Source organism: Streptomyces sp. NPDC058796, assembly GCF_042745235.1.
Lineage (GTDB): Bacteria > Actinomycetota > Actinomycetes > Streptomycetales > Streptomycetaceae > Streptomyces.
Genome location: NZ_JBHYOP010000002.1, coordinates 500,310 through 613,694 on the forward strand (window position 1 = coordinate 500,310; position 113,385 = coordinate 613,694).

104 protein-coding genes and 1 pseudogene (2 of these 105 running past the window's edge) are annotated in these 113,385 nt (G+C 71.0%); 66 read left to right on the forward strand and 39 right to left on the reverse strand.

Translation table 11 applies throughout. The annotated features are described in order from the left end of the window. From ACFW47_RS07600 to hutH, 4 genes are all read left to right on the forward strand, one after another. A protein-coding gene (locus ACFW47_RS07600; protein WP_386287114.1) for an adenylate/guanylate cyclase domain-containing protein crosses the window boundary here: on the forward strand, positions 1-626 show its 3' portion. The gene continues 517 nt to the left of window position 1, outside the view; the window shows 626 of its 1,143 coding nt (coding positions 518-1,143); its start codon lies off the left edge, out of view; its stop codon occupies positions 624-626. 930 nt (positions 627-1,556) lie between these two features. Further along, the gene (locus ACFW47_RS07605; RefSeq protein ID WP_386305118.1) at positions 1,557-2,357 is read left to right on the forward strand and encodes an enoyl-CoA hydratase/isomerase family protein; all 801 of its coding nucleotides are present in this window, start codon (positions 1,557-1,559) and stop codon (positions 2,355-2,357) included. A 78-nt stretch (positions 2,358-2,435) separates the two neighbouring features. Beyond that, positions 2,436-3,584, forward strand: a complete 1,149-nt coding sequence (locus tag ACFW47_RS07610) for a diguanylate cyclase domain-containing protein (RefSeq protein ID WP_073724750.1) — start codon at positions 2,436-2,438, stop codon at positions 3,582-3,584. Between the two features lie 93 nt (positions 3,585-3,677). Next, positions 3,678-5,216, forward strand: coding sequence for a histidine ammonia-lyase (gene hutH, locus ACFW47_RS07615; protein WP_386305241.1), 1,539 nt, complete (start codon positions 3,678-3,680; stop codon positions 5,214-5,216). 93 nt (positions 5,217-5,309) lie between these two features. Here the strand turns inward: hutH and ACFW47_RS07620 are convergent, their stop codons facing one another. Continuing rightward, entirely contained in the window at positions 5,310-5,627 is a 318-nt protein-coding gene (locus tag ACFW47_RS07620; RefSeq protein WP_386287110.1) for a hypothetical protein, read from the reverse strand. A gap of 109 nt (positions 5,628-5,736) precedes the next feature. On the opposite strand from ACFW47_RS07620, the gene ACFW47_RS07625 reads away from it, so the two are divergent. Further along, a complete protein-coding gene (locus ACFW47_RS07625; RefSeq protein WP_386287109.1) occupies positions 5,737-6,090 on the forward strand; it encodes a hypothetical protein in 354 nt (117 codons plus the stop codon). A 231-nt stretch (positions 6,091-6,321) separates the two neighbouring features. Beyond that, positions 6,322-7,569: an Ig-like domain-containing protein gene (locus ACFW47_RS07630; protein ID WP_386287107.1), complete on the forward strand. Its 1,248-nt coding sequence runs from the start codon at positions 6,322-6,324 to the stop codon at positions 7,567-7,569. A 171-nt stretch (positions 7,570-7,740) separates the two neighbouring features. On the opposite strand, the gene ACFW47_RS07635 is transcribed toward ACFW47_RS07630, so the two are convergent. Next, positions 7,741-8,679 (reverse strand): ketopantoate reductase family protein, encoded by a 939-nt coding sequence (locus ACFW47_RS07635; RefSeq protein ID WP_386287105.1) that lies wholly within the window; start codon positions 8,677-8,679, stop codon positions 7,741-7,743. A 219-nt stretch (positions 8,680-8,898) separates the two neighbouring features. Here ACFW47_RS07635 and ACFW47_RS07640 point away from each other — a divergent pair, with 219 nt between their 5' ends. After that, a complete protein-coding gene (locus ACFW47_RS07640; RefSeq protein WP_386287103.1) occupies positions 8,899-9,828 on the forward strand; it encodes a LysR family transcriptional regulator in 930 nt (309 codons plus the stop codon). A 12-nt stretch (positions 9,829-9,840) separates the two neighbouring features. Here the strand turns inward: ACFW47_RS07640 and ACFW47_RS07645 are convergent, their stop codons facing one another. Then, positions 9,841-10,725 carry a helix-turn-helix domain-containing protein gene (locus ACFW47_RS07645; protein WP_386287101.1) on the reverse strand — a complete coding sequence of 295 codons (885 nt, stop codon included), beginning with the start codon at positions 10,723-10,725 and terminating at the stop codon, positions 9,841-9,843. 167 nt (positions 10,726-10,892) lie between these two features. On the opposite strand from ACFW47_RS07645, the gene ACFW47_RS07650 reads away from it, so the two are divergent. Then, positions 10,893-11,933 carry an NAD(P)-dependent alcohol dehydrogenase gene (locus ACFW47_RS07650; protein ID WP_386305120.1) on the forward strand — a complete coding sequence of 347 codons (1,041 nt, stop codon included), beginning with the start codon at positions 10,893-10,895 and terminating at the stop codon, positions 11,931-11,933. A gap of 155 nt (positions 11,934-12,088) precedes the next feature. Next, positions 12,089-12,916 (forward strand): SDR family oxidoreductase, encoded by an 828-nt coding sequence (locus ACFW47_RS07655; RefSeq protein ID WP_386305121.1) that lies wholly within the window; start codon positions 12,089-12,091, stop codon positions 12,914-12,916. On the opposite strand, the gene ACFW47_RS07660 is transcribed toward ACFW47_RS07655, so the two are convergent. Further along, positions 12,900-13,952: an aldo/keto reductase gene (locus ACFW47_RS07660; protein WP_386305123.1), complete on the reverse strand. Its 1,053-nt coding sequence runs from the start codon at positions 13,950-13,952 to the stop codon at positions 12,900-12,902. The genes ACFW47_RS07655 and ACFW47_RS07660 overlap by 17 nt on opposite strands. A 185-nt stretch (positions 13,953-14,137) precedes the next feature. Here ACFW47_RS07660 and ACFW47_RS07665 point away from each other — a divergent pair, with 185 nt between their 5' ends. Then, entirely contained in the window at positions 14,138-14,728 is a 591-nt protein-coding gene (locus ACFW47_RS07665) for a TetR/AcrR family transcriptional regulator (protein ID WP_386305242.1), read from the forward strand. Positions 14,729-14,746: 18 nt separating this feature from the next. Here ACFW47_RS07665 and ACFW47_RS07670 read toward each other — a convergent pair whose 3' ends face one another. After that, entirely contained in the window at positions 14,747-15,382 is a 636-nt protein-coding gene (locus ACFW47_RS07670) for a hypothetical protein (protein WP_386287094.1), read from the reverse strand. A 168-nt stretch (positions 15,383-15,550) separates the two neighbouring features. Between ACFW47_RS07670 and msrA the strand changes: the two genes are divergently transcribed. Further along, the gene (msrA, locus tag ACFW47_RS07675) at positions 15,551-16,063 is read left to right on the forward strand and encodes a peptide-methionine (S)-S-oxide reductase MsrA (protein ID WP_386287092.1); all 513 of its coding nucleotides are present in this window, start codon (positions 15,551-15,553) and stop codon (positions 16,061-16,063) included. A gap of 79 nt (positions 16,064-16,142) precedes the next feature. Here the strand turns inward: msrA and ACFW47_RS07680 are convergent, their stop codons facing one another. After that, positions 16,143-17,261 carry a hypothetical protein gene (locus ACFW47_RS07680; RefSeq protein ID WP_386305125.1) on the reverse strand — a complete coding sequence of 373 codons (1,119 nt, stop codon included), beginning with the start codon at positions 17,259-17,261 and terminating at the stop codon, positions 16,143-16,145. Between the two features lie 97 nt (positions 17,262-17,358). On the opposite strand from ACFW47_RS07680, the gene ACFW47_RS07685 reads away from it, so the two are divergent. Then, complete coding sequence (locus ACFW47_RS07685; RefSeq protein ID WP_386287088.1) at positions 17,359-18,513, forward strand: cystathionine gamma-synthase; 1,155 nt, start codon at positions 17,359-17,361, stop codon at positions 18,511-18,513. A 13-nt stretch (positions 18,514-18,526) separates the two neighbouring features. Here the strand turns inward: ACFW47_RS07685 and ACFW47_RS07690 are convergent, their stop codons facing one another. From ACFW47_RS07690 to ACFW47_RS07700, 3 genes and pseudogenes are all read right to left on the reverse strand, one after another. Next, a complete protein-coding gene (locus ACFW47_RS07690; protein WP_386287087.1) occupies positions 18,527-18,784 on the reverse strand; it encodes a hypothetical protein in 258 nt (85 codons plus the stop codon). Between the two features lie 67 nt (positions 18,785-18,851). Further along, positions 18,852-19,358 (reverse strand): annotated as a pseudogene (locus ACFW47_RS07695) (sigma factor-like helix-turn-helix DNA-binding protein). Between the two features lie 171 nt (positions 19,359-19,529). Next, on the reverse strand, positions 19,530-20,039 hold the full coding sequence (locus ACFW47_RS07700) for a MarR family winged helix-turn-helix transcriptional regulator (RefSeq protein WP_386287203.1): 510 nt from the start codon (positions 20,037-20,039) through the stop codon (positions 19,530-19,532). A 162-nt stretch (positions 20,040-20,201) separates the two neighbouring features. Between ACFW47_RS07700 and ilvA the strand changes: the two genes are divergently transcribed. From ilvA to ACFW47_RS07715, 3 genes are all read left to right on the forward strand, one after another. Next, positions 20,202-21,431, forward strand: coding sequence for a threonine ammonia-lyase (gene ilvA, locus ACFW47_RS07705; RefSeq protein WP_386287083.1), 1,230 nt, complete (start codon positions 20,202-20,204; stop codon positions 21,429-21,431). A gap of 159 nt (positions 21,432-21,590) precedes the next feature. After that, positions 21,591-22,598, forward strand: a complete 1,008-nt coding sequence (locus ACFW47_RS07710; protein ID WP_386287081.1) for an ATP-binding cassette domain-containing protein — start codon at positions 21,591-21,593, stop codon at positions 22,596-22,598. Continuing rightward, on the forward strand, positions 22,595-23,461 hold the full coding sequence (locus ACFW47_RS07715) for an ABC transporter permease (protein WP_386305127.1): 867 nt from the start codon (positions 22,595-22,597) through the stop codon (positions 23,459-23,461). The genes ACFW47_RS07710 and ACFW47_RS07715 overlap by 4 nt, the downstream gene beginning before the upstream one ends. Before the next feature lie 94 nt (positions 23,462-23,555). On the opposite strand, the gene ACFW47_RS07720 is transcribed toward ACFW47_RS07715, so the two are convergent. From ACFW47_RS07720 to ACFW47_RS07730, 3 genes are all read right to left on the reverse strand, one after another. After that, a complete protein-coding gene (locus ACFW47_RS07720; protein ID WP_386305129.1) occupies positions 23,556-23,942 on the reverse strand; it encodes a hypothetical protein in 387 nt (128 codons plus the stop codon). Between the two features lie 313 nt (positions 23,943-24,255). Continuing rightward, a complete protein-coding gene (gene greA, locus ACFW47_RS07725) occupies positions 24,256-24,753 on the reverse strand; it encodes a transcription elongation factor GreA (RefSeq protein WP_073724709.1) in 498 nt (165 codons plus the stop codon). A gap of 142 nt (positions 24,754-24,895) precedes the next feature. Further along, positions 24,896-25,294, reverse strand: coding sequence for a DUF4307 domain-containing protein (locus ACFW47_RS07730; RefSeq protein ID WP_386287075.1), 399 nt, complete (start codon positions 25,292-25,294; stop codon positions 24,896-24,898). A gap of 181 nt (positions 25,295-25,475) precedes the next feature. On the opposite strand from ACFW47_RS07730, the gene mca reads away from it, so the two are divergent. Further along, a complete protein-coding gene (gene mca / locus ACFW47_RS07735) occupies positions 25,476-26,357 on the forward strand; it encodes a mycothiol conjugate amidase Mca (protein ID WP_386287073.1) in 882 nt (293 codons plus the stop codon). After that, positions 26,350-26,592 carry a hypothetical protein gene (locus ACFW47_RS07740; protein WP_386287071.1) on the forward strand — a complete coding sequence of 81 codons (243 nt, stop codon included), beginning with the start codon at positions 26,350-26,352 and terminating at the stop codon, positions 26,590-26,592. Before mca ends, ACFW47_RS07740 begins: the two co-directional genes overlap by 8 nt. A 19-nt stretch (positions 26,593-26,611) precedes the next feature. On the opposite strand, the gene ACFW47_RS07745 is transcribed toward ACFW47_RS07740, so the two are convergent. Further along, positions 26,612-29,821 (reverse strand): tetratricopeptide repeat protein, encoded by a 3,210-nt coding sequence (locus tag ACFW47_RS07745; protein ID WP_386305131.1) that lies wholly within the window; start codon positions 29,819-29,821, stop codon positions 26,612-26,614. 527 nt (positions 29,822-30,348) lie between these two features. Between ACFW47_RS07745 and ACFW47_RS07750 the strand changes: the two genes are divergently transcribed. From ACFW47_RS07750 to ACFW47_RS07765, 4 genes are all read left to right on the forward strand, one after another. Then, on the forward strand, positions 30,349-31,815 hold the full coding sequence (locus tag ACFW47_RS07750; RefSeq protein ID WP_386287067.1) for a xanthine dehydrogenase small subunit: 1,467 nt from the start codon (positions 30,349-30,351) through the stop codon (positions 31,813-31,815). Beyond that, positions 31,812-34,214, forward strand: coding sequence for a xanthine dehydrogenase molybdopterin binding subunit (xdhB, locus tag ACFW47_RS07755; RefSeq protein ID WP_386305133.1), 2,403 nt, complete (start codon positions 31,812-31,814; stop codon positions 34,212-34,214). Before ACFW47_RS07750 ends, xdhB begins: the two co-directional genes overlap by 4 nt. A 1-nt stretch (position 34,215) precedes the next feature. Further along, a complete protein-coding gene (gene xdhC, locus ACFW47_RS07760) occupies positions 34,216-35,025 on the forward strand; it encodes a xanthine dehydrogenase accessory protein XdhC (RefSeq protein WP_386305135.1) in 810 nt (269 codons plus the stop codon). Between the two features lie 243 nt (positions 35,026-35,268). Beyond that, positions 35,269-35,772, forward strand: coding sequence for a nucleoside deaminase (locus tag ACFW47_RS07765; RefSeq protein WP_386287063.1), 504 nt, complete (start codon positions 35,269-35,271; stop codon positions 35,770-35,772). Positions 35,773-35,861: 89 nt separating this feature from the next. Here the strand turns inward: ACFW47_RS07765 and ACFW47_RS07770 are convergent, their stop codons facing one another. After that, positions 35,862-36,410, reverse strand: coding sequence for a DUF1062 domain-containing protein (locus tag ACFW47_RS07770; protein ID WP_386287062.1), 549 nt, complete (start codon positions 36,408-36,410; stop codon positions 35,862-35,864). Positions 36,411-36,615: 205 nt separating this feature from the next. On the opposite strand from ACFW47_RS07770, the gene ACFW47_RS07775 reads away from it, so the two are divergent. The 5 genes from ACFW47_RS07775 (at position 36,616) to ACFW47_RS07795 (ending at position 45,381) form a co-directional block, all read left to right on the forward strand. Further along, positions 36,616-38,646: a thioredoxin domain-containing protein gene (locus ACFW47_RS07775; protein ID WP_386305137.1), complete on the forward strand. Its 2,031-nt coding sequence runs from the start codon at positions 36,616-36,618 to the stop codon at positions 38,644-38,646. A 207-nt stretch (positions 38,647-38,853) separates the two neighbouring features. Continuing rightward, a complete protein-coding gene (locus ACFW47_RS07780) occupies positions 38,854-40,116 on the forward strand; it encodes a glycosyltransferase (RefSeq protein WP_386287058.1) in 1,263 nt (420 codons plus the stop codon). After that, positions 40,113-41,762, forward strand: a complete 1,650-nt coding sequence (locus tag ACFW47_RS07785) for an ArnT family glycosyltransferase (RefSeq protein ID WP_386287056.1) — start codon at positions 40,113-40,115, stop codon at positions 41,760-41,762. Before ACFW47_RS07780 ends, ACFW47_RS07785 begins: the two co-directional genes overlap by 4 nt. After that, the gene (locus ACFW47_RS07790; protein ID WP_386287054.1) at positions 41,759-42,949 is read left to right on the forward strand and encodes a glycosyltransferase; all 1,191 of its coding nucleotides are present in this window, start codon (positions 41,759-41,761) and stop codon (positions 42,947-42,949) included. The genes ACFW47_RS07785 and ACFW47_RS07790 overlap by 4 nt, the downstream gene beginning before the upstream one ends. Continuing rightward, positions 42,946-45,381, forward strand: a complete 2,436-nt coding sequence (locus ACFW47_RS07795) for a galactose oxidase-like domain-containing protein (RefSeq protein ID WP_386287052.1) — start codon at positions 42,946-42,948, stop codon at positions 45,379-45,381. Before ACFW47_RS07790 ends, ACFW47_RS07795 begins: the two co-directional genes overlap by 4 nt. Before the next feature lie 86 nt (positions 45,382-45,467). On the opposite strand, the gene ACFW47_RS07800 is transcribed toward ACFW47_RS07795, so the two are convergent. Together ACFW47_RS07800 and ACFW47_RS07805 are read right to left on the reverse strand one after the other, a co-directional pair. After that, positions 45,468-46,199, reverse strand: a complete 732-nt coding sequence (locus ACFW47_RS07800; RefSeq protein ID WP_386287050.1) for a Mut7-C RNAse domain-containing protein — start codon at positions 46,197-46,199, stop codon at positions 45,468-45,470. Between the two features lie 69 nt (positions 46,200-46,268). After that, complete coding sequence (locus ACFW47_RS07805; RefSeq protein WP_386305139.1) at positions 46,269-46,973, reverse strand: hemolysin III family protein; 705 nt, start codon at positions 46,971-46,973, stop codon at positions 46,269-46,271. 297 nt (positions 46,974-47,270) lie between these two features. Between ACFW47_RS07805 and ACFW47_RS07810 the strand changes: the two genes are divergently transcribed. After that, complete coding sequence (locus ACFW47_RS07810) at positions 47,271-49,100, forward strand: phosphoenolpyruvate carboxykinase (GTP) (protein WP_386305141.1); 1,830 nt, start codon at positions 47,271-47,273, stop codon at positions 49,098-49,100. 380 nt (positions 49,101-49,480) lie between these two features. On the opposite strand, the gene ACFW47_RS07815 is transcribed toward ACFW47_RS07810, so the two are convergent. The 4 genes from ACFW47_RS07815 to ACFW47_RS07830 form a co-directional block, all read right to left on the reverse strand. Beyond that, on the reverse strand, positions 49,481-49,903 hold the full coding sequence (locus ACFW47_RS07815; RefSeq protein WP_386287044.1) for a hypothetical protein: 423 nt from the start codon (positions 49,901-49,903) through the stop codon (positions 49,481-49,483). Positions 49,904-49,980: 77 nt separating this feature from the next. Further along, a complete protein-coding gene (locus ACFW47_RS07820) occupies positions 49,981-51,192 on the reverse strand; it encodes a pyridoxal phosphate-dependent aminotransferase (protein ID WP_073724679.1) in 1,212 nt (403 codons plus the stop codon). A gap of 98 nt (positions 51,193-51,290) precedes the next feature. Beyond that, positions 51,291-52,901, reverse strand: coding sequence for an amidohydrolase family protein (locus tag ACFW47_RS07825; RefSeq protein WP_386287042.1), 1,611 nt, complete (start codon positions 52,899-52,901; stop codon positions 51,291-51,293). An 11-nt stretch (positions 52,902-52,912) separates the two neighbouring features. Then, positions 52,913-54,214, reverse strand: coding sequence for an amino acid deaminase (locus ACFW47_RS07830; RefSeq protein ID WP_386287040.1), 1,302 nt, complete (start codon positions 54,212-54,214; stop codon positions 52,913-52,915). Positions 54,215-54,361: 147 nt separating this feature from the next. On the opposite strand from ACFW47_RS07830, the gene ACFW47_RS07835 reads away from it, so the two are divergent. From ACFW47_RS07835 to ACFW47_RS07860, 6 genes are all read left to right on the forward strand, one after another. Beyond that, complete coding sequence (locus tag ACFW47_RS07835; protein WP_386287039.1) at positions 54,362-55,429, forward strand: sugar kinase; 1,068 nt, start codon at positions 54,362-54,364, stop codon at positions 55,427-55,429. Beyond that, entirely contained in the window at positions 55,426-56,190 is a 765-nt protein-coding gene (locus ACFW47_RS07840) for an IclR family transcriptional regulator (RefSeq protein ID WP_386287037.1), read from the forward strand. The genes ACFW47_RS07835 and ACFW47_RS07840 overlap by 4 nt, the downstream gene beginning before the upstream one ends. Then, entirely contained in the window at positions 56,187-56,597 is a 411-nt protein-coding gene (locus ACFW47_RS07845; protein WP_073724669.1) for a RidA family protein, read from the forward strand. The genes ACFW47_RS07840 and ACFW47_RS07845 overlap by 4 nt, the downstream gene beginning before the upstream one ends. Positions 56,598-56,730: 133 nt before the next feature. Continuing rightward, positions 56,731-58,218 (forward strand): GntP family permease, encoded by a 1,488-nt coding sequence (locus ACFW47_RS07850; RefSeq protein ID WP_386287035.1) that lies wholly within the window; start codon positions 56,731-56,733, stop codon positions 58,216-58,218. A 76-nt stretch (positions 58,219-58,294) separates the two neighbouring features. Beyond that, positions 58,295-58,873, forward strand: coding sequence for a hypothetical protein (locus tag ACFW47_RS07855; protein ID WP_386287033.1), 579 nt, complete (start codon positions 58,295-58,297; stop codon positions 58,871-58,873). 80 nt (positions 58,874-58,953) lie between these two features. Beyond that, positions 58,954-60,282 carry an Nramp family divalent metal transporter gene (locus ACFW47_RS07860; RefSeq protein ID WP_386305143.1) on the forward strand — a complete coding sequence of 443 codons (1,329 nt, stop codon included), beginning with the start codon at positions 58,954-58,956 and terminating at the stop codon, positions 60,280-60,282. 24 nt (positions 60,283-60,306) lie between these two features. On the opposite strand, the gene ACFW47_RS07865 is transcribed toward ACFW47_RS07860, so the two are convergent. The 4 genes from ACFW47_RS07865 to ACFW47_RS07880 form a co-directional block, all read right to left on the reverse strand. Then, positions 60,307-61,593, reverse strand: coding sequence for a hypothetical protein (locus tag ACFW47_RS07865; RefSeq protein WP_386305145.1), 1,287 nt, complete (start codon positions 61,591-61,593; stop codon positions 60,307-60,309). A gap of 81 nt (positions 61,594-61,674) precedes the next feature. Then, the gene (locus ACFW47_RS07870) at positions 61,675-62,184 is read right to left on the reverse strand and encodes a SigE family RNA polymerase sigma factor (RefSeq protein ID WP_386305147.1); all 510 of its coding nucleotides are present in this window, start codon (positions 62,182-62,184) and stop codon (positions 61,675-61,677) included. An 86-nt stretch (positions 62,185-62,270) separates the two neighbouring features. Next, positions 62,271-62,462, reverse strand: a complete 192-nt coding sequence (locus tag ACFW47_RS07875; protein ID WP_217246956.1) for a hypothetical protein — start codon at positions 62,460-62,462, stop codon at positions 62,271-62,273. An 11-nt stretch (positions 62,463-62,473) separates the two neighbouring features. Continuing rightward, complete coding sequence (locus ACFW47_RS07880) at positions 62,474-63,325, reverse strand: helix-turn-helix domain-containing protein (protein ID WP_386287028.1); 852 nt, start codon at positions 63,323-63,325, stop codon at positions 62,474-62,476. 210 nt (positions 63,326-63,535) lie between these two features. Between ACFW47_RS07880 and ACFW47_RS07885 the strand changes: the two genes are divergently transcribed. Both ACFW47_RS07885 and ACFW47_RS07890 read left to right on the forward strand, forming a co-directional pair. Continuing rightward, a complete protein-coding gene (locus ACFW47_RS07885; RefSeq protein WP_386305149.1) occupies positions 63,536-64,033 on the forward strand; it encodes an ATP-binding protein in 498 nt (165 codons plus the stop codon). 38 nt (positions 64,034-64,071) lie between these two features. Then, positions 64,072-64,548, forward strand: a complete 477-nt coding sequence (locus ACFW47_RS07890; RefSeq protein WP_386287024.1) for a hypothetical protein — start codon at positions 64,072-64,074, stop codon at positions 64,546-64,548. A 61-nt stretch (positions 64,549-64,609) separates the two neighbouring features. Here the strand turns inward: ACFW47_RS07890 and ACFW47_RS07895 are convergent, their stop codons facing one another. After that, positions 64,610-66,349 (reverse strand): chitinase, encoded by a 1,740-nt coding sequence (locus tag ACFW47_RS07895; RefSeq protein ID WP_386305151.1) that lies wholly within the window; start codon positions 66,347-66,349, stop codon positions 64,610-64,612. Between the two features lie 372 nt (positions 66,350-66,721). On the opposite strand from ACFW47_RS07895, the gene ACFW47_RS07900 reads away from it, so the two are divergent. From ACFW47_RS07900 to ACFW47_RS07990, 19 genes are all read left to right on the forward strand, one after another. After that, positions 66,722-67,609, forward strand: coding sequence for a hypothetical protein (locus ACFW47_RS07900; RefSeq protein WP_386287202.1), 888 nt, complete (start codon positions 66,722-66,724; stop codon positions 67,607-67,609). Between the two features lie 75 nt (positions 67,610-67,684). Further along, positions 67,685-68,392, forward strand: a complete 708-nt coding sequence (gene cpaB, locus ACFW47_RS07905; RefSeq protein ID WP_386287021.1) for a Flp pilus assembly protein CpaB — start codon at positions 67,685-67,687, stop codon at positions 68,390-68,392. A gap of 7 nt (positions 68,393-68,399) precedes the next feature. Then, positions 68,400-69,659, forward strand: coding sequence for a CpaE family protein (locus ACFW47_RS07910; RefSeq protein WP_386287019.1), 1,260 nt, complete (start codon positions 68,400-68,402; stop codon positions 69,657-69,659). Continuing rightward, complete coding sequence (locus ACFW47_RS07915; protein WP_386287017.1) at positions 69,656-70,051, forward strand: pilus assembly protein; 396 nt, start codon at positions 69,656-69,658, stop codon at positions 70,049-70,051. The genes ACFW47_RS07910 and ACFW47_RS07915 overlap by 4 nt, the downstream gene beginning before the upstream one ends. Before the next feature lies 1 nt (position 70,052). Next, on the forward strand, positions 70,053-70,460 hold the full coding sequence (locus ACFW47_RS07920) for a TadE/TadG family type IV pilus assembly protein (protein WP_386287015.1): 408 nt from the start codon (positions 70,053-70,055) through the stop codon (positions 70,458-70,460). An 18-nt stretch (positions 70,461-70,478) separates the two neighbouring features. Beyond that, entirely contained in the window at positions 70,479-71,816 is a 1,338-nt protein-coding gene (locus tag ACFW47_RS07925) for a CpaF family protein (protein ID WP_073724645.1), read from the forward strand. A gap of 8 nt (positions 71,817-71,824) precedes the next feature. Further along, positions 71,825-72,769, forward strand: a complete 945-nt coding sequence (locus ACFW47_RS07930) for a type II secretion system F family protein (RefSeq protein WP_386287013.1) — start codon at positions 71,825-71,827, stop codon at positions 72,767-72,769. Between the two features lie 13 nt (positions 72,770-72,782). Next, a complete protein-coding gene (locus ACFW47_RS07935; RefSeq protein ID WP_386305153.1) occupies positions 72,783-73,676 on the forward strand; it encodes a DUF5936 domain-containing protein in 894 nt (297 codons plus the stop codon). A 100-nt stretch (positions 73,677-73,776) separates the two neighbouring features. Next, the gene (locus tag ACFW47_RS07940) at positions 73,777-75,171 is read left to right on the forward strand and encodes a sensor histidine kinase (protein ID WP_386305155.1); all 1,395 of its coding nucleotides are present in this window, start codon (positions 73,777-73,779) and stop codon (positions 75,169-75,171) included. A 38-nt stretch (positions 75,172-75,209) separates the two neighbouring features. Further along, the gene (locus ACFW47_RS07945; RefSeq protein WP_386305157.1) at positions 75,210-76,013 is read left to right on the forward strand and encodes a response regulator; all 804 of its coding nucleotides are present in this window, start codon (positions 75,210-75,212) and stop codon (positions 76,011-76,013) included. Positions 76,014-76,145: 132 nt separating this feature from the next. After that, entirely contained in the window at positions 76,146-76,340 is a 195-nt protein-coding gene (locus tag ACFW47_RS07950; RefSeq protein ID WP_386287006.1) for a Flp family type IVb pilin, read from the forward strand. Continuing rightward, a complete protein-coding gene (locus ACFW47_RS07955) occupies positions 76,337-76,936 on the forward strand; it encodes a pilus assembly protein TadG-related protein (protein WP_386287200.1) in 600 nt (199 codons plus the stop codon). The genes ACFW47_RS07950 and ACFW47_RS07955 overlap by 4 nt, the downstream gene beginning before the upstream one ends. 34 nt (positions 76,937-76,970) lie before the next feature. Then, the gene (locus ACFW47_RS07960; protein ID WP_386287004.1) at positions 76,971-77,549 is read left to right on the forward strand and encodes a hypothetical protein; all 579 of its coding nucleotides are present in this window, start codon (positions 76,971-76,973) and stop codon (positions 77,547-77,549) included. Between the two features lie 8 nt (positions 77,550-77,557). Next, a complete protein-coding gene (locus tag ACFW47_RS07965) occupies positions 77,558-78,181 on the forward strand; it encodes an OmpA family protein (protein WP_386287002.1) in 624 nt (207 codons plus the stop codon). 1,114 nt (positions 78,182-79,295) lie between these two features. Beyond that, positions 79,296-79,601, forward strand: coding sequence for a hypothetical protein (locus tag ACFW47_RS07970; RefSeq protein ID WP_384478632.1), 306 nt, complete (start codon positions 79,296-79,298; stop codon positions 79,599-79,601). Positions 79,602-79,603: 2 nt separating this feature from the next. Further along, positions 79,604-80,908 carry a putative T7SS-secreted protein gene (locus ACFW47_RS07975; RefSeq protein WP_386305159.1) on the forward strand — a complete coding sequence of 435 codons (1,305 nt, stop codon included), beginning with the start codon at positions 79,604-79,606 and terminating at the stop codon, positions 80,906-80,908. Next, a complete protein-coding gene (locus ACFW47_RS07980) occupies positions 80,908-81,639 on the forward strand; it encodes a hypothetical protein (protein ID WP_386286997.1) in 732 nt (243 codons plus the stop codon). The genes ACFW47_RS07975 and ACFW47_RS07980 overlap by 1 nt, the downstream gene beginning before the upstream one ends. An 80-nt stretch (positions 81,640-81,719) precedes the next feature. Beyond that, positions 81,720-82,541, forward strand: a complete 822-nt coding sequence (locus tag ACFW47_RS07985) for a hypothetical protein (RefSeq protein ID WP_386286995.1) — start codon at positions 81,720-81,722, stop codon at positions 82,539-82,541. 238 nt (positions 82,542-82,779) lie between these two features. Further along, a complete protein-coding gene (locus ACFW47_RS07990) occupies positions 82,780-83,535 on the forward strand; it encodes a hypothetical protein (RefSeq protein ID WP_386305243.1) in 756 nt (251 codons plus the stop codon). Between the two features lie 41 nt (positions 83,536-83,576). On the opposite strand, the gene ACFW47_RS07995 is transcribed toward ACFW47_RS07990, so the two are convergent. Beyond that, positions 83,577-83,987 carry a DUF192 domain-containing protein gene (locus tag ACFW47_RS07995; RefSeq protein WP_386286993.1) on the reverse strand — a complete coding sequence of 137 codons (411 nt, stop codon included), beginning with the start codon at positions 83,985-83,987 and terminating at the stop codon, positions 83,577-83,579. Positions 83,988-84,226: 239 nt separating this feature from the next. Between ACFW47_RS07995 and ACFW47_RS08000 the strand changes: the two genes are divergently transcribed. The 4 genes from ACFW47_RS08000 (at position 84,227) to ACFW47_RS08015 (ending at position 87,762) form a co-directional block, all read left to right on the forward strand. After that, positions 84,227-84,889: a hypothetical protein gene (locus ACFW47_RS08000; RefSeq protein WP_386305161.1), complete on the forward strand. Its 663-nt coding sequence runs from the start codon at positions 84,227-84,229 to the stop codon at positions 84,887-84,889. Further along, a complete protein-coding gene (locus ACFW47_RS08005; RefSeq protein ID WP_386287197.1) occupies positions 84,877-85,908 on the forward strand; it encodes a hypothetical protein in 1,032 nt (343 codons plus the stop codon). The genes ACFW47_RS08000 and ACFW47_RS08005 overlap by 13 nt, the downstream gene beginning before the upstream one ends. 95 nt (positions 85,909-86,003) lie before the next feature. Then, a complete protein-coding gene (locus ACFW47_RS08010; RefSeq protein ID WP_386286989.1) occupies positions 86,004-86,885 on the forward strand; it encodes an LLM class flavin-dependent oxidoreductase in 882 nt (293 codons plus the stop codon). An 85-nt stretch (positions 86,886-86,970) separates the two neighbouring features. Then, on the forward strand, positions 86,971-87,762 hold the full coding sequence (locus tag ACFW47_RS08015; RefSeq protein WP_386305163.1) for a methyltransferase domain-containing protein: 792 nt from the start codon (positions 86,971-86,973) through the stop codon (positions 87,760-87,762). A 21-nt stretch (positions 87,763-87,783) separates the two neighbouring features. Here the strand turns inward: ACFW47_RS08015 and ACFW47_RS08020 are convergent, their stop codons facing one another. Then, a complete protein-coding gene (locus ACFW47_RS08020; protein WP_386286986.1) occupies positions 87,784-88,980 on the reverse strand; it encodes a winged helix DNA-binding domain-containing protein in 1,197 nt (398 codons plus the stop codon). A 1,009-nt stretch (positions 88,981-89,989) separates the two neighbouring features. Between ACFW47_RS08020 and ACFW47_RS08025 the strand changes: the two genes are divergently transcribed. From ACFW47_RS08025 to ACFW47_RS08035, 3 genes are all read left to right on the forward strand, one after another. Continuing rightward, complete coding sequence (locus tag ACFW47_RS08025; protein ID WP_386286984.1) at positions 89,990-91,315, forward strand: PhoH family protein; 1,326 nt, start codon at positions 89,990-89,992, stop codon at positions 91,313-91,315. A gap of 402 nt (positions 91,316-91,717) precedes the next feature. Further along, on the forward strand, positions 91,718-92,413 hold the full coding sequence (locus ACFW47_RS08030; RefSeq protein WP_386286983.1) for a transglycosylase SLT domain-containing protein: 696 nt from the start codon (positions 91,718-91,720) through the stop codon (positions 92,411-92,413). A 174-nt stretch (positions 92,414-92,587) separates the two neighbouring features. Beyond that, complete coding sequence (locus tag ACFW47_RS08035) at positions 92,588-94,054, forward strand: AI-2E family transporter (RefSeq protein ID WP_386286981.1); 1,467 nt, start codon at positions 92,588-92,590, stop codon at positions 94,052-94,054. Between the two features lie 108 nt (positions 94,055-94,162). On the opposite strand, the gene ACFW47_RS08040 is transcribed toward ACFW47_RS08035, so the two are convergent. Then, on the reverse strand, positions 94,163-94,699 hold the full coding sequence (locus ACFW47_RS08040) for an alkyl hydroperoxide reductase (protein WP_217246645.1): 537 nt from the start codon (positions 94,697-94,699) through the stop codon (positions 94,163-94,165). Positions 94,700-94,705: 6 nt separating this feature from the next. Then, a complete protein-coding gene (locus ACFW47_RS08045; RefSeq protein ID WP_100049627.1) occupies positions 94,706-95,260 on the reverse strand; it encodes a peroxiredoxin in 555 nt (184 codons plus the stop codon). A 138-nt stretch (positions 95,261-95,398) separates the two neighbouring features. Here ACFW47_RS08045 and ACFW47_RS08050 point away from each other — a divergent pair, with 138 nt between their 5' ends. Further along, positions 95,399-96,337: a LysR substrate-binding domain-containing protein gene (locus ACFW47_RS08050; protein ID WP_386286980.1), complete on the forward strand. Its 939-nt coding sequence runs from the start codon at positions 95,399-95,401 to the stop codon at positions 96,335-96,337. 142 nt (positions 96,338-96,479) lie between these two features. Here ACFW47_RS08050 and ACFW47_RS08055 read toward each other — a convergent pair whose 3' ends face one another. The 5 genes from ACFW47_RS08055 to ACFW47_RS08075 all read right to left on the reverse strand — a co-directional run bounded on the left by ACFW47_RS08055 (position 96,480) and on the right by ACFW47_RS08075 (position 101,507). Continuing rightward, entirely contained in the window at positions 96,480-98,789 is a 2,310-nt protein-coding gene (locus ACFW47_RS08055) for an ABC transporter permease (protein ID WP_386305244.1), read from the reverse strand. Between the two features lie 92 nt (positions 98,790-98,881). Further along, positions 98,882-99,571: an ABC transporter ATP-binding protein gene (locus tag ACFW47_RS08060; RefSeq protein ID WP_386286978.1), complete on the reverse strand. Its 690-nt coding sequence runs from the start codon at positions 99,569-99,571 to the stop codon at positions 98,882-98,884. Next, positions 99,568-100,092 carry a PadR family transcriptional regulator gene (locus tag ACFW47_RS08065; protein WP_386286977.1) on the reverse strand — a complete coding sequence of 175 codons (525 nt, stop codon included), beginning with the start codon at positions 100,090-100,092 and terminating at the stop codon, positions 99,568-99,570. Before ACFW47_RS08065 ends, ACFW47_RS08060 begins: the two co-directional genes overlap by 4 nt. A gap of 159 nt (positions 100,093-100,251) precedes the next feature. Further along, complete coding sequence (locus ACFW47_RS08070) at positions 100,252-100,572, reverse strand: hypothetical protein (protein WP_386286976.1); 321 nt, start codon at positions 100,570-100,572, stop codon at positions 100,252-100,254. Further along, entirely contained in the window at positions 100,569-101,507 is a 939-nt protein-coding gene (locus ACFW47_RS08075; RefSeq protein WP_386305165.1) for an SPFH domain-containing protein, read from the reverse strand. Before ACFW47_RS08075 ends, ACFW47_RS08070 begins: the two co-directional genes overlap by 4 nt. A 282-nt stretch (positions 101,508-101,789) precedes the next feature. Between ACFW47_RS08075 and ACFW47_RS08080 the strand changes: the two genes are divergently transcribed. Continuing rightward, complete coding sequence (locus ACFW47_RS08080) at positions 101,790-104,099, forward strand: transglycosylase domain-containing protein (RefSeq protein ID WP_386286973.1); 2,310 nt, start codon at positions 101,790-101,792, stop codon at positions 104,097-104,099. Positions 104,100-104,163: 64 nt separating this feature from the next. Here the strand turns inward: ACFW47_RS08080 and ACFW47_RS08085 are convergent, their stop codons facing one another. The 4 genes from ACFW47_RS08085 to ACFW47_RS08100 form a co-directional block, all read right to left on the reverse strand. Next, positions 104,164-106,254, reverse strand: a complete 2,091-nt coding sequence (locus ACFW47_RS08085; protein ID WP_386305167.1) for a SpoIIE family protein phosphatase — start codon at positions 106,252-106,254, stop codon at positions 104,164-104,166. A 279-nt stretch (positions 106,255-106,533) separates the two neighbouring features. Next, a complete protein-coding gene (locus ACFW47_RS08090; RefSeq protein ID WP_386286970.1) occupies positions 106,534-107,235 on the reverse strand; it encodes a DUF402 domain-containing protein in 702 nt (233 codons plus the stop codon). 103 nt (positions 107,236-107,338) lie between these two features. Beyond that, entirely contained in the window at positions 107,339-108,742 is a 1,404-nt protein-coding gene (locus ACFW47_RS08095; RefSeq protein WP_386305169.1) for a class II fumarate hydratase, read from the reverse strand. Between the two features lie 77 nt (positions 108,743-108,819). Beyond that, positions 108,820-110,487 carry a fumarate hydratase gene (locus ACFW47_RS08100; RefSeq protein ID WP_386286967.1) on the reverse strand — a complete coding sequence of 556 codons (1,668 nt, stop codon included), beginning with the start codon at positions 110,485-110,487 and terminating at the stop codon, positions 108,820-108,822. A gap of 243 nt (positions 110,488-110,730) precedes the next feature. On the opposite strand from ACFW47_RS08100, the gene ACFW47_RS08105 reads away from it, so the two are divergent. Together ACFW47_RS08105 and ACFW47_RS08110 are read left to right on the forward strand one after the other, a co-directional pair. After that, complete coding sequence (locus tag ACFW47_RS08105; protein ID WP_386286965.1) at positions 110,731-111,435, forward strand: DUF1707 domain-containing protein; 705 nt, start codon at positions 110,731-110,733, stop codon at positions 111,433-111,435. 103 nt (positions 111,436-111,538) lie between these two features. Further along, positions 111,539-111,916: a WhiB family transcriptional regulator gene (locus ACFW47_RS08110; RefSeq protein ID WP_073724571.1), complete on the forward strand. Its 378-nt coding sequence runs from the start codon at positions 111,539-111,541 to the stop codon at positions 111,914-111,916. A 216-nt stretch (positions 111,917-112,132) separates the two neighbouring features. On the opposite strand, the gene glpX is transcribed toward ACFW47_RS08110, so the two are convergent. Further along, the gene (gene glpX, locus ACFW47_RS08115) at positions 112,133-113,164 is read right to left on the reverse strand and encodes a class II fructose-bisphosphatase (RefSeq protein WP_386286963.1); all 1,032 of its coding nucleotides are present in this window, start codon (positions 113,162-113,164) and stop codon (positions 112,133-112,135) included. A gap of 125 nt (positions 113,165-113,289) precedes the next feature. On the opposite strand from glpX, the gene ACFW47_RS08120 reads away from it, so the two are divergent. Continuing rightward, positions 113,290-113,385, forward strand: partial view of a DUF4245 domain-containing protein gene (locus ACFW47_RS08120; RefSeq protein WP_386305171.1) — the beginning only. Its footprint extends 441 nt past the window's final position; the window shows 96 of its 537 coding nt (coding positions 1-96); the start codon lies at positions 113,290-113,292; its stop codon lies beyond the right edge, outside the window.

Consider the following 113,385-nt stretch of genomic DNA (forward strand, 5'->3'; position numbering starts at 1 on the left):
CCGGCCGGGTCGTCCAGGCCGGGGACGACGAGGAGATGGTGGACCGGCGGCTCGCGGTCGGCTTCGCCGACCTGGTCGGCTTCACGCGGCTGACCCGCCGGATGGAGGAGGAGGAGCTCGGCGAACTGGTCGAGGCCTTCGAGACCACCGCCGCCGACCTGGTCGCCGCGCGCGGCGGACGCCTGATCAAGACCCTCGGCGACGAGGTGCTGTACGCCGCCGACGACGCCGGTACGGCCGCCGAGATCGCGCTGCTCCTCGTCGAGACCATGGCGAACGACGAGACCATGCCGGAACTGCGCGTCGGCATCGCCTTCGGCACGGTCACGACCCGGATGGGCGACGTCTTCGGTTCGACCGTGAATCTGGCGTCCCGGCTGACCTCGATAGCTCCGCGCGACGCCGTCCTCGTCGACGCCGCGCTCGCCGAGGAGCTGATCCGGACCCGCGACGCCCCGGCCTCGGAGGCCGCGGCGACCGAGGAGGCCGCCGCGGCCGAGAAGGAGGGCGAGGAGCCGCCGACGTACCGCTTCGCGCTCCAGCCGATGTGGCAGCGGCCGGTGCGCGGACTCGGCGTGGTCGAGCCGTGGCTGCTCTCGCGCCGGGGGGACGCCGGGGAGTCGTAGGGCGGTTCTGTCCCACGGGGGACGGGCCGCGTCAGCGGTCGCCGTCGAGCAGGTCCACGCAGAGGCCGATGACCGGCACGCACAGGCCCGGGTCATCGGGTTCCGGGGAGGGTGCGGGAGACCCTGGCGGCGCGGTGCGGCCCGGTGGCGGCGTCGGGGTGGGGCGCGGTTCGGGAGCACCGGTGGCCGACGGCGGCTCGGGGGAACGCGGCGGTCGCGGTGACCGCGGGGCGTGCGGGGCCGGAGCCCGGGGGTCCGCGTCCCGGCCGTGAGGGCCCGGGGCGTCCGGGACGGCCGTCGAGCGCCGGGGCGCGTCGGAGGGGCTGCCGGCGGACGGTCCGGATCCGGGTGCCAGGCCCGGTCCCGGAGATCCGCCCAGACCTCCCAGGGCCGAGGTCGCCGACGGGCTCGCCTCCGGGGGGCCGGCCGTGCTCGTGGCGGCAGGTGCCGAGGACCGGTCCGGCGGGGTGTCCTGCCCCGCGTCCGCCCCGGCGCGTGGCCCGGCCCCGGTGCGGAGCCCGTCCGTGCCGGTGGCTCCGGTGTCGGTCAGCAGGTGTATGAGACTCAGGGCGCCGGCCGCCAGCGCCAGGCCGCCGCCGGTGGCCAGCAGCGCCGTGCGGGGGCGCGGCCGGCGGTGCCGTCCGCGGCGGTCCCACGGGCGTCGCGGCCTCGTCGCTGTACCGGCCGTCGGTGTGCCGGTCGTACCGGTCGTGTCCATGGTCCCTCCCCGGTGCGCACGCGCCCCCCTGCGCCGTGGCGGAGTGACGCTACGCGCCGCTGGCGGCCGGGACACGGCGGTCGGCCGGATATCACTCGAACGGGTGGGCGGGGAGGGTGTTGGGGCGCGGGCGTGCCCGGCCTTTCCCCGAGCGGGTCCGCCTGCGATGATCGGGCCGTCCAGTTGTTAACCCGCGTTAACCGGAGGGTGTCATGAGCGAGGAGCGGTTCGGAGAGTTCGTCCTGGTGCGGCGGCACGGGGACGGGCATGTCGCGGAGCTCGCGCTCGACCGGCCGAAGGCCATGAACGCCGTGTCGACCGCCATGGCCCGGTCCATCGGCGCCGCCTGCGCGGCGCTGGGCGAGGACCGCGGCGTCCGGGTCGTGGTGCTGACCTCCACCCACGAGCGGGCCTTCTGCGTGGGCGCCGACCTCAAGGAGCGCAACTCCTTCTCCGACGCCGACCTGCTGCGGCAGCGGCCGGTGACGCGGGGCGCGTACACCGCGGTGCTGGAGCTGCCGGTGCCGACGGTGGCGGCCGTGCACGGGTTCGCGCTGGGCGGCGGGTTCGAGCTGGCGCTGTCCTGCGACGTGATCGTGGCCGACCCGACGGCGGTGGTGGGGCTGCCCGAGGTGTCCGTGGGCGTGATCCCCGGTGGCGGTGGTACGCAGCTGCTGCCGCGGCGGGTGGGGGCCGCGCGCGCCGCCGAGCTGGTGTTCACGGCGCGGCGGGTGGAGGCCGCCGAGGCCCGGGAGCTGGGGCTGGTGGACCAGCTCGTGGACGAGGGCCGGGACCGGGAGGAGGCGCTGGAGCTGGCCTCCCGGATGGCCGCGAACTCGCCCGTGGGGCTGCGGGCGGCCAAGCGGGCGCTGCGGCTCGGGCACGGCCTCGACCTGCGGGCCGGGCTGGAGGTCGAGGACGCGGCGTGGCGGTCGGTGGCGTTCTCCGGTGACCGCGCGGAGGGCGTCGCGGCGTTCAACGAGAAGCGCGCGCCGCGCTGGCCGGGGGAGTGAGGCCGCTCCCTCGGGACAGGCGCCCCATTTCGACCCGCTTGAGTCCCATTTCTCCTTAAAACTCCCTAGCCTGGAGCGATGGGTGAGGACAGGCGGCTCACGGCCGTGGTGGCGTTGGCGCAGGGTATGGCCGCCGCGCAGAGCACGCGCGAGGCGTGGCGGGCGGCGGCCCTGGGCGGGTGCCTGGCGCTGGGCGGCAGCTTCGCGGCGCTGTCGGTGTGGGAGCGCGAGCTGGGCCGGCTGCGGGTCCTGGTGAACGTGGGCGAGCGGGCCGAGGGGGAGGAGGAGTTCCCGGAGGACGAGTCCTACCCGGTGCACCAGTTCGCGGAGATCACCGAGTTCCTGCACGAGCGGTGGGCCGGCGGGGGCGAGCCCGACGCCTGGGTCGAGACGGCCGAGGGACCCGCCGCGGGGCGCCCCGGGTACGTCCACCAGCGCGTCGCCGCCCTGCGCCGCCGGGGGCGCGGCTGCTGCGTGGTGGCGCCGATCGTGCTGCACGGCCGCGCCTGGGGCGAGCTGTACGTGGCCCGTCCGGTGGGGGAGCGGGTCTTCGAGCGGGCGGACGCCGACTTCGCCACCGTGCTGGCCTCGGTGGTCGCCGCCGGGATCGCGCAGACCGAGCGGCTGGAGGAGGTACGGCGCCTCGCCTACACGGACGCGCTCACCGGGCTGGCCAACCGCCGCGCGGTGGACGCCGCACTCGACGAGGCCGTCGAGCGGCACCGCGCGGAGCACGTCGTCGTCAGTCTCGTCGTCTGCGATCTGAACGGCCTGAAGCGGGTCAACGACACGCACGGGCACGCGGTCGGCGACCGGCTGCTGGAACGTTTCGGTTCGGTGCTGTCGCTGTGCGGGGCGATGCTCCCGGGGGCACTCGCGGCGCGGCTCGGTGGGGACGAGTTCTGCCTGCTCGCGGTCGGCCCGCCCGCCGACGCGGTGGTCAAGGCGGCCGAGGAGCTGTGCCGCCGGGCGGCCGAGCTGGAGCTCGGCGACGGCGTGGCCTGCGGGGTCGCGTCCACCGAGGACCCCGTCGGACCGGTCCCCTCCGCCCGCCGCCTGTTCCGGCTCGCGGACGCCGCCCAGTACCGGGCCAAGGCCGAACGGGCTGCCGGGCCGGTCGTCGCGGGGCGCGAGGGACCCGACGATCCCGTCGTACGGCTGGCGGACGAGCCGTCGCGGGAGGAGGGCGGGGAGCGCAGGCGGTTCCGGGGGCGGCACGCTCCGTAGGGCCGGCGCGGTAAGGGGTGCAACCGGCGCGCATCCGTGACGCATCCCCTCGTGACATCATCGAATTCACTGCGTACGCTCCTGAATATGGATATGCACACTGTGGTGGTGGGGACGACCGGCGTGACGGCGTCCGACGTCCTCGCCGTGGCGCGCGACGGCGCGAGGATCGAGCTCTCCGACGAGGCGCTGGCCGCCCTGGCCGCCGCCCGCGGGATCGTGGACGCGCTGGCCGCCAAGCCGGACCCCGTGTACGGCGTGAGCACCGGCTTCGGTGCCCTGGCGACCCGGCACATCAGCCCCGACCTGCGGGCGCAGCTCCAGCGCAACATCGTCCGCTCGCATGCCGCCGGGATGGGCCCGCGCGTGGAGCGCGAGGTGGTCCGGGCGCTGATGTTCCTGCGGCTGAAGACCGTCTGCTCCGGGCACACCGGCGTCCGCCCCGAGGTCGCCCGGACCATGGCCGACGTGCTGAACGCCGGTATCACCCCGGTCGTGCACGAGTACGGCTCCCTCGGCTGCTCCGGCGACCTGGCCCCGCTCTCGCACTGCGCCCTCACCCTCATGGGCGAGGGCGACGCCGAGGGCCCCGACGGCACCGTACGGCCCGCCGGCGAGCTGCTCGCCGAGCACGGGATCACCCCGGTCGAGCTGCGCGAGAAGGAGGGCCTCGCCCTCCTCAACGGCACCGACGGCATGCTCGGCATGCTGGTCATGGCCCTCGCCGACCTCGACACCCTCTACAAGAGCGCCGACATCACCGCCGCGCTGACCATGGAGGCCCTGCTCGGCACCGACAAGGTGCTCGCCCCCGAGCTGCACGCCATCCGCCCGCACCCCGGGCAGGCCGCCAGCGCCGCCAACATGGCCGCCGTCCTCAAGGGCTCGGGCCTCACGGGTCACCACCAGGACGACGCCCCCCGCGTCCAGGACGCCTACTCGGTGCGCTGCGCCCCGCAGGTCGCGGGCGCCGGACGCGACACCATGGCCCACGCGGGTCTCGTCGCCGAGCGGGAGCTGGCGTCGGCCGTGGACAACCCGGTCGTGCTGCCCGACGGACGCGTGGAGTCCAACGGCAACTTCCACGGCGCCCCGGTCGCCTACGTCCTCGACTTCCTCGCAGTCGCCGTCGCCGACCTCGGCTCCATCGCCGAGCGGCGCACCGACCGGTTGCTGGACAAGAACCGCAGCCACGGCCTGCCGCCGTTCCTCGCCGACGACGCCGGCGTCGACTCCGGGCTGATGATCGCCCAGTACACGCAGGCGGCCCTGGTCAGCGAGTTGAAGCGGCTCGCCGTACCGGCCTCGGCGGACTCGATCCCGTCCTCCGCGATGCAGGAGGACCACGTGTCCATGGGCTGGTCGGCGGCGCGCAAGCTGCGCACGGCCGTCGACAACCTCACCCGGGTGATCGCCGTCGAGCTGTACGCCGCCACGCGCGCGATCCAGCTCCGCGAGGGCCTGACTCCGGCCCCGGCGTCCCAGGCCGTCATCGACGCCGTACGGGCGGCAGGAGTGGAAGGCCCCGGCCCGGACCGCTACCTGGCACCCGACCTCGCCGCGGCCGACGCGTTCGTGCGCGACGGACGCCTGGTCGCGGCAGCGGAGACGGTCACCGGACCGCTGCGCTGAGGACTCTTGCCGAACAGGGAGGGTTCCCGTCGCAGTGACGGGGACCCTCCCTGTTCTCACCTGGTCAAGGATTCCAAAAGAACGTCAAGTCTTCTAAAACTCAAGGCGCTCCCGGCGCACCGAGTACCCGACGAAGCCGATGCCCAGTCCGAGGCAGAGGGCCCCGCCGACGACGTAGGGCGTGCTGTCGAAGCTTCCGGTGTCGGCCAGGCGGGCCGTCTCCTCACCGGTGGCCGCCGTACCTGTGGACGCGGCTCTGGCCTGTGCGGTGACCTGCGGAGACGGGGTCGCGGCGGCGGACTTGAACACCGGTGTTTCCGGGGTCGCGTTCGCGGACGGGACGAACCACAGGGCGCACAGCAGACCGCCCGCGGCGGCGGCGGTCAGCAACGGACGGCGAGCGGATGACACGGAATATCGATCCCCTTGTGGCGCTGGCGAATTGGCCGTGTGGGCAGATGTTAGTGAAAGGCGCGGGTCACAGGAAAGTCACGGGAGCGGCCGGCCTTACGCTCCGGGCATGAGTACTCCTCAGACATCACGTTTTGTACGGATTCGCGTCGACCTCGTCCTCGAGGTCGACGACGAACAGGCCGTCACCGGCGCCGCGCTGCAGGCCGTCGCCGGCGACGGCGACCTCTCCGACGCCGAACGGGCGCACGCCGAGAGCGCTGTGACGGACGACACCGCCGAGGCCCTGGCCTACCTCGTCGACCCGTTCGACCTGGTCGGCGAGGTGCCCGGGGTGGAGCTCCAGCAGGCCTCCTGGAGCAGTGAGCAGATCGACTACGACCCCGGTTCGCCGGAGTGGGACCTGGACGAGGATGATGGCGACGAGAACGACCCGGAAGACGATGAAATGACGGTCGGCTGACGCGGTGTGGGGAAATTCGTGACCCCGGGCGGCAACCACCGTCCGGGGTTTCGTCGTCTCACGGTGCGCACGGACCGCCCCCGTACCGCCGCACGCCAACGCCCCCGAGCGGAAACGTGGTATGCCCCACACCGGAGACCGATGTGGAACGGGACGAACCGGTCGTAGCGTTGAAAGTCTTGACGGGGAATCTCGGGGTCACGGGAATCGGCGACGATGGAGAAGCGTGTGATGACGGACGGTAAGCGGCGCAAGGGCCTGGTGGCCGCGTCCGCACTGCTCGGCGGTGTGCTGGTGCTTTCGGCATGTTCCAGTGGCGACGCCGACACCTCCGCGGGTGGGGACGGCAAGACCTCGCAGGCCGAGGCCGACAAGGCGGCGGCCAAGAAGTCGTCCGAGGCCCAGATCAAGATCACCCCTGGCGACGGCACCGACAACGCCTCCATCAACAACTCCGCCGCCGTCACCGTGAGCAAGGGCACGCTCACCGAGGTCAAGATGACCGCCAAGGACGGCACCGCGGTCGAGGGGCAGATATCCGCCGACAAGAAGAGCTGGAAGCCCACCGGTCAGCTGGAGCGTGCCACCACGTACGAGGTGACGGCGACCGCCACCGACTCCGAGGGCCGCGCCGCCCACGAGAACGCGTCGTTCACCACGGTCTCCCCGAAGAACAGCTTCATCGGCACCTTCACCCCGGACGACGGCACCACCGTCGGCGTGGGCATGCCCGTGTCGATCAACTTCGACAAGGAGATCACCAACAAGGCCGCCGTCCAGAAGGGCATCACGGTCAACACCACCAGCGGCCAGGAAGTCGCCTGCCACTGGTTCAGCACCCAGCGCATGGACTGCCGCCCCCAGGACTACTGGCAGGAGGGCTCCACCGTCACCCTCAAGCTGGCCCTCGACGGGGTGGAGGGCGCCGAGGGCGTCTACGGCGTCCAGCAGAAGACGGTCACCTTCAAGATCGGCCGTAACCAGGTCTCGTACGTCGACGCCAAGACCAAGCAGATGAAGGTCACGCAGGACGGCAAGACGATCAAGACCATCCCGATCTCCGCCGGCTCCCCCGAGAACAAGACCTACGAAGGTCAGATGGTGATCTCCGAGAAGTTCAAGGAGACCCGGATGAACGGCGCGACCGTCGGCTTCACCGACGACGACGGCGAGGGCGAGTACGACATCAAGGACGTGCCCCACGCCATGCGTCTGAGCACCTCCGGCACCTTCATCCACGGCAACTACTGGGGCAAGGGCATCTTCGGCAAGGCCAACACCAGCCACGGCTGCGTGGGCCTGGCCGACGCCCAGGGCGCCGACGACCCGAACACGCCGGGCGCCTGGTTCTACGACAACTCCATCGTCGGTGACGTGGTCGTCGTCCAGAACACCGGCGACAAGACCATCGCCCCGGACAACGGCCTCAACGGCTGGAACATGGACTGGGCCCAGTGGAAGGCGGGTTCGGCGGTCTGACGCCGAACACACCGCGGCCCGCCGCGACTTGACCGGGCGCCCGTCGCTCCCTCACCCGGGGGCGGCGGGCGTCCGCCGTTCTCCCGGCTGCTCATCGTCCTCGGTCTTGCTCGACGGTGCCGCACCACGTACCCGGCCGACGAGTCGTCGCAGCGCTGAGCCGGGGCACGCTCACGGCGTGACGGTACGGTGGCGGCGTTCCAGGTCCGCCACGAGCCGTGCCGTGACCGGGACGGACACGCCGTGTCGTCGGGCGGCGCGCAGGAGCGCGCCCCCGACGGCGTCCAGCTCCAGTGGGCGCCCCGCCTCGGCGTCCCGCTGCATCGACGACCTGGCGTCGGGCGGGAACGCCTCGTACAGGGCCATGGACCGGACGGCATCGACGGACGCGCCGCAGGCTCTGCCGACCGAGACTGCCTCCCCGAGGACGGCGACCAGCTCCGCGCGGCGCTGCGTGCGAACCTCGCCGATCGTCATCCCGTACCACGTCGTGAGCAGCGCGAACGGTGCGAGGAAGGCCAGCTTGGCCCAGAGCAGCGCGATCTCGTCACCGGCCACCTGGACCGTCGCGCCCGCGGCCCGGAGGACGTCACGCAACTCCCCGAGCCGTTCGGCGGGCCCCGCCACATCGATCTCGGTGAACGGGCTGCCGTGGTCGACGGCTCCCGGTGCGACGCGAGTCGACTCCACCCGGATGACCCCCGCCACCACCCGACGCTCCCCGAAGTGCCGCCGCAGCCCCGCGAGATGCTCGACGCCGTTCAGGAGCGGCAGTACGAGCCCTCCGTCGAGCATCTGACGCGGGACCTTCTCCAGGGCCGCCTCCAGGTGGGTGCTCTTGACCGTCACCAGACACAGGTCGACCGGCTCCCGCAGCTCGGCGGCCGCCTCCACCGGCACGGAGAAGTCGTCGAACTGCGCGCTGCGCACGCGCAGCCCGTCCTCGCGCAGGGCGGCCGCCGTGGCCGGGCCCGCCAGACAGATCACCCGGTGCCCCGCCCGGGCGAGCAACGCGGCCAGCAGCCCGCCGACCCCACCGGGGCCGAGTACGGCCACGGTCCACGGCGGTGTGGAGGCGGGTGGGTCCGGATGGGCGGGAGAGGCGGTCATGTGCGAGGTCCTTCCGGCAGCTCGGGCCTCCGGCTGCACGGCAGACGGGGCGGCACAGCGGTCGCCAGGTCGGCACCCGTACGGCGTCGTCCCACGGTCCGGATCCGCGCGAGGGCACCGGACGGGTTGCCGCCTGGACCGCAGTACGAGCCTGACGGCCCGCAACACCCCAGTCAATCCTGGGGATTACTCACTGCCCCCAAGCTGTACCTTGGGTCCATGACCCTGGACGACCTGCGCGTGTTCGTTGCCGTGTGCCGGGCCGGGAGCCTCAGTGCCGTGGCCCGGGACCTCGGTCGTACACAGTCGGCGGTGAGCCAGCACGTGAAGCGGCTGGAGCGCGAGAGCGGCGCGAGCCTGCTGGAACGCCAGCCGCGCGGGGTCGTGCCCACGGCCGCGGGGCGGATCCTGTGCGAAGCCGCCGCCGACGGGATCGCCGGTCTCGATCTCGCGCTGCGCCGCCTCGGTGACCTCGTCGACGGAGACGGCGGCTCGGTACGGGTCACCACCGGCGGCACGACCGTGCGGCACTTCATGGCCGAGGCGATCGTCTCCTTCCGTCGCCGGTACCCGAGGGTGAGCCTGGAGTTCCGGACCGAGACCTCCAGCCGGGACTGTTTCGACGCGCTGCTCTCCAGCGACCTGGACCTGGCCTGGATCACCATCGCCGGTTCGGTACGCGGGATAGAGCAGCGGCCCGTCTTCGACCTGCCCTGGGTGCTCGCGGCCCGGGCGGACGACCCGCTCGCGGCCCGGGCGCACATCGAGGTGTCCGACCTCGTCGACAGCCACCTCGTCCGCCTCCCGCCGAAATCGACCTCGGGTGGCCTGCTGGAGGAAGCCTTCAGGGAACTGGGAGTCGGGGCCGGCTCGAACACGAGCGTCGCCGACTGGGACACCGCCCTGCTGCTCGCCGAACTAGGCCTGGGACACGCCGTCGTGCCCGCCGTGCCGGGTCTGCCCGCCGCCACGGAGGACGGGCCGTTGCGCCTGGTCCCGATCCCGGCGTTGCCGCCGCTGCCGGTCGGCTGGGCGGTACGCCGCTGGGACGCGCTTTCGCCGCCGGCCCGTGCCTTCGCCGACATGGTTGCCCGCGGCGCGGGGACGGGGTCCGTCCTCGCAAAGGACGCTCCTCCGTCGCGGCGCTGAATCAGGGCACGATCACGGCGTGACCGTGGTGGTGGCCGCCGCGTCCGTCCCCCAACTGGCCAGCAGCCGCAGCCCCTCCGCCGACGGTGAGCCCGGTTCGGCGTGGTACGTCACGAAGCACTGCTCCTCGTCGTCGACGAGGCGGAACGTCTCGAAGGACAGGGTCAGGTCACCGACCAGCGGGTGCCGCATCCGCTTGACGCCGTAGCTCTTCTCCTTGACGTCGTGTGTGGCCCACAGCCGCCGGAACTCCTCGCTCTTCACGGACAGTTCGCCGACCAGCGCGGACAGCCGCGGATCGTCCGGATGCCGGCCCGCGTCCATGCGCAGGAAGCTGACCATGTCGTACGCCTTCTGGTCCCAGTCCACGAACAGCTCGCGGTAGTCCGGGTTCAGGAAGACCAGCCGCGCCCAGTTCCGCTCCGCGGCCGGCAGCTTGCCCCAGTCGCCGAAGAGGGCGGCCGCCATCCGGTTCCAGGCGAGGATCTCCGAGCGGCGGCCCGTCACGTACGCGGGCACCGTGTCGATCGACTCCAGCAGCTGGAGCAGTGCCACCCGCACGGGCCGCTGCTGGGCCCTGCCCGCCGACGTCCGCCGACGCTGCTGCCCCGGCCGCGCCAGATGCGTCAGGTGGGCCTGCTCCGCGTCGGTCAGCCTGAGGGCCCGCGCGATGGCGTCCAGGACCTCCGCCGACACGTTCTGCCCGTTGCCCTGCTCCAGACGCGTGTAGTAGGCCACCGACACCCCGGCCAGCCGGGCCAGCTCCTCGCGCCGCAGCCCGGGTACCCTGCGGTGCCGCCCGAAGGACTCCAGGCCCACGTCCTGTGGCTTCAGCCGGGCCCGCCGGGTGCGCAGGAACTCGCTCAGTTCGGCCCGCCGGTCAAGCTGTCCATCCATGCTTCCAGTATTGCCGGACCTGTTCCCGGTCGTACGCACAGGAGCCTGTCCCCGCCAGTGGTACGCACGCTGGACGTACGCAAAGCCGTGGGCTGGGTGGATCCGCAGGTCGCAGGCAGGGTGGAGGCATCACCCAGTCAAGCCAAGAGAATCCCGGAGAACCCGGCATGACCACTGTCGCCGCGTACGCAGCACCCGCCGCCAAGGCTCCGCTGGAGCGCACCACCATCGAGCGGCGCGAGGTGGGCGAGCACGACGTCCTGATCGACATCAAGTTCGCCGGCATCTGCCACTCCGACATCCACCAGGCCCGCGAGGGCTGGGGCGAGGCCATCTTCCCGATGGTCCCCGGTCACGAGATCGCCGGTGTCGTCGAGGCCGTCGGCCCCGCCGTCACCAAGTTCAAGGCCGGCGACCGCGTCGGCGTCGGCTGCCTCGTCGACTCCTGCCGGGAGTGCGAGAACTGCGAGGCCGGCATGGAGCAGCACTGCCTCAAGGGCAGCGTCGGCACGTACAACGCCGTCGGCTACGACGGTGAGCCCACCTACGGCGGCTACGCGCAGAAGGTCGTCGTCGCCGAGGCCTTCACCGTCCGCATCCCCGACGGGCTGCCGCTGGACGTGGCCGCGCCGCTGCTGTGCGCGGGCATCACCACGTACTCCCCGCTCAAGCACTGGGGTGCCGGCCCCGGCAAGAAGGTCGCCGTGATCGGCCTGGGCGGCCTGGGCCACATGGGCGTCAAGATCGCGCACGCGATGGGCGCCGAGGTCACCGTCCTCTCCCAGTCGCTGCGCAAGAAGGACGACGGCCTGAGGCTGGGCGCCGACCACTACTACGCGACCAGCGACGAGCAGACCTTCAAGGACCTCGCGGGCACCTTCGACGTGATCCTCTCCACGGTCTCCGCGCCGCTCGACTTCGGGTCCTACCTCGGTCTGCTCAAGACCGGCGGTGCCCTGGTGAACGTCGGCGCCCCCGAAGAGCCGATCGCCCTGAACCTGTTCTCGCTCATCGGCGGCAACAAGACCCTCGCCGGCTCCATGATCGGCGGCATCGCCGAGACCCAGGAGATGCTGGACTTCTGCGCCGAGCACGGCATCGGCGCCGAGATCGAGCTGATCGCCGCATCCGAGATCAACGAGGCGTACGAGCGGGTCGTGGCGAGCGACGTGCGGTACCGCTTCGTGATCGACACGGCGACGATCTGACGCCGGGGGAGGGGCCTCGCGAAGAAATATCTCCCCTCCCTGTCACACTCCCGCCCCGCCCCGGGTCATACCGCCACGGACACACAAGGCGGACGTCCGGGCGGGGCGGACCCACATCCGCGCCCCCGGACGCCAGGACCCCGGGAGCAGCAGCCATGACGTACCCCCAGACCCCCTCCGGCCCCACCACCCCCCTCCTGGTCACCGGCGGCACCGGCACCCTGGGCCGCCACGTCGTCCCGCTGCTGCGGGCGGCCGGCCACGAGGTACGGATCCTCACCCGGAGCCCCCGCCCCGACGCGGACGGCATCACGTACGTGACCGGCGACCTCCTCACCGGGGAGGGCGTCGAGGCCGCCGTCGCCGGGGTGCACACCGTGCTGCACCTGGCGGGCGGCCCCAAGGGCGACGACGAGGCGACCCGCACCCTGGTGCGCGCGGCCACCGGGGCGGACGTACGGCACCTCCTCTACATTTCGGTCGTCGGCGCGGACGGCGTTCCGCTGGCGTGGCTGCGGACGAAGCTGGAGTCGGAGCGGGCCGTCGCCGAGTCGGGCATCGGGTGGACGGTGCTGCGGGCGGCCCAGTTCCACGAGCTGACCCTGACGATGATCGAGAAGATGGCCAAGCTGCCGGTCCTGCCCGTCCCCGGCGGTCTGCGCCTGCAGCCCGTCGACTCCCGCGAGGTCGCCGCCCGCCTGGCCGAACTGGCCCTCGCGGCCCCCTCCGGCCGCGTCCCCGACCTGACCGGCCCCGAGGTCCACGACCTGCCCGCCCTGGTCCGCCCCTACCTGGCCCTGCAGGGCCGGCGCCGCCGCCCGCGGCTGCCGGTCCGCATCCCCGGCAAGGCGGGCCGCGCCTACCGCGCGGGCGCCAACCTGACGCTGGAGGGCGCGCAGACGGGCCGGCGGACGTGGGAGGAGTTCCTGAGGGAGCGGGCCGGGCAGGCGCGCGAGGGCGCGTCGGCTACCGCGCGCTCGTGAGCCCGGCCGGGACCGGGATCCGCCGCCGCAGCGACGGGTCGAGGAGTGCGGGCGGCGTGTCGAACTTCTCGTGCGCCGCCAGGTCGGTGCCGGGCGCGACGATCTCGTCGATCGCGTCCAGCACGTCGCCGGGGAGCACGGTGTCGGCGGCGGCGAGCTGCGCGTGCAGGTGGTCCAGGGTGCGGGGGCCGATGAGGGCACTGGTCACGGCGGGGTGCGCGGTCACGAAGCCGAGCGCGAGCTGGATCATGGTCAATCCGGCCTCGTCGGCGACCCGGGCCAGCCGCTCGACGGCGTCCAGCCGGGCCCGGTTGGCGGGCAGCGAGGTGTCGAAGCGCTCCGGCATGAACGCCGACCGGTGGGTGGTGATCTCCCGGCCCGCCCGCACCGCGCCCGACAGCCATCCCGACGCCAGCGGGCTCCACGCCAGCACGCCGAGCCCGTACTCCTCGGTCACGGGCAGCACATGGCTCTCGATCCCGCGCTGGAGGACGGAGTAGCTGGGCTGCTCGGTGACGTAGCGGCTCAGGCGGTGCTCGCGGGCGGCCCACTGCGCCTGCACGATGCGGTACGCGGGGAAGGTCGAGGACCCGAAGTAGCGGATCTTCCCCGCGCGTTGCAGGTCGGTCAGTGCCGACAGGGTCTCCTCGTCGCCGGTTTCCGGGTCCCACCGGTGGACCTGGTACAGGTCGACGTGGTCGACACCGAGGCGGCGCAGGCTGTCGTCCAGCGCGGTGACCAGCCAGCGGCGGGAGGCCCCCCGGTGGTTGCGCTCCTCGCTCATCGGCATGACCGCCTTGGTGGCCAGCACGATGTCCTGGCGGCGGCCGGCGACGGCCTTGCCGACCATCTCCTCCGACTCGCCCCGGCCGTACATGTCGGCGGTGTCGATGACGTTGACCCCGGCCTCCAGGGCGGCGTCGACGATGGCGGTGGCCTCGTCCTGGGTGGTGCGCCCGGTGGCGCCGAAGTTCATGGCGCCGAGCGCGAGGGAGCTGACCTGGACACCGGTGCGGCCCAGGGTGCGGTACTGCATGAGCGTGTTCCTCCGTCGGGAGAAGGGAGAGGAGCGGCGGTGCGCGCGGGCGCACGGCACGGCATGGCGGGGCATGGCACGACGGCTCCCGGCTCTGGCATCATGAACAAGCGGAACGCCGTCCCGTTTGACGATACGGAACAGTGTCCCGTTTAGCAATGCCGGTATCTGGAGGGAACGACGCGATGGTGGACGCCGACGAGGCCGCAGGGCGCACCGACCGCCCCAAAAGGGCGGACGCCCGGCGCAACCAGGAGACCCTCCTGGACGCGGCCGCCGCGGTCTTCGTGAGGTCCGGGGTGGAGGCACCGGTCCGCGACATCGCGGCCGAGGCGGGCGTCGGTACGGCCACGATCTACCGCCACTTCCCGACGCGGGCCGACCTCATCATCGGCGTCTACCGGCACCAGGTGGAGGCCTGCGCCGAGGCCGGCCCCGCGCTGCTGGCGAGCAGCCCGACCCCGTACACCGCCCTCGCGCGGTGGATCGACCTCTTCGTCGACTTCCTGGTCACCAAGCACGGCCTCGCGGGCGTGCTCCAGTCCGGCGACGCCGGCTTCGAGACGCTGCACGCGTACTTCCTCGACCGCCTCGTGCCGGTCTGCACCGGCCTCCTCGACGCCGCGGCCGCCGCCGGCGAGATCCGCTCGGACCTGTCCGCCTACGAACTCATGCGCGGCGTCGGCAACCTCTGCATCGGCGCGGAACACGACCCGCGCTACGACGCCCGGCGCGTGGTGGCGATGCTGGTGACGGGGTTGCGGCGGACAAAGTGACCGGAAGGGCGCAGGACATCACCCGGCCCCGTCGGGGCGCCCCCTGTCCGACCCGCGCGTCCACAGTGAGAGGTCGCTGCTCGTGGCCACGGCGAGCGTGCGACCGGAAGGTGAGAATCCGGCGGCACGGAACGTGGAGCAGTGCGAGTGGAAGATGTGCCACCACCGCTCTCCGTGCGGGCCAGCGTGGAACCCGTCGCCCCTGGACAGCAGGACGCGCTCGTGCGGCCAGGCCGGGGTGACCACATCCAGGCACCAGCCGTCTTCGGTCGTGGTGTGCAGTCCGCCGCCGAAGAGCCCGGCGATGCGTACGCGGCTCCCGGCGACGGGCCCCAGTCCGGGGCACGACAGGTCGGCGACGGCGTCGGGGGTGCTGTCCTCGGGATCGGGGTCGCGGTTCCTGGCGATCTTCTCGCCGGTGACGGCGTCGAAGAGACCGTGCCCGTCGCTGGAGACGACCATCACCAGATCGTGACCGGTGCCCGGATGCGTCGCGAAGCCGATCCCGAGCAGACCGCCGACGGGCACGCCGTACCGGTACTCGAAGACGGGCAGCCATGGCTCGGGTGCGGCGACCACGGGCGCCGCGAGCAGCCGGTCCCGCAGCGACCGCTGGTAGGCGGTGAGTTCCGGCTCCTTCGTCCACTCCGTCACGGATCCATGATCCCTGACTGGGCGGGGGAGCCGTGCCGACGGCCGCGTGCCGCCGATGCGGCACGGAATCGCTCGAAGCGTTCGTGCGTTGAGCAAGGTGGACGTGGGATGTCGGTGTGCGAGCCGAGTAGCCCGAGTGATCAGAGTGACGGAAATTGGAGGGCCGCGATGGCCGCGCAGACGCAGAGGGCCGTGCTTGCGGGCGGATGCTTCTGGGGGATGGAGGAGCTGATCCGGCGGCTCCCGGGCGTGACGGCGACCCGGGTCGGGTACACCGGGGGCGACGTGCCGAACGCGACGTACCGCAATCACGGTACGCACGCGGAGGCCATCGAGATCCTCTTCGACCCCGAGCGGACCGACTACCGCACGATCCTGGAGTTCTTCTTCCAGATCCACGACCCGAGCACCAGGAACCGCCAGGGCAACGACATCGGCATGAGCTACCGCTCGGCGATCTACTACGTGGACGACGAGCAGAAGCGGATCGCCGAGGACACGATCGCGGACGTGGACGCCTCCGGGTTGTGGCCGGGGAAGGTCGTCACCGAGGTGGAGCCGGTCGGCCCCTTCTGGGAGGCCGAACCCGAGCACCAGGACTACCTCCAGCGGTACCCGGACGGCTACACCTGCCACTTCCCGCGCCCGGGATGGCGACTGCCCGCCCGCTCCGAGGGCTGAGGGGACCGGACGGCAGCGGGACGGCCCGGCGGGATCACCGCCGGGCCGTCCCGCGTCGGGGCACCGAGCATCGAACGCGTCAGTGGGGGAGTGTCGCCGGGCTCCCGCCGTTCGCCTCGTAGCCCGCCACCGCCAGGGCGCGGTAGACGGCGAATTCCCCGGCCGGGTCGGGGGACAGGGTCCAGGGCAGCGCGCCCACGTGGCCGTCGATCACTATCAGCTGGTTCATGGCCTCGGACCAGCGCTCGCCGCGGACCAGGAAGAACACCAGCAGATGGCGGACGTGCGCCTGCATCGGGTCGTCGGGGCGGGCCGCGTGCACCGCGTGCAGGGCGCCGTGGACCGCCTTGGTGACGACCTCGCTCTGGTGGAAGCTGCGGACCATGGTGATCTCGGGCAGGTGCTCGAAGACGGCGAAGAGGGGCATCGCCGCGAGGAGGGAGCCGTGCGGCGCGCGGGCGGCCGCGGCCTCCGCGAAGGAGTACGCCAGCTCGCGGGAGCCGTGCCACTTCTCGCACCAGTAGTGCAGGGCGGCCAGGTGCGCCCCCATGTGGTTCGGGGCGCGGTCGAGGATCTTCAGCCAGAGCTGTTCGAACTCCTCGCGCGGATAGCCGAGCCCGCGGGCCACCGACAGCTCGACGATGTAGGGGACCGGGTCGCCGGGGGCGAGCAGCGCCGCCTCCCCGCAGGCCGCCTTCGCCTCCTCCATGATGATCCGGAACTCGTCCGTGCCCGGCGTCGCCGTCCGCCACGCCTGCTGCACCAGGAACTCGGCCTGCACGGCCGCCCCGCCCGCGTCCTTGGGGGCCTCGGCCCGCCACACCCGCAGCCACTGGCCGCCCGGCGTCTCACCGACGCCGCCGGGCCGCTGCGCCAGCTCCAGCGACGCGGCACCCGCGAAGGCCTGCACCCGCTGCCAGCGCCGCTCGCCCTCGGCCTCCGTGCCGGCCAGGAGCTGCTGGGCCCCCCGGTAGTCCTGGGTGCGCTGCACCAGGTCCAGGACCTCCAGCAGGTCCTGGTCGGGACCGGGCATGCGGATGTCGAGCTCCTCCTCGCGGGCGAAGCCGTAGTTCGCGGGATCCGCCGCGTCGGGATGGCCGGGCGGGACCAGGCCGACCGCGCCCCGCCGGCGCCGCAGAAGGGGGACCAGCACCACGGCCAGCATGGCCAGTGCCATCAGGACCCAGAGAATCTCCATGTCTCAAGCGAACCAGACCGCGCCGACAATTGGCCAACCTGCCCCGTGAGCCTGTGGAAAACGCACGGAGCCGTCCGCGCCGCTACGCTCGGGCCCCATGAGCGACAGGCACATCAGTCAGCACTTCGAGACGCTCGCGATCCACGCGGGCAACACCGCCGATCCGCAGACCGGCGCGGTGGTCCCGCCGATCTACCAGGTGTCTACGTACAAGCAGGACGGCGTGGGCGGGCTGCGCGGCGGCTACGAGTACAGCCGCAGTGCGAACCCGACGCGCACGGCCCTGGAGGAGAACCTGGCCGCCCTGGAGGGCGGCCGCCGCGGCCTCGCGTTCGCGTCCGGACTGGCGGCCGAGGACTGCCTGTTGCGGGCGCTGCTGCGCCCCGGCGACCACGTCGTCATCCCCAACGACGCGTACGGCGGCACCTTCCGGCTGTTCGCCAAGGTCGCCACGCGGTGGGGCGTGGAGTGGTCCGTGGCCGACACGAGCGACCCCGCGGCCGTGCGTGCCGCGCTCACCCCGAAGACCAAGGCCGTGTGGGTGGAGACGCCGTCCAACCCGCTGCTCGGCATCACCGACGTCGCGGCCGTCGCCCAGGTCGCCCGGGACGCCGGCGCGCGGCTCGTCGTCGACAACACCTTCGCCACGCCGTACCTCCAGCAGCCGCTGGCGCTCGGCGCGGACGTCGTCGTGCACTCCCTGACCAAGTACATGGGCGGTCACTCGGACGTCGTCGGCGGCGCACTGATCGTGAACGACCAGGAGCTGGGGGAGGAGCTGGCCTTCCACCAGAACGCGATGGGCGCGGTCGCCGGTCCCTTCGACTCGTGGCTGGTGCTGCGCGGCACGAAGACCCTCGCGGTGCGCATGGACCGGCACAGCGAGAACGCGACCAAGGTCGCCGAGATGCTCACCCGGCACGCGCGGGTGACGAGCGTCCTGTACCCGGGGCTGCCGGAGCACCCGGGACACGAGGTCGCCGCCAAGCAGATGAAGGCGTTCGGCGGCATGGTGTCCTTCCGCGTCGAGGGCGGCGAGGAGGCGGCGGTCGAGGTCTGCAACCGCGCGCAGGTGTTCACGCTCGGTGAGTCCCTGGGCGGCGTCGAGTCGCTGATCGAGCACCCCGGCCGCATGACGCACGCCTCCGCGGCCGGCTCGGCCCTGGAGGTGCCCGCCGACCTGGTGCGGCTGTCGGTCGGCATCGAGAACATCGACGACCTGCTCGCCGACCTCCAGCAGGCGCTGGGCTAGCCGGGAGAACGGCTCACCAGCCCTCCCAGCCCGTCACGGGTGGGGTCGTCTCCGACGGCGGCTCCACCCATGGCCGGACGGTCAGCGCCCACACGGTGAACGCCACGGTCGCGGCGCACAGCAGCAGCCACATCACGCGGCGGACGGCCGTCCTGCGGCGCAGCATGCGGCTCCCGCGGCGCACGGCGTCCGCGTACAGCTCGGGCGGCACCCGCGGCGGCGACTGCTCCATGATCCGCCGGGCCGCCGCCTCTCGTTGCAGCCGGTTCACCGGCGCCTCCCCGTCCGCCGCGCGGGCGTGCCGGCCGCACTCGCCGTTCCCCGCGCGGGTACGCCCGTCATGACGTCGCCGCCTTCGGCTCCGGTACCGGGCGGGACCGTTCCGCGGGCGGGTGCAGCAGGGCGGCCGTGGCGCGCTCGCAGATCGTCCGTACGCGTTCCACGGGCAGGCCCAGCAGGGCCGCCGCCTGCTCCTCCGCGACGCCCTCGTAGAGCCTGAGCACCAGGATCAGGCGTTCCTGCGGGGCGAGGCCGCCCAGAGGGCCGACGGGGCGCCTGCGGGCGCGGGCGAGGACGGCGCCGTGCCGGTGCCAGGCTCCGCGGGCGAAGCGGGCGGCCAGGTGCTGGCGGGCGCGGTCCTACGGGTCCTCGCCGTGCAGCCGGTCCCAGGACGCGTACGTGTGGGCGAGCGAGAGGGCGAGCAGGCGCCGCGCGCGCGGGTTGCCGTCCGGCGGTTCGGCCGTGAGCAGAGTGGCGGCATGCAGCAGTCGCCCTGCCGCGCCCGCGACGAACGCCTCGAACTCGCGGGCCCGGCGGGCGCTGTGGGACGCCTGCCTGTCTCGCACCGCGCCTCCCGCCCGGAGAGCGACGGCCTCCGGGACTCGACGACGACTCCGAGGTCTCATGGACGACCGCTGAAGTCTCCTGGACGACCCCTGAGGTCTCATATCAGGACAGGCGTGGCCCGCCGGTCAAGAGTCCGGTGCGATCCGCTCGCGAAAGCGCCGGCGGCGGCCTCAGGCGGACGACGGGGCCTCCTGGCCCGCCGCCACGCCCGACGGGGCCATACGGGCGGACAGGGCGCCGTTGAAGCGCGCGAGGAGCGTGCAGAACGCCTCGCGCTCCTCCGGCGCCCAGTCGTGGGTCAGCTCGGCCATGAGCTGACGCCGGGAGGAGCGGACCTCCTCCAGCCGCGACACACCGCGCGGGGACAGCTGGAGGACCACCGCGCGGCCGTCCTCGGGGTGCGAGGTCCGCTTGACGAGGCCGGTGTCGACGAGCGGGGCCACCTGCCGGGTGACCGTGGAGGAGTCGATCCCCATGCTCGCGGCGAGCGCCTTCACGCCCATCGGGCCCTCTTTGTCGAGGCGGTTGAGCAGCAGGTAGGCGGCGCGGTCCATGGAGTTGCGCACCTGCCCGACGCCGCCGAGCCGGGTCTGTTCGGCACGACGGGCGAAGAGCGCCACCTCGTGCTGGAGCGTCTCGAGAAGACCGGTGTCACCGGCGGTCGTCATGTCCATCGACATTTCAGGTGTTGTGGGCATGGCCGGGGGCTCACTTCGTGGAGGGCTGCTAATTGGGGGACAGGGTACGCGGCCGGGCGGTGAGCCGTACCTGCGCCGGGCAAAGCGGGTCTCGGAGGTTGGTCACAACGGCCCCCGGCGCCCGTGAACTGCAATGCTGGAGGCATGAGCTACCGCACGGCCGCCCCTGCCGCTCCCGTCACCCTCGACGACGTGCGCGGGGCTCAGAAGATGCTCTCGGGCGTGGCGCGGGTGACCGCGATGGAGGGCAGCAGGCACCTGTCGCAGCTGGTCGGCGCGCCGGTGCACCTGAAGTGCGAGAACCTCCAGCGGACCGGATCGTTCAAGCTGCGCGGCGCCTACGTCCGGATCGCCGGGCTGCTGCCCGAGCAGCGGGCAGCCGGCGTGGTCGCGGCGAGCGCGGGGAACCACGCCCAGGGGGTCGCGCTGGCGTCGTCGCTGCTCGGCGTGGACTCGACGGTGTTCATGCCGAAGGGCGCGCCGCTGCCGAAGATCAGCGCGACCCGGGACTACGGCGCGGAAGTGCGGCTGCACGGCCAGGTGGTCGACGAGACGCTGGCCGCGGCGCAGGAGTACGCGGAGCGGACGGGCGCGGTGTTCATCCACCCCTTCGACCACCCCGACATCATCGCGGGGCAGGGCACGGTCGGGCTGGAGATCCTGGAGCAGTGCCCCGAGGTGCGGACCGTGGTGGTCGGCATCGGCGGGGGAGGGCTGGCCGCCGGGATCGCGGTCGCGGTGAAGGCGTTGCGGCCGGACGTGCGGATCGTGGGCGTGCAGGCCGAGGGCGCGGCGGCGTACCCGCCCTCGCTGGCCGCCGGCCGCCCGGTGGCCGTCGAGAACCCGGCGACGATGGCCGACGGCATCAAGGTGGGGCGTCCCGGTGACGTGCCGTTCGGAATCGTCGGCGACCTGGTGGACGAGGTCCGCACGGTGTCCGAGGACGGGCTGTCCACGGCCCTGCTGCTGTGCCTGGAGCGGGCCAAGCTGGTCGTGGAGCCGGCCGGGGCCAGCCCCGTGGCGGCGCTGCTGAGTGATCCCGGAGCCTTCGCGGGGCCGGTGGTGGCGGTGCTGTCCGGCGGGAACGTGGACCCGGTGCTGATGCAGGGCGTGCTGCGGCACGGCATGGCCGCGCAGGGCCGCTACCTGGCGGTTCGGCTGCGGCTGACGGACCGGCCCGGCGCCCTCGCCACGCTTCTCGGGGTGTTGTCAGTGGTGGACGCTAACGTCCTCGATGTGAGCCACGTCCGGACCGATCCACGGCTCGGGCTCACGGAGGCGGAGGTCGAGCTGCACCTGGAGACGAAGGGTCCGGAGCACTGTGCCGAGGTCGGCCGGGCGCTGCACGAGGCGGGGTACCCCGTCATCGGCTGAGACGGCCACCGCTTCGTCACTCGTTCGAGTAACAGTGCGGGCAATCGCATGGTGAAACGCGATACATCGCGTTATAGTGTCTCGTAAATCGCTCGCTGAGCCGAGCGAAATGCACAAACCTAGGCTTCTCGAAGAATCCCCGACGACGTGGAGACTCATATGCCAGGCGCCATCTATGCCGAAGGCCTGGTGAAGACCTTCGGCGACGTAAGGGCTCTGGACGGCGTCGACCTCGACGTTCCCGAGGGCACCGTCCTCGGCCTGCTCGGGCCGAACGGCGCGGGCAAGACCACCGCCGTCCGCTGTCTGACGACCCTGCTGCGCCCCGACAGCGGCAAGGCGGTCGTCGCGGGCATCGACGTGCTGAAACACCCCAACGAGGTCCGGCGCTCCATCGGCCTCTCCGGCCAGTTCGCCGCGGTCGACGAGTACCTGACCGGCCGCGAGAACCTCCAGATGGTCGGCCAGCTCTACCAGATGCGGGCCAAGGCCGCGAAGGCCCGCGCCGTCGAGCTGCTCGACCAGTTCCACCTCTCGGACGCCGCCGAACGTCCCGCCAAGACCTACTCCGGAGGCATGCGCCGACGGCTCGACCTGGCCGCCGCCCTGGTCGTCTCCCCGCCCGTGATGTTCATGGACGAGCCGACGACCGGCCTCGACCCGCGCAACCGCCAGCAGCTCTGGGAGGTCATCAAGCAGCTGGTCTCCGGCGGCACGACCCTGCTGCTGACCACGCAGTACCTGGAGGAGGCCGATCACCTCGCGCACGACATCGCGGTCGTCGACCGCGGACACGTCATCGCCCGCGGCACCTCCGACCAGCTCAAGGCCCGCACCGGCGGAGAGCGCGTCGAGGTCGTCGTCCACGAGCGCGAGCACATGGCGACGGCCGCCGAAGTGCTCGCCGGCTTCGGGAAGGGCTCCACCACCGCCGAGGAGCACACCCGCAAACTCACCGTTCCCGTCACCGGCGGCGCCAAGCTGCTCGCCGAGGTCATCCGCGAGCTCGACATACGCGGCATCGAGATCGACGACATCGGTCTGCGCCGCCCCACCCTCGACGACGTCTTCCTCTCCCTCACCGGCCACGCGGCCGAGACCCGGGGCGAAGAGGGCGACGCCGGGGCAGGCACCGGTCATCAGCCCGAGAAGGAGGCCGCCAAGTGAGCGCCGCCACCGATGCCGCTCGGACCGCGGCGCCCGCCGGCTCCGGCAGCTCCGCCGGCCAGTCCGTACGGGACTCGCTGGTCATCGCCCGCAGAAACCTGATCCGCATGCGCAGGATTCCCGAGATGTTGCTGTTCGGGGTCATCCAGCCGGTCATGTTCGTAGTGCTGTTCACGTACGTCTTCGGTGGCTCCATCAGCATCGGCGGCTCCACCGACCCGCAGCTGTACAAAGAGTTCCTGATGGCCGGGATCTTCGCTCAGACCGTCACCTTCGCCACCGCCGGTGCCGGAGCGGGCATCGCGGACGACATGCACAAGGGGCTGATCGACCGCTTCAGGTCGCTTCCGATGGCGCGGGGCGCCGTCCTCACCGGACGAACGCTCGCCGACCTCGTGCAGACCACCCTCACGATCGTCGTGCTCGCGGGAGTCGCCCTGATCGTCGGCTGGCGCACCCACGAGAACATCGGCAAGGTGCTCTGCGGCTTCCTTCTGCTTCTCCTGCTCGGCTACGCCTTCTCCTGGATCGGAGCCCTGATCGGCCTTTCCGTACGGACCCCGGAGGCGGCGACCTCGGGCGGGCTGATCTGGCTGTTCCCGCTGACGTTCATCTCGAACGCCTTCGTGCCGGTCACCGGCATGCCGACATTCCTCCAGCACGTCGCCGAGTGGAATCCCTTCAGCGCGACGGTGGCGGGCGCCCGTGAACTCTTCGGAAACACGATGCCGGGCGTCCCGAAGACGGTCACCGGCGCGTGGCCGATGGAGCACCCCATCTGGGCCTCGCTGATCTGGTCCGTGCTGATCATCGCGGTTTTCCGGACCCTGGCGGTACGCAAGTACCGCAAGGCGGCGGACTGAGCGCAGATCCAGGCGGCGCCCCGCATGAATCAGAAGAACGACAGAGGCGCCGGAGCACGCCAGGCAGGCTCCGGGCCTCCTTCTGTCTGTGACGTCAGCAGAACAGCTTGTACGGCGTGCTGCCCGTCCACTTGGTCTTCCCGTTGTAGACCACAGCGGCATACGTCGTCATGTTGCCGCACGCCGGCTTCGGCGCGGACACCTTGTGGGTGCCGGCGGTGAACGACTTGCAGCCGGACGCGACCGTGATGTCCGGGTAGTACGGGTGCTGGGTGTTGAGGTAGACGCAGAGCTTCGTGCCGATCGGGTTGGGCCCCCACAGGGTCGCCGAGGCGTAGACCCTGCCATTGGACAGGTAGGGGAGCTTGGCCTCCGCGATCGCCTGCGGGCCGGCCTGGGCCGAGAAGGCCGTACCCATCACCAGGGTCGCCGCCGCCGCACCCGTTCCCAGCACCTTCGCCATTACCTTGATCAGGATCAACTCCTTGCGCGTCGATGACCTCTTCGCGCCTCTCGGCGCTCATTCGGGCTCTGACGCTACAGAGAGTTCCCGTACGGGCACAGAAGCTTTCAAGCCCCGGACCGCGACGGCGCCGCCGATCGCAGGTCAGGCGCCAGTCGCGTCGGCACTCGGCGGTGTTCCGTTCGTGAGGCGTCTGCCCTCGGGTGCCGCCGACCGTGATCGTGCTGTTTTGCGGGCCGGGCATCCGTCGCATGACGAAGCCCCCGGCGTCACCAGGACGCCGGGGGCTCGCACGGAAACGGGTGGCCGGACGCACCGGCCGTCGACCGGGTCAGCCGTTGTACGGCTCGGCCTTGAGGATCTTCACGGAGGCCAGCTTGCCGTTCGGCAGCTCGTACTCCGCGTCCTCGCCGACCTTGTGGCCGATGACGCCCGAGCCCAGCGGGGACTGCGGCGAGTAGGTCTCGATGTCCGAGCTCGCGTACTCGCGCGAGGCGAGCAGGAAGGTCAGCGTGTCGTCCTCGTCACCGTCGAAGGCGATCGTGACCACCATGCCGGGGGCCACCTCGCCGCCGGCGGCCGGGGCCTCACCCACCTTGGCGCTCTCGAGCAGCTGGGTCAGCTGGCGCACGCGGAGCTCCTGCTTGCCCTGCTCCTCCTTCGCCGCGTGGTACCCGCCGTTCTCGCGCAGGTCCCCCTCCTCACGCGCCGCGGCGATCTTGGCAGAGATCTCGGTGCGCGCAGGACCAGTAAGGTATTCAAGCTCCTCCTTGAGCTTGTTGTACGCCTCCTGGGTCAGCCAGGTGACGTTCTCGCTGGTCTGGGTCACGGGTGCTCCTCGTTGGTACTGGGAATACAAATCAACGCCCTACCCAGAAGGATGTTCCTTCACGGAAGGGCGAAACCACGAGCCTAACAATTGAGTGGCCAAAGGGGGAGGACATAAGCCACCAGATTCATGACCTCGCAGGTCAGTCCGCGTGGCAGCCGAGGAGCTCGGCCGTGGTGCCCGCGGCCTTGGTGCGCAGGGTGACCACCTTGTCGACGCGGGTGTCGTCTCCGTCGAAGCGGAAGTCGGCCCGGCCGACCTCGCCGCCGTCCTCGGCCTGGGAGCGGACCGTGCAGTAGCCGGTGACCCCGGCGTCCTTGCGGACCTCCAGGTGCACCTGCACCGAGTCCTCGGCCAGCTCGAAGCCGATCAGCTCACCGCTGATCTTGTTCTGGCCGACGTAGTGGTAGCCGAACCAGCCGATCACCGCGAGCAGCACGGCGCCGAGCACGGCGCCGACGATCTTGAGTGTGCGGTCGGCCCGTTCGTCCGAGGAGCGGCCGTACCGGCTCTCGGGCGCTCGTGTGCTCGCCGTACTCATGATCGTCCTCTCGGCAGGAGCCGGTCTTCCCGGGCTGCGGAATTATTCGCCCCCCGATTCGGTCACTATAGAAGCCTCCCGCCCGCCTCCCGACCGCCGCCCCGCACGGACGCCCCTCCGGGGCGGCACCCATTGGATTGCGCCTGCGCACACAGGGCGCCGACTGACCGAGGATTGAGTCTTGACTGACCAGCTGCGACTGATGGCCGTCCACGCCCACCCCGACGACGAGTCGAGCAAGGGCGCGGCCACCATGGCGAAGTACGTGTCCGAAGGGGTGGACGTGCTGGTGGTGACCTGCACGGGCGGGGAACGCGGCTCCATCCTCAACCCCAAGCTCCAGGGCGACGCGTACATCGAGGAACACATCCACGAGGTGCGCAAGAAGGAGATGGACGAGGCCCGGGAGATCCTGGGCGTCAAGCAGGAGTGGCTCGGCTTCGTCGACTCCGGCCTGCCCGAGGGCGACCCGCTGCCGCCGCTGCCGGAGGGCTGCTTCGCCCTGGAGGACGTCGACAAGGCGGCCGGCGAACTGGTGCGGAAGATCCGCTCCTTCCGCCCCCAGGTGATCACCACCTACGACGAGAACGGTGGTTACCCGCACCCCGACCACATCATGACCCACAAGATCACGATGGTGGCCTTCGAGGGCGCGGCCGACACCGAGAAGTACCCGGAGGCGGAGTACGGGGCGGCCTACCAGCCGCTGAAGGTGTACTACAACCAGGGCTTCAACCGCCCCCGCACCGAGGCGCTGCACAACGCGCTGCTGGAGCGCGGCCTGGAGTCGCCCTACGGGGACTGGCTCAAGCGCTGGTCGGAGTCCGAGCGCAAGGAGCGCACGCTCACCACGCACGTGCCCTGTGCCGACTTCTTCGAGATCCGCGACAAGGCGCTGATCGCCCACGCCACGCAGATCGATCCCGACGGGGGCTGGTTCCGGGTGCCGATGGAGATCCAGAAGGAGGTCTGGCCCACCGAGGAGTACGAGCTCGCGAAGTCCCTCGTGGAAACCTCCCTCCCCGAGGACGACCTCTTCGCGGGCGTCCGGGACAATGCCTGACATGAGTGCAAGCGCAAGCATGGCAATGACGCACCTCGTCACGCTCGCCGAGCTGGACGAGGACAAGGTCACGCCCGGTGTCCTCGGGTTCATCGTCTTCGCGGTGATGGCCCTGGCGGTGTGGGGGCTGATGCGGTCCATGAGCCGGCACATGGGGAAGGTCGACTTCAAGGAGGCGCCGGAGCCGGGGGCCGAGACGGAGGCCTCCGGCCGGGCGGAGCCGCAGAAGGGGTGACCCGGGGGCCGGCCCGCGGTCACGGCTCGGCCGTCACCGCCACCCCCATCACCTCCCGGGCCTGGCGGTCCGGGACCATGCCCAGGTGCCAGGCCTGCCAGCCGGACTCCAGTTGGACGCCGCGTTCCAGGAGCAGCTGGTAGGCCTCGATGTAGTCGTCCAGCTTGGAGTCCCGGGCCGGATGGTGGGCGCGGGACAGCTGGGCCAGCTCCTCCTGCGCCACCGCCGTGCCGACCTCCACGCCCCCCGGAGCGGCGTACGGCAGCAGCGTGCAGCGCAGGAAGCGGGCCCAGTCGTCGCCCCGCCGGTCGCCGTACGCCGCGAAGAGCGCCGCCGCCTCGTCGCACAGGGCGAGTGCCTGCGGCGTACGGGCGTTGCCCGCGTCCACGACCGCCAGCTCCAGGCAGGTCCACGCCTCGCCGTGACCGACGCCGATGCGCTGGAAGTCGGCACGCGCGTCGACCAGGAGCTGCCGGGCGAAACCGGAGTTGCGCAGCGAACCCGTCTGGGCGGCGCGCTGGTCACGGGTGACGCGGGCCGAGTGGTGCCGGGCACAGGCCAGGCCGTACGCGTCCCGCATCCGCGAGAACATCGTGCGGGAGCGTTCCAGCGCACGCACCGACTGGTCCAGGGCCCCCGTCTCCTCCAGCGCCTGGCCCAGGTAGTAGAAGCTCCACGCCTTGCCGCGCGCGTCCTCGTTCTCGCGGTGCCGGGCCGCCGCCCGCCGCAGCTCCTCCACCGCCGCGGACACGTCACCGTCCACCAGCCGGGCCCGCGCCAGCTGGGTCAGTGCCCAGGCCTCGCCGCGGGCGTCCTGGGTGCGGCCGTACAGCTCCAGGGCCGTGCGCAGCTCCGTCTCGGCCCGCGGTACGTCCCCCAGGCGCAGGTGCAGCTGGCCCAGCTGGAAGTGGGCCCACGCCTGGCCGTGCACCGACTCGCCCGCGCGGTGCAGCACCAGCGACTCGGTGAGCAGGTCCAGGGCCTCGGCGAGCCGGGCCCGGTCGCGTTGCACCGCCGCCAGCGCGTGCAGCGTCCACGCCCGGTCGGTGTCCAGCTCGGGCGATGCCTGGAGGTCCAGCGCCTCCCTCAGTTTCGCCGCCGCCTCGGTCAGGTTGCCCTGGTGGTGCAGGGTGATGCCCAGCGAGCACAGGGCACGGGCCGCCCCCGCGTCGTGGTGGGCCTCCAGGTACAGGTCGACCACGGAACTGAGCGTCGTCCGCGCCTTGTCCAGCTCGCCCAGCTGCCGCGCCGCGATGCCGGTACGCCACTGCACCGACCGCACCAGCAGCCCCTGGTCCACGGACTGCGCCAGCTCGCTGATCTCACCGAGCCGGTACAGGTCGCCGCGCAGCAGGCAGTAGTCGCACAGCGCGCCCAGCAGGTTCAGCACCGCGCCCTGGTCGACGCCCTCCGCGTGCCTGAGCGCCGCCGTGATGAAGCTCGACTCGTCGTCCAGCCAGCGCAGCGCCTCGTCCAGGGACGTGAAGCCGTACTGCCCGAACCGGTCCGAGCGGGTCGACATGTTGCCGTCGACCAGGCGCAGCACCGAGTCGGCCAGCTCGGCGTAGTTCGCGATCAGCCGCTCCTGCGCCGCGGCCCGCTCGCCGGGCTCCTCCTCGTCGGCGAGCCGGGCCAGGGCGAAGGCCCGCACGACGTCGTGCAGCCGGTAACGGCTGCCCCGGACGTGGTCCAGCAGACCCGCCCGCGACAGTTCGGCGAGCTGCCGGGCCGCCTCCGTCTCGTCCGTGGCCAGCAGCGCGGCGGCGGCCGGGGCACCCAGCGAGGTCCGCCCGGCCAGCGCCAGCCGGCGCAGCAGCCGCCGGGCGGGCTCCGGCTGGTCGGTGTAGCGCAGCCACAGCGCCCGTTCGACCGGCTCCACCGGCCCGTACGCGCCCAGGTCGGTCGCCAGGGCGCGCGGCGAGCGGGGGCCCAGCGACGACCCCGCGATGCGCAGCGCGAGCGGCAGCCCGCCGCACAGCTCCCGGACGCGGTCGCCGGCCTCGGCGTCGTAGGGGCCCGAGCTGTCCTGCGCGCAGGCGGCCAGCAGCTCCTCCGCGCCGGCCGCGTCCAGCGCCTCGACGGGCAGGTCGTACACCCGCGCCGACAGGTCGGGCGGCAGGCGGAGCGGCTCCCGCGCGGTGACCAGCACCAGGCTGTCCGACCGCTCCGGCACCAGCGTGCGCACCTGCTCGGGGTCCGAGGCGTCGTTCAGCACGATGGTGACCGGTACGTCCGTCAGGTGCTGGTGGTACAGCTCGCTGAGCCGCTTGACCTGCTGGGCCGCCGAGGAACGCTCCCGGAACAGCAGCTGCTCGCGGGGCGCCCCGAGCCGGTTCAGCAGATGCAGCAGGGCGTCCCGGGTGCTCAGCGGGGACTCGCCGCCCGAGACGGGACCGTCCCCGCGCAGGTCGACCACGCAGGCCCCGCGGAAGTAGTCCCGCAGCTCGTGGGCGGCGCGTACGGCGAGCGTCGTGCGGCCGCTGCCCGGTGTCCCGTGCAGCACCACCACCGTCGGCTGCGTCTGCGCGCTCGCGCGGGCCGCCTGCACCCACTGCCGCAGCCGTGCCATCTCCTGCCGCCGGCCCGCGAAGGCGGCCTCCGGCTCCGGCAGCTGCGCGAACGACTGCTCCAGCGCGCTGCGTCCACGGGCCGCCGCGCTCTTGTCGGCGCCCCGCAGCTTCGGGCCCGCCTTCTTGGGGCCGGTGGACGCGGCGAGCATCCGCTGCTGGTCCAGGAACGGCCGGATGCCCCGTACCTCCAGCGCCGTCAGCCACTGCAACCGCAACTGCTCGGGTCCGCCGGGCTGGCTGACGGCGCCGGCGCGGTGGTGGGCGGCCGGCACGTGCGACCCGACCACCTTCACCACGGTCGCCGCGGCGCCGACGACCCCCACGGTCACGCCCGCGCCCACCGCGGTGCCCGCGCCGGTGCCGAGGGCCATGTCGGCCACCACCGCGGCGACCGCCGCCACCGCGGCCACCAGCAGGGGAGTGCCGGCGCCCTCCCGGGCGTACCGCTGCCGGAAGGTCAGCTGGCCGGCCGCCGCCTCGTCCAGTGCGCGGGTGTAGGCCTCGTACTCCTCGGCGGCCGTGCCCGCCATCGCGTCCAGGGAGGCGCGGGCCCGGGACAGCAGCACGTTGCCGTCCGTGCGCCCGCCCGAGCGCCGTACCTCCTCCTCCACGGCCCGCCTCAGTAGCCGCTCGGCCTCCGACCGATGACTGTCCCGCATGTCGCGCCCCCTCCGGCGGCATCGGTGTCACCCGGGTGTCCCCAGACCACTCCGGAGCTCTCCCCGCCCATCCCCGGGTCCTTCCCCGGTTGTGCGTCGGTCAAGTGTCCTGCGCGGGGGAGGCCGCGGGGAGACCCCGCGTCGCCCCGTTGTTCCCGTGCCCCGTTGTCCCGTGTTGTCCCCGACCCCTTGACCCGGGTGACCGCAGCCACTAATTTGCCGAGGAAGCAGACCCATAATCATCGAAAGGAGGCGACCGGCGGATGTACACCAACTCTGATCTGAGTCGCCTCGCCCGCCGTACGGTCTGGGTTTCCGGTCGGGTCGCGCACGGCTGCTGAGTAGCCGTTCCGCTGTGCCCCCGCGTGGCACATTTCGGGTTTTCCCCTTCTTCACTTCACGGCATGCCCCTGTCGCGTGCCGGTGCGCGCTCGCGCCCTGACGCGGCGCGTTCCGAACATAGAAAGCTGCCTGGAATTGGCGAACATGATGAATCGACCTGCCCGAAACCGAAATGAAGGCCTGGCATGGTAGCGGCACGCATCACCGTCAACGGGAAAGAAGAACCGATCGCCCCTGTCGCGCCTCACACCACGGTGCTGGACTTCCTGCGGGAGCGCGGCCTCACCGGCACCAAGGAGGGCTGCGCCGAGGGTGAGTGCGGCGCCTGTTCCGTCCTGGTGGCCCGCCCCGGCGTGGACAAGCCCACCGACTGGGTGGCGGTCAACGCCTGCCTGGTCCCGGTCGCGGCGCTCGACGGGCAAGAGGTCGTCACCTCCGAGGGCCTGGCCACCGCAGGCGAACCGGGTACGCCGGCCGCCCTGCACCCGGTGCAGGAGGAGATGGCGGTCCGGGGCGGCTCGCAGTGCGGCTACTGCACACCGGGGTTCGTGTGCAGCATGGCCGCCGAGTACTACCGGCCCGGCCGCTGCGAGCACGCGGGCCTGGCCGAGGAGGCGGCCGACGCCGAGCACGGCCCCAACGGTTTCGACCTGCACGCGCTGAGCGGCAACCTGTGCCGCTGCACCGGCTACCGCCCGATCCGCGACGCCGCCTTCGCCGTCGGCGCGCCCGCCGACGAGGACCCGCTGGCGCAGCGCCGCGAGCAGTCCCCGCCCGCGCCGGTCGCCACCGAGTACACGCGGGACGACAGCGCGTTCCTGCGCCGGGACACCCTCGCCGAGACCCTGCGGCTGCTGCGCGAGCGGCCCGACGCGGTGGTCGTCGCCGGCAGCACCGACTGGGGCGTCGAGGTCAACATCCGCTCCCGCCGGGCGGGCTGCGTGGTCGCCGTCGACCGGCTGCCCGAACTGCGGGAACTGCGCGTGGAGGACGACCGCGTCGAGATCGGCGCGGCCCTCACGCTCACCGAGATCGAACGCCGCCTCGACGGCACCGTACCGCTGCTGGCGGAGCTGTTCCCGCAGTTCGCCTCCCGGCTGATCCGCAACGGCGCCACCCTGGGCGGCAACCTCGGTACCGGCTCGCCCATCGGTGACAGTCCGCCGGTGCTGCTCGCGCTGGAGGCGTCGCTGGTCCTCGCCGACGCCGACGGTGAGCGCGAGGTCCCGCTGGCCGAGTACTTCACCGGTTACCGGCAGAGCGTGCGCCGTCCCGGTGAGCTGATCCGCGCGGTGCGCGTCCCGCTGCCGCTGTCGCCGGTCACCGCCTTCCACAAGATCGCCAAGCGGCGCTTCGACGACATCTCCAGCGTCGCCGTCGCCTTCGCACTCGACGTCGAGGAGGGTGTCGTCCGCAAGGCCAGGATCGGCCTGGGCGGCGTGGCCGCCACCCCGGTCCGCGCGCTCGCCACCGAGGCGGCCCTGGAGGGCAGGCCGTGGACGGCGGAGACCGCCGAGGCCGCGGCCCGGGTGCTGCGGGGCGAGGGCACACCGATGGACGACCATCGCGCCAGCTCCCTCTACCGTTCCGCGATGCTCGGCCAGAGCCTGCTGAAGCTGTACGCCCAGACCACCGAGGCGGTGCCGTCATGAGCCACCTGTCCGAGCGTCCCGAGAAGCCGGCCGTCGGCGTCTCGCTGCCCCACGAGAGCGCCTACCAGCACGTCACGGGCACCGCGCTCTACACCGACGACCTGGTCCAGCGCACCAAGGACGTGCTGCACGCCCACCCGGTCCAGGTGATGAGGGCCCGCGGCCGGATCACCGCGCTGCGCACCGCCCCCGCGCTCGCCGTGCCCGGCGTGGTCCGCGTCCTGACCGGCGCCGACGTGCCCGGTGTCAACGACGCCGGGATGAAGCACGACGAGCCGCTCTTCCCCGACGAGGTCATGTTCCACGGCCACGCCGTCGCCTGGGTGCTAGGCGAGACCCTGGAGGCGGCCCGGCTCGGGGCGGCGGCCGTCGAGGTGGAGCTCGAGGAACTGCCCGCCCTGATCACCTTGCAGGACGCGATCGCGGCGGACAGCTACCACGGTGCCCGCCCCGTCATGACGCACGGCGACACGGACGCCGGCTTCGCCGACTCCGCGCACGTGTTCACCGGCGAGTTCCAGTTCTCCGGCCAGGAGCACTTCTACCTGGAGACGCACGCGGCGCTGGCCCAGGTCGACGAGAACGGGCAGCTGTTCATCCAGTCCAGCACCCAGCACCCGTCGGAGACCCAGGAGATCGTCGCGCACGTGCTCGGCGTGCCCTCCCACGAGGTGACCGTGCAGTGCCTGCGGATGGGCGGCGGCTTCGGCGGCAAGGAGATGCAGCCGCACGGCTTCGCGGCCGTCGCCGCGCTCGGCGCCAAGCTCACCGGCCGCCCGGTCCGGTTCCGGCTCAACCGGACCCAGGACCTGACCATGTCCGGCAAGCGGCACGGGTTCCACGCCGGCTGGAAGATCGGCTTCGACGCGGAGGGCCGCATCCAGGCCCTGGACGCCACGCTGACCGCGGACGGCGGCTGGAGCCTGGACCTGTCCGAGCCGGTGCTGGCACGGGCGCTGTGCCACATCGACAACACGTACTGGATCCCCAACGCGCGCGTCGCCGGCCGCATCGCCAAGACCAACACGGTCTCCAACACCGCCTTCCGAGGCTTCGGCGGACCGCAGGGCATGCTGGTGATCGAGGACATCCTCGGCCGCTGCGCGCCGCGGCTCGGCCTGGACCCCATGGAGCTGCGCGAGCGCAACTTCTACCGGCCGGGCCAGGGCCAGACCACGCCGTACGGGCAGCCGGTCACCCAGCCCGAGCGGATCTCCACCGTCTGGGAGCAGGTGCGGGTCAACGGCGGCATCGCCGACCGCAAGCGCGAGATCGCCGCCTTCAACGCCGCGCACCCGCACACGAAGCGGGCCCTGGCGGTCACCGGCGTCAAGTTCGGCATCTCGTTCAACCTCACCGCCTTCAACCAGGGCGGCGCGCTGGTCCTGATCTACAAGGACGGCTCCGTCCTGATCAACCACGGCGGCACCGAGATGGGCCAGGGCCTGCACACCAAGATGCTCCAGGTGGCCGCGACCACCCTGGGCATCCCCCTGCACAAGGTGCGCCTCGCGCCGACCCGGACCGACAAGGTGCCCAACACCTCCGCCACCGCCGCCAGTTCCGGCGCGGACCTCAACGGCGGGGCGATCAAGAACGCCTGTGAGCAGTTGCGCGAACGGCTGCTCCAGGTGGCCGCCTCGCAGCTCGGCGTCAACGCCTCGGACGTGCGCATCGTCGAGGGCGTCGCCCGCGCCCTGGGCAGCGACAAGGAGCTCGCCTGGGACGACCTGGTGCACACCGCGTACTTCCAGCGGGTCCAGCTGTCGGCGGCCGGCTACTACCGGACCGAGGGGCTGCACTGGGACGCGAAGTCCTTCCGGGGCTCGCCGTTCAAGTACTTCGCGATCGGCGCCGCGGCGACCGAGGTGGAGGTGGACGGCTTCACCGGCGCGTACCGCATCCGGCGGGTCGACATCGTCCACGACGTCGGCGACAGCCTCTCCCCGATGATCGACATCGGTCAGGTCGAGGGCGGCTTCGTGCAGGGCGCCGGCTGGCTGACGCTGGAGGACCTGCGCTGGGACACCGGTGACGGCCCGAACCGCGGCCGGCTGCTCACCCAGGCCGCCAGCACCTACAAGCTGCCGAGCTTCTCGGAGATGCCCGAGGAGTTCAACGTCCACCTGCTGGAGAACGCCACCGAGGAGGGCGCGGTCTACGGCTCCAAGGCGGTGGGCGAGCCCCCGCTGATGCTGGCCTTCTCGGTGCGGGAGGCGCTGCGGCAGGCCGCCGCCGCGTTCGGGCCCGGCGGCGTGAGCGTGGAGCTGGCCTCGCCCGCGACGCCGGAGGCGGTGTACTGGGCGATCGAGGCGGCCCGGCAGGCCGACCCGGCCCGGAGCGCGGCCGCCGGTGCCGGCGAGGTCCGCACCGGCGCGGAAGCGCTGAGCGGTGCCTGACATGGCGTGGATCGCCGCGGTCGCGCGGTTGCGGGCACGCCGGGAACCCGGCGTGCTGGTGACCGTCGCGACCGTGCGCGGCCACGCCCCGCGCGACGCCGGTGCGAAACTCGTCGTGGGGCGGACCGGGGCGTGGGGCTCGATCGGCGGCGGCAACGTCGAGGCGGTCGCGATCGACCGGGCCCGGGAGATGATCACCGCGTCCCACCCGAAGCCCGAGCTGATGGATTTCGCGCTGAACGACAAGGTGACCAACCAGCACGGCGTGCAGTGCTGCGGCGGCACGGTCTCGGTGCTGCTGGAGCCGCTGCCGGTGGTCCGGGCGGTGGCCGTCTTCGGGGTCGGGCACGTCGGGCTGGAACTGGCCCGCATCCTGGCCCGTCAGGATCTCGACCTCCACCTGGTCGACAGCCGCGCCGACCTGCTGGCCGAGGAGCGGCTCGGCGTGCTGGCGGACGCGGTGGCGCAGGTGCACGTGCACCACACGCCGCTGCTGCCGGAGGAGGTGCTGGCCGAGCTGCCGCCCGGCACCCACGTCCTGATCATGACCCACGACCACGCCGAGGACGCCGCCCTGTGCGACGCCGCACTGCGCACCGACCACCTCGGTTCCATCGGGCTGATCGGGTCGGCGGCGAAGTGGACGCGGTTCCGCAGGCGCCTGTCCACCGAGGGCGGTCACGACGACGCCGTCATCGACCGGATCAAGACCCCGATCGGGCTGTCCGACATCAGCGGCAAGGAGCCCGCGACCATCGCCGTGAGCGTCGCGGCCGACCTGCTGCGCACCTTCGAGGCGACCGGGGACTGACCCGCCGGGCCGCTCTCCAGGGGTGTCCCGCCCGCGTGACCCATGCGGGCGGGGCACCCCTTCGGCGTCCTCGCGGACCGGTGTCGCATGTATGAATAGCCTTCGTGCGAATCTACGAAGCGCCGGTAACAGCCTGCTCGTTGTTCGTGCCTTCGGTCCCTGGCCGGTACCGGCCCGCAGCCTGTGTACTCCCCATACAGGTTGCAGCCGCAGGTCCACCCACACACCAGCCGAGGAGCCGCCATGACCACCCACACCGCCGAGACCGGCATCCGCGAGGACGAGCGCGCCTGGATGAACCAGGCGATCGAGCTGGCCACCACCAGCGTCGCGAACGGCGGCGGCCCCTTCGGCGCGCTCATCGCCAAGGACGGCGACATCGTGGCGCTCGCCAACAACAAGGTGACCTCCAGCCTCGACCCCACCGCGCACGCCGAGGTCAGCGCCATCCGCGCCGCCTGCCAGAAGCTCGGCACCTTCAGCCTGGAGGGCTGCACCCTCGTCACGTCCTGCGAGCCCTGCCCGATGTGCCTGTCGTCCTCCCTGTGGGCGCGCGTCGACCGGCTGATCTACTCCGCCGACCGCCACGACGCCGCCGTGGCCGGCTTCGACGACCGCAAGTTCTACGACCTGTTCGAGAAGCGGCCCCAGGAGATGTGGCCGATGTCCGTCGAGCACCTCGACCTGTCCCACCGCACCCAGCCGTTCGACGCCTGGATCGCCAAGACGGACCGCATCGACTACTGACCGGCCGTCCCCCTCGCACGGAGTGATGGCCGCACGTCCTGCCACGTGCGGCCACCGGTCGCCGAGCCGGGACTCAGCGCCTCAGCGCCTCAGCGCTTCAGCGTGAACGTGAAGTCCCCGGAGATCCGGCCGCCCAGCCGGACCGCCGACACGAGCCGTTCCTCCCCGATCAGACGCTCCACCCCGGCCCGGGACAGACCGCACCCCTCGGCGATCAGCCGCACCGGCCGTACGGGTATCCGCGCCCCGAAGCGGACCGACACGTCGATCACCTCGCGGTCGAGGTGATCCGATCCGCCGGTGTCGAGGCGCCAGGCGCCGTCCCAGTCGAGGGCGACGCGATTGCGGCGCAGCAGGACCGGGTCCCGGAGCAGCCCGGCCGCCAGGGCGGAGTCGTTGTCGTGCATCCGGTCCAGCAGTTCGGGCCGTACGGAACGCACGTTCGCCCGTTCCAGGACCGTGAGCTTCGCGGTGTCCCCGCAAGCGGTGCACAGGACGAGGAGCCAGGCGTCGATGAGCTTGTGGTTGGCGTTGACGCGGAATCTGCCGTTCGCCCGGAAGCGGCCGGACGCGCACGTGTGGCAACGGCGGCGGACGAGGGGCAGACGGGTGGGCACGACGGCCCATTCGTTGAGCACAGGAGTACACCGGTTTCAGTGAGAAATCCGCAGCAAAAAGGAGCGCGGCGCGCAGGCGCGACGCGCGACAGATCAGCGCTCGGGAGGTCTCACACGGTGTACAACGGCACGTCCTGACTCAGGCGACTCGGTCAGCCAGCACGGTAAGGGGGCGCGGCGGCGTCCTTCCACCGGTTTTCGCGGGCACGTGCGCGAGGATGGAGGCATGGCCAACCGACTTGCGCAGGCGACGTCCCCCTACCTCCTCCAGCACGCGGAGAACCCCGTCGACTGGTGGCCGTGGGAGAGCGGCGCGTTCGAGGAGGCCCGGCGGCGCGACGTCCCCGTCCTCCTGAGCGTCGGCTACAGCGCGTGCCACTGGTGCCACGTCATGGCGCACGAGTCCTTCGAGGACGACGACACCGCCACATTCATGAACGGGCACTTCGTGTCCGTCAAGGTCGACCGCGAGGAGCGGCCCGACGTGGACGCCGTCTACATGGAGGCCGTACAGGCGGCGACCGGGCAGGGCGGCTGGCCCATGACCGTCTTCCTCACCCCGGACGCCGAGCCCTTCTACTTCGGCACCTACTACCCGCCCGAGCCCCGCCACGGCATGCCCTCCTTCCGCCAGGTGCTCCAGGGCGTCCACCAGGCCTGGGCGGAGCGGCGCGGCGAGGTCACCGAGGTCGCGGGGAAGATCGTGCGGGACCTGGCCGGGCGGGAGATCTCCTACGGCGACGCCGAGGCGCCCGGCGAGGCGGAGCTGGGGCAGGCGCTGCTGGGGCTCACCCGGGAGTACGACCCGCAGCGCGGCGGATTCGGCGGGGCGCCGAAGTTCCCGCCGTCCATGGTGGTCGAGTTCCTGCTGCGCCACCACGCCCGCACCGGTGCCGAGGGCGCGCTCCAGATGGCGGCCGACACGTGCGAGCGGATGGCGCGCGGCGGCATCTACGACCAGCTCGGCGGCGGCTTCGCGCGCTACTCCGTCGACCGCGAGTGGGTCGTGCCGCACTTCGAGAAGATGCTCTACGACAACGCCCTGCTGTGCCGCGTCTACGCCCACCTCTGGCGCTCCACCGGCTCCGACCTCGCCCGCCGGGTCGCGCTGGAGACCGCCGACTTCATGGTCCGCGAACTGCGCACCGCCGAGGGCGGCTTCGCCTCCGCTCTGGACGCCGACAGCGACGACGGCAGCGGCAGGCACGTGGAGGGCGCCTACTACGTGTGGACGCCCGCGCAGCTCACCGAGGTGCTGGGGGCCGAGGACGCCGAGCTCGCCGCGCAGTACTTCGGCGTGACCGTGGAGGGCACCTTCGAGCACGGTTCGTCCGTGCTGCAACTGCCGCAGCAGGAGGGCGTCTTCGACGCCGCCCGGATCGCGGCGGTCAGGGAGCGGCTGCTGGCCGCCCGGGACGGCCGTCCCGCCCCGGGCCGGGACGACAAGGTGGTCGCCGCCTGGAACGGGCTCGCGATCGCCGCGCTCGCCGAGACCGGCGCCTACTTCGAGCGCCCCGATCTGGTCGACGCCGCCGTCGGCGCCGCCGACCTGCTCGTGCGGCTGCACCTCGACGACCGCGCCCGGCTCTTCCGCACCAGCAAGGACGGCCGCGCGGGCGCGCACGCCGGGGTGCTGGAGGACTACGCCGACGTGGCCGAGGGCTTCCTCGCGCTGGCGTCGGTCACCGGGGAGGGCGTCTGGCTGGACTTCGCCGGGCTGCTGCTCGACCACGTCCTCACCCGCTTCCGGGACGACTCCGGCTCCCTCTACGACACCGCCTCCGACGCCGAGCGGCTGATCCGGCGCCCCCAGGACCCCACCGACAACGCCACCCCGTCCGGCTGGACCGCCGCCGCCGGCGCCCTGCTCTCGTACGCCGCCCAGACCGGCTCCGCGCCCCACCGCAGCGCGGCCGAGCACGCGCTCGGCGTGGTGAAGGCGCTCGGACCGCGGGTCCCGCGCTTCATCGGCTGGGGGCTGGCCGCCGCCGAGGCGCTGCTCGACGGCCCTCGCGAAGTGGCCGTCGTGGCGCCGGAACCGGGCGACGCCGCCGCCCGGGGCCTGCACCGCACGGCGCTCCTCGGCACGGCGCCCGGTGCGGTCGTCGCCTTCGGCACCGAGGGGAGCGACGAGTTCCCCCTGCTCGCCGACCGGCCACTGGTGGGCGGAGCGCCGGCGGCGTACGTCTGCCGGAACTTCACCTGTGACGCGCCTACCACCGGTCCGGAACAGCTGCGTGCCCGCCTGAACAGCTGAAACGACATAAAGAGAAAGAACCGGAACGAGACCGGTGGGTGAAATGTTCAGACCCGGTCCCCGTTGTGAGGAAACACGCTCTTCACCCAACCACCTTATGTGTTTCACAAATTACCCCTAGCCTCTTCACCGTGACGCGGCGGAGTGGTCGCCCGGGTTCGGGCGCGCCGCCGCGGCAGGGGGAGTTCAAGGATCTGGGGGGATCTTTTGCTGACGTCCGTCTTCATCGCTGCCGTTTCACTGGCGCTCTTCTGGATGGCGGCGTTCACGCTGTGGTGGCAGATGCACGCCTGGCGTACGCCGGAGGTTCTCGCCTCCACCCGGTTCAGCCCGCCGGACGGGGACGAGCACGTGTCGTTCTCGCTGCTCGTGCCCGCGCGGCACGAGCAGGCGGTGCTGGACCACACCATCCAGCGGCTGCTGACCTCGTCCCACACCGACTTCGAGATCATCGTGATCGTCGGGCACGACGATCCGGAGACCACCGCCGTCGCAGAGCGGGCCGCCGACCGTGACCCGCGCGTGCGGGTCGTCGTCGACACACACGAGAAGAAGAACAAGCCCAAGGCCATGAACACGGCGCTGCCGCACTGCCGCGGCGACGTCGTCGGGGTCTTCGACGCCGAGGACCAGGTCCACCCCGAGCTGCTCGCCCACGTCGACCACGCCTTCCGCACCACCGGCGCCGACGTCGTGCAGGGCGGCGTCCAGCTGATCAACTTCCACTCCAGCTGGTACAGCCTGCGCAACTGCCTGGAGTACTTCTTCTGGTTCCGCTCGCGGCTGCACCTGCACGCGCAGAAGGGGTTCATCCCGCTCGGCGGCAACACCGTCTTCGTCCGCACGGACGTGCTGCGGGCGGCCGACGGCTGGGACCCCGAGTGCCTGGCCGAGGACTGCGACCTCGGTGTCCGGCTCTCCAGCACCGGCAAGAAGGTCGTCGTCGCCTACGACTCCGACATGGTCACCCGCGAGGAGACCCCGGGCTCGCTGGTCTCCCTGCTGAAGCAGCGCACCCGCTGGAACCAGGGATTCCTCCAGGTGTACCGGAAGAAGGACTGGAAGCAGCTCCCCACCTTCACCCAGCGGCTGCTGGCCCGCTACACCCTGATGACGCCGTTCTTCCAGGCCTTCACCGGCGTGATCATCCCGCTCAACGCGGCCATCGCGCTCCTGCTGGACGTACCCGTCGGCATCGCCTTCGTGACCTTCCTGCCGGCCGTGACCGCCCTGGTCACCTTCGTCTTCGAAGTCGTCGGCCTGCACGACTTCGGCAAGCAGTACGGCCTGCGCGTCCGCTTCACGCACTACGTGAAGCTGATCGTCGGCGGCCCCTTCTACCAGGTCCTCCTCGCCGGGGCCGCCGTCCGCGCCGTGTGGCGCGAGCAACGCGGCCGCACCGACTGGGAGCTGACCAGCCATGTCGGCGCCCATCTCGCGCCGGTGGACCGAGAGGACGTTCCCGCGTGACCTCCACCCTCCCCGCGGCGACCGGCACCCAGGTCCCCGCGCAGCGCCGGCCTGCCCACGACACCGACCCGCCCGCCCGCAGCGCGGCACCACCGGGCCGGCTGCGCCCCTCGCGCCCCGACCTCCTGCTCTGCGGCACCCTCCTCGTGGCGATCATGCTCGTGCAGGGCTGGAACATCTCCGCCTACCCGACCCTCAGCGACGACGAGGGCACCTACCTCGCCCAGGCCTGGGCGGTCCAGCAGGGTGAGGGCCTGGCCCACTACACCTACTGGTACGACCACCCGCCGCTCGGCTGGATACAGATAGCCGTGCTGACCTGGATACCCGCTCTGCTCAGCCCGGAGTCGATGACCGTCGGCACCATGCGCGGCGTGATGCTGCTGATCAGCGCCGTCTCCGCCGTCCTGGTCTACGTCATCGCCCGCCGCATGTCCCTGCCCCGCTGGGCGGCCGGCCTGGCCATGGCCCTCTTCGGCCTCTCCCCGCTGTCCGTGGTCCTCCAGCGGGAGATCTTCCTCGACAACCTCGCGGTGATGTGGACGCTGCTGGCCTTCGCGCTGGCCGCCTCACCGAGCAAGCACCTGTGGCACCACTTCGGAGCGGGCATCGCCGCCGCCACGGCGGTCCTCACGAAGGAGACGATGCTCGTCGTCCTGCCCGCCCTGTTCGTCACCGCCTGGCGGCACAGCCACAAGGACACCCGCAAGTTCGCGCTGACCGGCGCCGTCACGGCCTGCGCGCTCATCGGGTTCTCGTACCCGCTCTTCGCCCTGCTCAAGGGCGAGCTGCTGCCGGGCGACGGGCACGTCTCCCTCTGGGAGGGCATCGAGTACCAGCTCACCCGCCCCGGCTCCGGCTTCATCCTCGACGAGGGCTCCGGCTCGTGGGGCGTCCTGCAGTCCTGGCTCTACTACGACCGGGTCCTGCCCCTCGGCGGCCTCGCCGGGGCGCTGCTCCTGCTGGTCACCTGGCGCTGGTCGGTCACCGCCCGCGCCCTGGCCGGACCGGCCCTCACCGTGGCGATCCTCGCCGCCCTCGCCCTGCGCCCCAGCGGCTACCTGCCCGCGATGTACGTCATCCAGGCGCTGCCCTTCCTCGCCCTGGTGCTGGCCGGCGGCGCGGCGAGCGTCGCCCACGCCGTTCTTCGCAGATGGCGCACCGAGGCCGAGAAACGGGGCGTCACCGTCGGCCGGTACGCCCTCGCCGCGGTCCTGGTGCTCGCCGCCGGCGCCTACGTCGTACCCCGCTGGTACGACGGCGACCGCACCGCCGTCACCGCCGACGCCAACGCCCCCTACGAGGCCGCCGCCGACTGGATGGCGACCGAGGTGGAGAACCCCGAGGACACCCGCGTCCTCGTCGACGACGCGCTCTGGCTGGACCTCGTGCACGCCGGGTACGAACCCGGGCTCGGCGTCATCTGGTTCTACAAGGCCGACCTCGACCCGGCCGTCACCGAGACGATGCCGGGCGGCTGGCGGGACATCGACTACGTGGTCGCCTCGCCGACGGTGCGGCGCGACGCGGTCGACCTGCCCAACGTGAAGGCCGCCATGAACCACTCGGCCCCGGTCGCCGTCTTCGGCACCGGTGCGGACCGTATCGAGATCCGCCGCGTCCAGCCCTCCGGAGCCGCCCGATGAGCCACGAGTCCACCGTCCCCGGCGAGCTGGGGAATCCGGCCGTTGGCGCCTCGGAGGTGCCCGAGCCGGGGGCCGTCACCATCGTCGTACCGACCTTCAACGAGTCCGGCAACGTACGGCGGCTGCTGGGCCTGATCTCAGAGTCGGTGCCCGCGCGGCTGCCCTGCGAGGTCGTCTTCGTGGACGACTCCACCGACGACACCCCGGACGTGATCCGCGCGGCGGCCCCCGACTGCCCCTTCCCGGTCACCGTCCTGCACCGCGACGAACCCTCCGGCGGGCTCGGCGGCGCCGTCGTCGAGGGCATGCGGGCGGCCGGGTCGGACTGGATCGTCGTCATGGACGGCGACTGCCAGCACCCGCCGTCCCTGGTGCCGGAGCTGGTCGCCACCGGCGAGCGGGCGAACGCCGGGCTCGTCGTCGCCTCCCGCTACGTCAAGGGCGGCAGCCGCGCCGGACTCGCGGGCAGCTACCGGATCGCCGTCTCGCGCGCGGCGACCTGGCTGACCAAGGCGCTCTTCCCGCGCCGCCTGCACGGCATCAGCGACCCGATGAGCGGTTTCTTCGCCATCCGCCGCAGCGAGGTCACCGCCGACGTGCTCAAGCCGCTCGGCTACAAGATCCTCCTGGAGCTGGCCGTCCGCAGCCGCCCCCAGACGGTCACCGAGGTGCCGTTCGTCTTCGAGGAGCGGTTCGCGGGCGAGTCCAAGTCCACGGCGCAGGAGGGCGTGCGCTTCCTGCGCCACCTGGCCGGACTGCGCACCGCCTCGCCGCTGGCCCGCATGGTCGCCTTCGGGCTGATCGGGCTGAGCGGCTTCATACCGAACCTGGCCGCCCTGTGGGCGTTCACCGAGGCGGGCGTGCACTACCTGCCGGCCGAGATCGCCGCCAACCAGTTCGGCGTGGCCTGGAACTTCCTGCTCCTGGAGCGGCTGCTCTTCCGCGACCGGCGGCGGCACCGGCACTGGGCCGACCGGACCGCGCGTTTCGCGCTGATCGCCAACGCCGACCTGGTGCTGCGCATCCCGCTCATCGCCCTGCTCGTCGGCCAGTTCGGGCTGGCCGTGCTGCCGGCCACCGCGCTGGCCCTCGTCATCACCTTCGTCCTGCGCTTCGCCGGGACCGAAGCGCTCGTGTACCTCCCGCGCCGACGCCGTACGGCCCGCACAGCAAGGAGTGACGCATGAGAAGCAGACCGCGAAGAAGCCTTCGCGCGATTTCCCGACGGAGAACGTCCGCGCTCCTGGCGGTGTCCGCCCTCACCGGCGGTCTCCTCCTGACCGCGCCGCAGTCCGCCTCCGCCGCCAACCTGATCATCAACCCCGGCTTCGAGACCGCCGGCACCGGCGACATGCCGTACTGCTGGTCGAAGTCCGGCTGGGGCGACAATGACTTCACCTTCGAGACGGTCGCCGACGCCCACTCCGGCAGCAAGGCCATGAAGGTCGAGCTGACCCGCCGGACGGACGGCGACCGCAAGGCCCTGATCACCGAGTCCACCGAGTGCGCGCCGGTGGTGACGGAGGGCAAGCAGTACGACCTGTCCCTCTGGTACAAGTCGACGACCCCGGACGCCTCCCTCACGCTCTTCCGGCACGACGCCACCGGGGGCTGGCAGTACTGGACCGACCTGAAGACCCTCGACCTGGCGGCCGACTGGACGCAGGCGAGCGTCCGTACCCCCGAGGTCCCGGCCGGCACCGACCGCATCAGCTGGGGCGTCTCCGTCTACGGCACCGGCTCGGCGACCACCGACGACTACACGATGGAGCAGGTGGCCGACCCGGTCCCGGACCCGGACTGCACGGCCACCGCCGAGGAGTGCGCCAACGGCCGCTGGGACGTGCTGCCGACCAAGAACCCGGTCCGCTCCATGCACTCGGTCGTCCTGCACAACGGCAAGGTGCTGCTGATCGCGGGCTCCGGCAACGACCCGGAGATGTTCGAGGCGGGCACCTTCACCTCCGCCGTCTACGACCCGCAGACCGGCGACTACAAGACGATCCCGACGCCCAAGGACATGTTCTGCGCCGGGCACGTGCAGCTCAAGGACGGCCGCGTGCTCGTCATGAGCGGCAACTTGGGCTACCCCTCGGCGGACGGCACCATCGGCTACCAGGGCTACAAGGACTCGTACGTCTTCGACCCGGAGACCGAGACCTACACCAAGACCAACGACATGAACGACGGCCACTGGTACCCGTCGGCGACCATCCTCGGCAACGGCGACGTCATCTCCTTCGGCGGCCTGCGCGAGGACTCCACCGGCTCGGTGACGGCGGAGCTGTGGTCGGACGAGCAGCAGAAGTGGCTGCCGACCTGGCAGGTCAACCAGACCTGGTCCTACTGGGGCCTGTACCCGTCGATGATCCTCATGCAGGACGGCCGCCTCTTCTACTCCGGCAGCCACGTCTTCGGCAACAACATCCCGGGCACCGGCTCGGCGATCTACGACTACGAGGCCAACACCGTCACCGAGGTCCCCGGCCTCCAGCGCAAGGACGAACGGGACCAGTCGATGAGCGTGCTGCTGCCCCCGGCGCAGGACCAGAAGGTGCTGACCATCGGGGGCGGCAACATCGACTCCAACCCGGACGCCAACCGCCTCACCGACATCATCGACCTCAAGCAGCCCGACCCCGCGTACGTCGCCGGCCCGCCGCTTCCGCAGGGCACCGTCGACCTGGGCAACGGTCCCGTCCCGCAGACCGGTGACCAGGGCAAGATGTACGTCTCCGCGGTGCTGCTGCCCGACGGCAAGGTGCTGGAGACCGGCGGTGCGCTGCACAACCGGGCCAACCCGGTCTTCGAGACCTCGATCTTCGACCCGGCCACGGAGACCTTCGACCCGGTGGCCGTCGATCCCGAGGCCCGCGGCTACCACTCCTCGGCGTTCCTGCTCCCCGACGGCCGCGTGATGACCACCGGCGACAACCCGGGCAACGGCTCCTGGAACCACGACGTGTCGATCTACACCCCGCCCTACCTGCTCAAGGGCGAGCGTCCGACGATCACCTCGGTCATCGACACCGAGTGGAACTACGGCGACACCCAGCGGATCACCGTCGACCGGCCGATCGCCAAGGCCGAGCTGATCCGCCCCGCCGCCGTCACCCACTCCTCCGACCCGAACCAGCGCTTCGTGGACCTGCCGCTGTCCGTCGATGGCGACAACGTCGACCTCAACGTCACCAGCAACCCCAACCTGGCCCCGCCCGGCTGGTACATGCTCTTCGCGGTGGACGCCAACGGCGTGCCCTCGGTGGCCGAGTGGGTGCACCTCGACGGCCCGCAGGCGCTCAGCACCAAGGACGCCTCCGCCCACGTCCACTCCTTCGCCGACGCCCCGCGGGGCAAGGTGACCGAGGCGGGCGAGAAGCGGACCTCGCAGCCGGTCAGCCCCACCGTCTCCGGCTGCGACCGGCACTACGGCTCCGCCAACGTCTGCGTGCCGACCGCCTTCCCCGAGGAGGTCGAGGCGACGACGGCCGACCGCTGCACCTGGCTGAAGGAGCACGACTACGGCCCCCTCAAGGTCAACGGCAAGGACGACCCGCTGAAGCTGGACCGCGACCGCGACGGTGTGGCCTGCGGGAAGGGGGACGTCAGGCGCCGCTGAGGACCAGGCGCCCACGCCCACAGCGCCTCACCCGGGACGGCCGAGCACTGTTCGCCGTACGTGAGGCGGTTACTCAACCGCCGTACTCAACCGCCCTGAGTACTCCGGCGCACCGCCGCCTCCACGATGGCCTCCAGCTGCTCGTGGTGCGCGCCCTTCCAGTACGCCCGCCCGCACTCCCGGCACTGCGCGAACACGTCGTACGACCGCCGGGTGCCGCCCTTGAGCTGGTCGGCCACCTCGTCCTTGGACGCCTTCCGCAGCAGCCCGTTGCAGGCGGTGCACCGCGTCCACGGGCGCAGTTCGGGCCGGAACCGGTCCAGCACCTCGCGGAGCTGGTCCTCGGGGCGGGTGCTGTAGACGTAGGCGCCGGCCCACAGCTCGCGGCGGCGCAGCAGACCTCGGTCGCGGCTGAGCATGACCCGTTTCCCGGCCGCCGACAGCGCGGCGAGCGCCGGGTCGCCGAGGTCCGTGGACTCGTACGCCGTGTCCACGCCGAGCAGCCGCAGCCGGCGGGCGAGGGTGCCCAGGTGCACGTCGAGCAGGAAGCGCAGGGGAGCGCCCGGTACCCGCTGCGGGCGCTCGACGGCACGGACGCTCACCGACTCGCCGCCGGCCGGTACGTGTCCGGGGGCCACCTCCCGGCCGTCGACGAGGAGCGTGCCGACCTCGGTCAGCGGGACGCCGAGGGACTCGACGACGTGGCCGAGGGTGGAGACGCCGTCGGTGGCGGCGCGGGTGGCGCCGGTGGGGCGGGCCCGCGGGACGAACAGGTGCAGTTCGGGAGCGAATTCCACGTGGATCTCGGGTCCGTTCACCCGGTCAGGATGCCACGGGGCGTGGGGCGCGGGCCCGGGGGTTTCCGTACCCCCGGTGCGCCACCGGATCTAGTACGCGACCAGCGAGATCCCCACGTAGTGCGCGATGAAGGCGGCCAGCGTGAAGGAGTGGAAGACCTCGTGGAAGCCGAACCAGCGGGGTGAGGGGTTGGGGCGCTTGATGCCGTAGATGACGCCGCCCGCGCTGTAGAGCACGCCGCCCACGACCACGAGGACCAGGACGGCGATGCCGCCCGCCCGCATGAACTCGGGGAGGTAGAAGACGGCCGCCCAGCCCATGGCGAGGTAGCAGGGGGTGTAGAGCCAGCGCGGGGCGCCGACCCAGAAGACGCGGAAGACGATGCCCGCCGCCGCGGCGGCCCAGATCCCCCACAGCAGCCACTGGCCCTTGGCCTCGGGCAGCAGCAGCATCGTGAGGGGCGTGTAGGTGCCCGCGATGATCAGGAAGATGTTGGCGTGGTCGAGACGGCGCAGGACGCCGTCCATGCGCGGGCTCCAGTTGCCCCGGTGGTAGAGGGCGCTGACGCCGAACAGCAGGCAGGCCGTCAGGACGTAGATCCCGCAGGCGATGCGGCCCTCGGGGGACTCGGCGAGGGCGGTGAGCACCAGGCCGGCGACCAGCACGGCCGGGAACATGCCGAGGTGCAGCCAGCCGCGCAGCTTGGGCTTGACCGGATGCGGCAGGGGGAGCGCCACGGGACCGCGGCCGGCGGCCGGCGTGTCCTCGGGCGCGTCGGGGACGGACGCAGTCATGGGCGCATCGTACCTACGGGACCGTAAGTTACGTATCAGTACGGAGGCTCGGCGTTCTTGAGTGGTCATCGTCTCACGGGGTACCCGGCCGCGCATCCCCCCAAAATCCCCGATGCGGACACGTGGCGATCCTCACGCCGCTCAGGTGTGACGCCCTCTGGACAGATGGGCGCTCACGTCGGATGATCAAATGAGTGCGGTCGACACCGGATGAGCGCCCAAGAGGACAACGTCACGCATCCGGGTCGCAGCCCCCACGGGGCCTCCAAACAAAAAACCCCTCATTTAGGAGCAATCGTGGCGCGCGACATCGCTGCTCCCCCCGTCCCCACCAACCACCAGGAGCTGATCTCGTGGGTGAACGAGATCGCCGAACTGACCCAGCCGGACGAAGTGGTCTGGTGTGACGGATCCGAGGCCGAGTACGAGCGCCTGTGCGGGGAGCTCGTGGAGAAGGGCACCTTCCGCAAGCTCGACCCGATCAAGCGCCCCAACTCGTACTACGCGGCCTCCGACCCCTCCGACGTCGCGCGCGTCGAGGACCGGACCTTCATCTGCTCCGCGAAGGAGGAGGACGCCGGCCCCACCAACCACTGGAAGGACCCCGCCGAGATGCGGGAGATCTTCACGGGTGAGAAGGGCGAGGGGGGCCTGTTCCGCGGCTCCATGCGCGGCCGGACCATGTACGTCGTGCCCTTCTGCATGGGCCCCCTCGGCTCCCCGCTCTCCGCGCTGGGCGTCGAGATCACCGACTCCGCGTACGTCGCCGTCTCCATGCGCACCATGACCCGCATGGGACAGCCGGTCCTGGACGAGCTGGGCGACGAGGGCTTCTTCGTCAAGGCCGTGCACACGCTGGGCGCCCCGCTGGAGGAGGGCCAGGAGGACGTCCCGTGGCCCTGCAACAGCACCAAGTACATCTCGCACTTCCCCGAGGACCGCGAGATCTGGTCCTACGGCTCCGGCTACGGCGGCAACGCCCTGCTCGGCAAGAAGTGCTACGCCCTGCGCATCGCCTCCGTCATGGCCCGCGACGAGGGCTGGCTCGCCGAGCACATGCTGGTGCTGAAGCTGACCCCGCCCACCGGTGAGCCCAAGTACGTAGCCGCCGCCTTCCCGTCGGCCTGCGGCAAGACCAACCTCGCCATGCTGGAGCCCACGATCTCCGGCTGGACCGTGGAGACCATCGGCGACGACATCGCCTGGATGCGCTTCGGCGAAGACGGCCGCCTGTACGCGATCAACCCCGAGGCCGGCTTCTTCGGTGTCGCGCCCGGCACCGGCGAGCACACCAACGCCAACGCGATGAAGACCCTGTGGGGCAACTCCGTCTTCACCAACGTCGCCCTCACCGACGACGGCGACGTGTGGTGGGAGGGCATGACCGAGGAGACCCCGGCCCACCTCACGGACTGGAAGGGCAACGACTGGACGCCCGAGTCCGGCACCCCGGCCGCCCACCCCAACGCCCGCTTCACCACCCCCGCCGCGCAGTGCCCGATCATCGCGCCGGAGTGGGAGGACCCCAAGGGCGTGCCGATCTCGGCGATCCTCTTCGGCGGCCGCCGCGCCACCGCCGTACCGCTGGTCACCGAGTCCTTCGACTGGAACCACGGCGTCTTCCTCGGCGCCAACGTGGCCTCCGAGAAGACCGCCGCCGCCGAGGGCAAGGTCGGCGAGCTGCGCCGCGACCCCTTCGCCATGCTGCCGTTCTGCGGCTACAACATGGGCGACTACATGGGGCACTGGATCGACGTGGCCAAGGACAAGGACCAGTCCAAGCTGCCGAAGATCTACTACGTCAACTGGTTCCGCAAGGACGACGAGGGCAAGTTCGTCTGGCCCGGATTCGGTGAGAACGGCCGCGTCCTGAAGTGGATCGTGGAGCGCCTGGAGGGCAGGGCGGACGGCGTCGAGACCCCGATCGGCGTGCTGCCGACCAAGGAGTCCCTGGACACCGAAGGCCTCGACCTCGCCGACGCCGACCTGGAGTTCCTGCTCAGCGTCGACAAGGAGGTGTGGCGCGAGGAGGCGGCGCTCGTCCCCGAGCACCTGAACACCTTCGGCGACCACACGCCCGCCGAGCTGTGGGACCAGTACCGGGCGCTGGTGCGGCGCCTGGGCTGACGTCCCCCAAGGTCTCCGCGGCCGGTCCGACTAGCCCTGACCCGCGAAGTCGTCACGAAGGCCGGCCGCGAGGGGACCTCCCCGCGCTCCAGTAGCTCAGCAGTGCCCGGAGCACAGGGAGTTCCCACCCGGGCCGGGCCCCCGCACAACGGCGTGCGGAGGACCCGGCCCTTCAGCATTGCGAAACGCCGGTGAGGTCCGCGCCCCGAAAGGGGCGCGGGGAACTGCGCGACCAGCCACGACGGACGGAAAGCCGCCAACCGTCAGCCAGCTCCACGGCGCCGTTGCGACCCAGCCAAGGCCAACGCAGTGAATGGCACCCGGCCCGCGCGTCGCTGCGGGTGCGCGCGGGCCGGGGCCGCAGGGGGAGCCCGGAGGGCTCAGTGGGACGCGAGTTCGCGCGGCTCGAGGGCCGCGGCGTGCGCGTCCATGCGCTCGGCGGTCAGGATCGCGACCGCCGTGTCGGCGCGGGAGGCCGCCACCACCAGGGCGCGGCCCGCGAGGGTGTGCGCCCGGCGGTGCAGGGCCGCCAGGTGGGGCGTGGGGCGGGCCGCGGTCACCGGCACGCGGACCGGCGCCGGGCCTCCCCGCAGCCGGGCCACCTGCTCGGCGAGCCGGTCGGCGGCGGTGTCCAGGCCGGTGTCGGGCGCCAGCGTGCGCAGCTCGTCCGTGACGGCGAGCAGTGCCGCGAGGTGGCCCGCGAGCTGGATGTCCAGCTCTTCCTCCCGGGACCGGTGGGGGAAGTCCGAGGTGTCGCCGGCCGTCGTGCTGTGGACGGACCTGGTGCGGATCGGTTCGTACATGGGACGGCCTCCTGAGTGCTTCAGGAAACCATCCTACATTGGATTCAATCTAAAGTTGACGGTCGTCGGAGATGGGCTCAGGGCTGGCCGTACCCGTCCAGGAAGTTCCCGATCCGCCCCACCGCCTCGCGCAGGTCGCTCGCCGTCGGCAGGGTCACCACCCGGAAGTGGTCGGGCTCGGGCCAGTTGAAGCCGGTGCCCTGGACGACCATGATCTTCTCCTGGCGCAGCAGGTCCAGGACCATCCGCCGGTCGTCCTTGATCTTGAAGACCTTGGGGTCGAGCCGGGGGAAGAGGTACAGCGCGCCCTTCGGCTTCACGCACGTCACGCCCGGGATGCTGGTCAGCGCCTCGTGCGCGGCGTCCCGCTGCTCCCGCAGCCGCCCGCCCGGCAGGACCAGCTCGTTGATGGTCTGCCGCCCACTGAGGGCGGCGACCACGCCGTGCTGGCCCGGCATGTTGGCGCACAGCCGCATGTTGGCCAGGACCGTCAGGCCCTCGATGTAGGACTCGGCGTGCGCGCGCGGTCCGGAGATCGACATCCAGCCGACGCGGTATCCCGCCACCCGGTACGCCTTCGACATGCCGTTGAAGGTGAGGGTGAGCAGGTCCGGGGCGACCGCGGCGGTCGGGGTGTGCGTGGCCTCGTCGTACAGGATCTTGTCGTAGATCTCGTCGGAGCAGACCAGCAGGTTGTGGCGGCGGGCGATGTCGGTGAGCGCGCGCACCATCGCCTCGTCGTAGACCGCGCCCGTCGGGTTGTTCGGGTTGATGATCACGAGCGCCTTGGTGCGGTCGGTGATCTTCCGCTCGACGTCCGCCAGGTCCGGCATCCAGTCGGACTGCTCGTCGCAGCGGTAGTGCACCGCCGTGCCGCCGGAGAGCGACACGGCGGCCGTCCACAGCGGGTAGTCGGGCGCCGGGACGAGGACCTCGTCGCCGTCGTCGAGCAGGCCTTGCATCGCCATCACGATCAGTTCGGAGACGCCGTTGCCGATGAAGACGTGCTCGACGTCCGTCTCGATGCCGAGGGTCTGGTTGTGCATGACCACGGCCCGGCGCGCCGCCAGCAGGCCCTTCGCGTCGCCGTAGCCGTGGGCCGTCGACACGTTGCGGAGGATGTCCTCCAGGATCTCCGGCGGGCACTCGAACCCGAAGGCGGCCGGATTGCCGGTGTTCAGCTTCAGGATGCGGTGCCCGGCCGCCTCCAGCCGCATCGCCTCCTCGAGCACCGGGCCCCGGATCTCGTAACAGACGTTGGCGAGTTTCGTCGACTGGATCACCTGCATGTGCGCGAGCTTACGGCCCGGTCACGTTCCATGGGTGGTGTTATCCGCCACTTGAGACGTGTGCTTTGGGTGGGTTTCGTCACGCGCTCATTGCCGGGTCACCGCGCGGTGCGTCGCACCGACCGGCCCGCCAGCACGTCCGTCCGCCGCCCGTCCTCCATCACGAACCGCCCGTCGACCAGCACGTACGGGATGCCCGTCGGCAGCACGCGCGGGTTCTCGTACGTGCTGCCCGCCGCGACCGTCGCCGGGTCGAAGAGCACCAGGTCGGCCCGGTACCCCTCGCGCACCAGCCCCCGGTCCGGCAGCCGCAGCCGGGCCGCGGGGCGCGAGGTGAGGTGCGCGACGCACTCCTGGAGCGACAGCACGCCCAGCTCGCGCACGTAGTGCCCGAGGTAGTGCGGAAAGGTGCCGTAGGCGCGCGGGTGCGGCTTCGCGCCCTGGAGGATGCCGTCCGAGCCGCCGGTGTGGACGCGGTGGCGCATGATCGCGCGGACGTTCTCCTCGTGGCCGACGTGCTGGAGGATGGTCGGCGCCAGCCGGTCGGCCAGCAGCAGGTGCCGGGCGACCGTCCACGGACTCTCGCCGCGCAGCCGCGCCGACTCCAGGACCGTACGGCCGACGTACTCAGCGAGAGCCGGGTCGCCCGTGCCGGAGATCTCGATCGTCTCCCACTCCATGGGCACGCCGTGGGAGCCGTCGGAGCCGATCTCCTCCATGTGGTGGCGGATGCGCTCGGCGGTGTCGTCGTCCGCCAGCCGCTCCATGATCCGGTCCGGGCCGCCCTCGCTCGCCCAGCTCGGCAGCAGCGCCACGAGGGTGGTGCAGCCGGGGGTGTACGGGTACGTGTCGAGCGTGATGTCGGCGCCGGCGGCGAGCGCGTCGTCCAGCAGGGTCAGCAGCTCGGGGGCCTTGCCCTTGTTGACGCCGAAGTTCATCGTGGCGTGCGCGAGGTGCAGCGGGCAGTCCGCTTCCCGCGTCAGCTCCACCATCTCCTCGTACGCCTGGAGTGCCCCGGCCCCGTACGAGCGGTGGTGCGGGCAGTAGTAGCCGCCGTACGACGCCACCACCCGGCACAGCTCGGTCAGCTCGGCGTCCTTGGCGTACATGCCCGGCGTGTAGGTCAGCCCGGACGACATGCCGACCGCGCCCTGCTCCATCCCCTCGGCGACCAGCCGCCGCATGTGCTCCAGCTCGGCCTCGGTCGCCTCCCGGTCGTCCCAGCCGACCGCGAGGGCGCGCACCGTGCCCTGCGGGATCAGGTAGGCGGCGTTGACCGCGATGCCCCCGTCGAGCCGGTCCAGGTACTCGCCGACCGACCGCCAGTCGAAGTCGACGTCGTCGCCGGGGCCGTTCCACCCGGCGATCGCGCGGCGCACCTCGCCGAGGGTGCGGTCGTCCACCGGCGCGTACGACAGCCCGTCCTGGCCGATGACCTCCAGGGTGACGCCCTGCGCGGCCTTGGCGCTGTGGTCGGGGTCCCGCAGCAGCGCCAGGTCGCTGTGGGCGTGCATGTCGATGAAGCCGGGGGAGAGGACCAGGCCCTCGGCGTCCAGCTCGCGGCGTGCCTCCGGGCGCTGGCAGCCGGCGGCCGCCGCCTCCTTGACGATCGAGACGATCCGGCCGCCGTCGACCACGACGTCCGCGCGGTACGCGTCCGCGCCGGAGCCGTCGACGACGTCCGCGTCCCTGATGACCAGCTCTTCCACCGAAGCCTCCTCTAGAAGAACGTGCGGATGTAGTCGACGACCGTCCCGTCCGCCTCGGCGACCGGGATGAGCTGCCACTTGTCGAAGGACGTGCAGGGGTGGGACAGGCCGGTCCCGAGCCAGTCGCCCACCTCCAGGTCCGCCTCGGCGGTCGTGCGCAGCCAGGCGTGCTGGTCGGACAGGCCGGTCACCGTGATGCCGGTCGCCGGGCGCTCCGGGCCGCCGTCGGCGGGGCGCACGGCCTGGGCGAAGGGCAGGTGGAGGTCGTAGGCCGCGTCCCGCTTGCCCGCGTTGGTGAAGGCCTGCTCGGGGGAGGGGCGGGAGACGACCTGGCTCCACAGGCGGAAGGCGGGCTCCAGGGCCCCCTCCTCGGGGACCCGGTTGAAGGGGGTCAGCTCGCGGTAGTGGCCGTCGTCGTGGGAGACGTACGCGCCCGAGCGCAGCAGCTTCAGCACGGGCAGGGACAGGCCGGGGACCTCGGCGAACACGTCGGCCACCGCGTCGAACCAGGCGCTGCCGCCCGCGCTCACCACGATGTCCTCCAGCCCGTCGAACCGCCCGCCCTTGTCGAAGTCGACGGCGAGCGCGACCAGCCGCCGCAGCCAGGCGTGCACCTTCTCCGGGTCGGCGTCCGGCACCTCGCCCTCGTACCCGGCGACACCGGCGAGCCGCAGCGTCCGCGCCCCGGCCACCGCGTCGGCGACCGCCGCACACTGCGCCTCGGTGCGCACGCCGGTCCGCGCGCCCTCACCGGCGGCCAGCTCGACCACGACGTCCACCGGGCGGGAGGCGCCCGCCTCCGTCAGCGCCGCGTCCATCCGCTCGACGCCGCGCACGGAGTCGACGTAGCAGACGAAGCGGAAGCCCGGGTCGGCGTCCAGCTCCGAGGAGATCCAGCGCAGGGCGGCGGCGTCGACCAGCTCGTTGGCGAGGAAGATCCGCTGGATACCGAAGGCCCGCGCCACCCGCACCTGGTGCGGCACGGCGAGGGTGATGCCCCAGGCGCCGTGCTCGATCTGGCGGTGGAAGAGCTGCGGGGCCATGGAGGTCTTGCCGTGCGGCGCGAAAGCGAGGCCGTGCCGGGCGGAGTACGTCTCCATGAGCTCCAGGTTGTGCTCCAGACGCTCGGCGGACAGGGCCAGCACGGGCGTGGTGAAACCGCCGGTGAAGAGGTTGCGGCGCTGTCCGGCCAGCTCGGCGACGGTCAGGCCGTACGCGTCCGGCGGGAGGCCCTTGAAGCGGTGGTCGACGTGCTCCTCGGCCAGTTTGGCGAGGGCTTCGCGGCCGTTCGCGGAGCCGGTGTCGAGGGCCATGGAGCCTCCCTGATCTGAAGCGTTGCGGGTGCGTTGCAACACCTGCAACGACCGTTGCGTATATCGCTTACTGCTGTCTAACATCTCGGCGAACGCGGGGTCAACGGAGCCGCCGCCCGCCAGACGCGACGAGGAGCCCCCACCATCGTGACCGCCACCGGACCCACCAGCACCGCCCCCGACGTCGTGGACGTCGTCGCGCTCGGCGAGTCCATGGTCACCTTCCTCCCCTCCGTACCCGGCCGCCTCGCCGACGTCCCCTCCTTCGACCGCGCCATCGGCGGCGCCGAGTCCAACGTGGCCTGCGTGCTCGCCGCCGCCGGACACACCGCCCGCTGGATCAGCCGGGTCGGCGCGGACGGCTTCGGCGACCACCTCGTCGAGGCGGTCGGCGCCTACGGGGTGGACGTCTCCGCCGTGCGCCGCGACCCCGGCCGCCCCACCGGCGTCTACTTCCGCACCGCCGGGGATCGCGCCACCGACGCCCACGAGGTCGCGTACTACCGTGCGGGCTCCGCCGCCTCCGCGATGTCCGTCCGGAACATGGACCTCGACGCGATCCGCTCCGGCCGCGTGCTCCACCTCTCCGGCATCACCCCCGCGCTCTCCGCCGACTGCCTCGATCTGATGCGCGAACTGACCGCCCGCCGCCCCGGCCGCCCCCTCGTCTCCTTCGACGTCAACCACCGCCCCGGCCTGTGGCGCGGCGACACCGACGGCGCGCGGGTGCTGCTCGATCTGGCCCGGGGCGCCGACCTCGTCTTCGTGGGCGAGGACGAGGCCTGGGGACTGGGCGGTCCGGAGGCCGTGCGCGCCGCGCTGCCCGAACCCGAGGTACTGGTCGTCAAGCAGGGCGCGAGCGGCGCCACCGCCTTCCGCCGGACCGTCGGCGCCGACGGCACCGAGGCCACCCACGTCACCACCGTCCCCGCCCTCACCGTCGACGTCGTCGCCGCCGTCGGCGCGGGCGACGCCTTCGCCGCCGGGTTCCTCTCCGCCACCCTGCGCGACCTGCCCGTGCGCGAGCGCCTGCGCCACGGCCACCTGATGGCCGCCGCCGCCCTCACCGTCCCCGGCGACCTCGCCGAGCCCCCGGCCCGCGGCCACGCCGACCGCCTGGCCGCCCTCGACGACGACGCGTGGGGGACACTTCGACTCGGCCCCGGCTGGACACAGGCCGACGCGAGGGCCGAGGAGGAGGTACGCACCCCATGAGCCAGACCGTCGACCGCGCGCTGAGCATCCTGCCGCTGCTCGCCGAGGGCCCCGCAGACCTGGGCCGGGTCGCCGACCGTCTCGGCGTCCACAAGTCCACGGCCCTGCGCCTGCTGCGCACCCTCCACGAACACGGCTTCGTCTACCGCCAGGAGGACCAGCGCTACCGCCTCGGCGCCCGCCTCATCGCCCTGGCCCAGGAGGCGATGGAGAACCTCGACGTCCGCGAGATCGCCCACCCTCATCTCGTACGCCTCAACGAGCAGTGCGGGCACACCGTCCACCTCGCCGTGTACGAGGAGAACGAGGTCCTCTACATCGACAAGGTGGAGAGCCGCTACCCGGTCCGCATGTACTCGCGGATCGGCAAGCCCGTCGCCATAACGGTGGCGGCCGTGGCGAAACTCCTGCTCGCCGACCTCCCCGAGAACGAACGCCGAGCCGTCGTCGAGAAGCTCGACTACCCCCTGTACACGGCCCGTTCGACACCCAACGCCGACGGCTTCCTCAAGGAGCTGGCCAAGGTGCGCGAACAGGGCTGGGCCACCGACCTCGGTGGCCACGAGGAGTCCATCAACTGCGTCGCCGCGCCCATCCGGGGCGCCGACGGCCGGGTGGTCGCCGCGATGTCGGTCTCCGCGCCGAACGTGGTCGTCACCGCCGACGAACTCCTCACCCTGCTCCCGCTGGTCCGCCGTACGGCGGACGCGATCAGCGGCGAGTACTCCGGCAGGACCCCAGTCAAGGAAGTCACCGCATGACCGACAAGATCGCTCTCACCCCCGCGACCCACACCGTCCCCCCGGCGAAGTTCAGCCACGGCGTCAAGAAGGGCAACATCCTCCAGGTCGCCGGTCAGGTCGGCTTCCTCCCCCACGAGGACGGCAAGGCCCCCACGCCGGCCGGCCCGACCCTGCGCGAGCAGACCCTCCAGACCCTCGCCAACGTCAAGGCGATCCTGGAGGAGGGCGGCGCCTCCTGGGACGACGTGATGATGCTCCGCGTCTACCTCACCGACGTGGACCACTTCGCCGAGATGAACGAGATCTACAACGCGTACTTCGAGGAGCAGGGCCTCACTCAGCCGCCCGCCGCCCGCACGACCGTCTACGTCGGTCTGCCCGCCGGCCTGCTCATCGAGATCGACGCGCTGGCCGTCCTGGGCTGATCCGCCCCCGGCCGCACCTTCTTCCTTCTTCACCTGTCGCACGGCACGGCGCCCTCCCCCCATCGGAGTCCGGGCGCCGTGCCGCGCCCCGCCCTGCCCGAAAGCAGTATGTGTTTACCCAGAGGACCCCCGTATGTCCTTCCCGTCCCTCCAGCTCGCCGCCTCCTCCGCCCCTCAGACGCCACCGCACACCGGCGGCCTGCTCACCCTGATCGACGGTACGGCGGGCCTGCTCACCGTCGCCGCGATCGGCATCGCGCTCCTGCTCTTCCTGATCATCAAGGTCCGGCTGCAGCCCTTCGTCGCGCTGCTCGCCGTCTCCATAGCCGTCGGCCTGCTCGCCGGCCTGTCGGTCACCGAGCTCTTCGGCACCGTCCAGAAGTCCGACGCCGTCTCCACCATCGAGTCCGGCATGGGCGGCATCCTCGGCCACGTCGCCATCATCATCGGCCTCGGCACCATGCTCGGCGCGATCCTCGAAGTCAGCGGCGGCGCCCAGGTCCTGGCCTCCCGCCTGCTGGGCCTCTTCGGCGAGAAGCGCGCCCCGCTCGCGATGGGCCTCACCGGCCTCATCTTCGGCATCCCCGTCTTCTTCGACGTCGGCATCTTCGTCCTCGCGCCGATCGTCTACGCCGCCGCCAAGCGCTCCGGCAAGTCGGTCCTGCTCTACTGCCTGCCGCTGCTGGCCGGCCTGTCGATGACCCACGCCTTCCTGCCGCCGCACCCCGGCCCGGTGGCCGCCGCCGGACTGCTGAAGGTGGACCTCGGCTGGGTCATCCTCATGGGCATCGTCTGCGGCATCCCCGCCGTGCTCGCCGCCTGGGTGTTCTCCGCCTGGATCGGCCGCCGCATCTTCGTGCCCGTGCCGCAGGACATGGTCGAGGCCGCCGAGGAGGCCAAGCAGGCCGTCATCGACGAGCAGACCCAGGCCGGCGTCGCCCCGCACGAGAGCCCCGTGGCGCTCGGCACGGTCCTCGGCATCATCGGCACCCCGCTGGTCCTGATCCTCGCCGCGACCTTCTCCTCCATCGCCCTGGACGAGTCCACGCTGCGCTCGGTGATCGAGTTCTTCGGCAACCCGTTCGTGGCCCTGACCATCGCCCTGCTGCTCGCCTACTACCTGCTCGGCATCCGGCGCGGCTGGTCCCGCAAGTCCCTGGAGACCGTCTCGACGGCCTCGCTGAAGCCGGTCGGCAACATCCTGCTGGTGGTCGGCGCGGGCGGCGTCTTCGGTGCCGTCCTCAGCGCCAGCGGCGTCGCCCAGGCCCTCTCCGACACCTTCAACGACGTCGGCCTGCCGGTGATCGTCCTCTCCTACCTGATCTCCCTGGTGCTGCGGGTCGCGCAGGGCTCGGCGACGGTGGCCATCGTGACGACGGCGGGCATCGTGGCGCCGCTGCTCGCCGCGGGCGACCACTCGCAGGCGTTCGTCGCCCTGGTCATCATGGCCATCTCGGCGGGCTCCATCTTCGCCTCGCACGTCAACGACGGCGGCTTCTGGATGGTCGCCAAGTACTTCGGCATCAGCGAACGGGACACGCTCAAGACGTGGACCGTGCTGGAGAGCGTGCTGTCGGTCGCCGGGTTCGTGGTCGCGGCGGTGCTGAGCCTGTTCGTATAGGGCCGCGTGTAGTCGTCTGATAACGATGACGGGGCTGGCTGTGTCCGGCACAGGTTCGTCGACCATACTGCCCGCTGTGGAGCAGCGCAGAGGATCGACCAGCCAGCCCCTGGAAGGCGCCGGATTCGACCCGGCCTTCATCCCCGGGCTCACCGCGCCCGTGACCGGTGAGCCGGCGGACACGAGACCGGCCGAGAAGAAGGCGGACACCGACCCGTCCGACGCCGAGGCCGTGTCCGAGGACGTCCGCGAGCCGGAGGAGACCGCCGAGCAGACGGACGAACCGGACGAGGAAGAGGAGGCCCCCGGCGGCCCCGTCTTCGAGGCCGCCGACCGCCGCGCCCGGATCGTCGCCGACCACAAGGGCGTACGCCTCGCCCTCGACGACCAGAGCTGCGAGTTCCGCTGGGACGAGGTCGGCGCCGTCGAGACGGAGACGGGCCGCTTCGGCAAGCGGTTCACCGTCACGGTGCACACGCCGGACCGCCGCTGGTACCCGATCGAGATCGAGGCGACGTCCCGGAGCCGTTTCAAGGAGTGGGAAGCCGCCCTGGACGAGGTCCTGGACACCTACTTCGAGGACGGCGAGGCGGAGCCCGAGGCGACCGGGGAACAGGCCACGGCCGAGGAGCAGAAGACGGCCGACGCGAAGTAGCGCCCAGGTTGGGCACCTTCGGGTGAAGATCCCCGCAGGCCCTCTTGTCCTGGCGTCCACCATGGGCTTTCTTGGCCCGCATGGCGGACACCACGGGCAACACCAGTGACAAGGCCACGGGGACACCACACGGCCCCGGCTCGGCGCCCCGCAAATCCAGTTGGCGCTACATCGGCCCCGGCATCGTCGTCGCGGCGACCGGGGTCGGCGCCGGCGACCTCGTGGCCACCCTGATCGCGGGCAGCAATTTCGGCTACACCCTGTTGTGGGCGGCGGTCCTCGGCTGCCTGGTCAAGATCTCCCTGGCCGAGGCGGCGGGCCGCTGGCACCTCTCCACCGGCCGCACCCTCTTCGACGGCTGGGCCAGCCTGGGCCGCTGGACGACGTGGTTCTTCGCGTTCTACGTCGTCATCTGGGGCTTCTCCTACGGCGCGGCGGCGATGTCGTCCAGCGCCCTGCCCCTGCAGGCACTGTTCCCCAACGTGATGGACCTCGAATGGTGGGGCGTGGCCTGCGGCGTGGTCGGCCTGGTCTTCGTCTGGTTCAACAAGTACGCCGTCTTCGAGAAGGTCATGACGGTCCTGGTGGGCGTCATGTTCGTGGTGACGGTCTACCTGGCGATCCGGGTCGCCCCCAACCTGGGCGACGCCTTCGCGGGTCTCCTCCCCGTCATCCCCGACGGCGAGGACTCCGTCCTCAACACCCTCGGTCTGATCGGCGGCGTGGGCGGCACGATCACGCTCGCCGCCTACGGCTACTGGGTCAACGCCAAGGGCTGGGCCGACACCGGCTGGATGAAGGTGATGCGGCTGGACAACCGGGTCGCCTACATCACCACCGGCGTCTTCGTCGTCGCCATGCTCTTCGTCGGCGCGGAGCTGCTGCACGCCGCGAACATCGCGCTCTCCGGCGGCGGCAAGGGCCTGGTGCAGCTCGGCGACATCCTGGAGGACGAGTACGGCACGGCGACGGCCAAGTTCTTCCTGATCGGCTTCTTCGCCACGTCCTTCACCTCGCTCATCGGCGTGTGGCACGGCGTGAGCCTGATGTTCGCGGACTTCGTGTCCCGGCTGCGGGACAAGCGGGCGGGCAAGGCCAAAGAGGTCGCCACCGGCGAGCAGGAACGCTCCTGGCCCTTCCGCGCCTACCTGCTCTGGCTGACCTTCCCGCCCATCGTCCTGCTCTTCCAGGGCGAACCCTTCCGCCTGGTCATCATCTACGGCGTGCTGGGCGCGGCCTTCATGCCCTTCCTAGCCCTGACCCTGGTCTGGCTCCTCAACTCCTCCCGCACACCGGCCGAGTGGCGCAACGGCTGGCTCAGCAACGGCATGCTCACGATCGCGGGCCTGCTGTTCCTGGTGCTGTGCGTGAAGGAGATCTGGGACCAGCCTTGGGCCAGCTTCTTCTGACCGCCGCCCGGACCGTCGCCGTCCCTACCGCAGCTTGTCCCACTCCGGGCTGAGCGCCATCTCCCGCAGCTGGCCGATGGTCAGCGCGGGAGTGGCGCGCGACGGCTCGGCGTGCGCGGCCCCGTTGTTGAAGGCGCTGATCACCACGCGGAAGCCGTCCTCACCGGGCCGCAGGGTGTCGGCGGTCCACATCAGGACCCCGGCGACCCGGTCGTCCCCGTTGCCCTGCCGGACGGCGACGCGAGTGCCGTCGGGCAGGGTCTCGCCGTTGGCGTAGAGCTGGCCGGCGACGTCGCCCATGCCGTACTGGACGTTGACCTGAACGAGGCTCTCACCCTGCCCGTCATCGACGACGACGTAGGTGAACTCGTCCTCCTGGCCACCCTTCCTGACCACGTCCAGCCCTTCGGGGAGCAGCCCGACCAGCGTCTCGCCGGCGTCCTTGCCGGAGACGGCGGCCGGCGGCACGTCGGCGGTCGGCGCGCCCTCGGTGGTCTCGGCGGCCTTCGGGTCCTCGGGAATCGCGTCCACCACCCGGCGCCACACCTCGGCCGTGACGACCTCCTTCAACTGCCCGGCCGACAGCGGGGGCTCGGCACGCGAGACGGGCACGCCCTTCTGCGCGGGCGCGTTCCACTCGCTCAGGCTGACGTGCTGCCCCTTGTCCGTGACCAGGTCGGCGGTCCAGAGCTTGGTGTCCACGCGCTTGTCCGCATACTCGTAACCCTTGAACAACCGCAGCAGCGAGCCGTCGGGCAGGCGGGTGGAGGAGCAGGAGTCGTGCGGGACGAACGTCTCGTCGGGACACTCCATCAGTTGGCGGACCTGAGCACTGCCCGGCTCCACACGGTAGAGGCCCATGCTGATCGCGGCGGCTCCCTTCCCGTCGTCGTACACGAGATACGCGTACGGCGAAGGCTGGTCGGCCGACCCCCGGGCGTCCTCCTGGCTGAACTCGCCCTCGGGAAGCAGCTCCTTGAGCTGACCGAGGATGGTGTCGCCGGATACGGGAGGCGGAGCGGGCGCCGTGGCCGACGCGGAGGGCGTCGAGGTGGCGCCGGTGGTCGCGGCGGAGACGTCCCGGCCGTCGGAGTTCCCCTGCGGCAGCAGCACCGCCCCGCCCACCCCGACCAGCGCGACCCCGGCCACCCCGCCGAGCACCCCGGCCCGGCGCCGCGTCAGCGCCCGCCGCCCGCGGGTCCGCCCGCCGGTGACGAGGGCCGAACGGTCGGTGTCGAAGCGCCCGCCGGTCTCGTGCAGCGCGGCGGACAGCCGCTCCTCGAAGAGTTCCTGGTCCTGGTTTTCGGGCATGGCGAACCACCCTTTCCGCATGGATGGGAGAAGTGAGAGCCGAAGTGGGGGAGTGGGATCGGGGGAACGAGATCGGTTACGTCAGTATCTGGCGTACTCCGCGAGATCCTCGCCGAGCAGGTCACGCAGCCGGCCCAGCGCCCGGGAGCACCGGGTCCGCACGGCCGCCGAGCTGACGTTCATGACGTCGGCGGTCTCCTCGATCGACCGGTCCTCCCAGTACCGCAGGACGACCACGGCGCGGTCCTTGGCGGGCAGCCGCGCCAGCGCGTCGAGCAGCGTCAGTCGCAGCGAGGCGTCACCGTCCCCGGCGCCGGGCAGGTCCGGGAACACGTCCGTGGCCCGCTCCCGGCTGCTGCGCCGGCGCTGGTGGGCGAGGAAGGCGCGGGTGAGTACGGTCTGCGCGTACCCGGCGGGGTTCCCCACCCGGGACACGCGTCCCCAGCGGACGTACAGCCGCCCGAAGGTCTCCTGGACGAGATCCTCGGCCAGGTGCGTGTCCCCGGCGGTGAGCAGACACGCGGAGCGGTACAGGTGTCCGGCCCGCGCCACCGCGAACTCGGCGTACTCGTCCGCCCGCGCCTGTCTCATACCTGGGTTCCCCCGCACTCACCGCTGTCGTGTACCGCCTTCACCTCACTGATGCGGTGGGCCCCGGGAAATGTTTCATACGGACTTCACAGGAGGTGGTCGGCCTTGCCCGCCTTGATGTCGAGGATCATGCGGCGCAGGGCGTCCCGGCTGTCGGTGAGGGGGGTGTCCTCCTCGCCGGCTATGGCGATGTAGGCGTTGCCGGTGGTGTCGGTGCCGAGGCGGAAGCAACTGGCTCCCTCTCCGCAGAAGGGCTCTTCCCAGGTGATGCCGTCCATCGTGCGTCTCCTCACAGGCCGTTGGCGATGTCCCGGATGAAGTCGCGGGATGCCTGTGGCGACAGGGCGATGCGCTCCATCCAGTCCAGGTGCGTACGGTACTTCGCGAGCTGGGAGTCACCACTGAGGAAATCCGGCCCGTGAGTGCTGTCGATCTGTACGGTGTCCAGCTGCTGTACCGGTCCCTCCAGGTAGTTGAACGTCTGCCCTGAGCCGGGGAACGTCCCGGCGGCGAAGGGAACGACCAGCAACCGCACGGAGGGCCGCTCGGACACGGCCAGGAGATGTTCGAGCTGCGCGCGGGCGACCTTGGGCCCACCGAACTGCATGCGCACGGCGGCCTCGTGCACCACTGCGACGTACTCGGGTGCGTCGCCCGCCTCAAGGACCCTCTGCCGCTCAACGCGGTACGCAAGCCGCAGGGCGACCTCGTGGTCCGGCAATGGTGGCAGGACGGCTCTGAAGAGTTCGAGGGCGTGGTCGCTGGTCTGCAGCAGCCCCGGGATGTGCGCGATGTGCACGGTTCGCATACGGGTCGCCAGAGCTTCGAACTCGGCGATGTCGAGCAGCCCTGCGGACAGCGAACCTCGATACCGCTCCCACCAGCCGCGCCCGTCGGGTCGGGCCAGTGCTACCAGCGCCTCGACGTAGGCCTCGTCCGAGCAGTCGCAGTTGCAGGCCAGTGTGCGCAGTCGTTCCGGGCTGATGGTGCGGATGCCCGTCTCGATGTTCGAGATCTTGGCCCGGTCCAGTCCGAGCAGCCCGGCGGCCTGGTCGGCCGTTATGCCCGCCGCAGTCCGCATCTTCCGTAGTTCGGCGCCCAGACGCCGCTGGCGCTCGGTCGGTGTCGTCCTCGGAGGCATGCCCTTCCTTCCCCTGCGATCCGGCAGCAGTCTGCCGTCCTCGGATGCGCGGGCACCACGATGGGGGTCACTTTCCTCGATGTGGTGGCAATTGAACCATCCGCGTCTCTACATTCGGTGACGCACCGAATACGTACCGGCGTCGGAAGTGCATCGCGGGGGCCTGCCCGCGCGACGGAGCCACCGACCGCCCCCGACAAAGGAGTCGCCATGCCCCCGTCCCACTGCCCCGTCGCCCCCGCCTACCCGGCGGACCCGACACCCCCCGTCCCCGAAACCCTGGCCTACAGCCTCACGCTCCCCGCCGCCCTGTCCAGCCCAGCCCTGGCAAGGGCGACGGCCCGTCACGTCCTCCGGACGCACGGCCTGACCGACATGCTGGACCCGGCGCTGCAAGCGGTCGGCGAACTCGCCGCCGTCGCGTGCCGGTTCACGGAGACGGTGGACTACTACCTGACCCTCCGCTACCGCTTCTCCACCCTCCGGGTCATCGCCTACGACAGCCACCCCCGCCACACCAGTCCCCACCTGGCCACCGCCTGCGACACCCGCCGCCGCGCCGCCCTCCGCCTCCTGGCCTGCGTCTGCCGCGCCTGCGACGGCACCTGGGGCTTCGGCGAGGCGAGGGAGCCCGGCGGCGGTACGCGTATGTGGGCGACACTGCCGAGGGCGAGCGCGGCGGCGTACGGGCTTGACCGTGCGGGGTAGTACGGCGGTGGAGGACTCTTACGTGAGGGGCGGGGGCCATGAGCGGTGTGTGGACGAGTGTGGTGGCGGTGGCGGGGACGTTGCTGGGGGCGCTGACCACGGGACTGCTGCAACGGCGGATGTCGCTGCGGGCCGAGCGGGAGGCGGGGCTGCAGCGTCTTCGCGAGGCGGCGATCATGCTGGCGGACGCGTTGACGGACTACAGAGGACGGCTGTACTGGGAAACGAGCCTGCGTTCCGCCGCCGATACGACGCCTGAGCAGGAACGCGAGGCCAAGAAGGAAAGCTGGGCCTCCCGGTCCCAGGTGAACTACGCGATGAACCGGCTACGGCTGTCGACGCGGGACGAAAGCCTTCTGGAGCTGGCGACGGCGGCTCGCGACGCGACCTTCGGTGTCCAGACGGAGACGTGCACTCCTCACGAGGCCCGGGAGCAGCAGCACGTGTTCCTGGCGGCCGTCGCCGAGCCGACACCCCGGCCGGTGCGGCTCGCTTCCCGGCGGGCCCCGAGGTGACGGGTACCGTGCCGACGCCCCCGCCCACGCTCGCGCGGGCGGGGGCGTCGGCCAACCGTCGTTACGGCAGCGCGTTCACGTGCGGACCCACCACGTTGGACCACGCGTTGCCCGCCGTCGCGTCCCAGTTCGTGGACCATGTCATCGCGCCCCGCAGGTCGGGGTACGTCCTCGACGGCTTGAAGGAGCCGCAGTTCGTGCCCTTGGTGAGGCAGTCAAGGGCGGCGTTGACCACCGACGGGGCGACGTAGCCGCCGCCGGCCGCGCGGGTGGAGGCCGGGAGGCCGAGGCCCACCTGCGACGGGTCGAGGCCGTTCTCCAGCTGGATGCAGGCCAGGGCGGTGAGGAAGTCGACCGTGCCCTGCGCGTACACCTTGCCGTCGCAGCCCAGCATCGTTCCGCTGTTGTAGTACTGCATGTTGACGACGGTGAGGATGTCCTTCACGTTCAGCGCCGTCCGGAAGTACGAACCCGAAGTCGACTGCATGTCGATGGTCTGCGGCGCCATCGTCAGGATCATGTCCGGGCCCGCCTTCGCCGACAGGGCGCGCAGGGCCTGCGTCATGTAGGTCGCGTTGAGACCGTTCTCCAGGTCGATGTCGACGCCGTCGAAGCCGTACTCCTGCATCACGGAGTAGACGGAGTTCGCGAAGTTGGTCGCGGAGGCCGCGTCGTTCACCGAGACGGTGCCCTTCTCGCCGCCCACCGAGATGATGACCTTCTTCCCGGCCGCCTGCTTGGCCCGGACGTCCGCCTTGAACTGGTCGACCGTGTAGCCGTCGAGGCCGGCCGTGTCGAGGTTGAAGTCCACCGCGCCCGGCGTGCCGGTGGCGTCCGCGAAGGCCACCGCGATGATGTCGTACTGGGCGGAGACGTCCGAGATCCGCTGGACCGCCGCGCCGTTGTCGAAGTTCTGCCAGTAGCCCGTCACCGCGTGCTTGGGCAGGTCGCCGCCGTCGCCGCCCCCGTCGTCCGGTGCCGTCGTGCGGGCCGTCACCGCCGCCGACTTCGCCGACTCGCCGGCCGCGTTGACCGCCGTCACCTGGAAGGAGTACGACGTCGAGGCCGCGAGGCCGGTCACGGTCGCCGACGTGCCGGTCACCGCCGTCACCTTCGTACCGTCGCGGTAGATGTTGTAGCCGGTGGCGCCGGAGACCGTGTTCCAGGCCAGGGACGCCGAGGAGGAGGTCGTACCGGAGACGCTCAGGCCGGCCGGGGCGGCCGGTACCGTGGGCTCGGGGCCGCCGTCGTCACCGCCGCCTCCGTCCGGGCCGAAGACGGACAGGTCGTCGGCGTAGTAGGCGGACTGCCCGTACCAGCCGTGCGTGTACACCGTCACGGAGGTGGTGGAGGAGCCGGTGGTGAAGGTCGTCCTCAGCTGCTTCCAGGACGTCGAGTCCGGGGTCCACGTCGAGACGTCCGTGGTGCCCGTGCCGGTCACGCCCAGGTAGGCGTACCCGCCCTGTACCCAGGCGCTCAGGTCGTACGTCGAGCCGGGCTTCACCTTCACCGTCTGGGAGCAGCGGGCGTGGTCCTGCCCGCTCGGCGTCGCCTTCAGCGCGGCGGAGCCGGCGTGCGCCGGGGAGGAGACGGTCGTACCGCTGTTCGCCGAGCAGGTCCAGTCGCTCAGCCCGGCCTCGAAGCCGGCGTTCCTGGCGTTGTTGACGTCCGCGGCGGACGCCTGGCCGACGGCGGTGACCGACAGGGCGAGCGCGGCGGTGACGGTACCCGCCCAGAACTTCGTTCGCCTGCCGATCTGTCTGCCGATCTGTCTGCCGGTACGTCGGCGTACGGGCTCCATGGGGGCCTCCGGTGGGGAGATGGGGGCAGTGAGGTACAAGGTGGTCCAGACCAATTGAGGGTGTCAAGAGGTAGGTACGGACCAAGTTCGGTACCGCCTCGCGGACTTGGCGGTCTCCGAGATGAGGTCGCGTGCCGCCCGAGCTGTGACCGGGAAATGCTCAACCTGCCCCGTTTTGCCGCCACTTGTGCCACGCAAGTTGTTCCACAGCTACAGAAACGCTGTTCTCCGGTCACAGACGCGTGGATACAGTGCTCAGGTAGTCACGCAGTGAAGTCATCCGGGTGTGCCGGAGTAACACCGGCGCGCCGACGGGCATGGGGAGACGGGGAGCCGCGCGTGCCAACTGCCATTGCCGTGACCAGTGCCGACATGGCACTGCCGCCGCAGGACGATCGGACGCTGCCCGCGGTCGTGCTCCAGGACATCGGCCAACGTCCGCTGGAGCAGGCGCTGGCCGAGCTGCAGGGGCTGGTCGAGCAGCACGGCCACGTGATCGTGGTGTGCTCGCAGGTCCTCCCGGCGAGCGTGGAACGCCGGCTGCACACCGTCCGCGCCCTCCTGGAGACCGACCGGATCGCCCTGTTCCGGCCGCCGCTGCCCCCGCTCGGACTCGCCGTGCTGGCCCGGCAGCTGCGCCAGCTCGCCTCCTGCGACCTCAGCCCCGGCGTCCTCGCCTCGGCCGGCCGCCTCCTCACCCACTACATCCACGCCGGCGCGCTCCTCGGCACCGTCGCCCGGCTGGACCACGTCCCCGTGGGCCTGAAGTCGCACGCCAGGTCATGGATGCCGGGCAGCCAGTTCGGCGTCGTCGCCCACCCCGTGCCGCAGCTGGTGCGGATCGGGCCGGACGCCGCGCTCGACGGGCCCGAGTTCGGGACCTGGCTGCTGGTCGCCAAGGGGCAGCTCGCCTCCGACTGGGTCACCGGCACCCTCGCTCCGTCCTGGCGGGTGCAGGGCCTGCGCGAGCTGCCGCTGCCCGCCGACTCCGCGAGCTGGTGGGGGACCGGGAAGCTGACCGAGTTCTGCGCCTACCTGCCCGACCTGTCGGTCCTCTACCAGCTGGTCACGTCCGTGCGGCAGAGCCGGTGCCACTGGTGCGGCATCGACGTCATCGGCGACCGCTGCGTGTTCTGCTCCGCGACGCCGCCGGAGTACGACGCCGGCCCGGACCGGGTTCTCGGCGAGCGCCGCGCCCTCGGTGAGCGCCACGGCCCCGCGCTCGGGCGGCGCCGTGAGAGACGCGCCCTCACGGGGTAGGTCCGTACCGCTCCGCCGTCCCGCCCCGCCATCCGATCCGGCTCGACCGATTCCCCCAATGAGGTTGCACGGCACATGAACTCCCGTCAGCGCCGCGGCATCATCCTGCTGATCCTGTCGGTCCTCTGCGCCCTCGGCGCCTTCGCCGGCGTGCTGTCCGTCGTCAACGACGTGAAGTCGAAAGTCGGCCCCGAGGTCACCGCGTACCGGCTCAAGACGGACGTGGAGCCGTACACGCCGCTGAGTGCACGGCAGTTCGAGAAGATCGAGATGCCCGAGCGCTGGCTGTCGGAGAACGCCGTCACGGATCTCGGCCAGGTCCGCGGCAAGATCGCCGTGACGACGCTGAAGGAGGGCTCGCTGCTGCAGACCGACATGATCGTCGACCAGCCCGCCCTGCAGCCGGGGCAGCAGGAGGTCGCCATCATGATCGATGCGGCGACCGGCGTCGCCGGCAAGATCACACCGGGCTCCACCGTCAACGTGTACGCCACCTTCGAGGGAGAGCGGGAGGGTGATCCCGCTCAATCCAAGATCATCGTAACGAACGCCAAAGTCATCGACGTGGGCGACCTCACCTCGCTGCAGCCCGACGAGAACAGCCGCGACCGCGAGCCCACCGACGCCGTCCCGATCACCTTCGCCCTGTCCACCATCGACGCCCAGCGCATCACCTACGCCGAGTCGTTCGCCCAGCGGGTCCGGCTCGCGCTGGTGGCGCCCGGCAGCGACACCACGGTCCCGGACAAGGACCGGACGTACGAACTCGCGAAGGACAAGTGAGCCCCGTATGCCCACGAGGATTCTCCCGGCGGTCGGCGACGCGGACGCCGTACGGTCCATCACGACCCTGCTCAGCCAGCTCCCGGACGCCGAACCCGTCGCCCCGGTCGTCGACTCCACCCAGCTCGTCGACACCCTCGCCCGCCTCGCCGCCGAGTCCGTGGACGAACTGCCCGAGGTCGTCGTCGTCCACGAGCGCATCGGCCCGGTCCCGGCCCTGGAGCTGATCCGCGAGGTCGCGCTCCGCTTCCCCGCCGTCGGCGTCATCCTCGTCACCTCCGACCCCGGCCCCGGCCTCTTCCAGGCCGCCATGGACTACGGCGCCCGCGGTCTGGTCGCCCTGCCGCTCAGCTACGAGGAACTCGCCAGCCGCGTCCAGGCGGTCGCCCAGTGGTCGGTGGGCGTACGCCGGCACCTGGGCAGCGGCGGCGACGTCTTCACCGGCGCCGGCGGCACCGTCGTCACGGTCGGCGGCGCGAAGGGCGGGGTGGGGGCCACCCTGACGGCCGTCCAACTGGCGCTGGCCGCGCAGGCGTCGGGCCGGTCCACCGTCCTGGTCGACATGGATCTCCAGGCCGGCGACATCGCCTCCTACCTGGACGTGCAGTTCCGCCGCTCGGTCGCCGACCTGGCCACCATCAACGACATCTCCCCGCGCGTCCTGGCCGACGCGGTCTTCCGCCACGAGACGGGAGTGGCCCTGCTGCTCGCCCCCGGCGAGGGCGAACGCGGTGAGGAGGTCACCGACCGCGCCGCCCGCCAGATCGTCAGCGCCCTGCGCTCCCGCTACGAGGTCGTCGTCATCGACTGCGGCGCCCAGCTCGGCGGGGCCGGCGCGGCCGCCGTGGAGATGGCCGACGCCGCCCTGCTGGTCACCACCCCCGACGTGGTCGCCGTACGGGGCGCCAAGCGGGCGGTGCGGATGTGGGACCGGCTGCAGATCCGCAAGGCCGAGGAGACGACCGTGGTCGTCAACCGGCACACGCGCGGCACCGAGATCCAGCCCGCCCTGATCGAGAAGATCACCGGCACGCCGGTCGCCGGCACCACCGTCCCCGCCAACTTCAAGGAACTCCAGGGCGCGGTGGACGCCGGCCGCGTCCACGAACTGGACGCGAAGAGCACGGTGAAGCAGGCCCTGTGGGCCCTCGCGGGCGAACTGCGCCTGGTCAAGGCGCCGGAGGCGGACCACCGCAGGGGCGGCGGCCGGTTCCGCGGCGACCGGGGGTCGGTGAGCTTCCGGCGGCGGAAGGACGGTGGGGGATGAGTGCGTTACGGGAACGGGGCAGGTGGCGCGACTCCGGTCAGGTCACCGTCGAGTTCCTCGGCATGCTGCCGACCATCATCGTCACGCTGGTGGTGCTGTGGCAGCTCGTGCTCGTGGGGTACACGTTCACGCTCGCGGGGAATGCTGCGGACGAGGCGGTGCGTGCCGCGACGGCGGCCGAGCGGGGGGCGCGGCAGGGGGCCTGCGAGGAGGCGGGCCGCGACAAGCTGCCGGGCGCGTGGGAGGGGAGCGCCGGTGTGGACTGCGGCACGGCGGGCGGCTTCGTCACGGCCGACGTCGAGATCAGGGTCCCGATCCTCTTCCCGGGCACGGTCAGCTTCCCCTTCGACGTGCGGGGGCACGCCGGGGCCGTGGAGGAGGAGACCGACTGAGATGCCGTACTCCGCCCGAAGGGCTCGCGCCAGGGGCCGGGGCCGGACCGCCCTGGACCGGGGCCGGGCCGACCGAGAACGTGGCCAGGCCGCCATCGAGTACCTCGGCTTCCTCCCGATCCTGATCATCGTCGCCCTGGCCGCCGTACAGCTCGGCCTGATCGCGTATACCGCCCAGCAGGCCGGCACCGCGGCCCGTGCCGGGGCCCGCAGCGCCTCCCTCGACGAGGGCGCCGGGCACGCCTGCGCCGCGGCGGTCAGCGACTGGCTCGCCGACGGCACGGACTGCGGGACGGCGGAGGGCGGCGACGAGGTCACCGTCACGGCCACCGTCGACATCCCCTCGATCGTCCCCGGCTGGGACTTCGGGAACGCCACCAAGACGGCCACCATGCCGATCGACCACTGACCGAGGAGCCGAGGACGCATGAGCCTGCGCGCACGCATCCACTCCCCCGAGGAGCACGGCAGCCGGGGCGAGGACGGACACCTCGTCGCCTCCTACCGGGCCAAGCTCCTCGAGGAGATCGACCTCGCCGAGATGAGTTCGCTGGCGACGGCCGAGCGCCGGGCCCGCCTGGAACGCGTCCTCGGCCACATCATCAGCCGCGAGGGCCCGGTCCTGTCGACCGTCGAACGCTCCCAGCTGATCCGCCGGGTCGTCGACGAAGCCCTAGGCCTCGGCATCCTGGAGCCCCTGCTCGAAGACGCCTCCATCACGGAGATCATGGTCAACGGCCCCGACGCGATCTTCGTCGAACGCGGCGGCCGGGTCGAACAGCTCCCCCTCCGCTTCGCCTCCAACGACCAGCTGATGCAGACCATCGAGCGCATCGTGTCGACGGTCAACCGCCGCGTGGACGAGTCCAACCCGATGGTCGACGCCCGCCTCCCCTCCGGCGAACGCGTCAACGTCATCATCCCCCCGCTCTCCCTCACCGGCGCGACCCTCACCATCCGCCGCTTCCCGCGCTCCTTCACCCTCCACGAACTGATCGGCCTGGGCTCGCTCGACGACCACATGCTGTACCTGCTGGCGGGACTGGTGCAGGCCCGCTTCAACATCATCGTCTCCGGCGCGACCGGCACCGGGAAGACGACCCTCCTCAACGCCCTCTCCGGCCTCATCCCGGAGCACGAACGCATCATCACCATCGAGGACTCGGCGGAGCTCCAGCTCCAGCAGGCGCACGTGATCCGCCTGGAGTCCCGCCCACCGAACGTCGAGGGCCAGGGCCGCGTCACCATCCGCGACCTCGTCCGCAACTCACTGCGCATGCGCCCCGACCGCATCGTCGTCGGCGAGGTCCGCGGCGGCGAGTCCCTGGACATGCTCCAGGCCATGTCGACCGGCCACGACGGCTCCCTCGCCACCGTCCACGCCAACAGCGCCGAGGACGCCCTGATGCGGCTCCAGACCCTGGCCTCCATGTCGGACGTCGAGGTCCCCTTCGTCGCCCTGCACGACCAGATCAACAGCGCGGTCGACGTCATCGTCCAGCTCACCCGCTTCGCCGACGGCGCCCGCCGCATCACCGAGATCGCGCTGCTCGACAGCCACGGCGGCGAGCCGTACCGCCTGGCCACGGTCGCCCGCTTCGGCGCCCGCCCGATGACCCCCGACGGCCGCATCCACGGCGCCTTCGAGTACCACCCGCTGCCGCGCCGCACCGCCGAGCGCCTCTACATGGCGAACCAGCCCGTCCCGCAGGCCTTCGGCGTCGCCCACACCACCGACCAGCTCGCCACCCGGGAAGCCAGGTAGGACCGCCGATGGAACTCGACGACCTCGTCACCCTCACCACCGGCATCACGCTGCTGACCTGCGCCCTCGCGGTCGCCGGCGTGCACTCCTACGCCGCCGGCAAGGCCCAGCGCCAGGCCCTGGTGGACCGCCTCTCCGCCGCCGGACAGCTCCCTCCCGCCGGCCGCAGGCGCCGCTTCCGCGCCCTGGACCGCCGCCTGCGCCGCACCAAGCTCGGCCGCAAGCTGGAACTGCGCCTGGCGGCGACCGGCCTGGACCTCACCCCCGGCGAGTTCTTCGCCTACATGCTCGCCACCGTCGCCGGCCTGTGGCTGATCGGCCAGGCCGCCCTGGCTCCCTTCTTCGGCCCGCTCGCCGGCCTGCTGGGCATGGGCGTGGCGGTCCAGTTCCTCAACTGGCAACGCCAGAAACGCATCGAGAAGTTCATCAACCAGCTCCCCGAACTCGCCCGCATCCTCGCCAACGCCACCCAGGCCGGCCTCGCCCTGCGCACCGCCATCGGCATGGCCGCGGAGGAGCTGGAGGCCCCCGCCGGCGAGGAACTGGGCAAGGTCGCCGACCAGCTCGCCATCGGCGCCTCGATGGACGACGCCCTCGGCGAACTCGCCGACCGCCTCCCCTCCCGGGAACTCGTCGTCCTGGTCACCACCCTGGTCCTCTCCAACCGTGCGGGCGGCCAGGTGGTCAGCGCGCTGCGCAACCTCACGGAAACCCTGGAGGAGCGCAAGGAGACCCGGCGCGAGGTCCGCACCCAGCTCTCCCAGGTCAGCATGACCTCGTACGCCGTCCCCGTCCTCGGGGTCGGCTCGTTGTTCCTGATGAACGGGGTGAAGGACGGCGCCCTGGAACGCATGACCGGCTCCCCGGCCGGCCAGGTCGCCGTCGTCGTCGCCTTCGCGCTCTACGCCGTCGGCTTCGTCCTCATCCGCCGCCTGTCCCGCATCGACGTCTGAGAAGGGAGCCGCAATGGGCATCGGACTGCTCCTCGCACTGCTGGCGGCCCTGAGCGTGTGGGGCGCCTTCGCCGGCATCCGCATGTACCGGGCGGAGGCGAAGCTGCCCGGCGACCTCGCCCTCGCCCTGGAGGTCGGCTCCACCCGCACCGGCGCCGTCGACTCCCTCGTCGACCGCATGGGCATGCGCTACGCCCCCGTCGTACTGCGCGTCATGGGCCCGGCCCTGGTCGCCAAGTACCGCCGCAGGATCGACCTGGCCGGCAACCCCGGCGGCCTCACCATCGACCGCTACGCCGCCCGCCGCGCGGTCTACGGCTTCCTGGGCGCCGTGGGCTTCCTGGTCTTCCTCCTGCGCGGCCAGTTCCTGGTGGCCCTGCTCCTGCTGGCCTTCGGTGCCTTCTGGACCGAGGTCGGCATCTGGTCGGCGATCCGCATCCGCAAGGACGAGATCGAGCGCACGCTCCCCGACTTCCTGGACGTCCTGGCGGTGGTGGTCAGCGCCGGCCTCGGCTTCCGCCAGGCCCTGGACCGCGTGGCGACGCGCTACGAGGGCCCCTGGGCCGACGAACTGCGCATCACCCTGCGCCAGATGGACCTCGGCATGAGCCGCCGCCAGGCCTTCGCGGAACTGCGCCGGCGCAACGACTCCGAACAGGTGGCGATGTTCGTGACCGCACTCCAGCAGGGCGAGGAACTGGGCGCCCCCATCGTCGACACCCTGGTCTCCCTGGCCAGGGACATGCGCCGCACCGACGCCCAGAACGCCCGCCGCAAAGCCGCCCGCGCCGTCCCCAAGGCCACGATGATGATCACCACCTTCATGGTCCCGGCCACGATGCTCCTCCTCGGCGCGGGCCTGATCCTGGGCTCGGGAACGGACTTCGGAACGATCACGGGCGAGTAGCAGACCGGAACGGACGACGGACGAGACGAACAAGACGAACGACGCACACGGCACACGGCACACGGCACACGGGCGAGCAGGGAAGGAGGACGAGGACGGCATGACGATCACGAACCCACCGATGACACTCCCGACTCTCCCACCGGGATGGGAAGCCGCTCCGCAGCCGCCGAGCACCACCCCGGCGGCACACCCCTCGCCACGCGGCGCCCCGATCGCAGGGCAGGCACCCCCACCCGCGCCCCCGGCCATCCCCCTCCAGGTGAACGCCCTGCAAGCCCTGTGCCGACAGGTCTTCGGCTTCCGCCTGGCCATGATCGCGGTCGCCGCCCCGGCTGCCCTCCTCAACGCGGGCCCCGGCCTGGGCGTCAAGCTCGTCGGCGCCGCGGTGGTCGTCACCTTCATGGGCTCGTACGTCCTCTTCCGGGACTGGGAGCGATTCGGCCCCCTCCTCCTGCGCCACCCCAGCCTCCTGGTGGTGGACACCCTCTTCGGCTTCCTGCTCCTCATCTCGGCGGGCCCGGACACCACGCTGGCGTACGTCAGCGTCTGCACCCCGCTCCTGGCCGGCCTGGCCTACGGCTGGCGCGGCGCGGCGGCCTTCGCCTCCCTCCAGATCCTGCTCCTGCTCCTCGTCCACGCCACGCTGAACGACGAACACCCGCACCCCGGCCCGGCGGAGTCGCTCCTCCTGCCCGGCCTCTGCGTCATCACCGGAGCCATCGGATCCACCCTCCGCAACCTGCTGCTCCGGTTCGGCGCCGCCACCCGGGCCCTGACCGAGGTCCAGGCCCGCCTGGCCGTCACGGAGGCGGTGAGCGCCGAACGCGCCCGTCTCGCCCGGGAGCTGCACGACTCGGTGGCAAAGACCCTGCACGGCGTGGCCCTCGCGGCCGAGGGCCTGGCCGCCACGGCCACCCATGACGTCATGGACCCGGCACTCGCACGCCGCCAGGCCGAACTGATCGCCCGCTCGGCCCGCAGGGCGGCCGCCGAGTCCCGCGAGCTCCTGACCGACCTCCGCCGCGAGACGGACCCGGGCCACGGCACGGACATACGGGCGGAACTGGCCGCGCGCACGGCCGACTTCACCAACCGCACGGACGTACCCGCCACCTTCACCCACACGGACACCGAACCCACCGCCCCCGTGCCGCCCATCCCCCCGTCCGTGGCCCGTCAACTCCTCACGATCGCCTCGGAGGCGATGGAGAACGCCCACCGCCACGCGTCACCGACCCGCGTCGAGGTACGCGCGGGCGTCCACGGCGGCCACCTGCGGATCAGCGTGTACGACGACGGCAAGGGCCTCCCCAAGGAAACGAACCTGGAGAAGCTGGGCAAGGAAGGTCACTTCGGCCTGGTCGGCATGGTCGAGCGGGCGGCCTCGGTGGGCGCCCGCATCCGCATCGGCCGGGGTGAGCACGCGCACGGCACGGAGGTACGGGTGGACCTGCCCCTGGCCGCGCTGACACCGGGCGGGAGGATCCCGTGACCACCGCACCACCGCTCACGTCAGGAGGGAGGCCCCTCATGCGCGACGAACAGTCCCACCAACCACCCCTGCCGGCCACCACCCCCGAACCACCCGCACCGTTACGGGTCGTCGTGGCGGACGACAACCCGGTCGTCCGCGCCGGCCTCACCGCGCTGCTCTCCGGCCGCGCGGACATCACGGTCGTGGCGGAGGCCGCCGACGGCCGGGCGGCCTGCGAGGCCGCCCGGCAGCACCGCCCCGACGTGGTCCTGCTGGACGTACGCATGCCCGGCGTCGACGGCCTCTCGGCCCTCCCGTACCTGGTGGGCATCGCTCCGGTGATGATGCTGACCTACAGCAGGGAGCCGGACATCATCCAGGAGGCCCTGCGACGCGGGGCGGGCGGCTACCTGGTCCACGGCGAGTTCACGGCGGAGCAGCTGGTGACGGCGGTGCGCGACGTGAGGCAGGGCAGGGCCCACTTCACTCCGACGCCGGCGGGGGCGCTGCTGGAACAGCTGCGGGGGACACCGGAAGCAAACGCGACTGCACACGCCCGGAACGGGCCAACACCCGCCAGCCCACAACCCAGATGGCCCTCCGCCACCCAAGGCCTTTCGCAACTGCAACCATCTGTGGCACAGTCTTCCTCAGGTACTCCCGACAGGTCGAGGTTCCAACTGAGCGCGAGGGAGGTGGAGATCATGGATCTGATCGCGTCCGGCATGAACAACCAGCAGATCGCCGGCACCTGCTTCATCAGCGAGAAGACGGTCAAGAACCACATCAACCGCATCTTCGCCAAGCTCCACAGCACCAGCCGCTCAGAAGCCACCGCCAAGTGGCTGGGCCTGGGGTGACCGCCATGAACAACCGACGCCCGCCCCGTGTTTGGGCCCTCGATTGGGCCCACGGACCCTCGGCCCCCAACGCCCTCGCGCCCTACCTTCCAGACGACCACCGCGGCACCGCCCACCCTGGAGGGGAACACCATGACCAACTGGCTCCACACCATCGCCGCCCACCTTCAGACCCGCACCGCCCGCGACGACGAGGGGCAGACGGCGGTGGAGTACCTGGGGATCATCGCGGTGGTGGTGGCGATTGTGCTGGCTATTACGGGGACGGATATCGGGGAGACCATCTACAACGCCATCACGGACAAGATCGACGAGGTCATCGGCTGAACTCACCCCGCAGCCTCAACGACGTAGGGCAGGCCTTCCCCATCTACATCACGGTGGTGGCAGGTCTGCTCTTTCTCGCGTTTGCATATCTCGCGGTCGGTCAAGCCGCGACGACCCGGAATGGAGCTCAGACAGCAGCTGATGCGGCGGCGCTCGCGGCGGCACAGGAAACCAGGGACCAATTGGCTGGTGAGTGGGCGGAGAACGTCGAGGACCCGGCCTCATGGGACGCCATCTTCGATGGGGTCGTGACCGGTCTCGACAACTCGTGCTGGCGAGCGGACCAACTTGCGGCTCAGAACGGTGCACACGTCGAAGGCTGCGCCATGGATGGTCCGCTCCGGTACTCGGTTGAGGTCAAGACGGACGAACCGGTTGGGGACTCGATCGTGCCAGGGACGGAGGACGCCTATGCGCATGCCTCCGCCGTTGCTGTGATCGAGCCGAATTGCATGTTCGAGTCTCCTGAAAGAGAGGCGGAGGACGATCCGCTTCCGACGCTCACCTGCAAGGACCAGTCCTGGAACTTGGGTTTGGACGATCTCCCTGAGCTTCCGGAGCCTCAGGATCTGTTCGACGTACACCTGACCGACTGAAAATCCTGTGACGAGAGACGAAGGAAACGGAGCCATGAGCATTCGGTTCACAGCGAAGGCCCGCAGGGGGATGGCGGCGTTGACTGTTGCGGCTGGGCTCGCCCTCGGTGTTGTTGGCTGCGGTGGCGGCGGCAACGACGACAAGAAGCCAGAGACGTCGTCGTCTGCGTCATCAGGCGGCGAGTCGGGCCCTAGCGCCCAGCAGGGCACGGACGATGCGTTGGCAGAGGTCAAGGGAGAGGACGGCTTGGTCCTTACGATCAGCTCCGCAGCACGAGACGCGGGCGGATTCTTGACTGTGAGCGGCGAGATCAAAAATGATGGTGCAGAAGCGGCTCGTGTCCCGATTCAGACCAGAGGTGACGAGACGGAGATCATGCGGCATGGTGGATCGCTTGGTGGAGCAACCCTCGTGGACTCCGGCAACAAGAAGCGCTACTACGTCTTGCGCGACACCGACGGCCGCCCTCTGACAACCACGGATATGCCCCGAATCAAACCCGGCGCTTCCATCCCAGTATTCATGCAGTTCCCGGCGCCACCCGACGGGACGACGAAGGTGACCTTCCAACTTCCGACCTTCGCGGCTGCTCCCATTGAGATCTCCGGGTGAGGCCACCGATGAGCCGCAACCGTCTGACAGTGCTCTTGACTGCCTCCCTGCTCATCGCGACGGGTGTCGGGGGAACAACGTCGGCCCACGCCGACGACGACCCGAACGACCCCCCAGGCACCGAAGCCTCCGCAGCCGCCCCCGTGAAGGTCGACCCCGCCGACCCGGACCTCAAACTCCCCGACGGTGCCACGCTCGCGCAGGCCAAGGTGCTGGACATCAAGTCGGTCGTGGAGGACCAGAGCGGTGACGAGCGCCGCGAGGACACCAACACCAGCGTGACCTTCGCGCTGCAGGCCGAGGTGCTGTTCGGCAAGGACAGCGCGAAACTCGGCGCCGAGGCCAAGTCCCGGATCACCGGCATCGCCGAGGAGATCAAGACCCAGAACGCCACCCGCGTCCGAGTCTTCGGCTTCACCGACAACCTCGGATCCTCAGCCCACGGCGACGTGCTCTCCAAGAAGCGGGCCAACGCCGTACACGACATCCTCACCCAGACCCTGAACGACGCCGGCATCACCTACGAGGTCCGCGGCTACGGCGAGCAGTACCCCATCGCCGACAACTCGACCGAGGCCGGCCGCAAGAAGAACCGCAGGGTGGAAGTCTCGTTCCCGCGTACGGAGCGCTGATGCCAGTCAGAGCGGACGGCCCGCCTTGCCCGTCTTGATCTCCAGAATCAGCGACCGGAGAGCCGCGTGGCTGTCGACGAGCGGACCGGTCCTCCTGCCCGGCGACGTCGGTGTAGGCGATGCCCTTGTCATCCGTGCCCAAGCGGAACCAGTTGTGGCCCTCACCGTAGAAGGGCGGGCTCGTGGCATCCGACATCGTGACCGAGTGGCGTGGGAAGCATAGGCGGCAAGGGCTGAAGTCGGTCGACGAGAGACCAACCGTCCTGTTGGGAAGACGTGGTGGGGAGAGCATTGTGGCTGCGACGTCAACGGCCCGGCTCCTCGCGGTCGCGGCCCTGCTGTCCTTGGTGACGGCGACCGGATGCGGCGACTCGGGCGGGGCCGACGGAGCGCCCTCGAACGGTGCCCGCACGACGAAGCCCGGCGCGTCGCGCCTCTTTCCACCCGCTCCCAGTCACCCCGCCACCGCGAGGCGGTCGCAGCCGGCACCGTCGGCGGCGGACGGCCGAGACCTGGACGCCTGCAAGGACGGTGACTGCCAGGTTCTGGTGACCGAGCCGGTCACGATCCGATTCAGAGAACCTACGGGTGCGGCGGTGACGCTCGAGGTGACGGAAGTCGGTCCGAATGAGGTCGCCTTTGCGGTGAAGTCTCCCCAGAGCCAGTCAAAGAACAGCGTCCGCGGCCCGGGGCAGGGGTGCATCACCGTTCTTCGCCGGCACGGAAGCGGCACCTCCTGCGGAGGTGTGGACAGCGACCACGCCAGGCCGAGTCCCCGTGCAGATGCCGTGGTGATTCAGGCAGTGGCAGGAGAAGACGGGACGGCCGTCCTCGACATCGTCTCCAGCTGAGGCTGCACAGAAACCGGCCGACCGCCCTGCAACGGCCTCGCGGGCAGCAACAGTCAGATGTGGGGCATGACGACGCTCCCGTCGGCAACAGCCGTGGAGTCAGTCCAACTGGTGTTCGGGTCATAACCCTGGTTAGCCTTGCCGTGCTTGAGAAGAGCCGTCACATACCAGTGAAGTGCCGATCCCTTCGGTGTGAAGGGGGTCGAGGTCATTGATGCGTGTCGGTCTGAGCGGCAAGTCGTGGGTGTGTGAAGGGGGAGTTCGTGAGTGATCTGACGGCTGACTATGTGGTGTTGAATCGAGTGAGGCATAACCTCGACCACATAGCGGAACTGATGAAGAAGCCAGGGCGGGAAATGGCAGAGGTTACCGGTGACTCCATGGGAGTCCCGGAGCTCGCCAGGCGCATGGACGACTTCGGTGATGAGTGGTCGTACGGGATCAAACAGCTCACGAAATTCTCGGAGAAGGCGTCCAAGGCGCTTCTCACGGTCAAAGAGTCCTTCGAGAAGTTGGACGATGAACTCGCCCAGGCGAGTAAGGGCCGAGGGAAGGGCAGCGGTAAGTAGGAATGGCTGAGACCAAGCTGGAGAGCTTCCCTGCTCTGGGGTTCGTACCTTGCCCGGGCGATCAGTCGACGGCCGACGACGTCGCCAAGACAGTGCGCAGGACGGCGAAGGCTCTCGATGAGATATCCCAGGTCCTGCACGGCACCGGCGTGGGGGACTGGAAGGGAAAGGCGGCGGAAGTATTTCGAGAGAAGTTCGATGACGAGTTTCGCCCGCGCATGGACGATGCGCGTGATTCCTTCCGTGATGCTGCGACGATCCTTGAGGACTGGGCCGCCTACATGGAGACCAAACAGGCGGACGCCGTGCGACTGGAGGCGCGGGCAGCCGAGGTCGACGAACAACTGAGTAAGGCGCGCACAAAGGCTGACAAGCTCAAAGACGCAGATGATAGCGAGAAGGATACCCAGGACCACAAGGACAAGGTTCAGGACGCGGGGCGAGAGGCGAGCGCGAGGAATCTCGAACTGGAGGAGATCCGGCGGCAAGGTCGCAAAATGTCCGGGAATTATCAGGCGTACGGCAAGGAAATAGCGGACCGTCTGAAGAATGCCATGGATATCGCCCCGAATGAGCCAGGCATGTGGGACAAGCTCGGAGATGCCATCGCTGATCTGGGCGAGGCCCTGGCCGACCTTCCGGGCCAGGTCGGGGAGCTCCTGGCCGATGTAGGGGAATGGATCAAGAGCCACGCCGACTGGATCACCGTCGCAGCTTCCGTCATCGGCGTTGTCGCCATCTTCTGTCCGGTTCTGGCTCCGTTGGCCGTCGGGCTGAGTGCGGTAGCTCTCTTCGCCCATGCGGCGGCCTATGGCGTGAACGGGCTCTTCCCGCCCACCGGTAAGAATATCGGCAACTGGCTCACGCTGGGCGGCGATGCCCTCGGTATGGTGCCAGGATTCGGAGGCATCAAAGCCGGATACAAAGCGGCACGAGCGGCTGGGGGTGTGGCAAAGGGGAGCCGGGTCGGCGTCAAGACGGCAGCTTCGGCCACGAAGAGACTGGCGAAGGAGGCTGACCCGGTAGTAATGGCGATTGACAAGCCTGTGATGGCCGTAGCAAGCAAGTTGGGCGTCTCACGCAGCGCTGCACTTACCGCCACCGAAGGCATCCAAGCTGCCGCGCAGCTCGCGTGGACCGCACCGACCGCGATCAACGCCTATGAAACGAGCACTGGCCGCTACGATGCGGCCACATGGGGCACCGGTGTAGGCAACATCGCCACCGGCGCCGGCGGGGGGAAGTTCGGCGGACTCGTCGCCGTTGGCAGCACCATCGGTTTGGGAGCCTGGGAGCTGACGGACTGATGGCACCCACCGACATACCGTTGCATGGTGAGTTCTCGACGGCGGCTGTTGCCTCCGGGGACGCGCCCGACCTCTGGTTCGATCTACCGCCTGGGTTCATCGAGTTCGACTTGAGTGAAGAACCTGAGGCCCGCCTCCTGAGGATGGCGGATGCCGTCGACATTCTCTTTCGGGAGGCGACGCCGGAGCAGAAGTTCAGCTTCGTCGTTTCCGGCGAATATGTCCTTCAGACGTTGATTAATTCAGGCACCGAGCACGTGTCGAGCTGCCTGCTTCGCATGCCCGGGGACAAGCTGTCCCAGGGCACGCTTTACGTCATGGTCGAAAGGCCAGAGGTCGGCTTGCAAAGCCAGGACCGACAAGGGGCGGCTAAGCGTACGGCCGCTCAGTGGAGGGAATCGTACCCGGATGCCGAGGTGGGTCTGGTAATGCTCCCTTATGGGATATCTGCGCTCTGCATACGAGACCAGGAAGTGCAGATTCCCGGCGTGCTCTTCGGTCTGGACGAGCCCACAGCTGCGACGATCCGGCAGGCGCAGTTCTGTGTGCCTCTGCAGACCGGCGCTGGATCGGCTCTCTTCGTCTTCATGACTGAGGATATTGATCACTGGCCCGAGTACATCGATGTGTTGAGCGGCATCATGAAGTCTGTCTCGGCGGACGAACGAGGTGGGGAGTCCGCTACTGGGACCGGCAGTCCGACCGGCGGAAGAACGGAGAACCAGGCGTGAGCGGTGACACAGATGGTGACGAAGCGCGACGGAGTCGTACGCGATACCGCATACCGCTGGTGATCGGTACCTCCTGCTATGTGCTCGCTGTGATCGCGGGGATGTTCTGGCTCTCGGAGGACGTTGGGCTCGTTGTCCAGGTTCTGTTGTGGGTCGTGCACGGTGTGCTTCTCGTGGTTGCCATCGAGAAGTTGGGGGCCACGGAGTCCAGCCTGTACGCAGCTCTGTTCATCGTGATCACGTCTGCCATGTCCGTGCATGTCATTGGAATGTCTCGCGATGACCTCGTCCTCCAGCAGCGCGGTGAGCAGATCAAAGCAACGGTGGTGAAGGAACGGCTCGACCCGGCCCAGGGGCGCAAGGGGCGTCATTCTCACTACACGTTGGAAGGCCAGGACGGTGCTCTGGTGCTCGGGCCCGAGATGGAGACGACGTCCGACCTGTACGACGTCGGCCAGGTGCTGACCGTGGTAGAGGACCCCAAGGGGGAACTCAGCCCCAGGACTCCCGGCCAGGTGGACGCCACCGCCGAGCTAGTGGGTGCAGGAGCGCTGGCCTTTGCGGCACTCGGCGCTGTCGGTTGGATGACGTGGCGAGGGTCGGACACAGCGAAAAGACGGGATGAGGGTAAACCCTCGGCGGGTATGCGCAAGGTGTACAAGACCGTCACCCGTAACCACACCACGCCCCAGGAACAGGAGGCGAAACTGCGGGACGCCCTGCGTACCTACCCTGCGGACAGGCGTGGCTATATCAAAATTCTCCCAGAGCATTACCCCGACATCTCACAGAAGCGAGCTGCCCGGATCGCATGGGAGGAGGGCCTGCGCGCCGAGGCGCTCGGTAACCGGGGCTCGTGGCGATTCGGGGAGACAGTGATCGAGGAAGTCCCGCACGAGTGAGGGACTACTGGACGGGCTGCGAATGCTGTTGATGCCGGCCGGGCTTGATTGCGGCGAAAACCTCACGACAGGCCCCCGGGCAAGTGTTTCCGGCCCGGTCGCCCGGTAGCGCACGTTGCGGCATGCATGGGCAGCTCCCGGGCCCAGCGCCCACGGGTGGATACGCCGCTGGCGGATCGCACCCGCGGCAAGGGGCGCGGAAATCGAGCTGACTCAGGGCATCGAAGCAGATAGCGTTCTGAATGTGCCGGAGATCTCCCACCCGCCCCACCACCTCACGACGTACGCGGCATTGACTGCACACGCCTCCACTGTCCCCACCGTCTTGGGTCTCGTCCTCAAGGGCTCACACGCCCACGAGGGCATGGTCACGGCGTACTCCGACCACGACGTGTACGCCATCGTCTCCGACGAACGTGAAGCCGCCCTCGCAGGCCTCGAGAACTGCCGTACCGCCGATCTGGACCTTGTCGTCATGACGGTGGAGGGCTTCCGCCGGCTCGATGGTTTGGAACGCTACGGAATCGCTCGGGGCCGAGTCCTGCTCGACCGGCTGGACGGTGAGATCGCGTCGATCGTCGCCGCGAAGGGACGACTGGAGGCCGATGAGGCAACCCGAACCGCAGCCGCCTGGCTCGACGCCTACGCGAACTCGCACTACCGGTCGGTGAAGAACTCCCGCGACGGCCACCCGCTCGCCGCCCACCTGGACGCGGCCGACGGCATCGGCTTCCTGCTGGAATTCCTGTTCGCTCTCGACGGCCGCCCTCGTCCGTACAACAAGTACTTGACCTGGGAACTCGAAAGGTTCCCACTACCGCGCTGGGACGCGTCCGAGCTCCTGGCCACGATCGGCCGGATCGCGGCACACGGCGGCGCGGACCTCCAACGACAGCTGTTCGGCCAGGTCGAAGCGGTGGCGCGGGAGGCCGGCCATGGGCCGGTGCTGGACGACTGGGGCGAGGACCTGCATCTGATGCGCCCGCGCCAGTGACACGATCTGTCACATGGCAAGAGGGAAAGCGCCGCACCGGCTCACTCGCCCGCCGCACCAGCCTCCTCGTGGGTCTCGCCGGCCCCCGCGGCCTCGACTTCCACCCGCACGCCGACCCGGACGCCCCACCCGGCCATCGCCCCGGCCTCCGCCTCCAGAACATGCCGGGAACGCATCCGGGGGAGCCCGAGCCTGCCCGGCCGCATCGTGCGCACCGCGATGACGACCAGCCGCCGGTCGAGGTAGGCGACGTCGATGGGCATCCGCATGCGGAAGGTGTGGACGCTGTTGGCGGGGGACAGGAGCATCGCCCCGACGAGTGAGTCCCGCCCCAGCAGTCCCCGGGTACGGGCGCGGTACGACCCGGCGATCTCCAATGGAACGCGGACACCTCTGCCCTCGGTCTTCCCACCCACCACCAACTCTCCCACCCCGTCCCGCCACCGCCCCATACCGAACTCCTCCCGCACCCCACAGCTCCGCTGCGAACGTATCGGTCACGGCCCGACCGCGTGGCTCCTTTGCAGCCGCGCTCACGCGTTACGCAACCGTTACTGCCCAAGAAGGCACACGTAAGGCTGATTTAGTCCCGTGAGCCCCGGGCGGAGACAGGTTCCACCCTGGTGCCCTCCGATCTCCGTGGATAGCGTTGCTTCGCTCGAGAGAAGCCTCGTCCCACCAGGAGCCGACCGTGATTCGCCGCCGCCCCACCCTCCTCACAGCGCTCACGCTGACCGCCGCAGCGGCACTGACGCTGTCCGCGTGCGGAGGCGACGACAGCGCCCCCGGCGACAATGACAAGATCGCGGGGGCGGACACGGGCAGTTCATCTCCGTCGGTCTCCCCGAGCCCTCGCACGTCGGACACCGGCGGCCGTCCGGAGATCACGTTTCCTTCGGACGCCAAGAACGTCTTCGAGTACGAGAAGACAGGAGATGCGACGAAGGACGCGGCCCTCAGGGACAGCACGCTGAGTGTCGACTCTGTCGACGAGGCCATCTTCAAGGGCAGCACAGACACCGAGGCCCTCGGCTACTACAACACCGAGTCAGCCCTCAATGACTCGATCACCTATGTCCTCGGGTACGTCGACAAGAAAAACACGTGGGTCGGCGAAACCCGGTACTTCGACTACAAGGTGAACATCGTCAAGGACGGTCAGGCCTACGTGACCTACTGCTCGGACGAGAGTAAGTCGTTCATCAAGGATAAGAAGACAGGAAAGGTCGAAGAAACGCCGACGTCGTCGGACAGCTATGTCCTCTACAACACGAAGCTCACGAAGAACAACAAGGACGTTTGGCAGACCACCGACATCGCTTCGGACCGGGGGAGCGAAGCATGCCAGCCGTGAGCAAGGGCTTGAGGGCTGCGACGCTTGTCGCGCTTGTCAGCGTTCCATTGCTTGCCGCCCCGACTGCGCTCGCCGGCGGACGTGGTGAGGGTGGTACCCGGGGGTCCACGCAGCAACAGGTGGAAGCCGACGGCGAAGGCACCGTTGCCGTCACCGTCGGCGGCGTCGTCTTCGACCACTCGAAGAACGGCAGCGGCGACTCGACCGGAGCCTTGACGTCATCCACGTCCTGGAGCCCGCCTCCCTGCTGGTACGCCCCCAAGTACACCCCCGAGCAGTTGCAGAACTACCTGGAGCCGATCTGGGAAGCCGGCTCCACGGGGTATGAGTGGGACGCCAAGCAGCGGGAGAAGTACAACGCCAACGACGAGGAAAAGGGCTTCAACAAGGACAAGGCCGGCGAAGGCTACTGGTGGGGCTCTTACGTCAACAAGAGCTACCCGCCCGGCTGGGACTCCTGCGATGAGGACTACTTCTGGGTGGACACGGGTGACGCCCCTCCCGCCGAGATGGAGAACGCCGTAACCCCCGAGGTCCTCGCCGAACTCGCCTACGCGGAGATCCGCGTACCCGGAACCGAGGTGACACTCGCCCCCGCGGAGGCCACCAAGGTCAATCTCCCGACGTGGGCATGGCTCGACGGTGCCGAGTTCAAGCCGGTCTCCGTCACCGCGTCCGTGGAGGAGATCGGTGTCGAGGCGACGGCCACGGCGGAACCGGTCTCGCTGGAGATCGAGCCGGGCACGCCGGACGCGGAGGTCTACCCGGCCTCGGGTGTCTGCGAGATCAACGACGGCCGTATCGGTGAGCCGTACGAGAGGGGCAAGGCGAACGACACACCGCCGTGCGGGGTGAAGTATCTCCGATCCTCGGGTGACGGCACGTACCCGCTCCAGGCGACGGTTACCTGGAAGATCCACTGGACTGGCAGCGGTGGCGCGGGCGGTGACCTCCCCGACGGCACGTTCGGTGCCACACAGGACGTCGTCGTCCAGGAGATCCAGGCAGTCAACCGCTGACGGAAGCTCATGGGGACGCCCCGTAAAGCGGTTGTCCGGTGGACGGGCACGCGGGTAGGAAGACCTCCATGACCCCCGTTGCCCCCGTGACCCCCATGACGCCAAAGACCGCACTCGGCGCCGTGTTCCGCCCCCAGCTCGCCCCCGAGCGGCTGCGTGCCGTCGCCCGGGTCGCCGATGAGGCTGGGCTGGAGGAGCTGTGGCTCTGGGAGGACTGCTTCCGGGAGGGTGGGATCTCCACGGCCGCCGCCGCGCTCGCGTGGACCGAGAGGGTGCGGGTCGGGGTCGGGCTGCTGCCCGTGCCCCTGCGGAACGTGGCGATCACCGCGATGGAGGCCGCCACCCTGCACCGGATGTTCCCCGGCCGCGCGATCCTCGGCGTCGGCCACGGTGTACAGGACTGGATGGGGCAGGTCGGGGCGCGGGTGGAGTCGCCCGTCACGTTGTTGAGGGAGCACCTTCTCGCCCTGCGGGCCCTGTTGGCAGGGGAGCGGGTGACGACCGAGGGGCGGTACGTCCGGCTCGACGGCGTGGCTCTGGACTGGCCTCCTGGACAGGGCGTCGAGGTGCTCGCCGGCGCCACCGGCCCCCGTTCGCTGCGGCTGGCCGGTGAGGCCGCCGACGGGACCGTTCTCACCGCGTCCACCCCGCCGGACGGCGTACGCCGGGCCCGGCGGCTGATCGACGAGGGGCGTGCGTCGGCCGGGCGGACGGGCGCGCACAGGGTCGTCGTCTATCTCCTCGCCGCCACCGGAGCCGACGCCCACGAGCGGTTGCGGGCCGAGCTGGTCGCCGAGGGGGACGAGGAGGTTCCGGGTCTTGGTGTCGCGGGGGACGCGGAGGCCGTTGCCGGGGCCGTGCGGCGGTTGGCCGAGGCCGGCGCGGACTCCGTGATCCTCCAGCCGACGGGTGACGAACCGGATCCGGAGGGCTTCGTGCGGTTCGCCGCCGAGGAGGTCCGCCCCTTGGTGGCGTGAAGCGCCGCCTTCTCTCCTCTCTCCTTCCTTTCGTCTCCTCTCCCCTACTTCCGTCCCCCCACGCACCGATACCGATGGGACACCCATGGCGCCCCCAGCCCCCCGCACGTTCGACGACCTCGTGGCCGAAGGCGCCGCCGTCCCCACCGAAGGGTGGGACTTCTCCTGGTTCGAGGGGCGGGCCACCGAGGCGCGGCCCTCCTGGGGGTACGCCCGTTCCCTGGGCGGGCGGCTCGCCGGGGCCGGTGCGGTGCTGGACGTGCAGACCGGGGGAGGGGAGGTGCTGGACTTCGCCCTCGGGGCAGCGGCGCCCGGCCGGCCCGCCCTCCTCGTCGCCACCGAAGGGTGGCCGCCCAACGTCGCGAAGGCCACCGAGCTGCTCCGGCCCCGCGGCGTCCCCGTGGTCGCCTCGCCCGACGACGCGCCGTTCCCCTTCGCTGACGGGGTTTTCGACCTGGTCGTGAGCCGGCATCCCGTCGTGCCGCACTGGTCGGAGATCGCCCGCGTCCTCGCACCCGGCGGTACGTACTTCGCCCAGCATGTCGGGCCGGCCAGCGTGTTCGAGGTCGTCGAGTTCTTCCTCGGGCCGCAGCCGGAGGCGAGCCGGAACGAGCGGCACCCCGACCGGGAACGCGCCGACGCCGAGGGCGCCGGGCTGGAGGTCGTCGACCTGCGGGCGGAGCGGCTGCGGATGGAGTTCCATGACGTCGGGGCCGTCGTCCACTTCCTGCGCAAGGTCGTGTGGATGGTCCCGGGGTTCACCGTCGAGGCGTGCCGGGACCGGCTGCGGGAGATGCACGAGCGCATCGAGGCGGAGGGGCCCTTCGTGGCCCACAGCGCGCGGCACCTCTTCGAGATCCGGAAACCGCGTCAGTAGGGAGCGACGGGACACCGTCGATCACGCGTGGGGGCCGGTCGTCACCTCGCCCACCACCAGTTCCGCCCGTGCCTCCAGCACCTCTCCCACCCGCTCCACCCGTGCCTCCAGCTCCCGTTGCCGGGCTGCCGTCAGACGTCGTCGTCCCAGGGGCTCGACCGTGACGGTCGTACGCCGTCCCCGGCGCCGCTGGTGCCACACGCCCGCCGCGACCCCGTCCACCAGCAGCACGGGGTAGTTGCCCGCCTGCCCGCCCGCCAGCGCCCGCCGGTACGCGGCTTCGGGGAAGAGCAGCTCCCGTGGCTGCGCGGCGATCAGGTACGCGTCGAAGTAGGGCAGGAGGTGCAGCCCGCGCAGCAGGCCGTCGCGTTCGCTGCCGCGCGGGAAGTCCGTGTCGCCCGCCGCCACCCACGCCGGTGTTCCCTCGAAGTCGACCTCCTCGATCTGTCCCGCATCGGCCAGGTCGTCGTACAGGGTCCGCGCCCAGGCGGGCGGAGCCGCCAGCCACCTGGCGAAGTGCTGCGGGGTGGCCGGGCCGTAGGCGTGCAGGTAGCGGCGTACGAGGAGGTGCAGCGCCTCTTGCGGGGGCAGCGGGGTGAAGTGCGGCGGGCGGGTGTACGTCACCTTGCGGCCGCGGTCGGGGCCGAAGGACAGGGCGCCGCACTGGCCGGCCCGGTGCAGGACCTGGCGCCAGCGCGGCCACAAGGTCTGGAAGGCGGGCATCACCAGGTCGCCGGCCCAGGGACCGGTGCGGGCGACGACTTCATCGCCCAGTTCGTCGATGGTGAGGAAGGCACCGTTCAGTGCGTCGCCGACGGCCGTCACGACCTGTGCGGCCTGGGTGTCGGTGAGGCGTGTGCCGGGCGGGAAGGAGGCCGGTCCGGCGGGGACGGCGGGGAGCGCGGCGCACCACATGGGCAGGTCGCGGGCCGGGAGCAGGTGAACGGTGCCGCGCGGGCCGTGGGTCTTGATCAGCGAGGGCGGAGCGGAGGGCGATCCGGTCGGCCACAGCGCGGTCCGTACGTCCGTCCGGGTCACGCCGTCGACCCGGATGCCGACCGACAACTCCGCCGCGGAGAGGACCTGGGCGTGGACGCCGAGCATCGCATCGGCCGCTTCGGTGACCGGCGTGCCCGTTCGGGCGGAGTTGGCGAGGAACTGCCGTTCGAGACGCCGTGCGCTCGCCGCGTCCCAAGTGACAACCGTCCTCTTCGTCATGAGGTGACGTTAGGGGAGCAGTAGGCCAGTGCGTTGCCTCGATGAATCGGCGGTGGCTTTCGCGGACACGGGGTCGTGCGGGACCTTCTGGGCATAAGTGGCACACCTTCGCAAATATCCGCGCGCTTGGAGGGAGGGTGCGGAATCACCCGGTGATCCTCACAGGGTTTCCACATCGTTATTCATCGTTGTCCTTCTCGCGCCGAATCCGCTCCGCCCGATCGCGTAAGTTCATGTCAGGTAATTCGCGTGAGCAAAGCTGCGCGTGTGGCACCGCGCAGTGGAGGGGGCTGCGCGGTGCCCGGTCAAGCGGGGGTTCGCCGGCGGGGTCACCCGGTGGAGGGAAGCGCGGGCGGTCCGCCGTGCGGGCGCCGGCGCGCGCGGGATGCCGGCGAACCGCCCCTCCAGTGCGCCGGGGGCACGGTTTTCTCCCTGTCGCCCGCTCTGTTCTGGCCATGATTCACGGCGGAATGGGCGCTTCCATGGCTACCCGGGCGTCGCCGGGCGATTTCGGAGAGTAGTTGTGGCATGCCGATGCGCGCGGCATCCCTTACGAAGGGTTATGGTGGAAACCCCCCCTCGGGCCGGTCCGTCTCCCCCCCACGGACCGGCCCGTTTTTCTGCCCGCATTCGGGAGGGGTGCCCGGCGAGCGCCCGAGGGGCGCACGTCATGAGGAGTTCACCGGTGCGTCGTTCTGTGCCGTGGCATGGCGGCGCTTGTTCGAGGGCATAAACCAAGCAGGTCGACGCCCGAACCACGGGTGTCGTGTCTCAGCGGACGGCACGGAGCCGTCCGCCCGGGAGGCCCTTTGCACCAGCCCCACCGTGCGGTCACGGCACGGAAGACGCGGCGGAGGGCCGGCTCGCGGCCCGCGCCCGTCCGGGGCGGCCGTCGACCGGCCGACTCGTCAGTGCAGGGCGGTCGTCGACCGGTCGGTCCGTTCCCGCTCTCCCGGCCCAGCGTCCACTCCGTCGCTCCCCGACCTCATCCGAGGGGGTACGTCCTTCCGTGGTGACCAGCGCAAAGCGCCACAAGCCAGACAGGCGCACCTACGTTCTCGACACCAGCGTCCTGCTGGCCGATCCGAGCGCCCTGAGCCGCTTCGACGAGCACGAGGTCGTGCTCCCGATCGTCGTGGTCACGGAGCTGGAGGCCAAGCGGCACCATCCCGAACTCGGCTACTTCGCCCGGCAGGCACTGCGCCTGCTCGACGAGTTCCGGGTACGGCACGGTCGCCTCGACGCCCCCATCCCGATCGGCGATCTCGGCGGGACCGTCCGTGTCGAGCTCAACCACTCGGACCCCAGCGTGCTGCCCACCGGCTACCGCCTGGGGGACAACGACTCCCGCATCCTCGCGGTCGCCCGCAACCTCCAGGCGGAGGGATACGACGTCACCGTTGTGTCCAAGGACCTCCCGCTCAGGATCAAGGCGTCCTCCGTCGGCCTGCTCGCCGAGGAGTACCGCGCCGAGCTCGCCATCACGGACGCCTCCGGCTGGACCGGCATGTCCGAGCTGACGCTGCCCGGCGAGCAGGTGGACATCCTCTTCGAGGAAGGGCGGGTCTACGTCCCGGAGGCCGCCGAGCTGCCCGTGCACACCGGCCTGACCATCCAGTCGGAGCGCGGCAAGGCCCTCGGCCGGGTCACGCCCGACGGCAGCGTCCGCGTGGTGCGCGGCGACCGGGAGGCGTTCGGCATCAAGGGCCGCAGCGCCGAGCAGCGGATCGCGCTCGACCTGCTCCTCGATCCCGACGTCGGGATCGTGTCGATGGGCGGCCGGGCCGGCACCGGCAAGTCGGCGCTGGCGCTGTGCGCGGGGCTGGAGGCGGTGCTGGAGCGGCGGCAGCACCAGAAGGTGATGGTCTTCCGGCCGCTGTACGCGGTGGGCGGGCAGGAGCTCGGCTACCTGCCCGGCTCCGAGGCCGAGAAGATGAGCCCCTGGGCGCAGGCGGTCTTCGACACGCTGTCGGCGGTCACCAGCCGGGAGGTCATCGAGGAGGTGACCGCGCGCGGCATGCTGGAGGTGCTGCCGCTCACCCACATCCGCGGGCGCTCGCTGCACGACGCGTTCGTGATCGTGGACGAGGCCCAGTCGCTGGAGCGGAACGTCCTGCTGACCGTACTCTCCCGCATCGGGGCCAACTCGCGGGTCGTACTGACCCACGACGTCGCGCAGCGGGACAACCTGCGGGTGGGGCGGTACGACGGCGTCGTCGCCGTCGTCGAGAAGCTGAAGGGGCATCCGCTCTTCGCGCACGTCACCCTGACCCGGTCCGAGCGGTCGCAGATCGCGGCGCTCGTGACCGAAATGCTGGAGGACGGCCACATCTGAGAGGTACCGCGTGACCCTGGCGCCGTCCGGAAGGCGAAGAGCCTAGCCGGGCGGCGCCTCGGCGTGTGCGGGTTTCCGGAAACTCCCTGGGGCAAACGGGATGTGAGCTTTCACACGCAACACAGAATTGCCTCACCCCGTCGGGTTACGGCAGAGTCTCGTTCCTGTCAGGCCCCGCATACGACACAGCCGTACCCCCAGCGGTACGGCGACACCGCAGAAGCACCAGTCTCAACTCCATAGCAGCGTCGTATGCCGCCCGAGCACCACGCGGCGCTCCCCTTGCGGGGAGTTGTCCACCGGGCCCGTGCCTCCCGTGACCCGTAGTTGGGGAGGCCAGCGTCAGGGGCACGATTGCGTCCGCGAGGGTCACCGAAGCGGGCGATGCTGGAAGGAAACCGTGTGAGCCGGATCTCGGTCCGGGGATTCGCAGTGGCCTCGGCCACGGCGGTCACCGCTGTCGGAAGTGTCGTCGGCGTTGCCTCGGGCAGCACCGCGCAGAACAACGACGCGGAAGCCACAGCAGCCGGCACGACGCTGCTTGCGGACATCCCCATGGGCGAGCAGGCGCAGGTGCAGACCGCGTCCCTGACGCAGCAGGCCGACGCGCAGGCCATCGCCGCGGACGCGAGCGCCAAGAAGGACGCCGAGGAGGCGGCCCGCAAGGCAGCCGCCGAGACCGCCGTGGCCAAGCAGGAGAAGGCCAAGAAGGCGGCCGAGGAGGCCAAGAAGCGCGAGGCGGAGAAGGAAGCGGCCAGCCGCGACGCCCAGCGCGAGGCCACCAGCTTCGCCGTCCAGAGCTCCTACAGCACCAGCCAGATCCAGGCGATGGCCCGTCAGATGGTGCCGAGCGGCCAGTGGCAGTGCTTCAGCAACATCGTGGACCACGAGTCCAGCTGGAACTACAAGGCCGTCAACCCCTCCTCCGGCGCCTACGGCCTCTTCCAGGCCCTCCCGGCCGGCAAGTACGCCTCGGCGGGCGCCGACTGGCGGACCAACCCGGCCACGCAGATCAAGTGGGGCCTCAACTACATGGACAACCGCTACGGCAGCCCGTGTGACGCCTGGGCCTTCTGGCAGGCCAACCACTGGTACTGAGCCCCGCCAGGCACCGCCCGGCCGGTCCGGAACCGGCCGGCCGCCCCACCGCTCAACCTCGTGAAGCCCCTCGCCGTCCTTCGGTGAGGGGCTTTCGCGTGCCCGCGTTGTACGGTCGGACCGAAACGACTCCAGGGGGGAGTGGTGGGGAAGGACGGGGGAAGAGGACGGATCATGTCGCGAGTGCCAGGGTGGCTCGGTCGGCTCGGCGCCGGACTGACGCAGATGAGCAGGCGGTTGGAGCAGCGCCGCGAGGAGGCGCGCGGAGAGGGCCCCGACGGCGAACCGTCACCGGCCGCCCACCACGCGCCGCCGTCGCCGCAGGACACGTCGACCGAGCACGCCACGGCACAGCTCGTGGTCCACAGCCGCCCCGATCCCGCGCAGGCCGTCCCCTGGGGCGTACGGGTCGCCGCGGAGGCCGGGTGGAGGCTGCTGGTCCTCGCGGGGACCGTGTGGGTGCTGATGCGGGTGATCAGCGCCGTCCAGCTGGTGGTGCTGGCTTTCGTGGCCGCGTTGCTGATCACGGCGCTGCTCCAGCCGACCGTGGCACGGCTGCGGCGGCTCGGGGTGCCGCGGGGGCCGGCCACCGCGCTGACCGCGATCCTCGGGTTCGTGGTGATGGGGCTGATCGGCTGGTTCGTGACCTGGCAGGTCATGGAGAACATCGACAACCTCTCCGACCAGGTCCAGGACGGCATCGACGAACTGCGCAACTGGCTGCTGAACAGCCCCTTCCACGTCACCGACAAGCAGATCAACGAGATCGCCAAGAATTTGCGCGAGGCGGTCGGCGCCAACACCGACCAGATAACGTCCGCCGGTCTGGAGGGCGTCACGGTCGTTGTCGAGGCACTCACCGGCATCCTGCTGGCCGCCTTCTCGACGCTCTTCCTGCTCTACGACGGCAAGCGCATCTGGCAGTGGACGCTGAAGCTGGTGCCGGCGGCGGCCCGGCCGGGCGTGGCCGGTGCCGGTCCGCGCGCGTGGCGGACCCTGACCGCGTACGTGCGCGGCACGGTGATCGTGGCGCTGATCGACGCCATCTTCATCGGCCTCGGCATCTACTTCCTGGACGTGCCGATGGCCGTCCCGCTGGCCGTGTTCATCTTCCTGTTCGCCTTCATCCCGCTGGTCGGCGCGGTGATCTCGGGGGCGCTCGCGGTGGTCGTGGCGCTGGTGACGCAGGGCGTGTTCGCGGCCGTCATGACGCTCGTCGTGGTGCTGGCGGTGCAGCAGATCGAGGGCCACATCCTCCAGCCGTTCATTCTGGGGCGCGCGGTGCGGGTCCATCCGCTGGCGGTGGTGCTGTCGGTGGCCACGGGCGGCATGGTGGCCGGCATCGGCGGCGCGGTGGTCGCCGTACCGCTGGTGGCGGTGACGAACACCGTCGTCGGCTATCTGCGGGCGTACTCCCGGGAGGCCGCCGTACGACAGGCGCCGAACCCGCGCGGCGGGACGTCCGCGGACGCGTCCCCGGCGACGGCGGGGGGCTCCGTGGGTTCCGGCGGCGCGGGAGATTCCGGGTCCGCCGCGGACACGGGCACGGAAGCGCCGACGAAGGACACGTCGACCACCATGACGAAGGACACGGCGAAGGACACGGGAGACGGGCCGCCCGCGGGCGCTTCACCGGCGTAGCGGCGACCGCCGACCGGCACCGGCACCGGCGCGGCGACGCGACGGGCCCCGCTCACCGAGTCGGTGAGCGGGGCCCGTCGTCGTGCGTGGGCGGCCTCCCGCAGGGGACTACTGGGCGGCCAGCACGGCCTCCGCGTCCAGCGTGGCGCCGACGGCCTCGACCACGGCGGCGATCTTGAACGCCTCCTGGATCGTCTCGCGGTCCACACCGGCCTTGCGGAGCACCTGCTCGTGCGAGTCCAGGCACATGCCGCAGCCGTTGATGGCGGACACCGCGAAGGACCACAGCTCGAAGTCGACCTTGTCGACGCCCGGGTTGCCGATGACGTTCATCCGCAGACCGGCGCGCAGGGTGCCGTACTCGTGGTCCGACAGCAGGTGCCGGGTGCGGTAGAAGACGTTGTTCATCGCCATGATCGCGGCGGCCGACTTGGCGGCCGAGTACGCCTCGGGCGTGAGGTTCGCCTTCGCCTCCGGCTCCAGCTCGCGCAGGACGATGGGGGAGCGCGAGGCGATGGCGGTCGCCAGCACGGTGCCCCACAGCTGCTGCGCCGGGAGGTCGGAGTTGCCGATGACCGAGCCCAGGTTGAGCTTCAGGTCCTTGGCGTAGTCCGGTACGGCGGACTTCAGGGAGTCGAGCGACATGTCAGCTCACTCTCCCGACAGCAGCGCGACCGGGTCCAGGGTCTCGTCGCCCTTGCTCCAGTTGCACGGGCAGAGCTCGTCGGTCTGCAGGGCGTCGAGGACCCGCAGGACCTCCTTGGGGTTACGGCCGACGGAGCCGGCGGTGACCATCGTGAACTGGATCTCGTTGTTCTGGTCCACGATGAACACCGCGCGCTGCGCGAAGCCGTCCTCGCCCTCGATGCCGAGGTCACGCATGAGCTCGTGCTTCGAGTCGGCCATCATCGGGAAGGGCAGGTCGGTCAGGTCCGGGTGGTCCTTGCGCCAGGCGTGGTGCACGAACTCGGAGTCGCCGGAGAAGCCGAGGATCTGGGCGTCACGGTCGGCGAACTCGTCGTTCAGCTTGCCGAACGCGGCGATCTCGGTCGGGCACACGAAGGTGAAGTCCTTGGGCCAGGCGAAGACGACCTTCCACTTGCCCTCGTAGGTCTTGTGGTTGATCTGCTCGAACTCCTTGCCCTTCTCCAGCGAGACGCAGGCGGTCAGATCGAACTCGGGGAACTTGTCACCGACAGTGAGCACACGCTCTCCAAAAAACGCAGCGAGAAAACACCCGTTTTGCGAGTGTTTCCCATGGGTTGGACGTTATTGATGTTGGCACAGGGTGCATTGATTGCGGAAATAGCTACACTCGGTCGAGTTGATCGGAGGTGGCTATTAATGTCGGGCAAGAAGAGGCAGCCCAGCCTCGCCCAGCTGCGGGCTTTCGCGGCGGTCGCCGAGCACTTGCACTTCCGCGACGCCGCCGCCGCGATCGGCATGAGCCAGCCCGCGCTCTCGGGCGCCGTCTCAGCCCTGGAGGAGGCACTGGGTGTCACCCTCCTGGAGCGTACGACGCGTAAGGTGCTGCTCTCTCCGGCGGGGGAGCGGCTCGCGGTGCGGACGAAGGCGGTACTGGCGGAGGTGGGCGCGCTGCTGGAGGAGGCGGAGGCGGTGCGGGCGCCGTTCACCGGCGCGCTGCGGCTCGGCGTCATCCCGACCGTCGCCCCGTACCTGCTGCCCACCGTGCTGCGCCTGGTGCACGACCGCTACCCGGACCTGGACCTCCAGGTCCACGAGGAGCAGACGGCGAGCCTGCTGGAGGGGCTGTCCTCGGGCCGTCTCGACCTGCTCCTGCTGGCGGTGCCGCTCGGCGTCCCCGGCGTCACCGAACTCCCCCTCTTCGACGAGGACTTCGTGCTCGTCACGCCGCTCGACCACCGGCTCGGCGGGCGGGAGGGCATCGAGCGCTCGGTGCTGCGCGAGCTGAACCTGCTGCTCCTCGACGAGGGCCACTGCCTGCGCGACCAGGCGCTCGACATCTGCCGGGAGGCCGGCCGCGCGGACGTCCCCGCGACCACGACGGCCGCCGGGCTGTCGACGCTGGTGCAGCTGGTGGCGGGCGGCCTGGGCGTGACGCTGCTGCCGCGCACGGCCGTCCGCGTGGAGACCTCCCGCTCCAGCCAGCTCCTCACCGGCTCCTTCACCGACCCGGCCCCCACCCGCCGCATCGCCCTCGCCATGCGCACGGGCGCGGCCCGCTCCGCGGAGTACGAGGAACTGGCGGGGGCGCTGCGGGAGGCGATGACGGACCTGCCGGTGCGGACGGTCGTGGCCTGATCCGGCCCCGACCGCCCGCCTCGGGTCGTCTGCATCCGACCGCCCGTCTCGGATTGCTTGCCCCGGGTCGTCCGCCCCGGGCCACCCGGCCCGGGGCGGACGACCCGACTGCCCGCCCGGGCCGTTCGTGCGGGTCGCGGCCCTACTCCGTGCGCAGCCCCTCCGGTCGCATCAGCCGCAGCAGCGGTGGCAGGCTCAGCAGGGTCACCACCAGGACGACCGCCGCGCCGATGCCGGTCATCGACAGGACGCCGGCCCAGTCGACGCGAACCGGGGTGTTCGTCATCTTCAGCAGGACCGTGCCCAGCGTCAGGCCCACGACCATGGCCAGCAGCAGGCCCAGCACGATGGGGACAGCGGTCTGCCAGAGCACCGACATACTCAGCGTGCGGCGCCGGGTGCCGAAGGCGACCAGGGCCGACAGCAGCTTCTTCCGCTCCCGCAGCTGCTCCAGCTGCGAGACCAGCAGGCTCGCGCCGATCAACGCCAGCACGCACGCCGCCCCGACGAACAGACCGGTGCGGATGGCGTCGAACCGGCCGGTGCGCTCCGTCGCCGTCCACACCATGGCGTCCGCCAGCGGATGGACGGCCACCGCGGTGTTCCGCACCCGGTCGTGCACGTCCGGAACCGACTCGTCCAGCTTGAGGTAGGCGTGCCCGGTCAGGGCCGGCGCGAGCGCGTCCGGCATCGCCTTCGGCGTGACCAGGAAGCCGCCCCGGTCGACCCCGGCGAGCAGACCGCGACGCGGCTTCGCCGCCTTCACGTCCTGCGGCACCGTCCAGGGGATCTCCAGGCTCTTGGGGCTCTGCTCGTAGGTCGGGTCCGCGTACAGTTTCCGTCCCGGCGTGGCCAGCTTGGTCATGTCCTCCCCGGCGTCCCACTCGGCGCCGTGGACGACGAACACGTCCCCGTCCTCGCAGGAGGGCAGCTCGGCCATCTCCCGCAGCGACGCGCAGTCGCCCACGGTCAGCGTCGAGCCGTTGTCCGGGCTCTGGGCGCGGTCGCCGAGGTAGCCCTCGGAGTAGCCGTAGACCGCCGTCACGCCCTCGGTGTCACGGAGTTCGCCGGTCGCGCGCGTCACCGGCATCCCGTCCGGCAGGACCACCTCCATCTGCGCCTGCGACACGTCCTGCCCGGTGGACCGGGTGTAGTCGTCCTCCACCCCCGCGAAGAGCATCTGCAGCGCGATCGCGCCCGCGACGGCCACCGCGATGCCGTTGACCATGCGGGCCGCCGTTCCGCTGCTCAGCTGCAGCCTGCGCACGGCCAGCTGCCAGGCGACGCCACCGGCACCGAGCCGGGCGACGACGGCCTCCACGATCCACGGCAGCAGCGCGGTCACGCCGACCAGGAGCAGGACGACACCGCCGGTCACCAGGTACTGGTTGAAGTCGCCGTTGTCCCGTCCGTCGCCGATCATCGGGTAGAGCATCGCCAGACCGGCCAGCGGCAGCAGCAGCCGCCACCACAGCCGGCGCCGGGGCGGCCGGCCCGCGCGCACCACGCCGAGCGGTTCGATCACGACCCCGCGCAGCGCGAACAGCGTCACCAGCACCGCCGCCGCCGGCACGGCCATCGCGACCAGCAGGGCGAGCAGCGGCGAGGGGTTGAGGTAGCTCGGGAACACGCTGATGCGGAACACCTCGGCGGTCCCCGCGAGCTGCCGCCCGATCATGAAGAACCCGGCCCCGAAGACCAGCCCCAGCACCGCCCCCGCCAGCGCCTCACCGGCGGCGATCCGCCGGGTCATACCGCTGTCGGAGCCCACCAGCCGCAGTGCCGCCAGCCGCCGGTCCCGCCGCTCCCCGCCGAACCGCACGGCCGCCGCGATGAAGACCGCGACCGGCATCAGCAGCACCACGAAGACCACGAGGATCAGCAGGAGCAGCACCGGGTCGGACCGCTCGGACGCCGGATTCGGATCCCCGAACCGGTCGATGCGGACGATCCGGCCGCTGTCGATGTGCTGAGCGAGCCCTTCGGCGCCCTGGTAGTAGGCGAGTTCGGCCGATCCGATCAGCCCCTCCTCCCCGATGGTGCCGATGATCCGGTCCGGCAGCCGCTCGCGCAGCAGCGCGCCGGAGTCCGACTCCAGCAGCTCCTTCAGCGCGGGGGAGACGACCATCTCGCCCTTGGCCGGGAACCTCTCCACCCCCGGGGGCAGCGGCGCCCGCGGCCCCTCGGGTTCGATCGCCCGGCCCCGGACGGTGTCGTCGCGGAAGTCCGAACCGACGTTGGCGACCACGAGGGTGTCGTCCGCCTTGGCCGGCCGCTCGTCGGTGAAGGTGATGTCGGTGCGCGCGGCCTCCCGCTCGTGCCGGACGTCGAGCGCGTTGGGGATGGCCGTCGTCAGCAGCAGCAGCGCCACGCCGAGCCCGACGCCGACCGCCGTCAGCACCGCCCGGGTCCACCCCTCGCGCCCGCCGGTGAAGGCGAAGCGGACTCCCATGGCCAGGTCGGCGGCGACCGCCCGGACCCGGCCCCGCTCGCGGCGGGCCTCTCCCGTGGACAGGCTCGGCGGCCTCTCGCGCGTGGGCACGCTCATACGACCCGCTCCATGTCCCGGGACCTGCCGTCCCGCACGACGATCTCGCGGTCGGAGTAGGCGGCCACCCGTGCCTCGTGCGTGACCAGGACGACCGCGGCGTTGGTGGAGCGGGCGGCGTCCGTGAGGAGTTCCATCACGCGTTCCCCGTTGAGGGAGTCCAGCGCGCCGGTCGGCTCGTCGGCGAAGAGCACGCGGGGATTGGTGACCAGCGACCGCGCCACCGCGACCCGCTGCCCCTGACCGCCGGAGACCTCACCGGGCCGCTTCTTCTTGAGGTCGTCGACCTCCAGTCGCTCCATCCAGGTCAGTGCGGCCCGCTCGGCCTCCTTGCGGGAGGTGCCGTTCAGCCGCAGCGGCAGGGCGACGTTCTCCACGCACGTCAGCTCCGGCACCAGCTGCCCGAACTGGAACACGAACCCGAAATCGGACCGGCGCAGCGCACTGCGCTCGGCGTCGCTCATGGCGGACAGCTCCCGACCGCCGTACATGATCGTGCCCGAGTCGGGCGTGACGATTCCGGCGAGGCAGTGCAGCAGCGTCGACTTGCCCGACCCGGAGGGCCCCATCACGGCGACGACCTCGCCGGGATGGATGGAGAACTCGGCGTCGTCGAGGGCGAGGGTCGGGCCGTAGGCCTTGCGCAGCTGCTCGGCCGAGAGCAGCGAACCTGCGGGAGGAGTCATCGGGCCACCGCCTCACGGAGCTTGTCGAGGCGCGCCGCGGTGAGCTCCAGCCACCGCAGGTCGGCCTCCAGGTGGAACAGGGCGTGGTCGCAGATGAGCTGGTCCGCGAGGTCGCCCTTGCGCTTGCGGTCGGTCAGGATGCGCATGCTGCGCAGGTGTTCCGAACGCTGGGTGTCGAGGATGTCGGCGGCGTCCCGCTGGGTGAGCAGCGCGAGGACGACCTTCGTGTAGAGCGTCGACTGGAGGTACGGCTCGGGCTTCTCGGGCGTGGCGAGCCACCGCTGTACGTCGGTGATCCCGGCGTCGGTGATCGCGTACCGCTTCCGCTCGGGGCCGCCGCCGGCCTCGATGCCGTCGACGACGACGAGGCCGTTCTTCAGCAGGCGGGACATCGTCGAATAGACCTGGCCGTAGTGGAGCGGCCGGTCGTGACCGAACTTCTCGTCGAAGGCGCGCTTGAGGTCGTAACCGTGGCGCGGCCCGGACTCCAGGAGCCCGAGGAGGGTGTGACCGATGGACATGCGAGCACTCTACACACGGTGTATACGCCCTATGTATACGCGCAGTGCAGAGATCGTGGCCGCACGTGCGTGAGCCCAGGTCGGAGGCGATTGTCACGGTTCCGCTACGGCCGAAGCCGCGCCTCCGCGATGTGCGGTGACGCGGCTTCACCGACTCCTCTACGGCGGTGGCGTGGGCCCCGGCCCGAGGTGTCGCGGCGGGCGCCCCCGCCGGGGCAGCGGTCCCGCGTCGCCGGGCAGCCGGCCCGCGTCCGCCAGGGCCCGGCGGAGCAGGAACTCGATCTGGGCGTTGGCCGAGCGCAGCTCGTCGCCCGCCCACCGGGCCAGCGCCTCGTACACCTGGGGGTCCAGCCGCAGCAGCACCTGCTTGCGCTGCTGCGGCGACCGGCGCTTCGGGGCGGCCCGGCCCCCCGGGTCAGGACCCTCGGGCGGGGCTTCCTCGGGCGGCTCGGACGGCGTTCCCTCGGACCGGGCCGTCACTGGTAGAGCGTCCCGGTGTTCAGGACCGGCTGGGCGGCGCGGTCCCCGCAGAGCACGACCATCAGGTTGGACACCATCGCCGCCTTGCGCTCGTCGTCCAGCTCCACGATGTCCTGCTCGCTGATCCGGGCGAGCGCCGCCTCGACCATGCCGACCGCGCCGTCCACGATCTGCCGCCGGGCCGCGACCACCGCGCCGGCCTGCTGCCGCTGGAGCATCGCCGAGGCGATCTCCGGCGCGTACGCGAGGTGCGTGAATCGGGACTCGACGATCTGCACGCCGGCCGCCTCCACGCGCGCGTGCAGCTCGACGGCGAGCTTCTCGGTGATCTCCTCGGCGTTGCCCCGCAGGGAGAGGCCGCCCTCCTCGTGGGCGTCGTACGGGTACTCGATCGCGATGTGCCGCACGGCCGCCTCGGTCTGGGTGGAGACGAACTCGACGTAGTCGTCCACCTCGAAGGAGGCCTGCGCGGTGTCCTCCACCCGCCAGACCACCACGGCCGCAAGTTCGATGGGGTTGCCGTAGGCGTCGTTGACCTTCAGGACGGCCGTCTCGTGGTTCCGCACCCGCGTCGAGATCTTGGTGCGCGAGGTCAGCGGATTGACCCAGCGCAGCCCGTCCTGCCGGATCGTCCCCCGGTACCGCCCGAAGAGCTGCACCACCCGGGCCTCACCCGGCGCCACCATGTTCAGCCCGCACATCGCGAGGAAGGCGGCCAGGGCGATCACGATCCCCGCGACGATCAGGGCCGCCTTGCCCCCGGCCGACGAGACCGCGGTGGCGACGGCGATCAGACCGGCCCCGGCCACCAGCCCCACCAGACCCAGCAGCAGCGCCATCCCGCCACCGATGCTGTGCGCCTGCGTCTCGCGCACCCGTGGCGCCGGCATCTCAGGTACGTCCGCCTTGACCTGCGAAGTGTCGTGCGTGGGCATGAGTGGTCCCCCGTTCTCGCCGGACGCGCCCGAGCACGCCCGTGTGTCTATCCTGAGTCTATCTAAGTGATAACACTTTACCCCCGAACGGCAACCTGCAACCCCTCTCGCACGTCGGTTCCTAGGGAACAGGTGCTGATTCTCACGTCCGTACAAGGCCGGATCGGCAGGCGTTTGTCTTATCTCCCGGTGTTAGCTTTCTGAGCTGACCTGAGCGACGAACCTGTGTGACACCTGAGCAGGGCGTGCCCACAGATGAAGGAAGCGGAGCGGATCGGACCCATGGGACGAGCGGAAGAGAGAAGAGCGCGACAGCGCGGTGGCCGCCGCGCGGCGCCGAAAACCCGCCGTTCCTCGGGGGCCGGCCAGAAGAGCGGCATACGCAGGTTCTTCACCTGGAAGAAGATCCTCGGCACGTTCTTCGGCCTCTGCCTGCTCGGCATGGGCGCCTTCATCGTGCTGTACATGGTGATCGACATCCCCGAGGGAAATCCCGAGGCGGAGCTGCAGAGCAACGTCTACAAGTACAGCGACGGCAGCATCATGACCCGCACCGGCGACCGCAACCGCGAGATCGTCGACCTGGCCAAGGTGCCCAAGGAGGTCCAGCGCACCTTCGTCGCCGCCGAGAACAAGACCTTCTACAAGGACTCCGGCGTCGACCTCAAGGGCACCGCGCGCGGCCTGCTCAACACGCTCTCCGGCAAGGGCGCGCAGGGCGGCTCGACCATCACCCAGCAGTACGTCAAGAACTACTACCTGTCCCAGGAACAGACGGTCACACGCAAGCTCAAGGAGCTGGTGATCTCCCTGAAGCTGGACCGGGAGAAGTCCAAGGACTACATCCTGGCCGGCTACATCAACACCAGCTACTACGGCCGCGGCGCGTACGGCATCCAGGCCGCCGCGCAGGCCTACTACCGCGTCGACGCCGAGGACCTGACGGTCGAGCAGGGCGCGTATCTCGCGGCGCTGCTCCAGGCACCGAACCAGTACGACTGGGCGATCGCCAGCGACACCGGCAAGAAGCTCGTCCAGGAGCGCTGGAACTACGTCCTGGACAACATGGTCGAGGAGGACTGGCTGAGCCGGTCCGAACGCCAGGGCATGAAGTTCCCGGTGCCGAAGGAGCCCAAGGCCGCCGCCGGGATGGAGGGACAGGTCGGCTACCTGGTGAAGGCGGCCGACCACGAGCTCAAGAAGCAGCTGGTCGCGCAGGGCGACGCCGAGGACATGAAGCAGGCCGACGCCCTGCTGGAACTCGGTGGTTACACCGTCACCCTCAACATCGACAGCGCGAAGCAGGCGGAGCTGGAGAAGGCCGTCAAGGCCAAGCTCACCAGCAAGCTCGACCCCGACAAGCGCGACGTCGACGCCGACGTCCAGGCCGGTGCCGTATCCGTCGACCCCAAGACGGGCGGCGTCGTGGCGATGTACGGCGGCGTGGACTACGTGAAGCACTTCACCAACAACGCCACCCGCGACGACTACCAGCCCGCCTCCACCTTCAAGCCGGTGATCCTCGCCGCGGCCGTCGACCAGGACGCCGAGACCCAGGACGGCGTGCCCATCACGGCCAACGCGGTCTACGACGGCACCAGCAAGCGTCCGGTCGTGGACGGTGACCGCGAGGTCGGCTTCGCACCGCCCAACGAGGACGACGTCGACTACGGCGACATCACCGTCCAGGAGGCGATGAACAAGTCCGTCAACTCCGTCTTCGCGCAGATGGGCGTCGACGTCGGCATGGATCAGGTCATGAAGGTCGCCGCCGACCTCGGCATGAACACCGAGGGCGACCAGGCCGTGCCCGCCCAGACCCTGGGCAGTATGGGCGCCAGCCCGCTGGAGATGGCCGGCGTGTACGCCACCCTCGACAACCACGGCAAGAAGGTCACCCCGGCCATCGTGAAGTCGGTCGAGCACAAGGACCGCACGGTGGAGTTCCCCGAGCCGGTCGGCGAGCAGGTCATCAGCCGTGAGGCCGCCGACACGGTGACCTCCGTGCTCACCGGCGTGGTCGACGACGGTACGGCCAGGAAGTCCGTGCGGGAGAACCCGCTGCGCGACGGCCAGACGGTCGCCGGCAAGACCGGTACGTCCGACAACAACAAGTCGGCCTGGTTCAGCGGATACACGCCCGAGCTGGTCACCTCGGTCGGCCTGTTCGGCGAGGACCCGAAGACCCACGCCCAGGTCCCGATGTACAAGGCGGGCGGCGTCGACTACCGCGTCAACGGCGGTGGCTTCCCGGCGGAGATCTGGGCCGCGTACACCTTCGGCGTCATGGACGAGGTCACCGAGTTCGATCTGGAGACCAAGCAGGGCAACGCGGTGAAGCCGAGCACCAGCCCGTCGCAGAGCGAGTCGCCGTCGCAGTCGCCGTCCCAGGAGGAGTCGCCCGAGCCGCCGGAGAGCGAGGAGCCGGAGACGGAGGACCCGACGTCCGAGCCGCCGGTGAGCGAGTCGCCGTCGCAGTCGCCGTCCCAGTCGCCGTCCGGCAGCCCGTCGTCGGAGGCACCGCCCACCGGCGGGGTGTCCACGGAACCGGAGAACCCGCTCTTCCCGGGCGGGGACCGGCAGGAGCGGTAGCGGAAGCAGGCACGTGGAAGGGCGCCCGGTGAGCACCGGGCGCCCTTCCACGTGTACGCGGGCCTCAGCCCCGGTTCAGCTCGAACCAGACCACCTTTCCGGTGCTCAGCCGGGTCGCTCCCCAGCGCCGGGCCAGCCGGTTCACCAGGTACAGTCCGCGCCCGCCCTCGTCGGTGGCCCGCGCCTGCCGCAGCCGCGGCAGCTGGGGCACGTCGTCGCCGACCTCGCAGCGCAGCACGTCCGTGCGCAGCAGCCGCAGGGTGACCGGCTTGGTGGCGTACCGCACGGCGTTGGTCACGACCTCGCTGACCAGCAGCTCCACGGAGTCGGTCAGGTCCTCCATGCCCCAGCGGCCGAGAGCGCGGCGGGCCAGCCGCCTGGCCCGTCCCGGAGCGGTGTCGTCGGGCTCCAGGAACCAGTACGCCACATCGCTGGGCGCGATGCCGTCGAAGCGGGCGGCGAGCAGCGCGATGTCGTCGTCCCGGTCGCCCGGCCCGAGCATGTCCAGCACCTCGTCGCACAGGGCTTCCAGGGGCGGCGGATGATCGGGGCCGGTGAGCTGCGCGGTGACGGCGAGGCGTTCCCGCAGCTGCTCTATGCCGGTCCACACGTCGCGCAGGCGGGACTCGACCAGCCCGTCGGTGTAGAGCAGCAGCGTGGCACCCGCGGGGGCGTCCAGCTCCACGGCCTCGAAGTCCACGCCGCCCACGCCGATCGGGGCGCCCGCGGGCACCCGCAGCACCTCCGCGTGGCCGCCGAGGTGGAGCAGGACGGGCGGCGGGTGGCCGGCGTTGGCGACGGTGATGCGGTGCGAGACCGGGTCGTAGACGGCGTACAGGCAGGTCGCCATGCGGTCGGTGCCCAGGCGCTGGGCCTGCTCGTCGAGGTGGTGCAGCACCTCCTGCGGCGGCAGGTCGAGCCCGGCCAGGGTCTGCGCGGTGGTCCGCAGCTGGCCCATGATGGCCGCCGACGTCATGGAGTGGCCCATCACGTCGCCGACGACCAGCGCGACGCGGCTGCCGGGCAGCGGGATCGCGTCGTACCAGTCGCCGCCGACCCGCGCGGTCTCCGCGGCCGGGAGGTAGCGGGAGGCGAGCCGCACGCCGGTGCAGTGCGGCAGGTTCTCCGGGAGCATGGTGCGCTGCAGCTCGTCGGCGATGTACGCCTCACGGCCGTACAGCACCGCCTTGTCGATGCCGAGCGCGCTGTGCGTGGCCAGCTGGGCGGCGACCAGCAGGTCGTCGGCCTCGAAGGCGACGCGCTCGGGGCCGCGCAGGAAGAGGGCGGCCCCGATCACCCGGCGCCGGCCGCGCAGCGGCGCGAGGATCGCCCGCTGTCCGTCGGGCAGGGCGAGGCCGCCGCCGTCCCCGAGCAGTTCGGGCAGGGCGGCGCGGGCCGCGGGGGTGTCCGTGAAGACCGGGCGCACCCCGCGCAGCACCTCGGCGAGCGCGCTGCCCGGCCGCACCTCGCACAGCTCGGAGCCGACCGTCTCCAGCTCCGACGGTTCGGGCTGGGCCGCGGGCACGAACCCGTTCTCGGTGTCCCGCTCGGCCGGTATGCGGTCGGTGCGCCGCAGTCGCAGCACCAGGGGTCCGGTGGGCCGTTCGTCGCCGACCGGCAGCGGCTCGCGCAGGTAGACCAGGATCGCGTCCGCGAAGGTCGGCACGGTGGCCCGGCACAGCCCCATCACGATCTCGTCGAGGTCCATGCCCCGCGCGATCCGCCGGGTCGCGGCTCCCACGAAGCGGAGCCGGTCCCCGTCCCGCCGCATGGGCGTGGGCCGGCCGGGCGAGGTGAGCTGCCCGGTGCGGCGCTCCGTCCGCGCCGGTGTTCCCGCGGCGGGGCCGGGCCCCGGCCCGGCTCCCGCACCGGTCTGCGCACCGCCCGGCTGCACCGGGACGCCGTCGGGCGTGGGCCGCGGGCGGTGGGTGTCGGAACCGGCGGCCGGTTCGGTGCCGGGCTGGGAGTGCTCGAAGGCGTCCGTGCCGGAGGTCGGCGGCGTCTGGCCGGCGCGCCCCTGTGCCGATAACGCGGACCCGGAGGCGCGCGGCGGCACGGGGGTACGCAGGAGCGCCCCGCGGGGGTCCGCGGGGTCACCGCCCGCCGTCGGGCGGTCGAAGGAGGTCGGGTGCTCCGTCACGCGTGTCGAATCCATCCGTCCGGGACTGCGCGCGGCGCGTGCAGTTCGTCCCGCAGAAATCCCGATACCCGGTTTAGGTGCCCCGGGAACGGGATTCCCGCGTGGTCAGAGGCTGTTCCTGTGTCTCCGGCGGACCGTTCGCGGCCCGGGCCCGTGTTGTCTGCGTACCTCTCGCTCACGTCCTGCCGCCCCTCGGTGACGATCGGTCAAGCACGGTGCACGCTCCGCCGGTTGCTGCCCTGCTGGTTGCGGAGGACGATCCTACGTTTCCTGACCGGGGGCGCATCAAGGGTCTCATGAGGACACGTGCGCGGGTGTGCGGTCCCAGTCTCCGGGGAGCGACGGTACCTCCCAGGACGGATCGGGTCGCCAGTGTTCCCAGCCGTCCGCGTACGGTGATCCCCAGGCGCGGATCTCCGCCACCGCGGCCCGGCCCGCCTGCCGCACCCGTTCGGCCAGCCCGGCGTCCATCAGCCGGTCCCGCTGGGCCTGCGCGAACTCGTCCTCGTCCCGCCAGTGCCAGCTGCGGTCCGGGTGCACGGAGATGTCCAGGAAGTGGTCCTCGGAGTCGACACCGCCCTCCCAGCGGGCGAGCGGCTCCTCCAGGTTCACGTACCAGTTCTTGAACTGCCAGCCCGGGTCCCAGAACAGCCACACCGACCAGGGCGCACCGGGCCGCGCCAGCTTCAGCACACCCGTGCCGAACCACCGGTCGCGGTGCACCGTGCGCGGCTTGGTGTAGCGCGTCACCAGGGGTTCCAGGTGCACGGGCGTGCCGTCGGCGATGACCGGCTTCACGCACTCGGTGCCGGGCGCCAGCCAGACGGCGAGCAGCTCCGCGTCGTCCCGTACGACGGTGACGGGGCGCGCGATGTGCACGTGCGGGCCGCCGTTCTCCCGGTACCGCCACAGGATGGGGCTCCCGGGCGTCCAGAACTCCGTGGGGGCCGCCGGCCCGTCCGCCTCCGCCGCGCTCACCGTCTCACCGTCTGCCATGGGCAGATATTAGGTGCCCCGGCCATCCGACGCGCCGGTGATCGCGAGGAGCGCCCCGCGCGCGGGACGGCCGACGCGGCACTTCCGGGCCGGACCCGTCCGGTCACGGGTGGGTCATCCGCAGCACGTCCAGCGCCTCGTCCAGCTGCTCGCCCGTGAGGTCGCCGCGCTCGACGTACCCGCCCTCCAGCACGACCTGACGGATCGTCTTCCGCTCGGCGAGTGCCTTCTTGGCGACCTTGGCGGCCTCCTCGTACCCGATGTACTTGTTCAGCGGCGTGACGACGGAGGGCGACGACTCGGCGTACTCCCGGGCCCGGTCCCGGTGCGCGACGACGCCGTCGACGGTCCGGTCGGCGAGCAGCCGGGAGACGTTGGCGAGCAGCCGCACCGACTCCAGCACGTTCTTGGCGATGACCGGCAGCATGACGTTCAGCTCGAAGTTGCCGGCCGCTCCGGCGGCGGCGACGGTCGCGTCGTTGCCGGTGACCTGGGCGGCGACCATGAGGACCGCTTCCGGGATCACCGGGTTGACCTTGCCGGGCATGATGGACGACCCGGGCTGGAGGTCGGGGAGCGAGATCTCCGCGAGCCCGGTGCGCGGCCCGGACGCCATCCACCGCAGGTCGTTGGCGATCTTCGTCAGTCCGACGCCGATGGTCCGCAGCTGTCCGCTGGTCTCGACGACGCCGTCCCGGGCGCCCTGCGCCTCGAAGTGGTCGCGCGCCTCGGTCAGCGGCAGCCCCGTGACGCGGGCCACCTCCGCGATGACGGCGGCGGAGAAGCCGGGCGGGGTGTTGATGCCGGTGCCGACGGCGGTGCCGCCCAGCGGCAGCTCGGCGAGCCGGGGCAGCGACGCCTCCAGCCGCTCGATGCCGTACCGCACCTGGGCGGCGTACCCGCCGAACTCCTGCCCCAGGGTGACCGGCGTGGCGTCCATGAGGTGCGTACGCCCCGACTTCACCACGTCGGCGAACTCCTCGGCCTTGCGCTCCAGGGCGCCGGCGAGGTGGTCGAGGGCCGGGATAAGGTCGCGGGTGACGGCGGCGGTGGCGGCGATGTGGATGGAGGACGGGAAGACGTCGTTGGAGGACTGCGAGGCGTTGACGTGGTCGTTGGGGTGCACGTCCCGGCCCAGCCGCTCACTGGCGAGGGTGGCGACGACCTCGTTGGTGTTCATGTTGGACGAGGTGCCCGAGCCCGTCTGGAACACGTCGACCGGGAAGTGCGCGTCCCACTTCCCCTCCGCGACCTCGTCGGCCGCCTCCTGGATCGCGGCCGCGACGTCCTCGTCCAGGACGCCCAGCTCGGCGTTGACCTTGGCCGCCGCGCCCTTGATCCGGGCGAGCGCCTCGATGTGCGCGCGTTCGACGCGCTGCCCGGAGACGGGGAAGTTCTCCACCGCCCGCTGTGTCTGGGCCCGCCACTTGGCGTGGGCGGGCACCCGCACCTCGCCCATGGAGTCGTGCTCCGTGCGGTACTCGGTCCTGTCCTGTTCGTCGGCCATCGACGATCACCTCCACGTGTCACAGCGTCCGCGCCGGGACCACTGTTCCCCGTGGAGGCGGATCGTCACGGTCCTGGTCAGGCGAGTCCGGGACCGCGCACCGGAATGGACGTGAAGGTGGGCGCCGGCGCCGGGTCCTGGAAGAAGTCGTTGCCCTTGTCGTCCACCACGATGAACGCCGGGAAGTCCTCGACCTCGATCTTCCAGACCGCCTCCATGCCGAGCTCCTCGTACTCGACGACCTCGACCTTCTTGATGCAGTCCTGGGCGAGGCGCGCCGCCGGACCGCCGATGGAGCCGAGGTAGAAGCCGCCGTGCGTGTCGCAGGCGTCGGTGACCTGCTTGCTCCGGTTGCCCTTGGCCAGCATCACCTTGGAGCCGCCCGCCGCCTGGAACTGCTCCACGTAGGAGTCCATGCGCCCGGCGGTCGTCGGACCGAAGGACCCGGAGGCGTACCCTTCCGGCGTCTTGGCCGGACCCGCGTAGTACACGGGGTGGTCCTTCAGGTACTGCGGCATCTCCTCGCCCGCGTCCAGCCGCTCCTTGATCTTGGCGTGCGCGATGTCGCGGGCCACGACGAGCGGACCGGTCAGGGACAGCCGGGTCTTGACCGGGTGCTTGGTCAGCTCGGCGAGGATGTCGTCCATCGGCTGGTTGAGGTCGATCCTGACGACGGCGCCCTCCTCCGCCAGCTGCTCGTCCGTGGTCTCCGGCAGGAACCGCGCCGGGTCGGTCTCCAGCTGCTCCAGGAAGACGCCCTCGGCGGTGATCTTCGCGACCGCCTGCCGGTCCGCCGAGCAGGACACGGCGATGGCGACCGGGCAGGACGCCCCGTGCCTCGGCAGGCGCACCACGCGCACGTCGTGGCAGAAGTACTTGCCGCCGAACTGCGCGCCGATGCCGATCTTCTGCGTCAGCTCGAAGACCTTCTCCTCCAGCTCCTTGTCCCGGAAGCCGTGCCCGAGCTCCGAGCCCTCGGCGGGGATCTCGTCCAGGTAGTGCGCGGAGGCGTACTTCGCGGTCTTCAGCGCGTACTCGGCGGACGTGCCGCCGACCACGATCGCCAGGTGGTACGGCGGGCAGGCGGCCGTCCCCAGCGAGCGGATCTTCTCCTCCAGGAACTTCATCATGGAGGACTCGTTCAGGACGGCCTTCGTCTCCTGGTAGAGGAAGGACTTGTTGGCCGAACCGCCGCCCTTGGCCATGAACAGGAACTTGTAGGCGCCGCCGTCGGTCGCGTACAGCTCGATCTGGGCGGGGAGGTTGGAGCCGGTGTTCTTCTCCTCCCACATGGTGAGCGGAGCCATCTGCGAGTAGCGCAGGTTCAGGTTCTTGTACGCGTCGTAGATGCCCCGGCTCAGGGCCTCCTCGTCGCCGCCCGCCGTCAGCACGTTCTGCCCGCGCTTGCCCATGACGATCGCCGTGCCGGTGTCCTGGCACATGGGCAGTACGCCAGCCGCCGCGATGTTCGCGTTCTTCAGCAGGTCCAGGGCCACGAACTTGTCGTTGCCCGACGCCTCGGGGTCGTCGATGATGCGGCGCAGCTGCGCCAGGTGGGCCGGGCGCAGGTAGTGCTGGATGTCGTGGATGGCCTCCTCGGCCAGCTTGCGCAGCGCCTCCGGCTCGACCTTGAGGAACGTCCGCCCGTCGGCCTCGAAGGTGGACACACCCTCGGCGGTCACCAGCCGGTACGGAGTGGTGTCCTCACCCTGGGGGAGCAGATCGGTGTACGCGAACTCAGGCATCTCGCCCATTCCTCACTAGACATCACGCGCGGCTGGACTTCCCTGGATCTCCCGGCGGATCCGGGCGGATCCCGGCGGATCTCCCAGCAACGACGGCTGGCCTCCGTTGGCAGCGCCAACCAGCGTAGAACCTGCCCGCGGTGCCGAGCTTGTGAGGTAAGGCTCAGTAAGTCCGCGGCCGTGCCGCGAGAAGGCCGTCCACAGGGCTAGTCGCGATCTATCGCGTTTCGCTACTCTGTTGCCGTGGACCTTCACAAGCACGCCCCAACGCAGGACGCGGCACCGCGCGGCACCGCGCCGAGCGTCTCCGAGATGCGCGCCTCGGACGCCGACCGCGACCGCATCGCCGACATGCTCCGCGACGCCCTCGCCGAGGGACGGCTGACCGCCGACGAGCACGCCGAGCGCGTCGAGGGCGTGCTGGCCGCCAGAACGGTCGGCGAGCTGGACGTCTTCGTGCGCGACCTGCCCGCCGCGCACGCGGGCCGCCGCGGTGTTCCCCCGGCTCCCCACCGCCCCACCGCCGGCACCGTCCCGGCGGAAGCGGACGAGAACATGGTCGCGGTCTTCAGCAGCGCGGTCCGCAAAGGCCGCTGGCGGGCCGGCCGCCGCATCCACGCGTACGCGGTCTTCGGCAGTGTCGAGATCGACCTCAGCGAGGCGCTCTTCGAGCACCAGCAGGTCGTGATCAAGGCGTTCTCCGTCTTCGGCAGCGTCGAGGTGCACGTCCCGGAGAACGTGTCGTTGCGCGGAGCCGGTGGCGGCGTGCTCGGCAGCTTCGAGGTCGACGCCGTCGACTCCGCCGAGGCCGACGCCCCCGTCGTCTACGTGGACGGCTGGGCGGTGCTGGGCAGCGTCGAGGCCCGGCCGAAGCGCGGCAAGCTCGTCGCGGACATCCTCGACCGGGTGCACCGCAAGGTCGAGAAGGGTTTGCGCAAGCACCTGTAGCGCGGCTCGCGCGCCGGTTGAGAACCCTGTGCATAGGCGCGCGTACAACGGGTAAGCCTGACGCATCGTCTCTCGCTCGCGAAGCCGTCGTCAGGAGTAGACCGTGCTGCAACCGCCGCATTCGTCCCTGCAGGTAGCTGCCGTTCCGGCCCAGCGGGTGCCTGTGCGGCACAGGGACCAGGACGCTCCTTGGCACACCGAGGCGGTGTGCCGGCGCGACGAGGCCGGCCTGTTCTTCGCCCCTTCCAAGGAACCCACCGCGGCCCGTCTCTCCCGTGAGGAGGCGGCCAAGCGGGTCTGCGCACGCTGCCCGGTCATGGTCGAGTGCCGAGAGCACGCCCTCCTGCAGCCCGAGCCCTACGGCGTCTGGGGCGGCCTCACCGCCGCCGAACGCCGCGTGGTCCTGGCGCGTCGCCGCCGCCGCGACCTGGAACTGAAGAAGGCCGCCAGCACGACGGGACGCATAGCGGCGGCCGGCTAGACCCCAGACGAACGAAAGGGCACCCTCTCCGCACAGAGGGTGCCCTTTTCACACGGGGACGGGAGATGTCCTCAGGGCAGCGGCCAGCGCCTGTCTCGCGCCGCGAGCTGCGGCATCCCAGGGGCACGGGAACTGCGCGACCAGCCACAGCGGACCCGTACTCGCCACGAGACAGGAGCCCCCCGCCTCAGACGGCGCCCCGCACAGCCGACGGAGTCACTTCGCCCGGTCGAAGTCGATCGCGCTGTACGCCCGCAGCTTGCTCAGCCGGTGCTCGGAGTCGATCCGCCGCACCGTCCCCGACTTCGACCGCATCACGATCGAGTCGGTCGTCGCGGTCTCGGACCGGTACCGCACCCCGCGCAGCAGCTCACCGTCGGTGATGCCGGTCGCGACGAAGAACACGTTGTCCCCGGAGACCAGGTCGTCGGTGGTCAGCACCCGGTCCAGGTCGTGCCCGGCGTCGACCGCGCGCTGCCGCTCCTCGTCGTCCTTGGGCCAGAGCTTGCCCTGGATGGTGCCGCCCAGGCACTTCACCGCGCACGCCGAGATGATGCCCTCCGGCGTGCCGCCGACCCCGAGCAGCAGGTCGATGCCGGTGCCCTCGCGCAGCGCCAGGATGGAGCCGGCCACGTCGCCGTCGGAGATCAGCTTGATGCGGGCGCCGGTTTCCCGGACCTCCTTGATGAGGCCCTGGTGGCGGGGCCGGTCGAGGATGACGACGGTGACGTCCTCGGGGGTGCGCCGCTTGGCCTTGGCGATGCGGCGGATGTTCACGGAGACGGGCGCGTTGATGTCGACGAAGTCGGCGGCCTCCGGACCGGTGACCAGCTTGTCCATGTAGAAGACGGCCGACGGGTCGAACATGGAGCCGCGCTCGGCCGCGGCCAGCACCGCGATGGCGTTGGTCATGCCCTTGGCGGTCAGCGTGGTCCCGTCGATCGGGTCCACGGCGATGTCCACCTCGGCGCCGGTGCCGTCGCCGACCCGCTCCCCGTTGAAGAGCATCGGGGCCTCGTCCTTCTCGCCCTCACCGATGACGACGACGCCGTTCATCGAGACGGTGTGGACGAGGGTCCGCATGGCGCGGACCGCGGCACCGTCGGCGCCGTTCTTGTCTCCGCGCCCGACCCAGCGCCCGGCGGCCATCGCCGCGGCTTCGGTCACCCGCACCAGTTCCATGGCGAGGTTGCGGTCGGGGGCCTCCGAGGGAACGTCCAGCTCGGAGGGCAGATGATGCTCGGTCATCGGAACGCACCTTTCTGATACGACGACGGCCGGATGAGGGTGTGGCCATGACTCTATCGTCAGTCCGACAAAATGAGCAGGGGACCCCACGTATGAGCACATCGGGGACCTGCGACGATAGGGGCGTGGCAGGTACGAACGGCAAGCAGAAGACGGCCCGGGACATGGTGCTCTCCCTGGGCGTCATCGTTCTCGCGGGACTGGTCATGTATCTCTTCATC

Bases quoted from the DNA above. Each gene is read 5' to 3' on its own strand.
- ACFW47_RS07700 (WP_386287203.1), bottom strand. From the start codon at position 20,039: ATGTCGATGGACATGACGACCGCCGGTGACACCGGTCTTCTCGAGACG.
- xdhC (WP_386305135.1), top strand. From the start codon at position 34,216: ATGGCGTGGATCGCCGCGGTCGCGCGGTTGCGGGCACGCCGGGAACCC.
- ACFW47_RS07870 (WP_386305147.1), bottom strand. From the start codon at position 62,184: ATGAGACAGGCGCGGGCGGACGAGTACGCCGAGTTCGCGGTGGCGCGG.
- glpX (WP_386286963.1), bottom strand. From the start codon at position 113,164: ATGACCGAGCATCATCTGCCCTCCGAGCTGGACGTTCCCTCGGAGGCC.
- ACFW47_RS08040 (WP_217246645.1), bottom strand. From the start codon at position 94,699: ATGTCGCTCGACTCCCTGAAGTCCGCCGTACCGGACTACGCCAAGGAC.
- ACFW47_RS07655 (WP_386305121.1), top strand. From the start codon at position 12,089: ATGACGTACCCCCAGACCCCCTCCGGCCCCACCACCCCCCTCCTGGTC.
- ACFW47_RS07995 (WP_386286993.1), bottom strand. From the start codon at position 83,987: ATGGGGCGGTGGCGGGACGGGGTGGGAGAGTTGGTGGTGGGTGGGAAG.
- hutH (WP_386305241.1), top strand. From the start codon at position 3,678: ATGCACACTGTGGTGGTGGGGACGACCGGCGTGACGGCGTCCGACGTC.
- ACFW47_RS07960 (WP_386287004.1), top strand. From the start codon at position 76,971: ATGAGCATTCGGTTCACAGCGAAGGCCCGCAGGGGGATGGCGGCGTTG.
- ACFW47_RS07795 (WP_386287052.1), top strand. From the start codon at position 42,946: ATGAGAAGCAGACCGCGAAGAAGCCTTCGCGCGATTTCCCGACGGAGA.
- ACFW47_RS07660 (WP_386305123.1), bottom strand. From the start codon at position 13,952: ATGCAGTACCGCACCCTGGGCCGCACCGGTGTCCAGGTCAGCTCCCTC.
- ACFW47_RS07880 (WP_386287028.1), bottom strand. From the start codon at position 63,325: ATGCCTCCGAGGACGACACCGACCGAGCGCCAGCGGCGTCTGGGCGCC.
- ACFW47_RS07750 (WP_386287067.1), top strand. From the start codon at position 30,349: ATGGTAGCGGCACGCATCACCGTCAACGGGAAAGAAGAACCGATCGCC.
- ACFW47_RS07790 (WP_386287054.1), top strand. From the start codon at position 41,759: ATGAGCCACGAGTCCACCGTCCCCGGCGAGCTGGGGAATCCGGCCGTT.
- ACFW47_RS07710 (WP_386287081.1), top strand. From the start codon at position 21,591: ATGCCAGGCGCCATCTATGCCGAAGGCCTGGTGAAGACCTTCGGCGAC.
- ACFW47_RS08065 (WP_386286977.1), bottom strand. From the start codon at position 100,092: ATGTCCATCGGTCACACCCTCCTCGGGCTCCTGGAGTCCGGGCCGCGC.
- ACFW47_RS07625 (WP_386287109.1), top strand. From the start codon at position 5,737: ATGAGTACTCCTCAGACATCACGTTTTGTACGGATTCGCGTCGACCTC.
- ACFW47_RS08055 (WP_386305244.1), bottom strand. From the start codon at position 98,789: ATGGGAGTCCGCTTCGCCTTCACCGGCGGGCGCGAGGGGTGGACCCGG.
- ACFW47_RS07910 (WP_386287019.1), top strand. From the start codon at position 68,400: ATGCCCACGAGGATTCTCCCGGCGGTCGGCGACGCGGACGCCGTACGG.
- ACFW47_RS07665 (WP_386305242.1), top strand. From the start codon at position 14,138: ATGGTGGACGCCGACGAGGCCGCAGGGCGCACCGACCGCCCCAAAAGG.
- ACFW47_RS07865 (WP_386305145.1), bottom strand. From the start codon at position 61,593: ATGCCCGAAAACCAGGACCAGGAACTCTTCGAGGAGCGGCTGTCCGCC.
- ACFW47_RS07680 (WP_386305125.1), bottom strand. From the start codon at position 17,261: ATGGAGATTCTCTGGGTCCTGATGGCACTGGCCATGCTGGCCGTGGTG.
- ACFW47_RS08095 (WP_386305169.1), bottom strand. From the start codon at position 108,742: ATGGCCGACGAACAGGACAGGACCGAGTACCGCACGGAGCACGACTCC.
- ACFW47_RS08100 (WP_386286967.1), bottom strand. From the start codon at position 110,487: ATGCCTGAGTTCGCGTACACCGATCTGCTCCCCCAGGGTGAGGACACC.
- xdhB (WP_386305133.1), top strand. From the start codon at position 31,812: ATGAGCCACCTGTCCGAGCGTCCCGAGAAGCCGGCCGTCGGCGTCTCG.
- msrA (WP_386287092.1), top strand. From the start codon at position 15,551: ATGGCCGCGCAGACGCAGAGGGCCGTGCTTGCGGGCGGATGCTTCTGG.
- cpaB (WP_386287021.1), top strand. From the start codon at position 67,685: ATGAACTCCCGTCAGCGCCGCGGCATCATCCTGCTGATCCTGTCGGTC.
- ACFW47_RS07815 (WP_386287044.1), bottom strand. From the start codon at position 49,903: ATGTACGAACCGATCCGCACCAGGTCCGTCCACAGCACGACGGCCGGC.
- ACFW47_RS07875 (WP_217246956.1), bottom strand. From the start codon at position 62,462: ATGGACGGCATCACCTGGGAAGAGCCCTTCTGCGGAGAGGGAGCCAGT.
- ACFW47_RS07650 (WP_386305120.1), top strand. From the start codon at position 10,893: ATGACCACTGTCGCCGCGTACGCAGCACCCGCCGCCAAGGCTCCGCTG.
- ACFW47_RS08015 (WP_386305163.1), top strand. From the start codon at position 86,971: ATGGCGCCCCCAGCCCCCCGCACGTTCGACGACCTCGTGGCCGAAGGC.
- ACFW47_RS08020 (WP_386286986.1), bottom strand. From the start codon at position 88,980: ATGACGAAGAGGACGGTTGTCACTTGGGACGCGGCGAGCGCACGGCGT.
- ACFW47_RS07830 (WP_386287040.1), bottom strand. From the start codon at position 54,214: ATGGCCCTCGACACCGGCTCCGCGAACGGCCGCGAAGCCCTCGCCAAA.
- ACFW47_RS07740 (WP_386287071.1), top strand. From the start codon at position 26,350: ATGCCTGACATGAGTGCAAGCGCAAGCATGGCAATGACGCACCTCGTC.
- ACFW47_RS07895 (WP_386305151.1), bottom strand. From the start codon at position 66,349: ATGGAGCCCGTACGCCGACGTACCGGCAGACAGATCGGCAGACAGATC.
- ACFW47_RS07965 (WP_386287002.1), top strand. From the start codon at position 77,558: ATGAGCCGCAACCGTCTGACAGTGCTCTTGACTGCCTCCCTGCTCATC.
- ACFW47_RS07920 (WP_386287015.1), top strand. From the start codon at position 70,053: ATGCCGTACTCCGCCCGAAGGGCTCGCGCCAGGGGCCGGGGCCGGACC.
- ACFW47_RS07645 (WP_386287101.1), bottom strand. From the start codon at position 10,725: ATGGATGGACAGCTTGACCGGCGGGCCGAACTGAGCGAGTTCCTGCGC.
- ACFW47_RS07635 (WP_386287105.1), bottom strand. From the start codon at position 8,679: ATGACCGCCTCTCCCGCCCATCCGGACCCACCCGCCTCCACACCGCCG.
- ACFW47_RS08010 (WP_386286989.1), top strand. From the start codon at position 86,004: ATGACGCCAAAGACCGCACTCGGCGCCGTGTTCCGCCCCCAGCTCGCC.
- ACFW47_RS07820 (WP_073724679.1), bottom strand. From the start codon at position 51,192: ATGCAGGTGATCCAGTCGACGAAACTCGCCAACGTCTGTTACGAGATC.
- ACFW47_RS07935 (WP_386305153.1), top strand. From the start codon at position 72,783: ATGGGCATCGGACTGCTCCTCGCACTGCTGGCGGCCCTGAGCGTGTGG.
- ACFW47_RS08035 (WP_386286981.1), top strand. From the start codon at position 92,588: ATGTCGCGAGTGCCAGGGTGGCTCGGTCGGCTCGGCGCCGGACTGACG.
- ACFW47_RS07845 (WP_073724669.1), top strand. From the start codon at position 56,187: ATGACCGACAAGATCGCTCTCACCCCCGCGACCCACACCGTCCCCCCG.
- ACFW47_RS07850 (WP_386287035.1), top strand. From the start codon at position 56,731: ATGTCCTTCCCGTCCCTCCAGCTCGCCGCCTCCTCCGCCCCTCAGACG.
- ACFW47_RS07980 (WP_386286997.1), top strand. From the start codon at position 80,908: ATGGCACCCACCGACATACCGTTGCATGGTGAGTTCTCGACGGCGGCT.
- ACFW47_RS08085 (WP_386305167.1), bottom strand. From the start codon at position 106,254: ATGGATTCGACACGCGTGACGGAGCACCCGACCTCCTTCGACCGCCCG.
- ACFW47_RS07975 (WP_386305159.1), top strand. From the start codon at position 79,604: ATGGCTGAGACCAAGCTGGAGAGCTTCCCTGCTCTGGGGTTCGTACCT.
- ACFW47_RS07765 (WP_386287063.1), top strand. From the start codon at position 35,269: ATGACCACCCACACCGCCGAGACCGGCATCCGCGAGGACGAGCGCGCC.
- ACFW47_RS07930 (WP_386287013.1), top strand. From the start codon at position 71,825: ATGGAACTCGACGACCTCGTCACCCTCACCACCGGCATCACGCTGCTG.
- ACFW47_RS08090 (WP_386286970.1), bottom strand. From the start codon at position 107,235: ATGGCAGACGGTGAGACGGTGAGCGCGGCGGAGGCGGACGGGCCGGCG.
- ACFW47_RS07730 (WP_386287075.1), bottom strand. From the start codon at position 25,294: ATGAGTACGGCGAGCACACGAGCGCCCGAGAGCCGGTACGGCCGCTCC.
- ACFW47_RS07685 (WP_386287088.1), top strand. From the start codon at position 17,359: ATGAGCGACAGGCACATCAGTCAGCACTTCGAGACGCTCGCGATCCAC.
- ACFW47_RS07610 (WP_073724750.1), top strand. From the start codon at position 2,436: ATGGGTGAGGACAGGCGGCTCACGGCCGTGGTGGCGTTGGCGCAGGGT.
- ACFW47_RS07940 (WP_386305155.1), top strand. From the start codon at position 73,777: ATGACGATCACGAACCCACCGATGACACTCCCGACTCTCCCACCGGGA.
- ACFW47_RS07890 (WP_386287024.1), top strand. From the start codon at position 64,072: ATGAGCGGTGTGTGGACGAGTGTGGTGGCGGTGGCGGGGACGTTGCTG.
- ACFW47_RS08075 (WP_386305165.1), bottom strand. From the start codon at position 101,507: ATGCCCACGCACGACACTTCGCAGGTCAAGGCGGACGTACCTGAGATG.
- ACFW47_RS08005 (WP_386287197.1), top strand. From the start codon at position 84,877: ATGCCAGCCGTGAGCAAGGGCTTGAGGGCTGCGACGCTTGTCGCGCTT.
- ACFW47_RS07605 (WP_386305118.1), top strand. From the start codon at position 1,557: ATGAGCGAGGAGCGGTTCGGAGAGTTCGTCCTGGTGCGGCGGCACGGG.
- ACFW47_RS07860 (WP_386305143.1), top strand. From the start codon at position 58,954: ATGGCGGACACCACGGGCAACACCAGTGACAAGGCCACGGGGACACCA.
- ACFW47_RS07745 (WP_386305131.1), bottom strand. From the start codon at position 29,821: ATGCGGGACAGTCATCGGTCGGAGGCCGAGCGGCTACTGAGGCGGGCC.
- ACFW47_RS07805 (WP_386305139.1), bottom strand. From the start codon at position 46,973: ATGACTGCGTCCGTCCCCGACGCGCCCGAGGACACGCCGGCCGCCGGC.
- ACFW47_RS07775 (WP_386305137.1), top strand. From the start codon at position 36,616: ATGGCCAACCGACTTGCGCAGGCGACGTCCCCCTACCTCCTCCAGCAC.
- ACFW47_RS07640 (WP_386287103.1), top strand. From the start codon at position 8,899: ATGACCCTGGACGACCTGCGCGTGTTCGTTGCCGTGTGCCGGGCCGGG.
- ACFW47_RS07900 (WP_386287202.1), top strand. From the start codon at position 66,722: ATGGCACTGCCGCCGCAGGACGATCGGACGCTGCCCGCGGTCGTGCTC.
- ACFW47_RS08050 (WP_386286980.1), top strand. From the start codon at position 95,399: ATGTCGGGCAAGAAGAGGCAGCCCAGCCTCGCCCAGCTGCGGGCTTTC.
- ACFW47_RS07885 (WP_386305149.1), top strand. From the start codon at position 63,536: ATGCCCCCGTCCCACTGCCCCGTCGCCCCCGCCTACCCGGCGGACCCG.
- ACFW47_RS08080 (WP_386286973.1), top strand. From the start codon at position 101,790: ATGGGACGAGCGGAAGAGAGAAGAGCGCGACAGCGCGGTGGCCGCCGC.
- ACFW47_RS07945 (WP_386305157.1), top strand. From the start codon at position 75,210: ATGCGCGACGAACAGTCCCACCAACCACCCCTGCCGGCCACCACCCCC.
- ilvA (WP_386287083.1), top strand. From the start codon at position 20,202: ATGAGCTACCGCACGGCCGCCCCTGCCGCTCCCGTCACCCTCGACGAC.
- ACFW47_RS07915 (WP_386287017.1), top strand. From the start codon at position 69,656: ATGAGTGCGTTACGGGAACGGGGCAGGTGGCGCGACTCCGGTCAGGTC.
- ACFW47_RS07950 (WP_386287006.1), top strand. From the start codon at position 76,146: ATGACCAACTGGCTCCACACCATCGCCGCCCACCTTCAGACCCGCACC.
- ACFW47_RS07840 (WP_386287037.1), top strand. From the start codon at position 55,426: ATGAGCCAGACCGTCGACCGCGCGCTGAGCATCCTGCCGCTGCTCGCC.
- ACFW47_RS07925 (WP_073724645.1), top strand. From the start codon at position 70,479: ATGAGCCTGCGCGCACGCATCCACTCCCCCGAGGAGCACGGCAGCCGG.
- ACFW47_RS08060 (WP_386286978.1), bottom strand. From the start codon at position 99,571: ATGACTCCTCCCGCAGGTTCGCTGCTCTCGGCCGAGCAGCTGCGCAAG.
- ACFW47_RS07630 (WP_386287107.1), top strand. From the start codon at position 6,322: ATGACGGACGGTAAGCGGCGCAAGGGCCTGGTGGCCGCGTCCGCACTG.